This window comes from Salinirubellus litoreus, assembly GCF_037335815.1.
Lineage (GTDB): Archaea > Halobacteriota > Halobacteria > Halobacteriales > Haloarculaceae > Salinirubellus > Salinirubellus litoreus.
The window spans coordinates 674,559-789,901 of sequence record NZ_CP147841.1; the positions used below are offsets into that span (position 1 = coordinate 674,559).

Genomic DNA, 115,343 nt, shown 5'->3' on the forward strand with positions numbered 1-115,343 from the left:
TCGGGGGGAGCGGCGTTCGCCGACTGGTTCCCCGGCGGGCGGCTCAACGCCGTCGAGACGGCCCTCGACCAGTGGGCCGAGCGGACGCCCGAGGCCGTGATGTACGCCCGGGAGGACGAGGAGGGGAACGAGGGGAGCGTGAGCTTCGGGGCGATGCGCGAGCGGGTCGACCGGCTGGCGAACGCGCTCGCCGACCACGGCGTCGAGCGGGGCGACGTGGTCGGCATAACGTTCCCGCTGCACCCGAACGCGTTCGCCGCGGCGCTGGCCGCCTGGCGGATCGGCGCGGCGTTCACCATGGTCTTCCCGGGCTACGGCGCGGACGCGATGGGCCACCGGTTCGACGACTCCGGGGCGGAGGTCGTCGTGACCGCCGACGGATACACCAGGGGCGGCGAAGTCAACGATCTCCGCGCGAAGGTCGACGCCGCGATCGAGGACGCCCCCGACGTCGCGGACGTGATCGTCCACGACCACCTCGGGCTGGACGGGGCGTGCGAGGCGGCGGCCGAACGCGACTGGGAGGCGTTCGTCGAGGGGTACGACGCCGAGGCGGAGACCGCGGTGATGGACGCCGACGACGTGGCGTTCATCGCCTACAGCTCCGGAACCACGGGCGAGCCGAAGGGGACGATCCACACCCACGCCTCGACGCTGGTGATGGGGAACAAGGAGTGCCGCTACCACTTCGACCTCTCGCCCGGCGACGCGCTGCTGTGGATCACGGACTTCGGGTGGATCATCACGGCGATCTGGATGCTGGCGGGCGCGCCGGCGCTCGGCGCGACGACCGTCCTGCTCGAAGGGGCCCCCGATCACCCCGACGGCGACCGCGTCTGGCGGGCCATCGAGGAGCACGAGGCGACGGCGTTCGGCATCTCCCCGAGCGGGTCCAGGGGGCTCCGACAGCTGAACGAGGACCCCCGCGCCGACCACGACCTCTCCAGCCTCCGGGTCCTGGGGTCGACCGGCGAGCCCTGGGACGAGGCCGGCTGGCGCTGGCATCAGGGGGTCGTCGGCGGGGGGGAGATCCCGCTCATGAACGCCTCGGGCGGGACCGAGCTGGCGGGGGCGATCCTCTCGCCGACGACGCTGACGCCGCTGAAACCCGGCACGCTGTGGGGTCCCGCGCCGGGCGTGGCCGCGAACGTCTACGACGAGGCCGGCGAGGAGGCAGAGGAGGGCTACCTCGTCGTCGAACTCCCCATTCCGGGGATGACTCACGGCCTGACGGCGGGCGACGACCGATACGTCGAGGAGTACTGGAGCGACTTCGAGGGCGTCTGGAACCAGAACGACTGGGTCGAGATCGACGATGACGGGTTCTGGTACATCACGGGGCGCGCGGACGACACGATGAACGTCGCCGGCCGGCGGGTGACCGCCCCGGAGATCGAGGCCGCCGTCGGCAGCACCCCGGACGTGAGCGAGGCGACGGTCGTGCCCGTCCCGGACGAGGTGAAGGGGCAGGTGCCGGTCGCGTTCGTCACCCTGCTGGAGGGCGCGAAACGGGAGGGGATCGAGGAGGCGGTCCGCGAGCACGTGGCCGAGGAGCTCGGCGCGCCGTTCCGCCCCGCGCGGGTCCACATCGTCCCGGCGCTCCCGCGCACCCAGACCGGGAAGATCCCGAGGGGGGTCATCGAGTCGGTCTACCTCGGGAACCCACCCGGGAACGTCTCGACGCTCGATCGCCCCGAGATCCTGGAGGGGTTCCCGCGCCACGAGGGGTAGACACGGCGGAACGCCAGCCCACGGACTCGCCGACCGTCATGGCACCGTGTGGGTTGCGAACGCAAGCCAGCTGGTTATGCTCCTGACGGTACACCTGTCGACTGCCATGGTTCGTGACCTCCCCGACGAGGACCGTGACCTGCCGCGCGAGTTCCGCGACGAGGACACCGAGAAGCTCGTGGTCGCCCCCGAGGGGAACATCCTCGGGAGCGTCAAGGCGATCGATCAGAACAGCGGCCGGGCGACCGTCGAGCGAACGGACGAGCACGACAGCCTGACCGACGGGATCAAGGAGATGCTCGGCTGGGGTGACGACGACGAGGAGGGCGACCGCGAGATCAGCCACGAGCACGTCGAGGAGTACAAGGACGACGCGATCCACCTCCGCGAGAACTCCTGAGCGGGCCCGGACGGACCGCACGCACCCGTCGGCACCGGCCGGTAGCCGAGGACGCGCGCCGTCTCCCGACCGGGAGAGGGCCGCGTGATCCGATCCCTGACGCGGGTGCCACGGCGGAGGCTATCGAGGCCGCCGGGAGCCGCTCGTAGGTCGGTCGCCATGAGAGGTCCGCCGGACGACGAGCGCCTCATACGGCCGTGTGTAACGATGTACCGGTGATCGCAGAGCCCGGTCGGGCGATCGTCGGTACAGGACTACGCACGACCGTATCAGCCCAGCAGCAGCATCCCCACTTCGGCGAGCAGGAACACCACCACGACCACCAGCACGCCCCAGGCCCACCAGGACTGCCCGCCGCTCCCATCGTCGCCGTCCCCGTCGACGAGTCCGAGGACGTAGACGATCCCGGCGAGCGCGACGACGAGTATCCCGAGGCTGTACACCGTGTTCAGTATGCCCGCCATGTGCTACCAGTTGTCTATGTCGGGTCAAAAGCGTTACTCGGGGACCCGCCCCCGCTACAGCAGGGCGGGACAGGTATACGTCGCCGGCATCCCCAGTACCACCCATGCGACTGGAGCTTCGCGTCTGCAAGCACTGCTACGAGGGCGAGCACGGTAACCCGGAGAAGACCGCGGTCACGGAGGACATGGTACGGTGTGCCCGCCGCGTCCGGGAGTACAAGGACCTCATCGGCCTCGACGCGCTGTACGTGACCATGGTCGAGGAGGGAGACCCCGGCGGGGCCGAGGAGCTCTCGGCCATCGTCGCCCGCATCGAGAACGACCAGATCTCCCTCGCCGACACCCAGCTGGTGATGGAGGACGAGGACGGGAACATGCTCGTCTACCCCGAGCCGAAGGACATCCTCGAAGTGCTCACGCGGAACATCGACCAGATACAGGAGCAGACCAGACAGGACGTCACCGTCGAGCTCTCCGAGGAGGGCGCGGAGCTTCTGACGGCCTGAACGCCGTCCCCCTCGGGATCGGCGGACGACCAACGAGGGCGGAGGGACGGAACCGCCGAACGGAGGAGGGAACGGTGCTCAGTCGTCGCCCTCAATGCTCCCACCGTCGGTAGCGGCCTCCCCCCGGGCGCGCTCTTCGAGCTGGCGCTCCCAGCGCACGCGGAGGACGTTCCCGTACATCGAGAGGACGAGCCCGACGAGCAGCACGAGGATGCCGACGTTTATGCCCACGGTCAGGAGCAGGTTCGTCGGGCCGCCACCGATGGCCAGTTCGCGCGGGACCGGATACCCCTCATCGAAGATGCTTCCGACGAGGACGCTTACGATGCCGATGACGGTGAGCACGCCCATCACGTTCGCCGCCCAGTTCCATGAGGGTGACAGCGTCAGTCGCTCGATGCCGCTGTCCAACTCCCGGTCATCCTCCTCGGAGTGGGATTCGGGGATCATGCTTCGCGGAATGAACGCCTTGGTCTCGACGGGGTAGAACGCGGGGTGGAACCCGTGTTCGAAGATGTGGAACATCACCCCCATCAGCATGATGACTCCGAGCAGGCCGTGGAAGACGACGAACCCCATCGCGGCGGATTTCGTCTGGAAGAACGCGGCGACCCCGGTCTTGCTCCAGATCAGGAGTCCGGAGACGGTGAGCAGGAACAGTTCGACGGTGAAGATGGCCACGACGCCCTTGCCGACGTAGGACAGCAGCGGCACCTCGTCGGCGTCGTATCCGGCGAACTGCTTGGCGTGGGGGTGTCGCTCGTCCGCGCGGCCCAGCATGAACCGGACGTCCTGGACGAACGCCTCGACGTCCTCGGGGGTGGGAAGGGCCTCCCGGATGTTGCCCCGACCGGTGTCGGTGATGAGCGTCAGCACGAGCCAGAAGGTGATGAGCGCGAGGAGGCCCATGCCGGCGAGCCGGTGGACGCCGAGGACACCCGTGTTCCCGCCCATCAGCGCCACCAGCCACCAGAGTTCGTCGTTGAACATGACGGCGTAGCCGGTGAAGAACAGCGCGAACACGTCCAGTGCGAGCAACGAGTGGAAGACCGTCGTAACCCGGGTGAACTTGCCGTGGTCGAGGTTCGTCACCGCTCGTCACCCCCCCTCTTCGCGGCCGCTCCCGACTCGCCACCGTCGGACCTCGCGTCCGACGAGGCTCGCCCCCCCGACTCACCGCCGTCCGAACGAAGGTCGGACGAACCTCGGCTCGCGCCGCTCGCCTCACCGCCGTCGGTCGCGACGCCCGCCCCGCGGCTCTCGCCGGGCGCCCGCATCCGCCCGGCCAGTCGCCGGAACGCCGCCCAGTGGAGGAACACCATGAACAGGATGAACACACCCATGATGGCGTCCGCCGCGTGGGTGAGCGCGACGAGGAAGTCAAGCCACGGGACGGTGTTGCCGACGATCCAGTCGGCGCCGACGCCGCCGCCCTCGACGGTCGGGGCGACGCGGAACAGATCCTCGTAGAAGACGGCGAACCCCGAGGCCCACCAGACCGACAGGATCGAGACGACGACGCCCACGACCGCCGAGACGATCACGGGCACGCGCCCGTATCCAGACGTTTCCGGCATCTCGGTGCTCATCGGAACACCTCGGCCTCGTCACCGAAGACGATGTCCATCGCGACGTCGTTGAAGAAGGTCCCGCTGTCGCGCCGGTCGAGTTCGTCCGCGATCTCGCCGGCGCTCCCGACGAGGATGGCGTCCGTTGAGCACTCCTCGGCACACGCCGGTCCCTTGCCGACGTCCTGGCGCTCCTCGCACATCGTGCACTTGTCCATCGTGCCGCCGCCGCCAAACAGCCGGGCGGCCCCCTCGTCGGACTCGGGGAACTGCGGCGCGCCGAACGGACACGCCGACAGGCAGTACTGGCACCCGACACAGAGGTTGTCCCGGACGTCGACGAACCCGTTGTCCATGCTGATCAGCGAGTCCGTCGGACAGACCGACACGCAGGGCGCGTTCTCACAGTGGTAGCACTGCATCGGGATGCTCGTCTCGCCGGGGGACTCGCCCTGGTCGAGCGCGCGGGCGCTGCTCGTGTTGAGGCCGGCGGCGGCCTCCTGCCCCTCGAGCATCGTCGAGATGCTGATCCGCTGTTCGTCCCGCGGGACGTCCCACGTTCGCTTGCACGCGACGACGCAGCCGCCGCAGTCGATGCACGCCTCGACGTCGGGGAAGATCCGCGTTTCCTCTCCGACGCTCCGGACCCCCTCCCGCATGATTTCCTTGTTAGTTGCCATTTGGTGTCAACTCACTGAACGGTAGTGTTCTCACGGACGTCGAAGTCCTTCTGCCGCCCGATGCCCTCGCGGTCCTGGGGGAACTCGAGGTCCACGTCCATGTTGAGCTCCTCGAGCAGTTCCGTGGTGGCCGGCCGGACGGCCACCATCGAGACCTTCGTCTCCTGCATCTGCGTCTCGACGTCGTACCCTCGCGAGGTGATCGAGTTCACCGAATCACCGATGGCGAAGGGGACGTGTCCGTCTGGATACTTGTCCTCCAGGCTCTCGCCCTGGAAGATCCCCCCCCAGTGGTAGGGGAGGAACACCTCCTGGTCGTTTGGCCGGTCGGTCACCCGGGCCTTGACCAGCACCGACCCGCGGTCGGTCGAGGAGACGACGACGAGGTCGCCGCCGTCGACGCCGAGGTCCTCGGCCATCGCCGGCGTTATCTCGGCGTACATGTGGGGCTGGAGGTCGGCGGTATGGATGTTGTTCCGGGTCTCAGCGCCGCCGCCCTGGTGCTCGACCTGTCTCCCCGTCGTCATGATGGTGTCGAGGTCCGGCCCGGAGTCCCGGTTGTGGATGATGTCCATCGCCCGCTGCTGTTCGACGGCGTTGTTCTGGTTGAGCCGGTAGAAGTTCAGCTGCTGGCCGTTCGCGGGCCACTCCTCGACCAGTTCCGGGTGTGGGCTCTCGATCGGCTCGCGGTGGACAGGCACCTTGTCCAGGAACCCCCAGACGACCGCCCGCGCCCGGCCGCGACCGGTCGGGGCGTCCGGTTGCCTGAAGTCGTACTGCTCGTAGAACGCCGGGTCGATGTCCTGTGTGGCCCCCAGGTAGTCGTCGAGCACCGGGCTGCCGGTGTCCGGGCCGTCGAGCGCCTGTGCGGCGGTGTACACCGACTTGTCGTTGTCGAGCGCGTGTACCTGCGGGATGGTGAGCTCGTCGGGCTGTGTCCGCTGGTTCGGGTCGACGAGACTCAGCGGGGGCACCGTCTTCCAGCCGGGGTACTCCGGGACGCCGTGGATCAGCCCGTCCTCGGCGGTGTCGGTCGGGCTCGCCCACTCCGGACGGTACGGATCTCGGACCAGGCTCAGCGCCTCCGCCTGGCTCTCGTATCGGTCCCCGACCGCGTTCAGCGTCTCCTCGAACGGGTAGTCGTCGTCGGTGGGCATCTCCGCCCACTCCTCGGGAGTCGGGGCCTGCACGCCCCACCGGGTCCGGAAGTCCTGTCCCCCCTCGTTGGGGTCCATGTCGTCGTTCCAGATGATCGGCGTGCCGGGGTGTCCCTCGCCCCAGCAGGGCCAGGGCAGCATCCAGTACTCGCCCGCGACGGGGGTGCCCTCGGCCCCCTGCAAGTCCTCGTGGGAGAACGCCCAGTCGTACTCCATGTGCTGCTGGAGGCGCTCGGGGGTCTGGCGGTAGCCGATGGTGTTCGTCCCGAGATTGAATTCCCGGATGACGTTCTCGTAGCTCGACTTCCCGTTGTAGATCTCCGAGCCCGCTCCCCAGTCGAAGTGCTCGCCGAAGCCCAGCGCGTCGGCCAGCTCCTGCATGATCTGCAGGTCGGGCCTGGAGTTGTGCTTGGGCGGGGCGACCGGCTCGGACCACTGGACCGACCGGTTCGTGTTCGTCAGCGAGCGGTAGTGCTCGTACTGGCTGGAGGCCGGCAACAGCAGTACCGGCGGCCCCTCCTCGTAGTCCGGAAGGACGCTCGCGACCGACGGGAACAGGTCGACCACGACCAGCAGGTCGAGGTTCTCCATCCCCGCCTTCATCTGTCCCATCTCGCTGATGGAGTTCGCCGAGTGCCCCCAGATGAACGCGATCTTCACCTGGTCGGGCTGGTAGATCGGCGTGTCGTGGTACCGGTCCTCCTGGTCGAGGGCGGCCTCGAACCAGCGGGCCACTGTCAGCCCGTTCTGGAACATCATCGAGTTGTCCGCCGGGACGTCCGAGTCGATGTCCTCGACGCCCTCGTGGACCGGGCTCTGCTCGACGAACAGCTCCCCCGGCATCAGGTCGAACCGCTCGTACATGTCCTCGAAGGAGGTGGACCCGCTGGTGTAGGGATTCATGTCCCAGATGTCCGCCCACCAGGACCACCCCCCCGGACTGAGCCCGTAGTAGCCCGGCAGGATGTGGCTCGCCACCGCGAGGTCGGTCGCGCCCTGGACGTTCGCGTGGCCTCGCATCACCTGCAGACCGCCCCCGCTGCGGGCCGCGCTGCCCGAGGCGAGGCTCGTGATCGCGTACGAGCGGATGTTCTGGGTCCCGTTGTTGTGCTGGGTCCCACCCATCGCCCACTCGATCTGGACGTGGGGCCTGTTCTCGTCGATCAGCTCGGCGATCAGCTCGATGTCCTCCTCGGAGACCCACGTGATCTCCGAGACCGTCTCCTTGTCGTACCGGTCGAGTTCGGCGTCGACGTCCTCCCAGCCCTGGACCCGGTCGGCGAGCATGTTCTGGCCGGTGTCGTCCGCGTCCGGGTCCATCGCGAGGCCGTACTCGTCGCGCAGCACCTTGACGACGCCCATCATCAGGGCCACGTCTGTCCCCGGCCGGAACCGGATGAACTCGTCGGCGTGGGCCGAGGTCTTCGTGAACCGCGGGTCGATGCTGAGTATCGTCCCGCCGCGCTTCTGGCCCTCGAGGATGTGCTGCATCGCGATGGGGTGGGCCTCCGCGGGATTCTGCCCGATGATGATGTTCAGGTCGAAGTTGCGGTAGTCCTGGACCGTGTTCGTCATGGCGCCGTACCCCCAGGTGTTCGCCAGCCCCGTGACGGTCGTGGAGTGGCAGATGCGCGCCTGGTGGTCGACGTTGTTCGTCCCCATGAACGCCGCGAGCTTCCGGAAGGCGTAGGACTCCTCGTTGGAGTGGTGTGCGCTCCCGAGCAGCATGACGCTGTCGCGGCTGTGCTCGTCCCAGACCCGCTGTATCTCGCTCGACAGCAGGTCGTACGCCCGACCCCAGGACAGCTTCGACCACTCGCCGTCCCGCTGGATCAGCGGGTGCTTGAGCCGCTTCTCGGAGTGTTCGGTGGCGTAGATGCCGGCGCCCTTCGAGCAGAGCGAGCCGGCGTTGATCGGGTGCTCGTGCCACGGCTCCATGCCCACGAACGCGTCGCCCTTGCGCTCGCCGCGGAACCCGCACCCGACGGAGCAGTAGTTACAGATGGTCTTGGTCAGTTCGCCCTCCGTGTCCGTCCCGTCGACCTCGTCGTCGCCCGACTGGGCGAGTGCCTGGCCCGCCGCGCCGCCGCCGAGCGCAACCGTGCCGGCCAGCGCGCTCGCCTTCATGAACGAGCGCCTGTCGAGGTCGAGGGAGACTGGTTCCGTGCTCATATCTTGGTCGACCCGCCCGTGCGATCAGATAGCACGTATCACGAACGTCGACACTCGTCCTTAATTAATATAATTCATAGATGCCAACACTTCCGGGTGCTGTCATCGACGTAGCGCCCGCTTGGCCGGGCGGATCCCCCAAGGGTCCGGGAAAGGTATTTCCCGTGCTACCAGTAACCACGGACGATGAACGTCGGCGCCTTCGTGTGTTCGTGCGGCGGGTCCTGCGAGGTCGACCTGGAGGGGGTCCGCGACGGGGTCCGCGACGTGGACGTGGTGGCCAGTTCGGAGCTGCTCTGCACCGAGGGTCGGGACGCGATGGCCCACGTCGTCGAGGAGTACGACCTGGACCAGATCATCGCGACCACGCCCGAGCCGTCCTGTCAGCGGCGGGTGCGCGAGCTCGCCGACGAGATGGGGCTCCACCCGGAGGCGACCGCCTTCGTCGACCACCGCGAGGGCGCCTCGTGGGTCCACGCGCCGGACGAGGCGACCGACAAGGTCGCCCGACTCGTCAACGCGACCCACGCCGGCCTGCGGGAGGAGGCGGTCTCCCGGACGGTCACGCGGGAGGCCGGCGACCGCGTCGCGGTGGTGGGCGACGCCGACGCGGCCGCGGCGCTCGCCGACTCCGCGGACGTCCTCCACCTCGCCAACGGCGGGGAGTTCTCCGACGCCGAGGGGCTCGACGACGCGGACCTCCGCCGGGGGCGCGTCGTGGACGTCGACGGCGAGTACGGCGGGTTCGAGCTCACGCTCGAGGCGAACGTCACCGACGACTGCATCGGCTGTATGGAGTGCGTCGTCGAGATGCCCGACCACACCACGGCGCGGCCGGTCGACGTGAGTCCCGAGGCCCCGGCGGGCGACTGGATCGAGTGCTGTCCGACCGACGCCATCGACCTCGAGGGGGTGACCGAGACGGTCGAAGTCGACCAGGTCGTCTTCCCCGGGGCGTCCGCCCCGCGGGGCGGCGTCGTCGGGTTCTACACGGGTCCCGTGGACGCCGGGACGATCGCGGCCGTCGAGAGCCGGCTCGGCGGCGTCGAGAAGTCCGACTTCCTCGACCTCGAGATGGACGTGTGTGCGGCCGGCGACTCGAGCCAGATGGGGTGTAACGTCTGCGTCGAGGCCTGCCCGCACGGTGCCGTCGAGCGACCCGCGGTAGACTCGGTCGAGTTCGACAAGGTGGCCTGTCAGGACTGCGGAGCCTGCACCTCCTCGTGTCCGACGGGGGCGACGATGCTCCGCGAGCCCTCGAACCGGCGTATCGCCCGCGAGGTGGAGGCGCTTTTCGACCCCGAGCTCGGCGAGGGCGGATTCCTCTCGAGGGGCGAGGAGCCGGCCATCGAGAGGGGCGTCGTCGCGTTCGTCTGCTCGGAGTACGCCGCCGACCGCCTCCGCGAGTACGGCCGCCGGGCCGCCCGCGGCGAGGAGGTCGACTACCCGCCGATCCTCCCCGTTCGCGTGAACTGCACCGACACCGTCGGCGAGGCTCACGTGATGCACGCGCTGGCGGCCGGGGGCGACGGCGTGGCCATCGTCGGCTGCGGCGGGGACTGTCTCCACTCCGGGCCGGACCCGAAAGCCGAACTGGCCGAGCGGATGAACCGGGCCACGGCCGACCTCGGCCTGGGCGAGCGGGTCGGGTTCTTCGCGCCCGACCGCGGCGAGCCCGGCCCGTTCGTCGAGGGGCTCTCGCGGTTCTACGTCGAACTCGACGACTCGCCCGTGCCGGCGGGCGAGCACGAGGCGACCGGCGGGATCGCCGACGACCGGCCGAACCCGGCGTTCGACAGCCACGGCTGGACGCTCGAGTCCGTCCGGACGATACTCGAACACGTCACCCCCGAACGGGAGGTGATCCGGGGGCTGAAGGACTTCGGCGTCATGGACGTGAGCGAGGCGTGCACCCTCACGCCCACCTGTTCGAACCTCTGTCCGACCGACGCGGTCCGCCGCACCGAGGCGGGGGACCTGGAGTTCAACCACGAGCTGTGCGTCAACTGCGGGCTCTGCGAGGCGGGCTGTCCGGAGACGGCGATCACGATGGAGACGGGACTGGACCTCTCGCTGCTCCCCGAGAACCGCGACGGCGAGCCCTGGTTGACCGTCCACGAGGGGGAGATGCTCGAGTGCGTGCGCTGTGGCAAGCCGTTCACGAGCGCCGGCTCGGCGGCCAAGGTCGAGGAAGAGGTGGGCGACCTCGTCTCGGGTATCGCGCCCGACGTCGACCACAGCATCTTCGAGTACTGCTCGGACTGCCGGACGGGGCTGCTGTTCGGCGGGGGTGAGGGGCGATGAACGAGGCCGAACTCTACGAGGCGCGCCTCGAACTGATCGACTTCTGCATCGACGTCTTCTGGGACGTCCCCGAGGAGTCGTTCGTCGAGCGGCTGCTCGGCGAGGGGATCGAGACCCCCGAGGAGTCGGTCAACGAGCCGCTCGACGAGGGGTTCGCGCTCCTCCGGGAGTGGCGCGGGGAGAACCGGGACCGCTCGACAGAGGCGGTTCGCGAGGAGCTCAACCGGGAGTACACCGACCTGTTCGTCGGCCCCCGCCCGCCGGTGCTCCCCCACGAGACGTACTACCGCGAGGACGCCGACTTCCTGGGGGAGGGGCTCGCGGACGTGGAGGCCAGCTACGAGGCGGCCGGCTGGAACCCGCCGGATGACTACCCCGAGGAGGCCGACTTCATCGCCGTCGAACTGGCGTTCCTCCGCTACCTCGTCGAGCGCCAGCGGACGGGGGCCGAGGAGGCGTTCGGCTTCGAGCGGGTGTTCCTCGACGAGCACCTGCTCGAGTGGACCGACGCGTTCGTCGAGGAGACCCGCGAGGAGGCCGACCCGGGGCTGTTCCTCGCCGGCGCGCTGATCTTCCAGGGGCTCGTCCGCTTCGAGGACGAACTCGTCGCACAGATGGTGCCCGGAGGGTTCTGACTGCCGACCCCCCGGGCGCTCCCGACGCGCACGGGGAGGCCACCGGCCAGCCTACCGCGCGCGGATGGCGGTTGCCAGCCCGCCGAGGACGACGAGCCCGAGGAGGGCGCCCGCCACGGGGGTGGCGGCGGTGATGGTCCGTTCCATCAGGAAGTAGTGGCCCCAGGTGTTTAGCAGCTCCGCGCCGACCGCGACGGCGCCGACGCCGGCGACGACGACCACCAGCGCGAGGGCGGCGACGAGCGTGGCCGAGCCCAGCCGATCGCCGCCCCGGTCCTGCCCGGGCTCGGGCCCGGCGTCAGTCACCGTCGGTCACCCGCCGGCCGACGACGAGTACGACGAACAGCGGGACGAGTACGAACAGCAGCCGGCTCACGAACACCGCCATGTAGCTGATCGTCGATTCGAGGTGGATCGCCCAGTGCCAGGTGCCCTTCACCTCCGCGATGAGCGCGACGGTCCCGACTACGAGCAGCGAGAGCCCGAGCAGGGCGGTCAGCGCGTACACCGCGACCCGCACGTAGCCGAGGGCGGTGACGGCGTCCAGCCCCCGTTCGGTGTCGCTCTCGACGGCCATCCTCACCCGACCCTCCAGCGCGTCCGGTAGAGGTCCGCGACGACGAGCCCGAAGACGAGGAGACCGACCCCGAGGACGAGGAGCCCCGTCTCGACGGACAGCGGGAGGTCCGGCCCGTTCGCGTGCATGACAACCCCGAGCACGGTCGTGCGGACGGACGGCGGGGAGCGGCTAAACGCTTGCGCTCGCCACACGCGGGGATCGGGAGGAGCCGGCGCGGCCGCCTCGCGGTCGGAACCGGAGGCCGTCGGTCCCCGTGAGAAGCAGGCTTTTGTCCGTTCGGCCCCTGCCCACCCGCCAGATGGTCTCACGACGAGGGGCACTCCGGCGGCTCGCGGCCGTCTCGGGGGCGGCCGGGCTCTCGGGCTGTGCGGGCTTTCTCGCCCGCCGGGCGGAGGTGCCGACCGCCGGCCTGCCGCCGAACCCGCGGGCCGGCGAGCTCCCCCACCGCCAGCACGCCTGGGACGCGGCGCTCGCCCGCGACGCCCACGGCAATCCGATCGCTCCTCGACACCACCGGGTCCTCCTGCTCGACCTGGCCGTCGAGCCCTCCGAATCGGCCGCCCGGACCGTCGAGCGGGCGATGCGCACCCTGGAGGCCGTCCACGACTGGGGGCCGGACGGGCTGTTCCACGGGCTGGCGTGGGGGACCCGCTACTTCGAGCGGATCGGCCGGCTGTCGGCCTCCCCGGTACGGAGCCCGACGGTGCTCTCGCGGACCGACGACCCCGATCTGCTCTCGTTCGACGCGGCGCTGCTGCTCGCCTCCGACGCCGCCTCCACCCTGGGCGCGGTCGAGGCCGCCATGTTCGGCGGGCGCTCCGAACTCGCGGGCGAACCCGTCGAGGACCGGCTCGGCGAGGTCTTCGACGTCGCCGGGCGACGGACCGGGTTCATGGGCGAGGGGCTCCCGGCGGCCCACGCCGACGCCGAGGGGATCCCCGACGACGCGCCGCTCGGCGACGCCCCGATGTTCACGGGCTTCTTCTCCGGGCGACGCAAGACCCAGGCCACCGAGGACCGGGTCACCATCCGGGAGGGCCCCTACGCGGGCGGGACGACCGCACATCTCTCGCACCTCGTCGAGTCGCTCGACGACTGGTGGTCGATGGACGAGGCCGGCCGCACCGCCCGGATGTTCTCCCCGGAGTTCTCCGAGGAGGACGTCGAGTCGTTCACCGACGACGTCCCGTTCAGCGACGCCGTCCGCGAGCACGCACGCGAATCGGGTGTCGTCGGCCACTTCGAGAAGGTCGCGCGGGTCCGCGAGGACGGCCGACCGATCCTCCTCCGCCGGGACTTCAACACGACCGACGGCGGGCGAGCGGGCGTCCACTTCCTCTCGTTCCAGCGGTCGCTCGACGACTTCGAGAAGGCGCGCAAGTCGATGAACGGCTGGTACCTCCGGGACGACCACCCGGCCGTCAGGGACCGGAAGAACAACGGCATCCGCGAGTTCATCTCGGTCGTCTCGCGGGCGAACTTCTACCTGCCGCCACGGGACGAGCGGGCGTTCCCCGGGTAGGCGCCGACCGCGTTACTCCTCGTCGTCGGGTTCCTCGGCCGTGCCGACGCCGAGATCGACCTCCCCGTCGACCTCCCCGGGGTTGAACTCGTGGTTCCCGATCGTGTGGTCTGTGACCCTGTACCCCCTGTACGTGTGGAGGGCCCCCTGCGGGTCCCACTCCATGGGGTGATGTGTCATGTGCTAACGTTTTCTCTCACTGGGCAATAAATCTTCCTCAGGCATCGGGCGGCCGCCCGACTCCCCGTCAGGTGGGGGGTGCGTCCGGCGGCCGCTCCTCGTCGTCGTCGAGGAACACCCGGGTGAACAGGCCGACGTGGAGCTCGAGCACCTCGCTCGGGCCGAGGCCGGTCGCCTCGGACTGGCGCTCGAGGAACGACCGGAGTTCGTCGGTCGGGTGGTGGTGGACGGTCGTCCCGTCGACCTCGAACTCGACCTCGTGGGCACCGGCGACCAGGTTCTCGATCTCGAGGAGCGCCTGCTCGGCCTTCGTCTCCATGGCATCCTCGAACTCCGTCATACGTGCCTCGGCCCACTCGCGGGCCGCCGCCTCGAACCGCTCGTCGACCTCGAAGGAGAGGCGATTCGAGCTCAGAACGACACCCCCTCCTCGCTCTCGAACGCGCGGCTCCACGTCGTCTCCTCCTCGCAGACCGGGCACTCCATCCGGCGGGGGGAGGGGCCACCCGGGTCGAGCCGGACCAGCGCCCCGCACCCCGAACACTCGAACTGGGTCATTCCTCCGGGGGCCACGTGCTCGGGGCGGGCGAGGCCTCGCCGATTTCGCCGTACAGGCCGACCAGCAGCGCGAGGAACACCACCAGGACGCCGAGCCCGACGAGTCCGGAAGCGGCGACCTGCCCGACCGCCTGGCCGCCGCCCGGCGAGAGCGTCCAGAGGGTCTCGATGGCGGCGAAGACGTCGCCCGCCTTCACGACCACCCAGCCGGCGAGCAGGAGGACGAACGCCGTCACGTACCACGACTGCCCGATGGCGGTCCTGAGCGTCATGCGTGCTACTGCGTGACGCGGGGGCAAAAAGGTACGTGACACTCACACCGCACGGTCCGGATCGTCGACGTCCACTCCGCGTGTCGACTGGGCCCGAGTCGGGGGCGGCGGCGGCCGTTCACCCCTCCTCGGCGTCACGGAGTTCCCAGTCCGCGCCCTCGACCGCCTCGGCCAGGGGGACGAACTCCCAGTCGGCCGCCTCGGCGACGTCCTCCTCACCGGGGACGCCGACGACGACCATCCGCTCGGCGTAGAACATCGAGTGGGGACCGATCTCGAGGAGTCGCTCGCCCGGCCCCGTCCCGGAGCCGTTGAAGAAGTCGGCGTCGATGACGTGCTCGCGCTGGAACTTGTTGATGACGTGCGCCGGGACGTCGCCGACGATGCCGATCCAGTCGGCCCACGAGGAGGCGTCGGCCACCGCGGCCGCCGGGTCCGCCAGCCGCCTGGCCGCCCGGTAGGTGAACGCCACCGTCATGTCGTCGACCCCGCCGCCGTGCGGGCCGGTCTCGCCGAGCGTGTCGCGCTCGCCCGCCGCGTCGGGCGCGTCCGCCGACCCGCCCGGACCCCCGCCCGCCTGCGAGCCCGTCCCGGCACCGGCACCGCCGGCCGATTCGGGGACGCCCGCCGGCCGGTCGCGGTTCGACCGCGGGACGTGCGGTACCGCGTCGCCCGCGGCCGGGGGTGACCCATCGTCGCTCCCCTCGGGTCCCTCCTCGGTCGTCCCGTCGGTGGTGTCGGTCCCGGCGTCGGAGGGTGACGTCCCCGCCCGGTCGGCATCGGTCGACGCCTCGTCGCGCTGGCTGTCGTCGCCGTCGCCGGGGGCGTCGTCCTCGCGCCAGAGCCAGTCACCGCGGTTGCCACGCTCCTCCTCTTCCTCCTCTTCGTCGGATGCACCGAGTTCGTCGAGGTCGATTCGGTCCGTCATGGTCGGGTATCCGGGTCGAGGGTCGTCTCGGCGACCGGCGTGTCGTCGTCGACGGTCGCCAGGAGGTCGAGGGCCGCGAGGCGCTCTCGCGAGGGCCGCCCGTCCGCGCCCCAGCCGCGGGCGGTGTAGTAGCACTCGAGGGCCGCCTCGAAGGCGTCGGGGTCGAGGGCGTCCCCTTCGTCGGGTTCGAGCCCCACGGGGAGCGTGTCGTCCGAGCGGTCGAATCCCTCGCGGACGTTGAACAGTCGGACGAGGTTCCAGATCCGCTCGCCGGTGCGCCGGAGGTCGGCGTCGTGCGGGTGGCCGAGCGCGTCGAGCCACTCGATCCCGTGGCCGGCGAGCACCTCGCCGGCGAAGTCGTCGGCGATCAGGCTCCACCGCACCGACCGCGTGTCCTGCGCCTCGACGACGGCCGCGGCGGTTTCGGCGGGTCCCCAGTCCTCGAACACCTCGCGTTCGACCGGACGCGCCCGCCGGTGACAGGCCCCGCGGTCGCTCGTCGCGTACGCCAGCGCCATGCTCGCCGCACCCCGGGGGTCGTAGGACGGCAGCGCCATGTCCTTGACCGTGGGGACGAGTTCCAACCCGCCGAGGCGGTCGGCGGCGACCGAGACGCCGTCGGCGAGCGCGTCACCCAGCGGCGTCGACCGGGCGGCGATCTCCGCCAGTAGCTCGCGGGCACCCTCGGGGTCGTCGAACTCGATGTCGCGGTCGATCACGCCGACCTCGGCGGCGCGTATCGCCCAGGCGACGGCGTTGCCGGCGCTGATGAGGTCGACGCCGAGCCGGTTGCACCGCTCGCCGAGTTCCGCGACGGCGTCGAACGCGTCGAGGCCGAGCCCCGCGCCGAGCGTCATCGCCGTCGCGCCCCGCGGAACCGTCTCGCCGGCCGGCGTCTCGACGCGGAAGTCGCCGGGGCGGTCGCCATCGCCGTCGGTCTCGCGGCCGCTGGCGGCCTCGCGGGCCGCCTCGATACCCACGCCCCCGGTGCCGTCGAAGCCGCGCTCCCGCCAGCCGCGGGCCGCGAGCACGCCCGCCTCGTCCGCGAAGTCGACGGTCTCGAGCGTACCGCTCGCGGCCAGCCACCGGCCCGTGTCGCTCCCGCGGAACGCCTCGGCGTCCCGTTCGCGGAGCGCCGCGAGTCGCTCGCCGAACTCGGGCGGGTCGTCCTCGGCGACGACGGCCTTCAGGCGCTTTGCGCCCATCACCGCCCCGGCCCCCCCACGGCCCGCGTGGTGCTCGGTCCGGTCGGACGCGATGGTGGCGTACGACACCCGGTTCTCGCCGGCGGGACCGATACACGCGACCACCCCGTCGTGGGCCTCACAGGTCTCGGCGGCGTCCTCGCCCCAGGTGTCGGCCGGTTCGATACGAGCCGTCCCACCGGAGAGGGCGAGCCGAACCGGCTCCTCGGCCCGTCCCTGGACGAGGAGGCCGACGTGTGCGCCGAGCGACCCACAGAGCGCCCCGGGGAACCGCCCGCCGCTATACGAGTCGAGGAACGTCCCCGTGAGCGGCGACTTCGTCACCGCGGCGTAGCGTCCGTCCGGGAGCGCCCCCGAGAGCGGGCCGAGCAGGAACAGCAGCCGGTTCTCCGGGGAGAGCGGGTCCACTCCGGGTTCGAGTTCCTCGTAGAGGTAGCGCGCGCCGAGCCCCTTGCCCCCCAGGTAGTTCCGACGCCAGGCGCCGGGGATCGGCTCGCTCTCGACCGTCCCGGCGGAGAGGTCGACGCGGAGCAGCCGGTCGGGCGGGGCGCGTTCCATCCAGTCGGATCAGGTGAGTTCCGGGCAAAAGCGTTACCCAAGCAGGAGAACGGACGGTCACCCGACAGTACCCCCGTCGGCGACACGTCGGGTGGAGCGCCGATCCGGCGGAGACAGCCTCATCACCGTTCGGAACCGACAGCGGATATGACCGACAGCGAGGGAACGCTCCCCGACGAGACGGCGGCCGGACGGGCGGCGCTGGTCGTGAACGACCTCGACGCGGTAAGCGAGTTCTACCGCGACGTCGTCGGGCTCGCAGTCCAGCGCCGTGAGGGGAGGCGGACGACGCTCGGGGCCGGCGGCGACCCGCTGCTCGAACTGACCGCGGATCCGGACGCGGCCCCGAGAGCGCCGGAGAGCGCCGGGCTGTTCCACACCGCGTTTCGGGTCCCCTCGCGGGCGGCGCTCGCGGACGCCCTCGACCGCGTCGGCGAGGCGTGGGAGCTCACCGGCGCGTCGGACCACCACGTCAGCGAGGCGCTCTACCTCGACGACCCCGAGGGCAACGGCGTCGAGATCTACCGCGACCGCCCGCGCGAGGCGTGGCCGACCGACGACGACGGCCACGTCGAGATGGACACGCTCCCGCTCGACCTGGAGGGGCTCGCGGCCGAGGCGAGGGGCGAGGCGTCCGTCCCCGGTGGGACGGACGTGGGCCACGTCCACCTCGAAGTCTCGGACCTCCCCGCATCACGCCGGTTCTACGCGGGGACACTCGGGATGAACGTCCGCCAGGAGTGGGGTCCGAACGCGCTGTTCGTCGCGGCCGGGGACTACCACCACCACGTCGGACTGAACGCCTGGAACGGGCGGTCCGACCCGCTTGCGGGGCGCGGACTGGACTGGTTCGAACTCGTCCTCCCCGACGAGGGGTCGCTCGAAGCGGCCCGCGAGCGGGTCGAAGGTGCCGGGATCGGGGTGACGGACGGCGAGGAGGGACCGAGAAGCGACGGCGAGTTCGGGGTGCGTGACCCCGACGGGATACCCGTCCGACTCCGGGCCGGGGAAGGGTAGTCCACGGGCGCGACGCCGTACGACCTGCCCGAGGCCGACACGGGGACAGGCGGCGTCGAGTGAGCGAGAGTGGAATCGACGATAATCAGGAGATGTATATCGCGGGTCGGTTCGGTCTGGCCCGCGCCGCGAGGTCGTCGTCGTCGTCCTCGGCCCGGCGGACGGTCACGCTCGCGCCGAACTCGTCCTCGAGGAGCCACGCGGCCGACTGGAGGAGTTCGCGCTCGCGCTCGCCGTCGACGACCGGTTCGAGGCCGGGTCGCCGTTCGGCGAGGTCCGCCAGGAACTCGGCGGCGGGCTCGGAGCGGGGTACCCCGTCGTTCCCGAGGAGGGCGTCGACGAGCGAGGCGTCGGGGGCTATCCCGCGAGCCCGGTCGTAGGCCGCGTACTTCCAGTCCTGGGCGACGACGAGTTCGATCGAATCGGGTGCGTCGATGTCGACGACGCCGAGTATCTCGCGGACGTCCTCGCGGGTCGAGCGGACGAGCTGTCGCTCCAGCCGGTGGTTCTCGGCCGGTCGCAGCGGGTTCGGCCAGTCGGCGGCCGCGACCAGCCCCGGCTCGTCGAGGCGGTGCCAGCACTCCTCGGCCAGGTAGGGCGCGAGGGGAGCGACCAGCGCCGCGAGCGTCCGGAGCGCGCGGGCGTACGTGTACCGGTGCGGTGTCTCGTACTCGCGGTAGCGCCGGAGCAGGCGGAGGTATCCCTGGAGTTCGGCGATGGCGCGGTGGAGCCGGAACCGCTCGAACTCCTCGGTGACGGCCGCGATCGTCCGGTCGGTCTCGCGTTCGAGGTAGCGGTCGTGGGCGGCGCTCTCCTCGCGGACGTCCCCGTCGACGAACGTCTCGACCAGCCCGTAGAGGGTCTGCTGGAACTCGTAGGCACCGTCGACGCTGGTCGCGGTCCACTCGAAGTCGCGGTTGGGGTGGGCCGCCGAGAGGACGAACAGCCGGGTCGTCTCCGGGCCGTACTCGTGGGGCGTGACGGTGTTGCCCTTGGACTTGGACATCTTCTCGCCGCCGTGGAGGACCGTCCCCTGGTTGATGAGCCGGTCGACCGGCTCGCGAACGTCGAGGAGCCCGAGGTCGCACAGCGCGCGGGCGAAAAAGCGGATGTAGAGCAGGTGGAGGACGGCGTGCTCCTCGCCGCCGACGTAGACGTCGACCGGGAGCCACGACTCGGCGAGGTCCGTGTCGAACGGCGCGTCGTCCAGATCCGGCGAGAGGTACCGGAGGAAGTACCACGAGGAGTCGACGAACGTGTCCATCGTGTCCGTCTCCCGGCGGGCCGGCTCCCCACAGTCGGGGCAGGTCGTCTCGACGAACGCCTCGTTGGCCGCGAGCGGGTTCCCCGTCGTCTGGACGTACTCGGGGAGTTCGACGGGCAGCTCGTCCTCGGGGACGAGCGTCGGCCCACACGAATCGCAGTGGACGACCGGGATGGGCGTCCCCCAGTAGCGCTGTCTGGAGACGAGCCAGTCCCGGAGCCTGAAGGTCGTCGCGAGCTCGATCCCCTCGGCGTCGAGGAGTCGCTCACGGGCCGCCGCGCTCGCCAGCCCCTCGTACTCCCGGGCAGCCCCGCCGCTCGCCGCGACCATCCCGTCGTCGACGAACGGCTCCTCCGGGAGGCGGGTGTCGCTCCCGTCTGCGGGTTCGACGCCCCGCTCGACGGGGAGGTCGTGCTCGCGGGCGAACGCGTGGTCGCGCTCGTCGTGGGCCGGCACGCCCATCAGCGCGCCCGTCCCCACGTCGTCGAGGACGTACTCCGCGACGTACACCGGGAGTTTCTCGCCGGTGAGCGGGTGGACGGCCGTCGCGTCGGTCCGGACGCCGCTCTGCCCGCCCGCGCTCTCGCCCCGGGAGACCCGGTCGACGTAGTCGGCGACCTCCGCGTCCTCGCGCGCGAGGTCGGCCACGAGCTCGTGACCGGGCGAGAGGGCGACGAACGTCGCGCCGAACGCGGTGTCCAGACGGGCGGTGAACGCCTCGACCGACCCGTACTCCGGGACCTCGAAGGTGACGTGTGCGCCCTCGCGCTTGCCGATCCAGTTGCGCTGTATCTCGCGGACGCTCTCGGGCCACCCCTCCAGGTGGTCGAGAGCCTCGTACAGCTCGTCGGCGTAGTCGGTGATCGTGAGAAACCACTGGTCGAGTTCGCGCCGCTCGACGGGCGTGCCACACCGCCAGCAAACTCCTTCCGTACCGGGGGCCGCCTGTCGGGGAGCGGTGTGGCGGGGGGTCGTCGCACCCTCCTCGAATCCCCCCTCGACCTGCGCGTCGGCGAGCGTCGTCTCGCAGTCCGGACACCAGTTGACCGGCGCGGCCTCGTACTCGACGAGGCCCGCCTCGTAGAACTCCCTGAACAGCCACTGGTTCCACCGGTAGTAGTCGGGGTCGCAGGTCGTCACCTCCCGGGACCAGTCGTAGCCGAACCCCATCTCGTCGAGCTCGTCGCGCATCCGCTCGATGCACGCGCGGGTCCAGGTCTCGGGATCGGTGTCGCGCTCGTAGGCGGCGTTCTCGGCGGGGAGCCCGAACGCGTCCCACCCCATCGGGTGGAGGACGTCGTCGCCAGCCATCCGCCGGTAGCGGGCGTAGGCGTCCGTGATCGCGTAGTTCCGGACGTGACCCATGTGGAGCGATCCGGAGGTGTAGGGGAACATCCCGAGGACGTAGATCGGGTCCTCGGCGTCGTCGGGGAGCTCGTAGACCCCCTCGCGTTCCCAGACGTCGCGCCAGTACTCCTGGACCTGCGCGTGGTTGTATCGCGGCGGCATCTCGGTTGCTCTCCTCCTGCGGAGCCCACCGACATGAGCGTTGGCCCGACGCGAGCGGGAGCGCCGCGGGTGAGAGGCGGGGGGCTCGGCGGTCGGGTCGCCGGAGCCGACCGGGTTCCGTCACTACCTTTTTGTCGTGGTTCGGGCTACCGTTGGTAGAGATGCACACCGCAGGCACCCCGACACCGACACCGTTCGACCGGCGCGGCGAGGGCGCGGACGCGGGCCGACGAGCCGCGAGGTGGGCGGCGTGACGCTCCCGCCAGTCTACGGCGGCGAGGTACTGCACGTCGACCTGGAGACCGGCGAGAGTCGTACCGAGGAGATCAGCGAGGCCGACGCCCGGCGATTCCTCGGGGGCAACGGCTTCGCCGCGAAGCTCGTCCACGAGCACGTCCCGCCCGACGCGGACGCGTTCGACCCGGAGAACGTCGCCGTGTTCGCGGTCGGCCCGATGAACCTCACGCCGTTCCAGAGCACCTCGCGCGGGGTCGTGGGGTTCGTCAGCCCGATGACGAACGGCTTCTTCGACAGCACCTTCGGCGGGTCGTTCCCGATGGCCCAGAAGACCCTGGGGTTCGAGGCGGTCGTCCTCCACGGGAAGGCACCCGAGCTCTCGTACGTCCGGCTCACCGAGGACGGCGCGGAGGTGGTCTCCGACGAGTCGCTCGCGGGGATGGGAACCTACGAGACCTGCGAGGCCGTCCGCGACGCGGAGGACCAGGGATTCGACACGCACGTGATCGCGGCCGGACCCGCCGGCGAGAATCGCGTCAGGTACGCCTGTCTCCTCCACCAGTCGAAGGACCGCGAGGGGGTCGCCGGGCGGGGCGGCTCGGGCGCGGTCCTGGGGTCGAAGAACGTCAAGGCGGTGGCGATCCGCGAGGGGGACTTCGAGCCCGAACTCGCCGACGAGGATGGGCTCAGGAACCTCGCTGTCGGGCAGATGGGGACGCTGATGGACGAGACGGGGATGCTCCAGAACTACGGTACCGCCGGGCTGGTCAACCCGGTCAACGAGATGGGACGGCTCGGCCGACACAACTACGCCTCCGAGCTGGTCGACGAGGACGACGCCGAGGGGATCAGCGGCGAGCACCTCGAAGCCGAGTACGTCACCGAGGACACGACGTGTGCGAACTGCGCGGTCAAGTGCGGCAAGCACGTTTCGGTGGAGGCGGAGGGGATCACCCAGGCGAAGATCCCCGAGTTCGAGAGCCTGTTCGCCACCTCACCGATGACCGAGTCCTACGACGTCGAGAAGGTGATCCACGCGAACGACCTCTGCGATCGGCTCGGGATGGACACGATCAGCTGGGGGGTGACCGTCGCGTTCGCCCGCGAGGCCCACGAGCGGGGGCTGCTCGACGCCGATCCCGAGGACACGCCGGGACTGCTCGACTTCGGCGACTCGGAGGGGCTGGTCGAACTCGCCGAGCTCGTCGCCCACCGGGAGGGGATCGGCGACCGGCTGGCGGAGGGCTCGGCCAGGCTCGCCGAATCGCTCGACTCCGACGAGGGCGAGGACGAGCCCTCGAACTACGTCCACGGCGTGAAGGGCCTCGAGATCGCGGCTCACTCCCCGCGCGGGCTCAAGGGGATGAGCATCGGCTACGCCACCTCCACCCGCGGCGGGTCCCACCACGACACCCGCCCGACGAGACAGTACGCGGGAGAGCACGACGAGACCACAGAGGGGACGCCCGAGTTCGCGGCGCGCTCACAGCACTTCACCGCGCTCGGCGACTCGCTCACCCAGTGCCGGTTCGTCAGCGAGGGCGGCTGGGGCAAGCAGATAAACGACCGCTACCGGGACGCCATCAACGCCGCGACCGGCTGGGACCTGAGTCTCGAAGACGTCGAGGCCCTGGGCGAGCGGATCTACAACCTCGAACGCCTCATCAACGTCGAGCGCGGGATCGCCTCCCGGGAGACCGACACGCTCCCCTACCGCGTCCAGCACGAGCCCATCCCCGAGGGCCCCCACGAGGGGATGTACTGCCCGCCCGAGGAGCTCGACGCGATGCTCACGGAGTACTACGAGTTCCGCGGCTGGGACGAGGACGGTAGCCCCACCGAGGCAACCCTCGACCGGCTAGAACTCGGCGATCTGGCCGACGCCTGATCCGCTCCGGCTTCGGGTTTCGTCGCGGCCACCCGCCCCTCAGCCGCCGAGGTCGCTCGCGTCGAGCGGCGTCGCGGACTCCCAGTACCGATCGTGGAGCGAGAGCGCCCACTCCCTCACCGTGGGGTCGTCGGTGTCGACCGAGGCCCGGACGATGCCCTCCGTGTCGCGGAGCAGGAGGTGGGTCCGTTCGTCGGTCACCTCCACGGCGAGCGGGACCGCCTCCTCGGTGACGCGTATCTCCGCGTTCTCCGCCGCGAGTATCTCCGCGAGTCGTTCCCGGAGCGAGGGGTCGGCCTCGACCGACTCGATGGCCACCTCGGAGAACACTCCTCGCGTCGTGAGGGTTCCATCCGCCGTCCGCTCGCAGACGAGGTCGAGCTTCCCCTCGTTGAACGCGTGCGAGAGGAGGTGAGCGCGGTCGGTTTCGCCGAGGAGTTCGAGCATCCGGCGGATGGGGGCGTTCGGTCGCGTCGCCGTCGGGGTCGTGACGGTCGCGTCCCGGAGGTGGCGGAGGTCGACGTCGAGCGCCTCGTCGGGGAGCCACTCGGCGACCTCGCGCAGACGACCCTCCGCTTCGAGCCGGTCGCGGAGGTCGGTGATCCCCGCCTCGACGAGCCGGCCGGTCGCGGTCGCGCGGTAGCGCTCGCCGTCGTAAGCGACCCAGTTGCGGTCCCCGAGATCCCGGAGGATCCGCCCGAGCGTCGGCTGTGAGGCGTCGACCGCCTCACCGAGCTCGCGTCGCGTGTACGCCCCCGCCGAGAGCGTCGAGAGCACCTCGATCCGGTTGGCCGACCGGGCCAGGAACTCGACCTCTTCGAGGGGGTCGGGGTCGCCCATACCCCCGCTGGCGGGCGGACGGGCAAGTCGGTTTCGTCCCACCCTCATCCCGCGAAACGGTTTCACGCCGCGAACGCCGTGGGCGTCCCGAGGAGTCTGCTCCCCGTGAATCCCTTTCTGAGAGCATACTCGTAGCTCCAGGTACCAGAAAGGGTGATGGGGCTGACCGCCGCGTTCACGAACGCCGTCGGGCCGATACTCGCCGTGTCGGTCGTCGGGTACGTCCTCGGGCGAGGGACCGACGTCGACGTCGGGCCGCTCAACACCGCCGGGCTGTACGTGCTGGTCCCGGCGCTGGCGTTCCACAGCATCGCGACCACCTCGCTGGGCGGCGGCGAGGTGCTGAAACTCGGGGTCGGCGTGGTCGGCTACGCGCTGGCGATGCTCGGTCTCGCGTGGGCCGTCGGCCGACTCACGGGTGAGTCCGGGCCGCTGCTCGGCGCGCTGATGCTCGCGGCGGCGTTCCCCAACTCCGGGTTCGTCGGCATTCCCCTCTCGGAGTTCGCGTTCGGCGAGACCGGGCGGGCGACCGCCGTCCTCTACCTCACCATCCAGAACCTCCTCGTCTACACGCTCGGGGTGTACGTCGCCTCACGCGGCACCGATCGTGGCGTCCGCGAGGCGTTCGGCGAGATATTCAGGCTCCCGCTGCTGTACGCCGTCCTCGCCGCGGTCGTCGTCCGCGCGATGGGGTGGGTCCCGCCCGCCGGCAACGCGGCGATGGAGACCGTCCGTCTCGTCGGCGACGCCTCGATCCCGGTGATGCTCCTCATCCTCGGGCTCCAGCTCGCCGACACAGACGTGACCGCCGTCACCCGTTCGGTGACGCCCTCGCTGTTGAAACTCGGGGCCGCGCCGCTGGTCGGCGTGGGGCTCGCGCTTGCGCTCGGGTTCGAGGACCCCACCGTCGCCCGCGTGTTCGTCCTCGAGTGCGCGACCCCCGCGGCGGTCATCCCTCTCGCGCTCACGATCGAGTACGCCGACGGCGCTACGGTGGACGGGTTCACCGCCCCCGAGTACCTGAGCACGGTCGTCTTCACGACCACCGTGGCGAGCGTGGCCGTGCTCACCCTGGTCCTGGCGGGGCTCGAAGCCGGGGTCGTGTTCTGAGAGGGATCGTCGTCGTAGTTCGTAGATTTCCCGCCGAGAATCGTGCCCCGTGACCCACGTCGAACGGTCGAATCTCTCGGCTGGCTACGATGATCCCTACGAGTCGTCGGTGATCCGCTTCCGGGAGCGGGGAGGGCTGGATTCAAACCCGCCCGCCGCCTCCCTCGGCGCGTGAGCCACCGGACGTACACCCACGACATCGAAGTCCAGTACCGCGATCTCGATCCCCGTCGGCACGTCAACCACGTCGTCTACGCCGCGTACGTCGAGCAGGCGAAGGGTCGCTTCTACGCGGACGTGCTCGGGACCCCGCTGGTCGACGCTCCGACCGTCGTACGGACGCTGGAGGTCGACTACCGCGCCCCGGTCGAACCGGATCGAGTAGTCGAGATCGAGCTCGGCCCCGTGGAGGTGGGCGGGACGAGCCTCGGCATCGAGTACGAACTGACCGACGAGGGCGAGGTCGTCGCCACGGCACGCACGGTGTCGGTCTACCTCGGCGAGGACGGACGGCCCGAGCGACTCCCCGAGGAGTGGCGCGAGCGGGCCACGCCCTACGAGGAGGAGGGGAGCGGGAGCACCGACGCGATGGACGGGACGTGAGCCAGCCGGTGGGTACGGTCGTTCTTTAAGTTCTTCCCGCGACAAGTAGTCTATACGAGGGAAGAATGGCGAGCGGTCGGGACGGCTTCTCCGGGGACTCCGACGGCGAGCCGTGGCTACGGCTCGGGAGCGAACCACGAGAGGATCGCGCCGAGCAGGCCGAGACCGCCGGCGACGGCGAACGCGGTGCCGTACCCCGCTGCGCCGACGAGCGCGCCGCCGGCGATGGGAGCCAGGAACGCCCCGGCGAGGCCGAGGCTCGTCAGGAACGCGACGGCGGTGGCGGCGACCCCCGGGTCGACGAGTTCTCTGACGTAGGCGAACACGAGGCCGAGGCCGAGCTGGATGGCGAAGCCCGCGACCAGGAGCGCGCCGACGAGCACCGGTACGGTCCGGAGCGCGGCGAACCCCGCGACGGCCGGCGTCGCCACGAGGAACGACCAGAGGAGGACCGGCCGGCGGCGACCGCCGAGCAGCCGGTCGGAGACGAGCCCGCCCGAGACACGGGAGAGCACGCCGACCGCGGGGAACAGCGCCGTCAGCAGCCCGCCGAGCGCGAGCGACAGCGACAGCTCCTCGGTGAGGTAGGAGGGTGCCCAGCTGTTGACGAACAGGAACACCGAGTAGGCGAGGAAGGCGATGCCACCGACGAGCCACACCGTCCGGTTCGTGACGACCGACCGGAGCTCCTCGCGGGTGGGCGGGTCGGCCCCGTGTACCCGGCCGCGGCCGCGGCTCGTCGGCCAGAACAGCGCGAATCCGAGGACGGAACTGGTGGCGAAGACGGGGAAGACCGCCGGCCATCCGAACGCCCCCGCGATGAGCGGCGCGGCACCCTGTCCGACGGCGAACCCGATGGGTCCGCTCGCGGTGAACACCGCGACGGCGGTCGCCTGCCGGTCGGCTTCGAACGCCCGGCCCACCACGTCGATGCCGGCGTTCCAGACCACCGTGTAGGCGATCCCGCCCAGGACGCGAGAGGCGAGCAGCGAGAGGAACGCCCCCGCCGAGGCGGCCCACCAGCCCCAGACGCCCGCGAGCACGAGCATCCCGACGGCGGCCGCCGTCGCGTGACGCGAGTTCGTCCGGTCGAGGACCACGCCCACGGGGAGGCTCGTCACGACCGCGGTCCCGAACATCACGCCCACGACGAGCCCCGCCGCCGAGGGGCCGATCCCGAGCGACTCGCGGATCAGCGGCGTGACGCTCGCGGGCGCGAGTTCGTACGCCCCGAGCGAGGTGGTCATCACCGCCCCGCCGGCCAGCAGGCCGAGCTTCGCGCGCTCGCTGCCTCCCCCGGGGTCGGTGCCAACGGACTCCTGTTCCGACACGACGGGGAGGCTCACCCGCCCGGGGTATCAACCTGTCGCGCTGCGGCCGCGCCGTCACACGGTTCGGACGACGATGTGGCCAGGGCAAGCGGCGGGAAGTTTACCACGTTCGACCCCCTCGTCTCGGCCGTGACCGGAGAGGAGCACCGGTGTCGTCGCTGCGGGTCGCGGCTCGTGGTCGGCCTCGTCGCCAGCCCGCGGCGGACCTGCTGTCTCAACGCGACGAGCGAGGGCGCAGGGAGACGCGACCGAGCCCTCGACAAGCGAGCGGGGAGGAACGGCCCGCGAGCCCATCGTCGGCGTCTGCCCCGATCACGGCCCCGTCGGCCCCGAGAACGCCGTCTCCGACGACTCGGCGTAGCTCCGCGTTCCCCCCGGACTCCCCGGGACCCCGCGGCGGCCACCGTTTAAGTGGGTGGCATCGGTTCGGGCCACATGGATGCGACCGACGCGGACCGATTCGACCTCCTCGAGGCGACCGTCGAGGAGATACACACCGGCTTCGACGCGGGGGCGCTCACCGCGGAGGCGCTCGTGGAACGCTACCTCGACCGCATCGAGGCCCACGACGACGACCTGAACTCGATACTGACGGTCAACCCCGACGCCAGCGAGCGGGCGCGCGAACTCGACGAGACGTTCGCGGAGGAGGGGCTCGTCGGCCCGCTACACGGTGTTCCGGTGGTTCTGAAGGACAACAAGGACACGGCCGACATGCCGACGACGGCGGGGTGTGTTGCGCTGGCCGAGTCGGTCCCCGCAGACGACGCGTTCGTCGTCGAACGGCTCCGCGAGGCGGGCGCGGTGATACTGGCGAAGGCGAACCTCCAGGAGTTCGCGTTCGGCGTCGACACCATCAGCTCGCTGGGTGGGGAGACGAGGAACGCCTACTCGCTCGATCACCGCCCCTCGGGGTCGAGCGGCGGGACCGCGGCGGCCATCGCCGCCAACCTCGGGACGATCGGGACGGGTTCGGACACCTGCTCGTCGGTGCGATCCCCGCCCGCGTTCAACGCGCTCGTCGGGGTCCGTCCAACGAGAGGGCTCCTCAGCCGCGACGGGATCGTCCCGCTGAGCGAGACCCAGGACACCGCGGGGCCGATCACGCGCACCGTCGCCGACGCCGCGCGGATGCTCGACGCGATGGCCGGCTACGATCCTGCGGACCCCGTCACGGCCCGGGGCGTCGGGGAGGTCCCCGAGGACGGGTACGTCTCGCACCTCGACGCGGACGGGCTGGAGGGGGCACGTATCGGCGTCGTGCGGTCGTTCTTCGGGCTCGCGGACGAGGAGAGCGCGCCCGAGTCGGCCGCCGAGGCGGTGACGACGGTCGTCGACGGCGCGGTCGAGGAGATGCGAGCGGCGGGCGCGACGGTGGTCGACCCCGTCGAGGTCGAGGATCTGGAGATCCTGGAGTCGGCGCGGGTCCTCCAGTACGAGTTCGCGCGGGACTTCGATCGGTACCTCGCCGAGCTACCGGACCCGCCGTACGACTCGCTCGCGGCGATCGTCGAGTCGGGGACGGTCGCCGACGCGGTGGCCGACCGGATCCGCGAGAGCGAGATACTCGAGACCGACTACGACCGCCTGGACGAGAACGTGGGGTATCTCCGGCGGCTCGACCGACGGCGGCAGTTGCGCGAGGACACCGAGCGCCGGATGGTCGAGGCGGACCTCGACGCGCTGCTCTACCCGCCGTCGGCGGTCCCGCCCGTCGAGATCCCCGACCACCAGCCGTTCGCGGAACTCCGGTGTGAGCTCGCCGCGCACACGGGTCTGCCCGCCGTCGTCGTCCCCGCCGGCTACACCGACGAGGGCCTCCCGGTGGGGGTCGAGCTCCTGGGCCGGGAGTTCGCCGAGCCCCGGCTCCTCGAACTGGCGTACGCCTACGAGCGGGCGACCGGGCACCGACACCCACCGGAGGGGTTCGGCGAGCTCGGGTAGCTTCCGGTTCCGCGAGGGAGAACCGTTTTATCGCTCAGCGGCCGTTCGGTGAGGTATGCCGACACCAGACGGATACGTCCTCGACGACGTCACGGTGGTCGACCTCTCGACGTTCGTGACGGGCGGGTTCTGCTCACTGATGCTCGCCAACCAGGGTGCCGACGTCATCAAGGTCGAGCGCCCGGAGGCCGGCGACGACATCCGCCACTCGGGGCCGCCGTTCATCGACGGCGAGTCGCCGTACTACTGGACGGTCAACTACGACAAGCGCTCGGTCGAACTCGACCTGAAGAGCGAGGAGGGGCTCGAGGCGCTCTACGACCTCGTGAGCGAGGCGGACGTGTTCCTCCAGAACTTCCGGCCGGGGACCGCCGAGCGCCTCGGCGTCGACTACGAGACCATGACCGAGCGCCGCGAGGACCTGATCTACTGCTCGATCTCGGCGTTCGGCGAGACGGGGCCGTGGCGCGAGCGTCCGGGCTACGACCTGCTCGTCCAGGGGCTCTCGGGGATCATGGACGTCACCGGCGCGGAGGGGGGCGACCCGGCGAAGGTGGGGCTCCCCCAGACGGACCTCATCACGGCGATGTGGGCCGCGTTCGGTATCGTCTGTTCGCTCCGCCGGCGCGAACACACCGGCGAGGGCGAGTACGTCGAACTCGGGATGCTCGACTCTGCGCTCCCCTGGCTGACCAAGCAGGCCGGCAAGACGTTCGCCGGCGAGGAGACGAAGCGGATGGGCACCCGGGACCCCGTGCTCGCGCCCTACCAGACGTTCGAGACCGGCGACGGCTACATCAACGTCGCGGCGCTCAACCCGAAGCTCTGGCGGGGGTTCTGTGCGGCCATCGGTCGGGAGGACCTCCCCGATGACGAGCGGTTCGAGGAGAACGCCGACCGCGTCGAGAACATGGACGCGCTCGAACGCGAGATCGAGTCGACCCTCTCGGAGCGGACGACCGACGAGTGGATGGACGCGCTCGTCGAGGCGGGCGTCCCGGCCGCCCCGGTCCAGGGGGTCGCGGAGGCGCTCGACAACGAGCAGACCGAGGCCCGGGGGGTAATGGGAGAGTTCGAGCGCGACGGGACGACCATCCCGGTCATCGAACACCCGCTGAACTTCCGGGGAGCGGAGAGCGGGTTCCGGAGCCCCCCACCGAAGCTCGGCGAGCACACCCGTGAGGTGTTCGCCGAACTCGGCTACGACGAGGATCGGTTGGACGAACTCGCCGAAGCCGGGTCGTACGAAGCGGAAGCCGGAGCCGAAGCGGACGACGACTGACGAGCGCCGGAGGCTCGCTCGCACGGTCCGCGGAGTGGTTCGAAACGTCCCGCCGGGACGCTTCGTCGTCACGAGAGACGCCCGCGGCGCCCCTCGAACGACTCCGCTCCGCGCTACCCCGACGCCACGATTCGCGGAGTCCGTGGTGTGAGCGGATGCGGTGTTCGGGGACCCATCCGACGCCCCGAAGCCGCCGCACGATGGTTTTAGGTACCACACGGCGCACGGGTAGCCATGACAGGCGCGCCGCTGTCCGATATCGTCGTCGTCGACTTCACTCACGCCCGCGCGGGGCCCTGGTGTACGGAACTCCTGGGCGAACTCGGCGCGGAGGTAGTCAAAGTGGAGCGGCCGGGCGGGGGCGACCCCAACCGGGACGGCCACCCACAGCAGGGCGGGATGGGGTTCGAGTTCATCTCCCGGCACCGGAACAAGAAGAGCGTCGTGATCGACCTCAAGAACGAGGACGGTCGACAGCTCGCCGAGGACTTCATCGCCGAGGCCGACGTCCTCGTCGAGAACTTCGCGCCGGGCGTGATGGACCGCCTCGGGCTGGGCTTCGACTACCTCATCGAGGAGGTCAACCCCGGACTGGTCTACGCCTCCATCAAGGGGTACGGCGAGACGGGGCCGTTCAAGCACAAGAAGGGCGTCGACCTCGTGATGCAGGCCGAGGGCGGCATCATGTCGGTCACCGGGCCCGAGGGTGGACCGCCGGTGAAGGTCGGCCAGGCCATCGGCGACATCGGCGCGGGGCTGTACGCGACCGTCGGAATCCTCTCGGCGCTCCGGCACCGCGACGCCACGGGGCGGGGACAGAAGTTCGAGACGGATCTGTTCGGGACCATCGTCTCCTACATGGAGGAGTACCTGACCGAGTACGGGATCACCGGCGAGGACCCGACGCCGAACGGTACCCGCCACCAGACGGGCGTCCCCTACGAACTGTTCGAGACCGCGGATGGACACCTCGCGGTGTTCGTCCCCGGGTCCCGCTGGACGATGTTCGTCGCGGAGGTGCTCGAGGACGAGTCGCTCGCGGAGTACGACTCGGCGAAGGCCCGCCGCGACCACTACGACGAGGTGATGGCCGTCATGCGACCGCTCCTCCGGGAACACACCACCGAGGAGTGGGTCGATCGCTTCGACGACCTCGGCATCCCCTGCGGGCCGCTGAACCGCGTGAGCGACGTCGTCGAGCACCCGCAGGCGCTCGAACGAGGGAGCGTCCTCCGGTACGACGACCCCGACCTCGGCGAGGTGCTGTGCAGGGGGTTCCCGCTGCACTTCTCGGAGTCCGAGACGGTGTTCGAGCGCGGCCCCCCGGGGCTCGGCGAGCACACCGACGAGGTGCTCGAACGCCTGGGGGTCCCGCCCGAGGAGCGCGTCCGTCTCCGCGAGTCGGGCGCGGTGGAATGACTCCCCCGTGCTCGCTCAGCGGTCCTGGAACTGGGGTTCGCGCCCCTCGTCGAAGGCCGCCTTCCCCTCGGCGTGGTCCTCGCTCGCGAACGCCTGATCGCGGAGCCGCTGGACCCACTCCAGTTCGGCCTCCGAGAGCTCCCCCTTCGCCTCGATGGCGTGGAGTATCTCCTTCATCCCCCGCAGCGAGAACGGCGCGTTGCTCGCGATCGTCTCGGCCATTCCGTACGTGCGCTCGTCGAGGTCCCCCCGCGGGACGGCGTAGTTGAGAAAGCCCACCTCGGCGGCGTGGGCGGCGTCGATGGGCTCCGCGGTGAACAGCATCTCGCGGGTCTTCGCCGGGCCGATCAGATCCATGATCCGGCTGACCGGCCGGCCGCCGTAGACCAGTCCGATCCTCGCAGGGGTGATACCGAACCGCGCGTCCTCGACGCCGACCCTGAGGTCACAGGAGGCGGCGATGGCCACCGCGCCCCCGTACGTGTCACCGTTGATCATCGCGAGGACGGGGTAGCTGTACCCCTCGATGGCGTCGAGCATCCGCGACCAGAGCCCCTTCTGCTCTTCCGTCTGGTCGCTCCGGTCGACCGAGAGGTCGAACCCGGCGCTGAACGCCTTCTCGCCGGCCCCGCGCAGGACGGGGACGAGGAGTTCGTCGCGGGCCTCGAGCCCCTCGAACGTCTCCGCCAGCCCCTCGACCATCTCGAAGTCGACCGCGTTGCGCTTGCCCTCGTTCTCGATGGTGACCGTCACGACCCGTCCGTCCTCCTCCGAGCGGATGGTTCCCATGCCCGCGGCTCTGCGGGGGAGGACCTAAACCCTCCGTCAGTCGCGGCCGCACGCGCCGGTGGGCCCGCGGCGGTCGGCCGGGATCCAAACCGGTTTGTCCCGGGCGCTCGAACCCCCGACCATGCTCGAACCGGGCGATCCGGCACCGGAGATCAGCGCGGAGAACCAGCACGGCGAGACCGTCATGCCGGCGTTCGAGGACCCCACCGTCGTCTACTTCTACCCCAAGGACTTCACCGGCGGGTGCACCATCGAGGCGAACGACTTCCAGGACGCGCTCCCCGACTACCGCGAGTCGGGCGTCACGGTCTACGGCGTCTCGCTCGACGACGTCGAGAGCCACGCGGACTTCGCCGAGGAGGAGGGCGTCGAGTTCGAACTGCTCGCCGATCCGGAGGGGGAGGTCGCCGAGGCGTTCGGGATGGACACCAGCGAGGGGTACACCGACCGCCGGACGTTCGTCCTCGCGGACGGCGAGGTCGTCCGGGTGTACGATCCCGAACCCTCCGATCCCTCGGGCCACGCCCGCGAAGTGCTGGACGACGTCCGCGGGGAGTACCTCGCGGGCGACTGACTGAACGGTCCTGACCGAGGGGGGATCGAACGGGCCGAACTCGAAGGATCAGCCGGTACCGACACGGGCGACGAGCGCGGCCACCCTATGGGCCCGGTAGTCCGCCGGTGGGCCACCCCTCTCGTTCGTGCATCCGTTCGAGGGGTTTCCAGTCGAAACGGCGTGAGAGGAGCGAGTCGTCGTTCAGGTAGAGACGGACCCGCGGTTCCAGCCGGGGTCGTGCCCGGTGCGGTCGATGAGGTCCGCCCGACACGCCGGGCAGTAGTCGGGGGTGACGGATTCGCTCCGGGGGACGTACACCGCGCCGCCGCACTCCACGCATGCGTCCGCGACGACGGTCGCGCAGTCCGCACAGACGTTGAAGTCGTCGACGGTGAGGTCACGCAGGGGTTCGAGCTGTTTGTCCAGGATGTACTCGTCGATGACCGCCTGACAGCAGTGGCACGGTTTCATGACGATGCACGTCACACCATGTGACCCCCGTATATATACCCGCGTTCGAGAACCCGCGCGTCGTCGGGACGACCGCGTTCGCCTGCGTGTCCGCGGTTCCCGGTTCGATCTCCCGGAGGCGGATCCCTGGACGGCTCTCGAACGTCGACCCGCCGTGGATGGGATCGCTCGCGCTATCGGAACCCCGAGCGTCACGGGGAGCCGTGGTACCTCGACCCTCGGAAGGGTTATGCCCGACTCGGGACTCTGTTCGTTCGTAATGGCACACGGTAAAGTTGATTTCTTCAACGACACTGGCGGCTACGGTTTCATCTCGACCGACGACGACGCGGTCGACGACGACGAGGACGTGTTCTTCCACATGGAGGACGTCGGCGGCCCGGACCTCGAGGAGGGTCAGGAGGTCGAGTTCGACATCGAGTCCTCCCCGAAGGGACCCCGCGCGTCGAACGTCGTCCGCAAATAACGGCACCCGCCCGTCGCTCGTAGCGACGGACGGCGATCCCGTTTCTTTCACACTATCGAGCGCCGTGGCGGTCGAGAACACCTCTCCGACGTCCTTGAGGGACGAGTCCCAGTGGCCCTGTGAGGCGCTCGATCGTCCTGACTACTCGGCGGGGACGATCCGGTGGAGCCCGCCACCGTCGGAGCCGGAGCCGAGCACGTACATCTCGCCGTCCGCGTCGCGGCCGAACGCGAGGAGTCGCTGGAGCGTCCCCCCCGGGTTCACCTGCACGACGCTCGTCTCCCAGAGGCCCTCATCGTCGGAGGGCGTGGCGACGAACAGCCGCCCGCCAGCCCCCCAGTCGCCGAAGACGTACCGCCCGACCAGTGACGGGATCGCGGACCCGCGGTAGACGTTGCCGCCGATGACCGAGATACCGCTGACGCCGTCGCCGGAGTGGGGGTACTCGACGACTGGGTCGATCAACGGCTCGCCGCCGCGGACGTCCGAGGGGGTCGAGTCCGGACAGTTCTCCGCGCTGTAACAGTGGGTCCCCTCCTTGACGTTCCACCCGTAGTTCCCTCCGTGGGTGACGAGGTCGACCTCCTCGTACCCGCTCTGCCCGACGTCGCCGACGTAGAGGTCCTCGCCGTCGAAGGCCATCCGCCAGGGGTTCCGGAGCCCCCAGGCGTAGTGTTCGTCGAGGCCGTCGCTCCCGACGAGGGGGTTGTCCTCGGGGATCGCGTACCCCCTCTCGCCGTCCCGCCCGCCGTCGACGTCGATGCGGAGGATACTGCCCAGGAGGTTCTCGGTCACGTCCTGTGCGTTCCCGCCCTCGAGGGCGTCGTACCAGTCGGAGACGTGTCCCATCCCCTGGTCCCCGCCGGACCCGCCGTCGCCGACGGCGACGTAGAGGTAGCCGTCGGGACCGAACGCCAGGTCGCCGGCGTTGTGGTTACCCTGCGGCTCGGGGATCTCGAGGAGGGGCCGCTCGGAGTCCCGGTCGACGCCCAGGCCGTCGGCGGTCGCCTCGAACTCGGAGAGGACGAACGTGTGGCTGTAGTTGTCGGGGGTCCCCTCGCGGTTCCGGGCGCTGTAGCGGACGTACAGCCGCCGGTTCTCGGCGAAGTCGGGGTGGAGGGCGAGACCCAGCAGTCCCCGCTCGCCGCCGGTCACGACCGCGTCGCGCATATCGAGGAACGGGCTGTCGCGGAGACCGTCGGGCCCGTGGACGTAGACGACACCCCGCCGTTCGACGACGTACCGACGGTCGGCGTCGGGGGCGAACGCCATGGCCAGCGGCTGTTCCAGGCCGGTCGCAAGCGTCTCGAGACCGACCGCTTCCGGGGGTGACCCGGCGGCCGGCGTGCGCGTCTCGGTTCCCGCCTCGGTGGCCGTCGGCGTCCCCGCTGGCGTGGACGTCGCCCCCCCGGTGGGGGAGTCGGGATCCGCCCCGCTGTTCGGGTTCGTCGTCGAGCAGCCGGCCAGCCCCGTCGCGGCCCCGGCCGCCGTCAGTCGGAGGAGGTCCCGTCGCGTGGAGGTCCAATCCATGTGCGGCGAACGGGCCCGGCACTGAAATACGTCCCTTCTCCGGCACGTAGCCGTGGGGAATCGGAACGAGGAACCCGGGGGGAACCGGGAATCGCGGCGAGAACTTTTATCAGGGGAACGAGAACTGACGACGATGCCCACGACTCCGGGGGACGGACTGGTGACGGTAGCCATCGAGAGCCCGAGACACGGCACCGAGGCACGGGAACAGCTCGGAGTGGCGGCAGCGCACCGGGAGCGGACGGACGAGCCGCGCGGAGCCCCGATCGGAGCGACGGTCGCCAGGGGTGACGGCGTGACCGACACTCTCGCGCAGGACGGGGACGGGGCGGGCGGACCGCTCGGCCGGACCGGGGTGCTACTGCGGCGGTGACGGGCCTCGCCGCAGCGGTCACGGGGGTCGGGTTCTGGGCGCTCGTGGTGCTGGCGACGGTCACCGGGCTCGTCACGGCGTGGGCGCTCGGAGCCAACAGCAACTCCCCGCCGTTCGCGCCCGCCATCGGCGCGAACGCCATCTCGACGATGCGGGCCGCGTTCCTCATCGGCATCCTCGCCGCGCTCGGGGCGCTCACGCAGGGAGGTGCCATCTCCGAGACCGTCGGCGCGGGGCTCATCGACGGCGTCGCCATCACGTCGCTCGCGGCCACGGCGGGCCTGCTCACCGCGACCGCGTTCATGGCGTTCGGCGTCTACACCGGCTACCCGGTCCCGGCGGCGTTCGCCACCACCGGCGCGATGGTCGGCGTCGGCCTCTCGCTCGGCGGCGACCCCGCGATCGACACCTACCGGCGTATCGCGACGTTCTGGGTCCTCGTCCCGCCCGTCTCCGGGGGGCTCGCGTATCTCACCGCGACGATCCTCCGGCGGGACGACATCCCCGAGACGGTCGGGATACCGCTGCTGGCGGCGCTCGTTGGCGCGATCGTCGCGAACGTCCGGCTGGCGATCATCCCCGACCCCTCGGGCGGCGAGCAGGGCTCTATCGCCGGCTACCTCGCGGGGTTCGTCGACGCGCCGACCGTCGCGAGCGTCGACCTCGCCGTCGTCGCCGTGACGCTGCTCGCCGCGGCCGGGGGCTTCCAGTTCATCCGCCGCCGGACCCAGCAGTCCGTCGACCGCGGCGTCAGGACGTTCCTCGTCCTCCTGGGGAGCCTCGTCGCCTTCTCCAGTGGGGGGAGCCAGGTCGGACTCGCCACGGGACCGCTCGAGAACCTCTACCGGGTCGAACTCGGGCTCCCGTCGCTCGTCCTGCTCGCCGTGGGCGCGACGGGCATCCTCGCGGGGGCCTGGATGGGCGCGCCGCGGCTCCTCCAGGCCACCTCGCGGGAGTACGCCCAGCTCGGGATTCGGCGATCTATCGCCGCGCTCGTCCCCGGGTTCGTCATCGCCCAGACCGCCATCGCGCTCGGCATCCCCATCTCGTTCAACAACATCATCATCTCGGGGGTGATCGGTGGCGGGCTCGCCGGCGGCTCCGCCGGAGTCTCGCGGCGGAAGATCACCGTCACCCTCGCGTTCTGGATCATCACGCTCGTGACGTCGGTCGCCATCGGGTTCGGCCTCTACCGGGCGTTCGCGCTCGCGCTCGGCGCGTAGCCCGGTAGACTCCGAACCGCCCACCGACCGACGCCGGGCACCAACCCGACTTACAGCCGTTTCCGCATGCAGGCGGCCGTCGACGGACAGAGGTCGGCGAACTCGGTCGTTGCCCGTATCGCCTCCGGGGGCTCGGTTCGTTCTACCTCGGCGTACCCGCGGTCGGCGAAGAACTCGCGCGCGGTCGTCGTGAGCAGGTAGAGCGTCCCCACACCGTCCTCCCCGGCGACCGCCTCCAGCCGATCACAGAGGGCCGTGCCGATCCCCTCCCCCCGCACCGACCGCTCGACAGCCACCGAGCGCAGGAGCCCGTCGGACCCGTAGACCTCGACACCGCCGACGCCGACTCGCTCGTCACCCTCGCGTGCGACGTAGAAGCACTCCGGTTTCGAGCGGACGTCCGCCGACGGCAGGTCGTTCTCCTCCAGCAGCACCTCGACGTAGGCGAGCGCGTCCACGTCGGCCCTCTCGAGGGTGATGGTTGCACCGCCCATACCACCGCGACGGCCCGGTCCCGGTAATACCTTTTCCGGGATCCCGGGGGACCACCCGACGGGATCTCCAGTCGAAACGGTGGCCTTTCCATCCCGTTTGTGAACGTCCCTCAATGGAGTCACTCTGCAGGGATGTGACGACGGGAGAACGGAATCTCCACCCGAAGCAGTGGCCTTTCCCGATCGTTCGTGAACGTGTGACTATGGAGGTGGGGGAGCCACCCGATCACGGCTCGATGGTCCGCAGGCTCCCCGGACTCGTCGAGAGCGTTCGCGTTCCCCGTTCGGTGACGGCGATGTTCACCTCGACGTGGAACGTCCCGTACGCCGTGGCGAACGCGGGCTCGACCGTGAGGACCATCCCGGGCTCGAACGTCCGGGCCGTATCGGTACCGAAGCTCGGCAGTTCGGTCACCTGCCGGCCCAGCGAGTGGCCCACGCGCCCGGCCAGCCGGGAGAGACGCGCCGTCACCGGCAGGTCGAGGTCGTCGACGGCGGCCTCGGCCCCGCGTGCGACGTCGGCCATCGGAGCACCCGGTTCGACGGCGTCGACGGCCGCCCGCGTGATTCGCTCGACCGCCGCCTGCGCCTCGCGCTGTCGCTCGCTCGGCCCCCCGACGACCCCCGCGCGGCTGTAGTCGGCGAAGTAGCCGTCGACGGCACAGCCGCCGTCGATCCAGACCATCGCGCCCTCCTCGACGACCCGCTCGGAACCCCCGCTCGCGGTCCGGTCGTACTCCCGCGGGCCGCACGTGACGAGCGCCCAGGGTGCCGATCCGCCGCAGTCGAGGAGGTGTCCGAGGAAGCACACCTCGACCTCCCGGCCGGTCATGCCGGTCGAGACGTCCCCGAAGGTGCGCGAGAACGCCTCGGCGGTCACCGCACAGGCCCGTTCGACCCGTTCGATCTCCGCCGTTGACTTGCGTGAACGCAGGTCGACGAGGAGGGGCTGTGCGTCGACGAACGCCGCGTCCGAGCGGTCGGCGAACGCGGCGAACTCGCCCGAGGGTACCGAGAGCGTCGTCTCCGGGCCGTACTCGACGCCGATTCGCCCCCCGGAGACGCCCGCCTCCGCGAGCGCCTCGCGGAGTTCGGCGACGGGGAGCGAGGAGAGCCGCTCGTACGTGCGGAGATCACAGCCCTCGTCGCCGATACCGGCGGCGAGGAACTCGTGGACGATCAGCGTCGGCGTGCCCTCGCGGGGGAGGAGGTAGCACATCGGCCGGGAGCCGCTCCCCGCACCGAGCATCCCGCTCGCCTCGGCGAAGTACGACAGGTTCGGCCCGCCGGTCAGCAACAGCGCGTCGAGGCCCGACTCGTCCATCCGATCGCGCGCCCGCTCGCGCCGAGCATTCCTGTCGATATCGTGTTCGAAGTCGAGCGACACGGTAGGCCCGCTCATGACGTCCGCACCTCGGCGCTCGGCCCGATAAACCCACGCGGTCCCCCGCGAATCGGGGCGTCCGAGCTTCGTCCCGGCGCGTTTATGGGGGCTCCACGGCGGGTTACGAGTATGTCGATGCCCCACGTGCGGACCCTCGCGTGTACCCTCTGCGGCGCGGAGTACGATCCCGAGCAGGTCGTCTACACCTGCCCGGAACACGACGGACTGGCGGGTATCCTCGAGGTGGTCTACGACTACGACGTCATCGCGGAGAGCTTCGACGTCGACCTCGATGGGAACATCCGGAGCCAGTGGAAGTACGAGGCGTTCCTGCCGGTCGACGAGGAGGCCGAGGTGGTGAGCCTCGGTGAGGGCGGTACGGACCTGTTCGACGCCCCAAACCTGAGCGAGTCGCTCGGGGTCGACGTGCTAGTGAAGGACGACGGGCGGAACCCGACGGGCTGTTTCAAGGACCGTGCGAGCTCCATCGCGGTGACGAAGGCGAGACACGCCGGACGGGACGTCATCACGTGTGCGTCGACGGGGAACGCGGCGGCGTCGCTCGCGGGCTACTCGGCCCGCGGTGGCCTCGACTGCCGGATCTTCGTGCCCGGGGAAGCCCCTCCGGAGAAGCTCGCCCAGCCGCTCGTCTACGGGGCCGACGTGCTCGCCGTGGAGGGGACCTACGACGAGGCGTACGACCTCTGCGTCGAGGTCACCGAGTCCTACGGCTGGTACAACCGCAACGCGGCGATCAACCCGTTCCAGGTCGAGGGCAAGCGGACGGTGGGCCACGAACTCGCCGAACAGACCCGGCGGGAAGTCCCCGACTGGGTCGTCTTCTCGATGGGCGACGGCTGTACCATCGCGGGCGCGTGGAAGGGGTTCCGCGAGTTCCACGAACTCGGATACGTCGAGGAGGTACCGAGGATGCTGGGCGTGCAGGCGGAGGGCGCGGCGGCGATACACGACGCCTTCCACGACCACGCGGACGCCGACGCGGTGGCCGAGACGGTCGCCGACAGCATCGCCGTCGGCCGACCCCGGAACACGGTCAAGGCGTGTCGCGCGTTGGAGGAGAGCGACGGGACCTCCGTGCTCGTCTCCGACGAGGAGATACTGGACGCGGAGGCACGACTCGGCCGCACCGAGGGTATCTACGCCGAACCCGCGGGGGCGGCCCCGGTCGCGGGGGTCGAGCGGGCGCTCGCGGAGGGGGTGATCGAGCCCGACGAGACGGTCGTCGTCGCGGTGACCGGGTTCGGCCTGAAGGACAGCGAGAGCGCGCGGGCGGCGGCCGGGGACGCGACGAGCATCGCCCCGGACATCGAGGCGGTCCGGAGCCGGTACGAGCCCGACGAGACGGGCGGGACCCGGGTCTGACCACCTGTCGGAGCCACCCGACCGAAGCGAGACGACTATCTGACGACCGTCACGGTGACGGGTGCCTCGCCGACGACGGCCGTGGCGACCGTCCCGAGGAACCGCCGGGCGAGTTCGTTCCGATCGCCGCCGTGCCCGCCCATGACGACGTGATCGACGTCGCTCGACTCGACGAACTCGACGATGGCCTCGGCCGGATCGCCCGTCTCGACCGCCGTCTCGACGTCGCGGTCGACCTCGGCGGCTCGCTCTCGGGCACCATCGACCAGCACCTCGGCGCGTTCGCGCGCGTTCTCGACCCGATCCTCACCGGCTCCGAGGATCCCGCCCTCGCTCATCGAGGCGTCGAGCGGCATCACGACGTTCAGGACCGTCACCCGGCAGTCGAACGTCTCGAGGGCGTGATCTAGCGCCTCGTCGGACAGCGGCGATCCGTCGAGCGGGACGAGAACGTGTCCGGGGGCCATACCGACGCTCGGGGGCCGGAACACAAGTATCCCGCCGGTCGGCCGGGGTCGAGGAGTCGACTTCTCACCCCGTCGCGTCGAGACTCCCCTCCGGGGGCGCGAAGATGACCAGCGTCTCTAGGTCCTCCTCGACGTCGAGAAACCGGTGTTCGACGCCGCGCTCGACGAACACGACGTCGCCGCGTTCGACCGGGTACGTCTCCCCGTCGATCTCGATCCGGCCCCGGCCCGCCGTCACGACGTACAGCTCGTCCTCGGCGTGCGGCGTCTGCCGGTCCGGTTCGCCCGCGGGGATCCGGTAGAGTCCCGCACTCATCGACGGCTCGCGGAGGAACTCCAGGTACGGATCCCCCGAACCCCGGTGGCGTTCGCGGAGGATATCGACGTTCGTCGGCTCCATCCGATAGGCTACACCGGCGTTCGGCCTGAAGCTTCCGCTCACCGTTGCCCCTCGCCCGGATCCGGCGATCTCCCCGAGCCGAAGACGTATAACCCAGGCAATAGATAGCACGGCCGTTCGGACCATGCAGAGCCACACCGTCACGGGCGGCGGCGGGATCGACCTCCACGTGGACGAAGCGGGCCAGGCCGACGGGCAGTCGATACTGTTCATCCACGGCTACACCCAGTCCCGGCTCTCCTGGGATCGGCAGATGCACTCGGACCTGGCCGACGACTTCCGGCTGGTGGCGATGGACGACCGCGGCCACGGCGACTCGGGGAAGCCCCGCGACGCCTACGACGACTCGACGCTCTGGGCCGAGGACGTCCAGTCGGTCATCGAGACGCTCGATCTGGACCAGCCGGTGCTCGTGGGGTGGTCCTACGGCGGGCTGATCGTCTCGGACTACCTCTCGGAGTACGGGACCGGGCACGTCTCGGGGCTGAACTACGTGGGCGCGATCTCGAAGCTCGGGACCGAGGACGCGCTGGCGGTCATCGGTGAGGACTTCACGGAACTCGTCCCGGGGTTCGAGTCCACCGACGCCGAGGAGAGCGTCGAGACGCTCGACACGTTCGTCGGGCGGTGCGTCCACGGCGACCTCGACCCGCGCGACCGCTACTACCTCCTCGGGTTCAACACGGCGGTCCCACCGTACGTCCGGACGGGGCTCCACTCCCGAACGGTGACCCACGACGACGACCTCCGGGCGATCGACGTGCCGACGCTGCTCACGCACGGAGAGGAGGACACGATCGTCCTGCCCGCGGCGGCCGAGGAGCACGCCGGCCTGATCGACACCGCCGAGACCTCCTGGTACCCCGACACCGGCCACTCGCCGTTCTGGGAGGCACCCGAGAGATTCAACCGCGAGCTACGGGAGTTCGTCGAGGAGGTGTAGCGGTGCCCCACCCGGGGGAGCGCTGACACCTCGATGCACCGGCGTCGAGAGCGATAGCGCCGGAGAAGGAGTGATCCGTTGGAGTGTCCACTCCACGCGCACGGATCAGCGGAGATCGACAGCGTAGCGGAGCGGTCGGCGGGTCCCGGGCTCGTTCACCCGAACTTGCCGCTGATGTAGTCCTCGACCCGCTGGCTCTCGGGGTTCTCGAAGATCGCGTCCGTGTCGTCGTACTCGACCAGCACCCCACCCGTCAGGAAGACCGCGGTCTGATCGGAGATGCGGGCCGCCTGCTGCATGTTGTGCGTGACGACGACGACCGTGTACTCCTTCGAGAGCTCGTCGATGAGGTCCTCGATCTTCGAGGTCGCGATCGGATCGAGTGCGGAGGCCGGCTCGTCCATCAGGATCACGTCCGGATCGGTCGCTAATGCGCGAGCGATACAGAGCCGCTGCTGCTGGCCGCCAGAGAGCCCCAGCGCGTTGTCGTCCAGCCGATCCTCCACCTCGTCCCAGAGCGCGGCCTGTCGGAGCGACCGCTCGACGAGCTCGCGTTCCTTCTCCTCGTCGCTCCGGCCGAGCAGCCGCGCGAGCAGCCCCTTCTCGATGTCGCCGTGCTTGCGCGGCCCGTAAGCGATGTTGTCACGGATCGACTTCGGGAACGGGTTCGGCGACTGGAACACCATACCCACTCGCTTTCGGAGTTCGACCAGATCGACACTGTCCTGATAGATCTCCTGGCCATCGAGTTTCACCGAGCCGTCGATCCGTGCCGACTTGATCCGGTCGTTCATGCGGTTGAGACACCGCAGGAACGTCGACTTCCCACAGCCCGACGGCCCGATGAGCGCCGTCACGCTCTTCTCGGGGATCTCCATCGAGACGCTCTGGATGGCGTGGTCGTCGCCGTAGTAGACGTCGAGGTCCTCGACGGATATCTTCGGTTCGCCGTCGAACTCGTAGCGGGTCCACTCCTCGCGGACCTCCTCCTCGGTCTCGCCGTCGGTCGTCGCCGTCGTGGAACCCGTCCCGATGCCGGGGACGTCCTCGTCCGGTTCTCCTGTCTCCATCTCGTTGTCGGTGAGTGATGATTCGCTCATTGGTCGAGTTTCCTCCGGAAGTACACCCGCGACGCGATGCCGACCGCGTAGAAGCTCAGCACGACCAGCAGCAGCACGAGGGCGGTCCCCCAGGCGAAGTCGGGCCGCTGGCCGACCCCCGCGGAGATGATGGCGTACAGCTGGTAGGGCAGTGCCGAGGAGGACTGCACCAGATCGACGGTGGGCACCGCCACGAACGGGAACGACCCCGTGAAGTGGAACGATCCTCGAACGACCCGCGCCGCCTGGCTGGGAAACGGATCCGACACCATCACCAGCAGGATGGGGGCGGTCTCGCCGGCGATCCGGCCCACCCCGAGGATGACCCCGGTGATGACGCCCGGCAGGGCGGCCGGGAGGACGACGCTCCTGATGGTCTCCCACTTGCTCACCCCGAGCGCGGCCGAGGCGTCCCGGTAGGAGTCGGGGACGCTCTTGAGTGCCTCGCGCGAGGTGATTACCACCAGCGGGAGCAGCATGAACCCGAGGACGAGCTGTCCCGAGAGGATGGACGTGGTGTTCCCGAGCCGGGGGACGAGGAACGCCAGCCCGAACAGGCCGTAGACGATGCTCGGCGTCGACCAGAGCCCGTTCGTCGAGACCTCCACGAGGCCGGTGAACCGGCCCTGCTCGGCGTACTCGGTGAGGAAGACCGCCGCGCCGACCCCGAGCGGCACCGCGAACGTCACCGCGCCGGCGACGAGCCAGAACGTCCCCACGATCGCGGGCAGGACGCCGTTGAGTTCGTTCGTGAGCGCGACCCCCTCCATCACGAACGGCCAGTAGAACCAGACGACGGGGGCCTCGATGATGACGTACTCCTCGATCGGCGGGAAGTAGAACCACGTCCACGGCTGGACGAACAGGCCGTAGCGGATCCCCCGGGTCATCGGTTCGAACCCCCGTATCGTCACGAACGCGACCAGCCCCACCAGCAGGGCGACCATCCAGGCCGCGTTCGCACCGACGAGGAGCCACGCGCCCAGCTGACGCCCGCGGCTACCGAAGCCGCCGTAGGCCTTCGCCGCGGTCCAGGCCGCGAGGAGGCCGGCGACGACCGTCACCAAGGGAACCGCCACGTCGCCGTGGAGGGTGGCGGAGAGGTCACCCATCTGCCACGACCAGCCCGGCTCGACGACTCCCGTCACGACCACGAGCCCGGCGACGACCGCGGTCAGCGCCGGGACGACCGTACTCCCGAGGTCCTCCCGGGGGAGGACCGTCACCGCCCCGGCGGTCGCCCCGACGAGCAGCGCGGCGACCGGCCACAGCGTCGACAGTCCGAGCGCGAACGCGCCGACCAGCCCGCCGACGACCAGCCCGACGAGCGCGAACGCGCCGCCGGCCAGCAGTCCGGCGCTCCGGCTCGGCTGTGACTCGACGAGTCCGGTCCGGGAGGCGATACCGACTCCGAGGACGCCGAGCCCGAGCAGGGCGAGGCCGGCCCCCTGGAGCGTCGCGAACGCCAGTCCCCCGACGGTCGCCGTCATCGGGACCAGATCGAGTAGCCCGACCAGGCCGCCCGCGACGAGCAGTAGCGACAGGGCGACCAGCCCGCCCGAGAGCAGCTCCGCCGTCGACGACTCCGCGGCGACCAGCCCGCGCGTGTCGGTGCTCACTGTCGCCCCCCGAGCTTGCGCTCCATGTGGACCTCGACGTACCGCGACCCGACGCTCAGACACATCACCGTCACGAACAGCACCACGCCGGCGGCGAACAGGGCGGCCATCTGGAGGCCGCTCGCGTTGCCGTACTGGCTGGCGATGAGGCTCGTCAGGGTGATGGTGTTGCCGAAGACGTCGTAGAGCGGATCGGGCAGTTCCGCGATGTTGGCGAGGATCACCGTCGCGGCCATCGTCTCGCCCACCGCCCGGCCGACGCCGAGGATGACGGCCGCCGAGACCCCCGAGAACGAGGCGGGGAGGGTGACGCTCTTTATCGTCTGCCAGTCCGTCGCGCCGAGCGCGAGCGCGCCGTCCTTCATCGGATCGGGAACGCTGGTGATGGCGTCCTCGGCCACGGAGATGACCGTCGGGAGCGCCATCACGCCGACCACGAGCCCGACCGCGAGCAGGCTCCCGTAGACGGGCATGTCGAACTCGTCGAACAGGTACTGGCTCAGGACGACGAGCCCGAGGAAGCCGTAGACGATGGAGGGGACCCCCGCCAGCACTTCGACGGCGGGCTTGAGGAGTTCGCGCAGCCAGCCGGGGGCGATCTCCGCGAGGAAGACCGCGCCGGCGACGCCGAGCGGCCCCGCGATGGCCATCGCGATAGCCGTCGTCAGCAGCGTCCCCCAGATCATGGGGACCAGGGAGTAGCCCTCCGGCCCGAACTCGGTACCCGTGAACATATCGAGGCCGAGCGCGGAGAACGCCGGGAGCGAACGGAGGATCAGGTAGACCGTGATGAGCCCGAGGATGACGACCGTCGAGACCGTCGTCAGCCACATCAGGAACCGGGCGGTCGACTCCTGGTAGACGAACCACCCGACGACCACGACCCCGACGAAGACCAGCAGCGGGTAGAGCGTCAGTCCCGGGGCGGCGAGGAACGCGAGCAGCGCGACGGCGATGGCGACGCCACCGACGCCGCCGACGAGCTTCAGCCCGCGATCGGCGTCCCGGATCCGGTCGAGGCGAGCGGTACTCATGACTGCTGGAGTTTCGCGAGCTGGTTCTCCTGGCGCTCCTGCGTCAGTTTCGAGTAGCCGGCGTACGCGACGAAGTTCTGCTGGCCGAAGTCGCTGACGAGCATGTGGAGGAACGGGGCCTCCTTCGCCGAGGTCCCGTCCCAGGTGTAGCAGTGCAGGTCACGCGCGAGCGGGTAACCGGGATCGGAGAGGTTCTCCCCGGGGACGTACGTCGTCCCCTCGAACTCCAGCGCGATGGCGGGGGCCTCCTCCTGGTCGACGAAGGCCAGCGCCATGTACGCGAGGGCGTTGTCCGACCGGGTGACCGTGGCCTTGACCTGCTGGTTCTGACCCCTGCGGATGTCGACGCCGGGCATCTCCGCGTTGGGGCCGCCCAGCAGGTTCGACCGGAACGCCGTGTCCGTCCCGGAGCCGACCGACCGGCCCACGGCCTGGATCTCCCGCTCGGGACCCTCGTAGGACGGGATCTCCGTCCAGGAAGTGATCTCCCCCTGGTAGATCCCGCGCACCTGCTCGGCCGTGAGCTCCGTGACGCCGGCGTCGTAGACCTCCCGGCTGACCACGATCGGCTGGGCGTCGACGCCGACGACGTGGTCGGTGTACATCCCCAGCGTCGACTCGTCCATGTCCGGGAACTCCGCGTCGACCGGGGCCGAGGCGTTGGCGATGTCGACCTGGTGCTCGCGGAGTTTCTCCAGCCCGGTCCCGGAGTGGCTCAGACCGACGCTGACCGTGAACGGCGGCGACTCGCCGCCGGTGGCCTCGAACCCATACTTGCCGGCGAAGTAGTCCGCTAGCCGCTCGTCGGTCTGTATGCCGTACTCCTCGGGGCCCCAGTACTCCCCGTCGGACGGCGGCGGGTTCGAGTTCCAGAACGACCCACCGCGGTTGGTGATTGGGTAGACCGTCGAGGATCCCCCGAGCTTGAGGACCTCGGCGGTCCCGCCATCGCCGGAGCCGGACGTGGCGGCGCTGGCCCCGGGCGGCTGTGGACTCGTACTGACACAACCCGCGAGCGAAGCGGCAGTTCCAGCTACCCCCACGAGAACCGCTCGGCGACTGACGGAGCGATCCGGCATCACCGGCTACTCCCCTCGTGAGAAATAAATACTCGACTATGACACCTATATTGGGAAATGTTCTCACGGGTTCGCTCCCCGGTGTCAGGGAGCGACCGTGGAAACTATTGACAGGATCGGGCCGTCGGGACGGGGACCCCGTATTGCCCCGGGCACCCGACGGCAGCGCACGGAGTAGTCGTCCGGAACGGTAGACTCCCGAAGCCGCAGGGATAGATCATCCGGATGGTCGCGGACCCTCGCTTTGAGCCATCCCGTCGTCTGTAGCAGGACAGACCCCACCACTGACGGTGGTCCTTCGTCCCGACGTAGCTACGCCGGAGAGGGGTCCGTCAGCCCGATTCGACGGTGGACGGTGCCGACGGGATCCGACCGGGACCGGGGAGGATCACTCGAGTCCGGGACGTCCGTCGGTCGCGACGGGGACACGCCGCTCGCAGTTGATCGGTTCGAGATCCGTAGAGACACCCTGTGGACCGGCGGTTCCCGGGGACGTGACGAGGGAGTCGCGTAGACGGGACTTACCCCGAGACACCGCCGTACGGGGTCGGGAACGCGAGGAGAGCGGACCCGTCACCGAGGGGAGCCGGGATCACCCGAACTTGCCGCTGATGTAGTCCTCGACCCGCTGGCTCTCCGGGTTCTCGAAGATCACGTCCGTGTCGTCGTACTCGACGAGTTCGCCGCCGGTGAGGAAGACCGCAGTCTGATCGGAGATACGGGCCGCCTGCTGCATATTGTGCGTGACGATCACCACCGTGTACTCCTTCGAGAGCTCGTCGATGAGGTCCTCGATCTTCGAGGTCGCGATCGGATCGAGTGCGGAGGCCGGCTCGTCCATCAGGATCACGTCCGGATCGGTCGCTAATGCGCGAGCGATACAGAGCCGCTGCTGCTGGCCGCCAGAGAGCCCCAGCGCGTTGTCGTCCAGCCGATCCTCCACCTCGTCCCAGAGCGCGGCCTGTCGGAGCGACCGTTCGACGAGCTCGCGTTCCTTCTCCTCGTCGCTCCGGCCGAGCAGCCGCGCGAGCAGCCCCTTCTCGATGTCGCCGTGCTTGCGCGGCCCGTAGGCGATGTTGTCACGGATCGACTTCGGGAACGGGTTCGGCGACTGGAACACCATGCCGACACGTTTCCGTAACTCGACCAGGTCCACCCCGTCCTGGTAGATCTCCGTCCCGTCGAGCTTCACCGAGCCGTCGATACGGGCGGAGCCGATGCGGTCGTTCATGCGGTTGAGACACCGCAGGAACGTCGACTTCCCGCACCCGGAGGGTCCGATCAGCGCCGTCACGCTCTTCTCGGGGATCTCCATCGAGACGCCCTTGAGTGCATGGTCGTCGCCGTAGTAGACGTCGAGGGCCTCGGCGGCGAGTTTGGCCTCGCCGTCGAACCGGTAGTCGATCCACTCCTCGCGGACCTCCTCCTCGGTCTCGCCGCTGACCGTCCGGAGGGGCTGATCGGTACCGCTCGCCGTCCGTTCGTCCGCACGGGTCGTGGTCTGCTGGTCGGTTCCGCTCACCTCTCTCGTCGTGGGGGTTTCACTCATGGTTCAGTCGTGCCGGAGCTTCCGCCGGAAGTAGTACCGGGCACCGATGCCGACCGCGTAGAACGACAGGACGACGACGAGCAGGACGAGCGCGGTCGCCCACCGGAACCCCTCGGGGTCCGCGACGCTGTCCCCCAGCCCGACGCCCGCCGTGATGAGCGCGAACAGCTGGTAGGGCAGCGCCGAGGTCGCCTGCAGGAGTTCGGGGTTGGCGACGAACGGCGGCACCGATGTGAACTCGAACCCGCCGATCACGTCGACCGTCTGTCCGCCGGGGACGAACGTGCCGCCGGCCATCGTCAGCAGGATGGGTGCGGTCTCGCCGGCGATCCGACCCACCCCGAGGATGACGCCGGTGACGACACCCGGGAGCGCGGCGGGGAGGACCACGCTCCGAATAGTCTGCCACCGCGTGACCCCGAGCGCGGCCGAGGCGTCCCGGTACTCGTCGGGGACCGCGAGCATCGCCTCGCGCGAGGTGATGAGGACGAGCGGGAGCAGCATGAACCCCAGGGTGAGCATCCCCGCGAGCAGCGACTTCTGGTTCCCGAACCGCGGGACGAGGAACGCGAAGCCGAACAGCCCGAAGACGATGCTCGGGGTGCTCCAGAGCCCGTTGGTGGCGACCTCGACGGCCTGGGTGAACCGGCCGCGCTCGGCGTACTCGGTGAGGAAGACCGCCGCGCCGACCCCGAGCGGCACCGCGAACAGCACGGCACCGATGACGAGCCAGATCGTCCCGACGATGGCGGGGAGGACGCCCTGGTAGTCGTTCAGCAGCGCCACGCCGTTCATCACGAACGGGACGCTGAACGGCCAGGTGAAGCTGATCTCGTTCCCCAGCAGCACGACCGTCGAAGTGGGGCCTGTCCCCGCGCCCAGCTGGACGCCGGTCAACAGCCCGGGGACGCCCTTGAAGACGACGAACGCGACCAGGACGAACAGGAAGGCGACGATGGAGACCGCGTTCAGGTAGACGAGCGTGTACGCGCCCGCGTGCCGACCGCGCGCGCCGAACCCGCCGTAGGCCTTCGCCGCCGCCCAGCCGGCGAACAGCGCGCTGAACAGCGTCACGGACGGGATGACGAACTCGGCGGTGAAGGAGGCCGACTGCTCCCAGCCGAGGTTCCACACCCAGGAGGGGCCGATGACGTCCGTCAGGAAGACGAGCCCCGCCAGCACGGGCAGGGCACCGATTGGGACCGTCGAGCCGACGTCCTCGCGGGGGAGTGCCGTCGCCGCGAACGCGAACACGCCGAGCGCGAGGCCACCGAGTACCCCGCCGACGGGGCCGAAGCCGAGCGTCTCGGAGGCGAACCCGCCGGCGATCACGAACCAGGAGATCCCCGCCACCGACCCGGCGATCAGCCCGGCGCTCGGGCTCGGATCCGTCGAGAGGTAGCCGAGCCGCGAGCCGACACCCAGCCCGATCACCGCGAGACCGAGCAGGACGAGCAGGCCGCCGATGAGGCTGACCACCGGCACGCCGGCGACGGGTTCGCTGATGACGACCAGTTCGGCGATCGCCGCGAGCGAGAGTACGAACAGTACCGCCGAGAGCCCGACCGCGCCCGCCGCGACCGCACCCGCGCCGGTCGTCTCCTCCCTGACGAGCCGCGTCCCTCGTTCGGTGTCCGTCGCGCTCCCCATCAGACCTCACCCCCGAGTTTGCGGCGCATCCGCCACTCGATGTACTGCGAGCCGATCGAGATGAACAGCACGGTGACGAACAGGATGACGCCGGCGGCGAACAGCGCGTCCATCTGGAGGCCGTCGGCCTCGCCGTAGTTGCGCGCGATGAGCGAGGTGAGCGTCTCCTGACCGTAGAAGACGTTCATCAGCGGCTCGGTGAGCCTCGGAACGCCCCGGAGCATCACCGTCGCCGCCATAGTCTCGCCGATGGCCCGGCCCACGCCGAGGAGCACCGCCGCCGAGACCCCCGAGAAGGCCGCCGGGAGCGTGATGCTGGTCATCGTCTGCCAGTCGGTCGTCCCCATCGCGAGCGACCCGCTCTTCATCGACTCGGGGACGCTCGACAGCGCGTCCTCGGCGACCGAGACCACGGTGGGGAGGGCCATCAGCCCGACCACGATGCCGACGAACAGGTAGGTCCCCTGGCCGGTCAGGTCGAACTGGTCGGAAGCCCACGGGCTGAGGACGGTGAAGCCGATGAACCCGTAGACGATCGAGGGGATCCCCGCCAGGATCTCGACGCCCGGCTTGACGACCTCGCGGACCGTCTCGGGCGCGATCTCCGAGAGGAACAGCGCCGCCGAGACGCCCAGCGGCGCGGCGACAGCCGTCGCGATGACCGTCACCATCACCGTCCCGTGGATCATCGGCACCATCGAGTACCGGACCGGATCGGAGACGGCGTCCCAGCGCGTCCCTACAAACATCCTGAGGCCCGGCACCGTCACGCCGAACACGGTCGCGCTCTCGTACCGGAAGACCGGGACCGCCTCGACGAAGATGAAGACGATGATGAGCCCCAGTATCAGGAGTGTCGACACCGTCATCGCCAGGGTCAGCGCCCGCGCGATCAGCTCCTGGTGGCGGATCCAGCCGTACCCCGTCGCGAGGAGGAAGACGGCGAACGGGAGCACCGTGAGCGACGAGACCAGCAGGAAACCGGCGAACGCCGCCACCAGCGCGAGCAGTACCACCGAGACGGTGGCGAGCGCCGCCGGCTCCGTGTCGTCGACGAACTCCCGCGTGCGCCGGACCCGACGTCGGAGGCTCGCCCCGATCCGTTCCGTTCCTGTTACCATGTCGTGTAGTGTAGCTAATTTCGGGCTCGAAATCGAACGGAGTCGATTCGCCGTCCGGTCTAAGCGAAACCGATTACGGCATCAGCTCCGCGAGCTTCTCCTTCTCGGCCTCGAGGTCGCTCGTCGGGAGCGGGATGTAGTTGTTGTCGACCACGAACACCTGCTGGCCGAACTCGGTCAGGAACATGTTGAGGAACGCGGCCTCCTTCCGGCTCGTCCCGCCGCCGCCGGGGTTGCTCTCCTCGACGAGCGTGTACATGTGGAGGTCGCGGTTGAGCGGGTACGCGCTGTCGAAGATGGTGTTCTCCGCGTCCGGGTCGGGCTCGTAGGTCGTCCCCTCGAAGTTGATCGCGATGGGGATGACCGACTCGCTCGTGAACGCGAGGGCCATGTACGCGATGGCCCCCTCGTTCTGCTGGACGAGCTGGGCGACCTGCTGGTTCTGTCCCTGCCGGGTGTCGACCTCCATCGGCGCGTCGGCGTCGCCGAGCATGTTCAGCCGGAACGAGGTGTCCGTCCCGGAACCCTCGGCGCGACCGATGACGTAGATCTCCTGGTCGTAGTCGATGCCCTCGAGCTCGTTCCAGTTCGAGACCTCGCCCTGGAAGATAGCCCGGATCTGCTCGCCGGTGAGCTGCTGGATGCCCGCCTCGTGGACGTCCTGGCTGACGACGACCGGCTGGCCGTCGCGACCGACGACGTGGTCGACGACCGTCTCGTCGGCCTTCTCCTCGCTCCAGTCGAGTTCGGCGGTGATGGGACCGGAGGAGTTGCCGATGTCGACGAGCCCGTCGACGACCGCCTCACAGCCGGTGCCGGAGTGGCTCAGGCCGACCGTCGTCGGGAACGGCGGCTCCGAGCGCTGCTCGGTCGGCTCGAAGCCGAACATCTGGGCGAAGTAGTCGGCCAGCAGCATGTCCGTCTGGATCTCGTCCCATCCCGCGACGCTGCCCTCGTCGTTCGAGCCCCAGTACTCGCCGTCGCTCGGCGGCGCGTTGGAGTTCCAGTACGAACTCCCCTTGTTCGAGATCGGGTAGACCGTGGACGATCCCTCGGCGTTGAGCAGCGAGGTGTCCATACTCGAGCCGTCGCCGCCGTCACTGGAGGACGAGCCGTCGCCCGACGCCTCGGTCGGCGTCGACTCGGGTGCCTCCGTCGGCGTCGAGCCCCCCGAGGAGCCATCGGACCCGTCGCCGGAGGAACCGTCGCCGCCATCCTGGCTCCCCGTACACCCCGCGAGACCGGCAGCCCCGATGGCACCCGAGGTGACGATGAACTTCCGCCGTGATACCCCCTCTCGCGACCGCTCCGGTTCGCGTGTCATCGAGTGAGTCCAGGAGATATCTAATTAAACTCGTTTATAATAGGGGTCCCGAGCCCCCCCACTCGGTACGTCGCTCCGGGTATCCGCCGGTATCCGGACGTACCTCTCCGACCCCGGAAATACCGGGAGGTACCGGGACGTACGCCCCGGGTACCGAGCGTACGAGTATATACCACACGGCACCCGTACCGAACGCTACGAGGGGACCGGGCGGTCGTCGACGGAAGCTATAACGGGACCGGAGGGCCAACCCCCGGCCATGAGCCAGGAGGAGGGGTCGGGTGGTCCGCGGTTGATCGGGCGTCCGGTCGAGGAGGCCGTCGAGGCGGTCCTCGCCGAGGACGACTCGCGCGACCGGGGGACGGTACGGGCGACGCTCGATACCGTCACCGAGGACGGCGTCGTGAGCGAGGCGGCGATCGAGGAAGAACTCGAGGAGGTGTCGAAGGTCGTCTCGACGCCCGAAACCCGGATCGAGCTCGCCGCGATGGAGGTCAAAGAGGCGAAGGGGACCGCCGAGGCGGAGGGCGTGTCGGACCTCGATACCGTGCGTACGCGGATCGGGACGTACGAGTCCCGCCTGGAGGCGGCCGAGGAGGCGATCGGCGCGCTCGGACCCGACCTCCGCGAGGTCATCGACCGGCGCGGGGCGGGTGCGAACGCCTACGAGGTGGCGGCCGGCCTCCGCGAGGTCAGGGCGGAGGCGGACGAACTCCACCGAACCGCCGACGAGCTGGGGGTGGACGCCGAGGAGTTCGGCCGGTGGCTCACCGACCCCGGGACGCGGTACGAGGAGCTCGAAGCGGAGATCGAGGCCGTCGAGCGGTCGCTGGCCGCGCTGTCGGGGACGGCCGACGACCTGGACGCGGACGACGGCGAGGGAGCGTCCTCGTCCCTCCCGGCGGATCCGGGCGTCGTCTGGGCGGACGCCTCGCTCCGGACGCGGGTGACCGCGCTCCTCGTCACGGACATCGAGGCCGAGCTCGACGACCTCCGGGCGTGGCCGGATCGGGAAGGATCCGACGACCGACTCGACGAACTCGGCACGCGACTCGGCGAACTCGACGGTGAGTGCCGCGACCTGGAGGAACGGCTCGACGGACTCACCCGTCCGTCGTGGACCGATCGGTTCGGTGACCGGCTCGACGAACTCGAGGACGCGCTCGACCGGTTCGCTCCCCCCGTATCCTGGGGCGAGGTCGAGGCGGAGCTGGAACGACACCGCGAGGCGCTCGGGGCGGCGTAGCGGGGGGCAGTCGAGCCTCCGGATCGCGGACCGGCCGGCCGTTCCCGCGGACCGGGAATCGGAACAGCGTTCTTCGTCGCGAGACTCCACCATCCGAGTGGTGACAGCCATGATCGACGTGACCGGACTCCTGTTACAGGTCGGACCGCACGGCCCCCACGGACCGATGGGCCCGCACGGGCCGATGGGACCGGGTGGGGGCCGCGGCTGGGGTGCGATGCCCTGGGGTGCCGGTGGAGCGGGGCTGTTCCCGACGCTCCTCTGGCTAGTCGTCCTCGCGGCGCTCGCCGGGGGCCTGGCGTACCTCGCCCTGCGACGCCTCGACGAACGAGCGCCGGACGAACGAGGCCCCGGGAAGTCCGACGCGCGGACGGTCCTGGAGACGCGGTACGCCCGCGGCGAGATCGACGACGAGGAGTTCGAGCGCCGCCGTGACCGGCTCGCCGTCGAACCGTAGCCGGGCCGGCGAGACCGATTCGCCACGAACGGCCCCCGTCGGGGGTAGAGATAAGAGGGGCGAGTCGGAGCGTACAGTCCACTGATGACAGACGACACTTCCCGGCCGCCGTGGCTGTTCGAACCGACCGACGAACGGGGTATCGAGCGCGAACTCGCGCCGGGGCTCGACGCCCGCATCTTCGCCGGGGAGCACTCGATGCTCTCGCTCGTCGAACTCGAACCGAACGCCGAGGGACAGCTCCACAGCCACGAGGAGGAGCAGTGGGGCTACCTGCTGGAGGGATCGGTCACGCGCACCCAGGGCGGCGAGGCGGTCGAGGCGACCGAGGGCGAGTTCTGGCACACCCCGGGTGGCGTCGAACACACCATCCGGGCGGGGGAGGACGGCGCGGTCGTCCTCGATATCTTCAGCCCACCCCGACCGGAGTACCGCCAGACGGGAGCGGGGTTCGGTGACGGCGACGGCGAGTAGGGACGGGACGCTACTGCTTAGTGCCCCCGCGCAGCACCCTCCAGCATGACGCAGTACGAGCCGGTCGAGTCCCCCGATGCGACGACGGTGTTCCCGTACCACGATCTGACGCCGCCGACCACCGCGGACGTCTACCGCGCCCGGAAGGTCGTCGACCGCCACCTCCCGCGGACGCCGCTGGTCAGGAGCGAACCCCTCTCGGCGCGGTTCGACGCGGACGTCTACCTCAAGCGCGAGGACACCCTCCCCACTGGTGCGTTCAAGGTCCGCGGGGGGCTGACGCTCCTCTCCCGGCTCGACGAGGAGTTCCGCGACCCCGGCCTCGTGGCCGCGAGCACCGGCAACCACGGCCAGTCGATCGCCTACGCCGGCCGGGAGTTCGGTGTTCCGATCACGATCGTCGTCCCGGCGGAGGCGAACCCCTCGAAGGTGCGGGCGATGGAGCGGCTGGGGGCAACAGTGGTAAAGCACGGCCCGGAGTTCGACGCCGCGCGCGAGCACGCCGAGGAGCTCGCCGTCGAGGAGGGCTACCGGCTCGTCCACTCTGCGAACGAGCGGGCGCTGGTCGCCGGCGTCGGCACCGCGGGGATCGAGGTGGTCGAAGAGTTGCCCGAAATCGACTACCTGTTCTGTCCCGTCGGGGGCGGATCGAGCGCCGCCGGCTACTGTCTCACGGTGGGGGCGCTCACGGACGCGAGCGTGATCGGCGCACAGTCCGAGGCCGCCCCCGCGGTCCACGCAGCGTGGCGCGACGGCGGCCTCGACCCGCACGACCGCATGGAGACGTTCGCGGAGGGGATCGCCACGCGCTCCCCGTTCGCGATGACGACCCGGCTCCTCCGCGAGCGCCTCGACGACTTCCGGCTCGTGAGCGACGACGCGCTCCGGGAGTGGATCCGGGAGCTGTTCCTGGAGGAGACCGTCGTCATGGAGGGGGCCTGCGCGGCGAGCGTGGCCGCGATGGACGGGATGCGCGAGGAGATCGCGGGGAAGACGGTCGTCTTCCCGATCTCGGGACGGAACGTCGACCCCGAGAAGTTCCGGGCGATCGTCGACGAGGGGTGAGCGGCAGGTCCCGGCGGGATCGTCGGGTCACCCGGACTCCGCGCCCGGCGGCGTGCCCTCGAACCCCGGAGGGAGGCCGGTGTGCTTGATGCCCGTCCAGTCCTCGACGCGGAACCGGTAGAGCTCGACGGCCTCGGTCTCCCCGGCACGCTCGAACAGCTCCGGCCGCCAGGCGACCTGCACCGCCTCCAGCACGTCGTCGTGCTCCGTCCCGGGGACCGCCTCGACCACGCCCGACAGCAGCACGCTCTGCCAGTTGAACGCCGTGTCCGCCCGGTAGACGAGGAACCTCGCGATCCCGTTCTCGGACGTGAGCTCCGCCTTCCGGCTCTCGCTACCGAGGACGTACGTGAAGTAGAGCGACTCCCCGTCGAAGCCGTACGACATCGGGATCATGTAGGGAGCCTCCTCGCCCGGGAGCCCGAGCACGCCCGTGCTCTGACTCGACAGGAACCCCCGGATCTCCCCGTCGTCCATCCTGACCAGCCCGTGTGATTCGAGTTCGTCGACGGTCATCCCGTGGAAAGATGGTCGCCGAGCTACATGAGGTGTGCGACCAGTTACCGGATACGGGGAACGAGCGGTCTCGGCAGTCCGGAACGGCGAGTGGTCGACGGTTCCTACCCGAGCCGTCCCTCCCACTCCTCGGCGGTCAACGATTCGCCGGTGACGCCGTCGGGCCCCTGTGCGGCCAGCAGGACGGCCGCATCGTCCATCACGTCCGGCGGCAGTATCTCCGCCCGCTCGTCGTCGGGAAGGTGCGCCCAGATGTCGGTGTCGACCCGGCCGCCCGGGTCGAGAGCATTGGCGTTCACGCCGTCGTCCGCACCCTCGAGAGCCGTGACGCGAGTGAGCCCCTCGAGACCCCACTTGGAACTCACGTACGCCCCCGCACCCGCGATGGCCCGCCGGCCGAGCCCAGAGGAGACGTTGACGACGTTGCCACGACCTTGTTCGAACATATACGAGAGGGCCGCCCGGGTGAACAGGAACGTCCCCTTGAGGTTCACCCCGAGGACGGTGTCCCACTCGGACTCGGCGACGTCGACGAGGCGCTTGCGCGAGTCCTGCATCCCGAGGATGCTCACACCCGCATTGTTGACCAGGGTGTCGAGACGGCCGAATCGGTCGACCGTGCGCTCGACGACCCGCTCGACCGCGTCGGCGTCGCGCACGTCCGCGGGGACGACGAGTGACTCACCGGACAGGTCCTCTGCCACCCGTTCCATCCGCTCCTCGTCGCGGGCGGTGAGCGTCACTCGCGCGCCTTCCTCGGCGAACCGCTCGACCATCGACCGGCCGAGCCCGCGGCTCGCGCCCGTCACGACCACGACCTCGTCCTCGAGTGCTGGCATGGGCGCTCCTCGGTCCCGGGGGTGATGAAAGCTCGTCCACCGGAGTCGGGTTCAAGTACCGGCGTCGTCTCCGTCGGGTCGTGTCGAACGCGACGACGACCGACGACAGGACCGACCGTGGACGGCGGCCCGCGGGGGTGGCGAGATGAACCGCGCGCACTTCGGACCGATCGACGGGGACGCGCCGGTCTACGGGGCGTGCCGCCCGGGCCACCTCGGCGGGGGGCTCGACGAGTGGCTCGGGATCCTGGCCGACGGAGAGGTCACGACGGTCGTCTGTCTCCTCTCGGAGGGTGAGGCCGGACGCTGGGGACTACCCGACGCGTACGACGACGCGTTCCGGACGGCCCACGTCCCGATCCGCGACCGCCACCTCCCGGCGCCCGGGCGGCTCGCGCGGGCGGTCGACCTGATCGGGACGACGATCGACGAGGGCGGGCGCGTCGCGCTCCACTGCAACGCCGGCCTGGGTCGGACGGGCGTCGTCGCCGCGGCGTGGCTGGTCTGCGAGCGGGGTCACACGCCGGCCTCGGCCATCGACCTCGTGGAGACGGGCCCCATGCCACGAGCGCCGCGGGAGGCGGTACGGGAGGGGAACGCGACCGAGGCGGAGCTCCACGACCTGCTGGAGTCCGCGTAACCGATACGGCACTCGACGAGAACGGAAGGACGGCGGCCGTGCTACTCCTCGGGTGGCGCGGCGATCTCGACCCGCTCGGAGAGCCAGGCGACGGCCTCGGCGACGACGTCGGGGTCGGTCCCGCTCACGCGGATCCGGTTGTGTCCCTCCGTCGCCGGGTAGCTCCCGACCGCCACCTCGAACCGGTCGCGGGCGTCCCCGACGACGCCGACCATCGAGCCCTCGGGCTGGGGGGTGTAGAGCGTCTCCGAGACGGTGTCGCCCTCGAACTCCGCCTCGACCAGTTCGAACAGCGCCTTCATCTCGACCGGCACGCCCGGGAAGACGTAGACGTTCTCGACGACGCAGCCGGGGCAGAGACCCTCGGGGTTGATCAGCGCACGTCCTCCGGACGGTAACGCGGCCCACGCGTCGACGTCGATGTCGATGTCGTGAGCCTCGACCGTCTCGGGGTTCCGGTCGCGGTAGGCCGCCACCGTCTCGATGACGTCCTCGCGGACGGCGTCGTCGACGACGAGTTCGCGGCCGAAGGTGTCGGCGATGGCGTCGGCCGTGACGTCGTCGTGGGTGCCGCCGAGCCCGCCGGTCACGATCACGGCGTCGAACGCGGCCGACCACTCCGCGACCGTCTCCGCGATCAGGGCGCGGTCGTCGGGCACGGTCAGGATGCGGACGACCGTCGCGCCGCCCCGGGTCAGCCGCTCCGCGAGCCACTGGGCGTTCGTGTTCGTGATGTCGCCCGCGAGCACTTCGTCACCGACGGTGAGCACGGCAACCTCCATCGGGGGAGTCGAGGCCGGCCACGAGCAAAAGCCTGCGGTCACCGGACCCCGGGTCGGGACCCGACACCGAGATTCCGCGTCGGACGGACGTCGTGCGACGCCGGCCAGCCCGGTCGGGGATCGTGTTCGGTCGAGACCGCCGCGTACGGGACCTGACACCCTCTATCCGGGTTTTGAACGATATAAACGATCGCGAAAAAACTGAACGCTCCTCTAGGTTCATACGTACCCCGGGAGTGCCTCGAACCATGTCCACCGGAACCTTCCCGAACGAGGACCGGGCGACCGGCCCGGCGCGGGCACGACGCGGCACCGACGACGCGCCCTCCCTGATCGCCGAGCTCGTGTTCAGGGAGCTCGTGGAGGCCGACGAGGCGCTCACCGAGTCGGAGATCCGCGAGCGGACGCTGCTCCCCGGAGCGGAGATCCGCGAGGCGATCTCCGAACTCGCCTCGAAGGGGCTCTGTACCGCTCGGCGACGGACGACCGATCACGCGCCGCGACGGTACGCCCCGGCGTTCCCGACGAACTCCGGGGCCTGAGCCGCGTCCCGCGGGACGGTTCGGCGGGCGTGGACTGTCGCCCGGGGGGGCGACCGGGGGATGCACCCCAACGACGTGCGGTAACACGGCACTTATACTTCGAGGAGATCCCTCTCGTGACATGGGCACCGAGACGGACGAGGAGACCCCACGGGACGGGGAGGACGAGCCACGGGTCGGCGACCTGTCGCTCCCGCCGTACCCGCCGAACCTCGGCCACCCCTCGCTGCACGCCATCCGACAGATGCGGGATCTCCTCGGATTCGCGGATCGGGCACACGACACGAGCGACGTGGTCCGGTTGCGTCGTCCCGCCATGGGCGACGACTACCACTTCGCCCACCCCGAGCACCTCAAGCGGGCGCTCCTGACCGAGCGCGGGGCGTTCGGGAAGTCCGAGGACTTCCGCATCGCGTTCGGCGAGGGACTGCTCACCGTCGAGGGCGAGGAGTGGCACCGGCAACGCGAGGCGCTCCGGCCGCTGTTCGCCCGCGACAGCGTCCTCGGGTACGCCGACGGGATGATCGAGGGGATCGAACGCCGGAGCCGGCGGTGGGCCGACGGCGACCGGCTCGACCTCCAGCGCGAGTTCAGGCGGATGACCCTCGACGTGCTGTTCGCGACGGTGCTCGGACGGGAGCTCGAACTCGACGGCGACCGCCGGCTCCGGGAGGCCGCCGAGGACCTCCACGCCTGGTTCGTCCCGACGTCGTACCTCCTGCCGCCGTGGGTGCCGACGCCCTCCAGACGACGGTTCGGGGCGGCGAAGGCCACGATCCGGGAGGAGACCGACCGGCTCCTCGCCGAGCGCCGGGCGGACCCGCCGACCGACCCCGCGGAGGCCGAGGACCTCCTCTCGCTGCTCGTCGGCCTCCGACGGGCGGGCGCGGTCGACCGGGGGACGTTCACCGACGAGCGCCTGCGCGATCAGATGGTCACGATCGTCTTCGCCGGCCACGACACCACCACCACGACGCTCACGTTCGCCTGCTGGGCGCTCGCCAACCACCCCGAGGTCCGCGAGCGGTTCCACGAGGAGGTCGATCGCCTCGACGGCCCGCCGACGGTCGACGATCTGTCGAACCTCGAGGTGACCGAGCGGGTCATCACCGAGACGCTCCGGCTCTTCCCGCCCGTGTACGTCCTCCCGCGGGTGACCACCGAGGAGGTAGCCGTGGACGGCTACCGGATCCCGGCCGACTCGCGCGTGTTCCTCGAGATACGCCTGGTGCAGCGCGACCCGCGCTTCTTCGACGCGCCGAACGAGTTCCGACCCTCGCGCTGGACGGGCGATCTCCGGCGCGAACTCCACGACTTCGCCTACGCGCCGTTCGGCGGCGGGCCCCGGGTCTGTATCGGCCGGGAGTTCGCGCTGCTGGAGGCCAAACTCGCGCTCGCCACCATCGGCAGGGAGTACGATCTCTACTGGATCGGCGAGAACGAGCCCGACGGCGAACCGCCCGTCTCGCCGGGGATGACCCTCCGGATGGTGGAGGGGGAGGAGTTCCTCGTCACCGAGCGCTGATCCGGCGACCGACGGGGGAGAACGCCAGCGGCGGTCCCAGTGGGACCCTTCAGGGGTGGGTGGTCACCGACTCGACGGTCGCGTCGTCGTCGAGCAGGACGTCGAGCCGTCCGCCAGGCGTGAGTGCCTCGACGAGCACCGACCACGGCTCGCGCTCCCGAACGGTGACACGCGCGGCCTCGGTGACGAACGGGAGCTCCCAGAGCGGACGCGCATCGACGTCCACGCCCCGCTCGGCGAGCCGACCGACCACCGGAGCGGCGTCGAGTAATCGTACGCCGACGGGGAGGTAGCTGTAGAAGCTACAGTTCCGACAGCCCAGTTCGAGGACCGCGGGGTGGTCCTCCGCGAAGTAGTCGTCGTATCGATCGAGGTGGTCGAGGTCCGCCGCCGAGTCGGCGTACTCGACGTCGACGCGGCCCGCACAGACGAAGCAGACGCCCCCGGAGGCCGACCGCCACTTGTACTTCGTCCGGCGGTCGAACGCCGTCACGGCCTCCCCGAGCGAGCGGTCCCGGAACCCGCCGGGGTCGAACGGGTACTCCACGAGCTTCGTCTCGCACGACGGACAGGCGACGGTGGCGAGGTGTTCCTCGTACGCGAAGGTCGGCGTCGTCCCACATCGGGGGCAGACACCCTCGACCGCGACGGGATCGACCGACGGCGACTCGTGGAAGACGCCGCTCCGGACGGCGTCGATGACGCGGTGACCGGCGTACTGCAGCGCGTACCGGTCACCGACGCGCTTGACGAACTGACCTCTGAGCTTCCCGAGGTGGTAGGTGAACTTCCCGGAGTCACGCTCGTCGACCGCCCGCCGGAGTTCGGCGAATCCCAGCGAGTAGTCCGGGGATTCCCGGAGCGCGAGCAGGATATCGAGCCGCAGCTCGTGGCTGAACAGCTGAAACGCCTCCTTCGGGTCGAGCGTCGCCGCCGACCCGTCCGGGCCCTCGGGCATCTCACCCCCCGTTTCGGACGGCGCGTAATAGTTCCCGGTACCGCCTGGTCGGTGACCTTCCTCGGATCCCCCTCGGGCCGAACGGTTCACCGGATCAGTCGGCACCGATGGGCTCGGCGGTGCGGTCGTTCAGCTCGGGGTACCGCTCGACCCCGGCGTAGCGGACGAGCTCGGTACCGAGCCGACGCACCCGTTCTTCGAGAGGGTCGTCGACGAGTTCGCCGTCGTCGAACCGCTCCGCGGAGTCCGGTATCCCGACCTGGAGGGGGAGCGTCCAGGCGTCGAGCGCCCGGACGACCGTCCGGAGCCCGGAGAGCGCTGTCGTCGGGAACCCCCCGCCGGAGACGGCGAGGAGCCCGACGGTCGTCCCCTCGAACTCGTCGAACCCGGTGTAGTCGAGCGCCGTCTTCAGGGGCGAGCTGAACGAGCCGTGGTACATCGGGGTCCCGAGGAGGATCGCGTCGGCCTCGCGGAATCGACGGCGCAGTTCCGGCGCGTCGCCGGCGTCCGGGTCGTCCGCGTCGAACGTCGGGAGGTCGTACTCGCGCAGATCGACGAGCGTCGTCCGTGCGCCCGCGCGTTCGGCCGCCGAGAGGGCCTCCCCGAGCGCGGCCCGGGTACCGCTGTCGTCGGCCAGACTGCCACTGATCGCCACGACGTGCACGTTCCGTGTCATCTCTGTCACGTCAGTATAGACGGACTTTACCCACTTATTCGCTCGGTGAACCCTATTTTATTAATATATCATACATATCCTCGGAACGGGGTCGTTCGGCATCCTTCGCGTCACGAGCCGGGCACGGCTGGGGGGGCGAAACCGTCCACGGGTGAAACGCGTTTCACCGACCGGCCGGCTCGCCACCCTGACTGGTGGAGCCCCGCGCGACCGGAAGCGCCCGGGGGCGTCGGCCGGATCGCAGACAACTCAGAAATCACCCAGCGACGTCTGGTTCTCCCGGAGGGCCGTCGCCTCGTACCCCTCACGGGTCAGCGTCCGCGCGAACACCGCCGCCGAGCCGTGCTGGGTGTAGACCCGATCGGGGTCGACCGCCCCGACGAGTTCCCGGAGTTCGGTGAAGTCACAGTGATCCGAGAGTGGGAAGGTCACGTCGTAGTCCCCGCGGAACCGGAAGGCGTCGTCGACGGCCAAGCCCGAGAAGCCGGCCTTCACTGCGCCCGTCTCCGAGGCGAGCTGGTCGACCCAGTTTATGCGGGCGGTCGTCATCGGGAGGACGAGCGCGTCCTCCGGGCCGAGGTCAACGTCGCTCGTGTAGGGATCGACGGCGAACTCGACCTCCAGGTGGGACTCGACCACCTCGTTCACCCGGCGGACGGCGGCGGTCGTGTAGGTCGTCCGCCCCGCCCGGTCGGCGAGCAGTCCCGCGAGTGTGTCGACTCGGCGGCCCTGGCTTCCCTCGCCCTCGAACCCCGCCCCGTGAGGTAGAGGAGCCGGTCGTGGACCCGCTCGACCGTCAGCGGTTCGGCGAAGAGCGTCTGCTGGCCCCCCTGCCCGACGGCCCACGCCGCCGCGTCACCCAGATCGCCCGACTCGCGCCACCGCTCGCGGACCACCTCCTCGGAGGCGTCGGTGGCCTTCAGTACTGCTTCGAGCGTGAGCTTCGAGGAGACGCCGAGGTCGGGCCGGTCGTACGCCGGTCCCAGCCGGCCGCGGACGAGCGTGACCAGCCGCGGGAGCAGGTCGCCGGCGTCGGCGAACGCCGCCGCGAGGACGTCCCGCTTCTCGATGGTCGAATCCGTCGCCGCGAGGCGGTCGTAGACCTCGACGAAGGCGGCGTACTCCACGCGAGACGTAGGTCAGGGAGCCCCAAGAGGGGCCCGCTTGCGGTCAGATCATAGGGATCATCGTCGTAGTTCGTAGATCCCCTGCCGGGAATCATGCCCCGCGACCCACGTCGAACGGTCGAATCCTCCAGCTGGCTACGATGGTCCCTATCACTCCCGGGTCGTGTCGCGCCCGAGCGCGGCGTTCAGCCCACAGAAACAGGTCGTGGCGTTGAACCCCGCGCCGAGGGCACCGAGGAGGGCGAGCAGGGCGGCCGACCGCCGCCCGGAGCGGAGCGCGCGGACGGCGAGGACGGTCAGGACGACGGCGAGCAGGGCACGGGCGAGGCGGTCGACCCCGCCGACGTTACGGTCTGGCATGCGTGAATCCCGACGGTCGCGGGCCACCTATATCCCCCGGCCCCGGCGACCCGGAGTCGCGTTCGTCGACGCCTAACGGGGCGGTGTCGAGTGCGAGCCGGCGGGATCAACGGCCGGTCAGCGCACGGACGATGGCGGTCTCGTTCCGCCGGAAGACCGAGAGGTGGCCGAGGTCGGGGTAGACGTGCGCCTCCGCGGTGGGGAGCTCCCGGGCGAGGTACAGGCCCATCTCGGGGGGAACGAGCGCGTCCGCCTTCCCGTACCAGAGGTAGACGGGGACCCCGACGTCGGCGAGGTCGAACCCCCACGGGCTCCCGTAGATGGTCGTCTCGCGGACGAGGGGGTCGATACCGTGGTTGCGGGTCGACTCGACCATGCTGGCGTGGACGACCCGACCGACCTCCCCCGTCCAGAGCGCCCTATCGGCCGGGGCGGCGTCCTCGGCGAGCGATTCGAGAAAGGACTCGCGGTCGCGCGTCGCCCGCCGCCCCAGGAGCCACAGCGCGAGCTTCGAGGCGGGCGGGGCGAACCGCGCGGTGTAGTACCAGGCCCGTTCACGGAGGCCGACCGACGCCATCGGCCCGACGCCGCAGGCGACGCCCGTGCGGGTGACCCGGTCGTCGAGCAGGGCGGCCGTGGCGAGCGCGTACGGCCCGCCCCCTGAGATACCCAGCACCGCGGTCCGCCGGACGTCGAGCGCGTCGAGGAGGTCGCGGACGTCCGCGGGCCAGTCGGTCAGCGACCGGTCCGGGTCGGGATCCGAGACGCCCATCCCGGGTCGGTCGGGCGTTATCACCCGAACGCCCACCTCGCGGCCGACCGCGTCGAACAGTGCTCCGAATACCCGCGAGTTCGGGAAGCCGTGACAGAGCACCAGCGACGTCCCGTCGGGATCGCCGAACTCGGCGTACCCCAGTTCGCGCCCGTCCGAGAGGGAGACGGTCCGAGGGTTCTCCGCGGCGTCGGCCGCGAGCGAGAGCATGGCGCGTTCGTCGTCCGGAACGTCCGTCTCCGGGGTCGGGTGGCCACCGAGCCGGTCGGTGAGGAGGTCGACGAGTCGTCCCATGGGCCGTAGCCGAGACGACTCGGGCATGGGTCTTCGGGTATCGGCCGGGGCCTCCCGCTCGCGTCGGACGGCTGAGCCCGTCGGAGCAACCCGGGACGTACCGATGGCCCGCTCCCGGGGAGGCGACCGGGTTTTTATCCGCGCGCCGGGGATGGGACCCATGGCCGAGTACCTCAAGTCCGCCGCCGACGCCTCGCTCGAGATACCGCGGGACGTGACCGACTCCGTGCGGGAGATCGTGGACACGGTTCGTGACCGGGGCGACGAGGGCGTCCGCGAACTCACGCGGGAGTTCGACGACGTCGAGCGCGAGGACCTGCGCGTGAGCGAGGCGGAGATCGAGGCGGCGGCGGACGAACTCTCCAACGCCGAGCGACGCACCATCGACAACACGATCGAGAACGTCCGCGCGTTCCACGAGGAGCAGTTCGACCACCTCGACGGGTTCGAGGAGGAGTTCCAGGAGGGCGTGACCCTCGGGACGCGTCTGGTGCCCGTCGAGAAGGCGGGCGTGTACGTTCCGGGGGGTCGAAAGCCGCTCGTCGCGGCGCCCGCGATGACCATCGTCCCGGCGGTCATAGCAGGCGTCGGGACGGTCGTCGCGTGCGCGCCGCCACAGGCCGACGGCTCCGTCCAGCCCGCCCAGCTGTACGCGATGAACCGGGCCGGGGCCGACGAGATATACGTCGCCGGCGGGGCCCAGGCCATCGCGGCGATGGCCTACGGCACCGAGACGGTCCCGGGTGTGGACAAGGTCACGGGTCCCGGGAACATCTTCGTCATCGAGGCGAAGCGCCAGGCGTTCGGGCACGTCGGCATCGACTTCCTCGCCGGCCCCACGGAGGTGCTGATACTCGCCGATTCGAGTGCGGACCCCGAGATGGTGGCGACGGACCTGCTCGCGCAGGCCGAACACGACCCGCGCTCACGGGCGGCGCTCGTCACCACGGACCGCGAACTCGCCGAGGAGAGTGTCGACGCGCTCCACGACCAGTTACCGGATCTCCGGACCGAGGAGATCGCGAGGGAGTCCTGGGAGGAGAACGGCGAGGTCGTCCTCTGTGAGGACCTCGCCGAAGGTGCCGAGATCGCCAACGACTGGGCTCCGGAGCACCTGCAGGTGATGACGGACGACCCCCGGGAACTCCTCGACGAGTTACACAACTACGGCTCGCTGTTCCTCGGCCACCACGCGCCGGTGGTGTTCGGCGACAAGGCCGTCGGGACGAACCACACCCTCCCGACGCTCGAGGTCGCGCGGTACAGCGGCGGCATCAACGTCACGACCTACCTGAAGGTCCTGACCCACCAGGAACTCACCGCCGAGGGCGCGGACGGTATCGCGCCGTGGGCCGCGAAGATCTGCGAACTCGAGGGGACCCACGCCCACCAGGTGTCGGCGGAGAAGCGGATCACCACGGATGCGGGACGGAAGCTCGCCCGCGAGCTCGAACTGGAATCCGGTGGGGGCGTCGACCTCTCGGAGGAGTAGCGCGCCGGCTCGCGGTCGTCGCCGGGGCTCGACGATCCCCGACACCCGGACGGCGGACCCATCGCTCCCGTCCGTCGTAGCACCTCGAAGAAATGCGTGGGATCGGACGTTCGCACCGCCCGGCCGCCGCGTTCCGCTCAGTCCTGGCCGGTCTCGATGTCGACGCCCTCGAACTCGACGTCGACTGACTCGCCGTACCGGTCGCCGTTGGTCTCGTCGTGGCGGTGGAACGTCGGCGGCTCGATCTCGATCTCTATCGTGTACGTCCCGTTGCCGGGGACCTCCAGGTTGAGGCCGTAGTGGTGCAGGCCCGGGTGCCAGACGTACGGGACCTCGACGGGACCGACCTCGTCCTCGTCGTCGTCCTCGGGGACGAGCGTCGCCTCGATGTCGAGCCCGGGGACGAACCGGCCGTCGTCGATGTCGGCCACGGCGACCTCGAGGTGGCAGTTCTCCTCGTCGGGCTCGACCCACTCCAGGTCGCCCTCGCCCCGGAGGTGATACATGCCCTCGGCCTCCTCCTGGGCGAAGGCGACCGTGAAGTCGCCCGCCTCCTTCGTGTCGCCCGTGTGGGCGACCTCGCTCGCCATGTACTCGATCGACTGCAGGTAGGCGTCGCCCTCCTCCGCCGCGAGTTCGAGCTGTCGTTCGTCGACCTCGTCGCTCGGCCCCTTGCTCTCCTGCTGACTCATGGGTGTACCGAGTCGCACCGGAAGGGTAAGGTTTCAACCAGCAGGAGCAAGCACCGAGCGCCCGAGAGCACGACATAGAATGACTGACACGGGCGGTCCGCTCTCGTCGTTCGGCCGACGCCCCGGTCCGGTCCCGGACGAAAGCGGTCCCGTCCGCGCCGAACGCTCCGATACCGTCGTGGCTTCGCCCGCTCGTACGGTCGGGCGTAGTCTTTTACCGGTGATGACCGACCCCGGCTGGGTGATCGTCGGTGAATCGTTACGCACGACCGTATCAGTCCTCGGTCCAGTACATCAGCGCCTCCTTCGGCTCGCCGCAGTTGGGGCACTCGTCGGGGAGCCCCTCGTCGATCTCGCCCATCTCGCCGCACTCGGTACACCGCCACATGAGTTCGGCCTCGCCGAACTCGTGGCCGGACCGGGCGTGTTCGACGGAGAGCCCCTCGACGCCCTCCCGGAAGGAGACGAACACGCCGCCCGCCTCGATCCCGCGGATCTGACCGACCGGCTCTCCCTCTTCTGTGTAGAGCACCTCGCCGAAGTCGACGTCGACGGTGTCGTCGAGCGGGTCCTCGTCGTCCTCCTCGTCGGGTGTCTCGCCACGACCACTCATACGCTCGCTACTCGACGAGCGGGGTTAAACCCCCGACCCGGACCTCCCGGATGGAGCGCGAGAGAGGAGACTCAGGGGAGAATCCACCGCTCGTTCCCGGTTCGAATCAGTCAGCAGACACAAAGTAGTAGTACGACGTGACGGTCTTTCGGACCGAGCTACACCGTGTCACCCCTCCTCCCTTCGATATCCGATCTCCCGCGCGAGACGAAGCTCGTCGTCGGGGTGATCGGCGGTGCCGAGTTCGTCAACCACACGTACCTCGTGCTGTTCCCGCCGATACTCGGCCTGCTCGCCGCGGAGTACGGCGTCTCGCTCGGGATGCTCGGGGTAGCGATGGGCGTCCAGGGGTTCACGAACGCCGTCTTCCAGTTGCCCTTCGGCTACCTCTCGGACAACTACGACCGCCGGCTCGCACTCGGGCTCTCGATGGGGCTGAGCACGTCGAGCGTGTTCGTCGTCGCGCTCGCGCCGACGTTCGAGGTACTGCTCGTCGGGCAGGCGCTGCTGGGGATCGGGGTCGCCGGCCACCACCCCGTCCACTTCCCGCTGCTCGCCGACGCGACGCCCGAGAACATGCGCGCCCGGGCGTTCAGCGTCCGCGGGTTCCTCGGCAGTCTGGGGTTCGCCGCGCCGCCGGTCGTCGTCACCGCGGTCGTCGGCCTCCCCGGGGCGACGTGGCGAACCGCCGTCGCGCTCATCGGGCTGTTCGGAGCCGCCTACACCCTCCTCACGATCTGGACCTTCTGGCGGTACGTCGACGGCGAGACGACGACGCCCGCACCGAGTGAGTCCACGCGCGATCGGTCGCTCGGCGAGCGGCTCCGCGAGGAGTTTCGAGCAGTGATCGCCTCGCCCGCCATCGTCGCGCTGGCGCTGCTCGCGCTCGTCTCCTCGGTCGCCAGCTGGAGCGTCAACTCCTACGCGGTCGTCCTCCTCCAGGACGGCTACGGGCTCGGACTCGACGTCGCCAACCTCTCGCTGACGGCGATGTTCGTCGCCGGCGCGGTCATGGTGCTCGTCGGCGGCTACCTCTCGGACCGCTTCTCGGCGGGGCCGGTCATCGTCTCGAGCTACCTCTCGGTCGCGCTGTTCGTCGGCCTGCTCGCCTCGCTCGCCGTCTCCCCCTGGGTCGCGGTCGCCGCGGTCATCCTCGTCGGCGCGCTCCGGGCGTTCGCCGGCCCCGCGCGGTCGAAGCTCGCGGACCTCCTCTCGGCACGGGCCGACCTCGGCCGCAACTTCGCCATCGTCTCCGTGGGCACCATGGCCGGTAGCGCGATCGCCCCGCCGATGGTCGGCGGCCTCATCGAGTACGCCAGCCTTCGAGTGGCGTTCCTCGCTGTCGCCGGCGCGGCCGTCCTCGCCGCGCTCGTCGCACTCGCCATCGTCCAGATCTACGGGAAGGGGAGCGGTCTCGGCGTCACCTCGACGACCGGCGACGACTGAGGACGCCCCCTCGCGGGACTCACCAGCGTAGGTCGAAGGACGGACGACGGGTGCCGAGGACCACCTGGGCGGACGAGAGACGTTCGCGCGTTCGCTCGAACACCGGCCCGATGCTTCCGAGGGGCTGGCTACGCGCTGTCGTCGCGCTCTCGCTTCCCCGAGCGGTTGCGTCGGTATCGGAGTAGCTCGGTCGCGACTGCGCCGACACCGATGGCGAGCGCCCCAAGGACCAGCACCCACGGTCCGGTCTGTGAGTCTTCAGTCACGGGACGGGGTAGGGGCGGAGGTGGATGAACTCTTGTCTCGCGTCCGGGTCGGTCGACGCAGCCGTCCGGGGACGCAAGGGTGGGGGACTCGAAAGGCCGAGAAAGTAGTCCCACCAGACGATGAAATTCCGAGTTTTGCATCTTTCAGGATCGCTGTACGGTTAACAGAAGAACTCGGGCCTGGTTGCACCCCTCCGGTTTTGTCCCTTACTCCATTTGCTCGATCCCATATTCACTCCCGAATTCCGAGAAATGTTCAACGAGTTTCTCGCCCGTCTGCTCGATTTCATCGACCGAGCTGACGTGTCGGTAGAAGACTCTGCCAGAAGAGAACGGATCCTTAGCGACCTGAAGTGCCCACTCACGGGTCTGTGCCGCCACACGCTCGTCGTCAGATTTTGAGGCGCGCTTGATCTTGTAACCAAACGCGCGCAAGGCGCCGTCGATATCCGCCCGGTTATACTGTGTCGGATCACACCAGTACAGATGGACATTTAGTCTCAAATTCCGACCATTATCTTCAGATTGAACTCGATTCATTGGGTAGTCAATCCGAGCCACCGCCAGCACGGATCCAGAAGATCGAGTTACGTTTTCCATGCCCTCCACAGGGCTGTCAAACAGTTCGGGGGTCTCGGCAATCATCTCTTCACCGACCTGCTGCAGTGCCACTCTGATCTCGTCCTCAAATTGGTCAGCCAATCGGACTGCTTTTAGATATCGATCACTCTGGAGCCCCATACTAAGGAAATCATCAGTCATTGAACGACCCTCTCGCGGAGATATGTTAGTTGTTTCTCGAGAATCTCGGCGAATTGAATCGGCCGAAGCGAATCGACGACGTTCGCAAGAGCGACCATTCGTTCAATTACTGGCTGTGGACGGAACTCCATAATCTGCTGCTCAGCGACCGCACAGAACAGGTAGGCGTTGGCCGCCCAGTGATCGTCAACAACTGCATTCCGACGCAGAAGCGAGCGAATCGCCGCGGTCACGTCACGCCAGTATATCACGGCGACAGGCCCGGGATCAGCCCATTCGATCCGGAGCGGTCCACCTGGTCGCTGCTCAACCGGCGGCCCAACGATGGAGCCGAGACGGCCGGTCTTTCGCTTTGGGAGGAGGAGTGCATGAGTCCACTCCTGGTCGTCGTAGTGGTGCTCGACGAGGCGCGCCGTCTCGGCCGTTTCGGGTAGTTCTCGTCGTCCAGCTTCACCTCGATGGAGACGCCACGGTCGGCGTGAAAGACGAGTATGTCCGGCCGTCGGAAGGAGCCCTCCTGCTCAACCCGCTTCGAGAGCTGTTCTTCTCGAACCACCTTGTCCGGGGACTGATCCACTTCAACGTCGAATAGCTCCCCCACCAGCTCTGCAGAGGGTCGAAGCAGCCGCGCCAGCCACTGCGACCACTCCACCTCGTTACTGGGCTGAAGCGGGCCCCGTTGGAACCGATTCAGGGTCAGGTCTGCGGCCAGCGGGTCCGTATCGAAGGGGGCCTCCGATTGTCTCCACTCCTTGTTGGATCGGTCCAGCAGGTTAGCGAGTTCAACGGCTGTATCATGGCCCGTCTCAGCGTAGACATCCCACCACGGCTCGAGCTCGTCCCAAGCGTCAGTCGACCGGCCGAAGGTGGACGCCCAATCTGAGGCGGGGGCCTGGATAACGGGAGAGGAGTCCGCATACACCCGCCACCACGGATCGAGTTCATTCCACTTGTCGGCCAACCACTCTACGTCGAGCACTCGGTCAGAGGCGGCACTTGGACTGATTGGTCGTGCCTGCGTGTATGCTGCCCACCAGGGGTCGAGACCCTCCCAATCACCCGGCTCGACCTCGATGCCCATGGCTCAGCTCACGCCCGGCGCCGATAAAGTCGCTGGGGGGAACTAAGGAGTTGTCAAGCTTGCTGAGCGGGGTCCTGCTAATCGTAGAAAGTGCCCCGCCACAATGAGTCCAAGATGCTCGCCTGCGAGAGGTCTGCTAAATCTAAACTCTACCCTACCATCTGCTCGATTTCCAGAAGGTGGTCTAAGAATTGACCTGTCTGATCCTCGCCGGTGTAGACGTCATGGATACAAAGCGCGCGGATGTTCGCCTCTGAGCGATCGTACGCTTGTGCCGTCTCGGTGAGCGCACGGTCTAAACGACTCTGGGGTTCAGTTCGATACTGCTTCCCGTTGTCCGCTCGTTTGGGCTGACTGCCTCGGCTCTCTAAGAACCTCTCAGTGACTCTACGGCGGTAATAGGACCTATTCCGGTTATCAGGCAACGGAGGGAATACGTCGCTCATCGCCTTTGCTAAGAGGTCGTCTGCATTTTCGACCTGCCTACCTGCTTGCCTTTATCGCGGCCCAGTATGCCATCTATTTCGTCGGCCGCTTCGCCGGACAGGGGAAAGAGTTCTACAGCGTCGCGCGGCACTCGGTCCACGTCAGTCTCGAAGTAGAGGCGCGAGGCGGGAGTCGGAAGGTCCAGCGCTACGCGCTCGTCCATGACGCTGCCGAGGCATACCTCTCGGACGTCCCTGGCCCGGTGAAAAAGAGCTCCCCGGGGTACAAACACGCCGAGCGAGCCCTCGGCAGAGCGGTCGTGGAGGCGCTTGACCTCGACGTCACGGCAGACGAGAAGGCGTTCGTCGAGCGGACGGACAAGGTCGTTGGGCAGTACGAGCTAGCGGCGTATTTCCCCGAGAGAGGCTACGAGGGGCCGGTCGACCTCCGTCACGACCCGGACGCTGTGGACGCGAGCGCGGACGACAAGGCGCTGTTCCTGGGGCGGGCGAGGGCCCTCGGTCTCCGATAGTGGACCCAGCCCGAAGGTGACGCCTTTCTCGCGGGGTTGCGCTCACCTCCACTCGACTCTGCATAGGAACGAGGCCCGTACAGTATTCATCGGCCAGAAGAGATAACACTCTGTATGAAAATTCAAAATTGAAATATGATACCACTGGCATATCCCGCCGCGGCCGGCGCGCTACTCGTCGTTGGTGCTATTGCCGACCGCGCAGTCAAATCAGCCGCCGAGAACGACGCGACGACAGACACAGGCACAGACGCATCGGACCCAACAGACGAGTCCAGCGACATCGATCACTCGTACCAGCCCAACCCCGGCCTCGACAGCACCAACACGGACGCGACCGTCGACGAACACGAGGACACCGGGGCGGCGAGTGCGGGGACCGCCGAGGTTAATGGCGACGAGGAGACAGCAACCCAGAACATCGAGTTCCAGTTCGAATACGACGAGCCCGACCCGGACGACCCAGACGGCGAACCTCGCCGCATCACTAAAACCATCACAGGAAGTGCGTTCCTTGGTAAGCTCGGCGACGCTATTCGTGTGCTCGGGGTCGACCGGCATCGCGAGGCCCAGTTCATCGAGGATGAAGTCGGGAAGATGCTCGCCCAACACCTCGATGGCGAACTCGTCGAGACGACTGCGAACGCCTTCGCCCCTGACGGCGGTATCGACGTTACCGTCATCACCGAGAACGGAAAGAAGATCTATCAGGTCAAGCACCACGGTACCCCGGTTGGGGCCGACACCGTGTCCGCGTACGAGCATCTTGACGGCATCTTCTCCACCAACGGCTTCCGCGACTCCGCCGCACCCAGCAAATTCGGCCTCGACGGATTCTCGTACGGCGATCTCCCCTGGTCGACGCCGGTAAATCACGAAGCCGGCCGGTTCATCAATGGTCTCCGAACTGCAGGGAGAGCAGTCGCCTCCGGCTTCCGATCCATCGCTGGGGCGATCAACACTGCGATGGGGAGCGTCAAGACCGCGGTGGGAAGTACCCCGCGGAGTATCCCAACGCGAGCGTGGCGCGTCGCCTCCACTCTCACCTCCCGCCTCGCGGTCGGCGCGAACGCCGGAGTCTACTGGTTCCTCGGTCTCGCGGTGTGGCAGCAACTCCTTATCGCTGTAGCCGCCGTCGCCGTCGTCCTGGGTATCGCCTCCCTCATCTACCACGTCTTCTTCGACACCGAGAGCGCTTCCGACACGGGCCTCCCGAACGTGCGTCGTCAGTCCACCGCCTGACTCCCACGTCCTCGCTTACGACACGATGTTCTACTCGGCGCGCCTCTTGGACACAGTCGAATCGCCGGAAAGCACCGGCTGAAAGGAGCGCTCGTTACTGGACCAGCAGGAAGTTCGCATATGCAAATAAGATTTCAACTGGGGCGGCTAGTCAGCGCCGATGTGGGCGCGGAGCGAGCCCGCGGGACTGCGCGCAGCGGGGGCTTCGGAACCGATCGCCTCGGATGCCGAAACGGCGGGCGACCCGGAACACAGGGCAGTCCACGATCGAGCGCGAAACTCCCGAGCGATCGAGGTCGCTCGACTTATCCAGGAGCCGTTAGAAGATGCGTGCTGAATACAGGGCGCGGTTATCTCAAAAGATGCGTACGGTAATCCCCCTGCTTACCCCCGCGTTGGTCTGCGATCTCCCAATCGAGGAACGATTCAGGCATTAAGGAGGCGTTTGCCCCGGTGTCCATACTCCCTACTGAATCGGGACACTGAGCGGCTCACTCTTCTTCATCGAAGGCCGCCAGAAGCACCGGTTGTGCCCATTCGACGAGTCCGGCGCACGCGTCGGCGACCATGTCGATGTCTTCCGCGCGGGACGCAGAGACGGTGATCGGCTCCATCCACGCAAGGTCATTCACGCCGGATTCGTTGACGCGATACGGATCGCCGTCGTGGGCATTCGCCTGTAGTGCGGCTCGGACCGTCTTGACCGCGCTGTCGTCGACTTCGCTCGCGTTCAGCCTGATTTGTGCCTCTCGGCCTGCCTCGTTGCCCGGGAGATACACCTCGTACCAGAGTCCAGGGGGCGTACTGGATTCGACCTTCACTTTCGTTCCCGTGGATCGGGCTGTCGTGATACCGGCTTGCTGGGTGACCCGAGGGGCAAGTCGGTCGCAAATGGTGCCAGTGAGATCCGAGAAGTCCGCCGAGGAGCGCTTCGGTCGGACTCGGGAAAGGGGGTAGTCGACGACCGTTGAGGAGACGAGAAACGAGTCACCTGACTGGTCGACGAACCGTCGCACCTCGACACACTGGACCGCAAGCCCCTGTTCGAGGAGATATCGAGCGTTCGACTCGGTTCTGGGAGTGATCTCCTCGGCGAGGATCACCATCCGCTGGTGTTGGTTGAACGCGTCCATCGCTACGTCGCCGCCGAAGAATTCCTGATGCGCCTCAAGGAGGGAGTCCGCGATCGGCGTCGCGTGTCCGACCTCCCATTTGTCCGCCAACACATCGTCCTTGTAGGCAGTATAGATCTCGTCAAGGGCCTCGTACTCGTATCGGCTCAGCGACTGGGCGTAGTTCTGTGGCTGGCTGAGGATCGTCTCTTCGCTGGCACTCCCGGAACCGCTCTTTCCTTTCTTGAGTTCGACGACGACGACGTTCCCCCACTGATCGAGAGCGAGGAGGTCCAGGAATCCGGTATCGAGGGCGTACTGTCGTCCGAACACGAGTAGCGGCTCGTCGAGGATGACGTGCGGGTTCAGGTTCAGCCAGGACTCGAGTTCCCACTCAGTCTCGGCGGCGACGTACTGGAGCGCATCTGCCTCCACTTCGGATCTCTCCGGATCAAAATCAAAGAGTCTCATTCGGATACCCAACCCGTTCGGCGCCATTAAAGTGTAGTTTGTTGATAAATAGTGAGTCGGTGAGGGATAGTCACAACTCGCAGACGGAGGCGAAGTCACTATCCACCTCATCGTAAGCGGCACCCACACTGGAACTCTCGGGGGTGTTGAACCGACCGGCAACGAGTTTCAGGTCGGGATGATTGCTATCTCCGCACTCGGAGACGGGGCAGTAGTCGAACAACACGCGACGGGGGACATATTCCAGTTGTTCCTCCAGATGGATGTCGTCAAGTCTCAGATTTTCGAACTAACCAGCGCCATATATACACCCTCTGTATTCAGCACAGACGCTCGAGAACATCCCGAACCAGACATAGACTAGACTAATGGCCTCGGTGGGACGGGAACTGACCGGCGCGCGAACCGACGAGCAGCACCGGCGAATCCCCGCAGTGGAGCGGGCGGGCCTGCAAAGGCCGGCTGATGACTTCTCCTCGCGTCTTGCTTACGCGCTCGCGCACTCAGGCTCTCCGGGGACCCAAGCCACTGGGAGGACCACCGAGCGCGAACGCTGCGCGAAGAAAGACCGCGAGAACGGACACCGAGGATGACCGCCACACCGCGGGACACCCACGGCTGGAGGATTCGAAACTCCGGGTTCATAGTCCCACCAGAACTACTGCCAGAGGTTACATAGTCCACACGTGCGAGACGTTTGGTATGGCCAACACGAACGACGTCCAGGAGTACAATCGGAAGCTCCAGAACCAGCTTGAGTTGCTCGCTGAAGCCGATATCGAGGAGTCCGACCGTGAAGAGATTCGCGAGTTCGTGAACTACCTTGAGGTCCGGACCGACAATGACCGGGGAACGATTATCTCGAACCTGAACCGACTCCGCCTCTCTGCCGAGCGGGGTGATACACCACTTACTGAGGCGAACGAGAGCCACATCACCGCCCTCATAGGAACGCTCAAACGCGAATTCGAGCTCAAGGAGGGAACTCTCCGCGAGTACCGGAAGGCTCTCCGGAAGTTCTATAAATGGCGTGGCGTCGAGTGGGGTGAAGACCTCAAGGTCGGCCCCTCGCCGAAGCGAACCGTCGACCCGGACCAGCTCCTCTCCGAGGACGAAATTGAGGCCATCCTCAACACCGCCGAGAATCCCCGCGACAAAGCCGCCATCGCACTGCTCGCCGACACGGGGCTCCGCATCGGGGCACTCGCAAGCCTCCGCGTCCGAGACATCGACCTCTCCGAGCAGCCGGGGACCGTCAGCATCAACCAGGAGGCGAACGTAAAGGGTGCGAGCGGTAGTGTCCCGATGACGTGGTCGCGCGGCTACGTCGGGAGCTGGCTCGACGTCCATCCACGCCGCGAGGATCCTGACGCCGCGCTCATCCACAAGCACGCCGGCCACCACACCGCCGGAGACGACGACGGCGCCCTCACCTACCAGTACCTCAGCCGACGCATCAAGGAGGTTGGCGAGCGTGCCGGGATCGAGCCCGAGCGCCTCAACGCTCACAACTTCCGGAAGAGCGCCATCACTCGCTGGATCCGCGAGGGATTCGACGAACAGAAAATCAAACACCGCGCGTTCTGGGAGAAGGACAGCCGCCAGTTCAAGACCTACTCGGGCATCACCGACGAGGAGATGAATGTCGAGATCGCCGATCACTACGGAATCGACGTCGGGGAGCGTGAGGCCGCCCGTCCCAACCTCGGTAACTGCCCCCAGTGTGGCTCGCCGCTCCGCGACTCGGCCCGGTTCTGTCCTGGATGTGGCGCGCCGCTTACCGCGGCGGCCGCGGACAGAACAGACGCTATCGATGACGCCACATTCGAGTCGATGGGTGCTGCGACCGGACAAGAGCGGAACTTCTTCACCGAGTTCCGACGCCGGTTCAATACTGATCCCGCCTTCCGCGAGCAGGTCGTCGGTGACGGCGATCATGCTGGGCCCTCCTGACGCCGATGCTCGGGGGCGTGCTCAAGCGCCCGCTTCGCGACGGTCGCGAGTGGGTACTCGTTGGGATCGAACCTGGCGATTCGCTTGAGGAGTTCCTCGTCGCTTAGATCTTCGATGCTGCCGTCGGGTGAGAGGAGTGGACTCTTCGTCATTCGGCCGCCCACCTCAAAGGTGTACTAATGCTATTTGTCGGTCCCACAGTCGAGCGGGCGCCGCTGCTGTATCCAATGAATAGTGATGGGTCAGCGACTAACCCCTCTATATGGCCCTCTTTCCGGATGCCGAACGCCGTAGAGCCGGTGTCAGCAGTGTGACGTGCGGTCGTATGATCGCTATTTTCTGGATTTTTATTATATTCCATGGGTCAAGTTCCGCTTCTCGCTCAATGGAGGAACAGCCAGACTGACCCAAATGCTCATACTGCCGGAGGCTGTACCCCCCGACAGGAGCAGGGTCGAAGCTGCTCCGCCGTGCGACGAGAGCTTCGAACTGCTGCACCGGACTTGCCTTGGAACAATGTCGGTGCGGCAGTTCGGACGTTACTACCTTGGAGACTCGTTGATCGCCTCCGGTTCGTATTGTCTCACCATCAGTTCTAATACTTCGTCGTAGGTCTGCCCACCACGCTTCTGAGCTTTCACCATATCCCTGATTCGCTTCGAACAAGGTATCGATGAGTTGGTGGGCATACACCGCCCGATTAGGTGGGGGGGATTAAATCGATTGTGAGCGTAACAATGCTCTGTTACGCACTCATGGGCCGAGAAGAACGGGGAAAGGGGATTCTGACCGAGAAAGATAAGCAGTACTTGCGAGAGGGAATTGAACTGACCGGTACTCAAGAACGGATACAAAGACAGCGGATGCGCGAACGCATTCGGAACGGGATAATTGACTTCGCGCTCATATTCGCACACTTAGATGAGAGAGACCGGAAACAGATCCTCTTCGATAAAGAAGGATCGTCAGCTGGGTACAATCTCCAGGGTGAGAAAAGAAGGGCACCATCTGAATTAGAATGGGATCTGATCGAACCCGACGTAGAGGCGCCACCGATCTTCACCGGAGGATTGCGGCATCTCCATGCGTTCGCGTACCTCTGTATGCTCGATTTTCTCGAGCTATGTGGAGACTCAGACAATGTGGAAACCGTGTATCGAAACTCCGACAATGTGGAGCGAATCTATGAGGAATGGGCATTCCATCCTGATCAAGTTATCGAACAACTTGTCGAGGAGGGTATAAAGGACGCGTTTGGCAAGCATGATTTAATCGTCGAAACTAATGTTTCTATCGAAATAGGAAGCAGATTGATAGAATCCGGCGATCTCGACGATCTATTGAATCAGTTCCACAAAGGAACACGACTAACCGAGGGAGAAGTCGAGTGGCTCATCCAGACACGGCGTATCAGCTTCGAAGAGATGGTAAAGTGGATCAAAGATAGTGACCGGCATGCACCCAACGAATCAACAGACCAAGAAGGTAAAGACGAAGACGAAGACGAAGACGAAGACGAAGACGAAGACGAAGACGAAGACGAAGACGAAGACGAAGACGAAGACGAAGACGAAGACGAAGATGACTTCGATCCAAGTATCCAGTAGCATTTGACACCCCAGAGGCTGACAGCAAGAACTGCGATCGCTGCTATGAGCCGGAGATCTGTTTCCACCAGCTGATTAGAGCGTCTCCACAACCGAGGAACCGACCGGCAGCGACCTGACAGTGTGGGGAACGAGGCGACCAGACGCTACAAAGAAGGACGGCAGGGTGTGTTACTGTGAAGGGGGCATCCGTGTTCGGTTAAGAACGTGAATCGGTAGACGACGATGACGTCGCCTGAATCCTGCCCGATTCCAGATCGAGATTGACATCTCCCGCATTGAACCTCGAACCCAGCGTTCTCGAGAACTCCATATCGTCCGTCGAGGGTGGATGGAGCTTAACCGAACACGAATGGGAGAGAACCCTTGCTTCAACTCGCTCGCACAACCACCATAACCCTCGTGACCCCTCGAACCCAGGTGACTCCAGGTCCCGTCATGCGATTTTCGGGGGCCAACGCGCGCGCGATCCCAGGCCTGGGGCGGGCAAGTTTGTACCCTGGGGGTGACCTGGGGGTGACCTGCCGACATCTTGGTCGGATCCTGCTGATTTCCTGGGGGTAGCCTGGGGGGTGGTCGGGCGGTCTATGGGGCTAACATTGCTAGCTGCTGGCGACGATAACCCCTCTGTCACGATACGAACCTGGGCTCCCGTCAGACACCCGTCCGACGCCTCCCAAGTCGTCAAGCATCGAGCTATCCTATCACACGTGGAGTGAGAACGACTACGAGCCATGCCGAGCCGTGCATCGCCAGATATCGGGATTTCAGGCGCCTCTCTCGCCCGATCCACGCAGACGATCGTCTCGGGCTGCCACCGCTCGGCGAGGCGATCCCCGAACTCGTCGAGGGCTGCCTCCGTCGCGTCGTCATGGATCATGGCGCTGTGTTCGGCGCCGTCCCAGGACCCATCAACCCGGCCCGACCACAGGGTATCGGAGGGTCTGGGCAGGGTATATGCGTAGTCGACCCTGTCGATATCAAGGGGTGATACACCGACGGTGGAGCAGCGATCGATTGTCATCTAGCTGTTCTAGCGACCGTCGTCGCTGGCGAGACCGACGCCGTCGCGGACGGGCACCCCGCCGACTGTGAGTGCGGGAAGGACGCGACGGTCGCGTACTGGCCGTGCTACACGGCCAGCTACGGCTTCGAGACCGACCCCCGACGCGGGCGGTTGAGGACGGAACGTGTGAGTAGTGCGACGACGACCTCGCGGGAGCGATCGCGGTCCGTGTCGACGATTGGACCGCGTTCTGCTGTCAGGAGTGCGAGGACGAGGCCCGAGCGGCCGTTCCCAGGACGTGCATCCTTTGCGTGCTCCCTGCGGTCGAGACGGAGGGTCGACATGACGGTGTGGCTCTCCGAGAGCGAGGGCGACCAGCTCCTTGATCACGCGAGGACGGTCAGATAGTCCATGCCGTGGTGACAGAGCAGTACACCGAGTACGGAGACATCCTGCGGGAATTCGTTGAGCACTGGGAGCGACAGGGCCATCAGGTCTTCCTAATAAAAGACGAACTGGCCGTCTGCGAGGTCATCGAGCGGATCGCCACACCCTCTCGGAGACGGACTTCGTTGTCAGGTTGTAGGGCTTCTGTTCGTCAGCCGTTCCAGAGTACTACATAGGACGCTCACCGGCGATATCGTCCTAGGTAGATCTGGTAGCGCAGCTTAGTTTAGTGATGGTGGTGACACCAAGTGAAGTTACTGGATTATTGTCACACCGTGATCGATGTCCTTCCGGATTAGTACTCGGTCGTAATGAGAGATAGGCATGGTTCCAAGGACGACCCCTTTCGCGCGTCGATAGACCCACAATTCGATATTATCTCCGGCTAACTACCGATCACGTATCATTTGAAAGCCATTGAAGACTGGCCTCCGACCCGCAATCAACAATCCGGCTGTGTGTAGACAAAGGGATCGATGATGTCCTTAGCTTGGCCAGGTCGGTGTTCGCCCCTGATACGTGACGACGAAGAGGATATCCTCAATCTCTTCGTTCTTGATCGCCTCGCTCACCGGCCGCCCGTCGGAAAGCGGCTCCGTCAGGTCCAGGGTCCACGTACCCGCAGTCGGTGTCCCGATCATACCGGTCCAGCTCCCGGCATTGCCACGGCGGGTGCTGATGACGCCGTCGACAGAGCTCGCGCGTCCACCGACTGAGCCCGCACTTTCGTCTGAGATGAAACTAAGATCAGCAGACACTTCGAGGACCGTTCCCTCCTGCCGAACGAAGTACAGGACAACGTGCTGGACCGTACAGGACTCGATATTCGGTGGAAAGTCCTCGCGTTGGGTCTGGAACTCGACAACCATAGGCGCGCCCGTGTCGGGATCGACGAGCTCGGGATGATTTAGATCATACCATTCGTCGGCGAACTCTTGGCGGAAGCTGAAGGGGCGATCAGCACTGATGGTGTCGTCGAGTTCCTGGATGACCTGCTCGCGGTACACGGAACTCTCAAGCGCGGTGTATTCGATCGTCACCAGTACGTCGGCGATGGTGTCGAAGTTGAACTGGTTGGCGGCCTTGGGGAGCTGGAACTCCCAGGCGGTGGCCACACCCATGCTCTCGAAGGGCAAGAGCTTCTCCGAAATCTGGGGCGTGAGTTCGAACAGCCCGGTGTCGCTGTTAGGCGAGCTAAGGGTGATTGACTCGGGTGGCCGGTTCACCCGTGTCTCTTGGAAACGGCCATCGGTGCCGGTCACGACACGCGAGAGACCCGTCGTCGAGAGCGTCGCCTTGATACCCTCGGTAGGTGGAATCAGAGCAATAACCGAGGTGCGGACCCGCTTGATCAGCCGCAGGTAGTGGCCCGGGAAGTCACGATCGAACAGATCCATGGGTGTATCGAAGCGCAGCACGCCCGTCTCCCGGAAACGCTGAAACTCGGCCGGAGCGAGACCGGCCAGAGAAATCGTCTTGGTGAGCTGCAGTTTGCGCTCGTCAGTCTCGAAGGCATACAGATCGAGTTCCTCGACATCCCGGAGTAGCCGGGTCGACCCGGTGAGGCCACGTCGATCCGGATCGTCATCATCGGTGCCGTATCCCGCGCCCATGCCGAGTGGAGCTTCCCAGTAGTCCGCTTGCACGATTGGTGGCGGCACCTCCTGGCGCTCGAAGGCCAGTTGATTCTCTGCGAGGTTGGCCATCGATGTCGCGTGCTGTAGGAAGAACCGGTACACGCCCTCCAGCACACCACTCATCCAGTCGTAGAGTTCGACATTGGTGAACTTGGTAGCTAGGAACTCGGCGGTCTCAGCGGCGTGACCGGCTTGCAATTCGGCGATCTGACGCTCTTGGCCCACGACGCGGGCGCGGTCATGGGCCAGTCGGATCTGCTGACTGCCGATACGGAGATCCTGCCGCGCCAAATTTCGTTGAAGCTGCCATTCTTGCCTACGGCGCTCGTAGCTGGCCATCGTAGAGAAGATGTTTGCCAACGTCTGCAGCTTCCCGCTTGGACTATAACTTGAACTGACACTTGGGCCAGTAATGCTAGCACTGACACTGATGCTGTCAGGGACACTTAGCGATAGCCACAGCATATTGAGTGCAATTTCTTCGTTTGCGATTCTTCCCTCGTTTAGGAGGTCCTGGAAGTGGTCGACCTGTATTTCAGCCCGTCGCCGCTGCAACTCGGCCAGCTCCACGCCGTCCTCTGCTTCCCGGATGCGAAGATCCTGTAGCCGTACGCCAGCACGGGTAAGCCCGAGTTCTTGGCGGGCCTTCAGCTGCTGGAAGTACTCGGCATCCCGCTTTTCGAGCGTCGAGAGGAACGCGGCTTCTAGCTGCTGGGCCAGCCCGACGAGCCGTTTTGCCCGTTCGATGAGCACATCGTACCGGAAGGGAGTCGGCTGAAGGGTGATCGTCTCAGGTAGCACAATCTCACCGCTGCCACCGATCGTGGGCATCCCGGTCTCAGTATTGGTCGGCGCTGCGTACGGCTCAAGTTGCCGCTCGTCGCCAGCGATGTTGCGGCAGGTGCGCATCTTGTAAAGGTTCAACTCGGCGGTAAGACGAAGGGTAGAAAGCACCGGGTTCGGAGGAACACAGAAGCTGAACGTGGCCGCTGGGAGGTACCAAGGCGCGTAGGCTCGAGCCACCTGTACGGCATGTACAGGGGCCACGAACGCGATTCCAGCGAGCGCCGGAGCCTCTCTCATATTTCCGCCGATAGGGATGCCGGGCTCCGGCTCGTCTCCATCTGCCGGACGGGCGGTCCCACCCACCATCAGAAAGTCCTCTCGCTGGCGGAGCCAAGGGAGTCTGATTTTGTCGGCCGCCGGTGTCGCGTGGTCCGCCTCTAAGTTCGCCATGCCGATCCCCGAGATATCGGCGACGGCGCGAAGGTGATCTCGTCTTGCAGTCGATGAGAGTTCCCTGACAGCCGTGGCGATTTCCGGGTCACGGAGTAAGATACCGTGGGCTTCCTTCGTCGTCTCGGGTTCAGTTTCGACCACCTGTGCCAGACGTGGTGAGGGTGGCTGGGTGGCACGAGCCTCAACGACTACGCTGCGTGCTGCTTCGAGCCGCGCCGGCAGGTCGTTGTTGGTGGCCACTAATTCCCGACTTACGCCGGTGATAGCCGCCTCTAGCGTTCTCCGGTCGCGGATGCGGCGAAGAGTCACTTTGATCTCATCCCAGACGGCAACCTGGTCCGGAGTCCAGGCATTGAGCTCCGGTCCGATTTCGATGTCCAATTCGCCGATCAGATTGTCACAGCCGGGTCGCTCCTGGTTCAGCTCCGGCCGGCCGAGCAGTTCCAGCGCGGTCGTGTAGAGAGTACGAGCACGGGGGAGTGCTTCCGCGGTATCGCGGGTGAACTCCGCATCCGCGAAGGCCAAGAGGCAACGCACCACCGAGAGGAGGGTGAAACGGGTGTAGGTGTCAGCCCGTGTGCCAGCGATCGAATGCGGATTGAGTGGATCCAACCACCACTCTGCGGCGCGCTCGTACCCGGTGGTCGGGGACGATTCCTGTGTCAGGTAGTGTGAGATCTTCCGCCGAGATCCGGTACCGCTGTAATCATACACGGTACGGAACCAGTCCAGAGCCGCTGTATACTGCGTCCGCTGCTGGAGTTGCAACGCAAGGTGGACCGGAACGAAGTAGTAGGCCTCTTCGAGGTAGGCCAGTACCGAAGCAGGGGCGTCAGCGTTATGCTGGAACGCATCTCGGATCTGGGCGCGCCGGACCTGGAGTTCGTCGGACGAGAGTTCCTCTGTGAGTTCGAACGGCTCGGTCACGTCTGGCGCTACCGAGTGCGGATCGGTCGGTGTTAGGCTGCTGTTCTCGCCCCGATCGACGCTCGAGCGGACGAAGACCGTTCGAGGCTCGGGGCCGACCCAGAGCTCCTCCCTGGCCGCTCCCGGAGCGTTGATCGGCCGCATCATCATCATCACCGGGGCAACGACTTCTTGACCCCTCGTCCCGGTGGTCTGGTGATAGGTTACTCGGCTTGGCAACTCCGACGGCGCGCTTCCAGATCCCAGGACGATCCGATTGAGCCCAGAGAACCCCCCGAGTGAAATCATCTCCTCCGAAGTGTCTCGTTCTTTGAATCGGATCGTGTCCGGGATGTCATTCGAGATCCCAAGTTCGTTGAGCCGTCGTTCGAAGAGTCCTAGAAGTACTTCCTTTAGTGAGCGATGTGGCTCGGTCAACCGCCGAACCAAATCGTCTGCGTGCTTCCACGCGCTCCATCCCGACTCCGCCTCGTCTTCTAATTTGCCCGCAATCCACTCGATCAAGAGGCGTCCGCGGTGAGGATAGATGAAATCGGCGTGCTCCCCGTGTGGATCCTCATCCCGTTCGAGGGTGAAAAACTCGAGAAGGTTCATTCCCGAGTACCCCGTGCTATCTTCGATCACTGAACCTGCGAGGGAGAGTCCGGTTACGCCCTGAAGCCAGTGATCGAACCCTTTACTATCCTCGTCGAACGTCGAGATTGTTCGGCGTCTCAGTGGCGATGGGGACCGCTGAAGGGACATGTAGCGCGTCGGGGTACCGTTACGCTGTCGGGAAAACGCATACACGTGCTCCGAGCCTGGCCAGGGGAACGCTCCGAGGTAAGTGTTAAATTCGGGCGTCAGGGCCCGCCACATCCCGTCATCCCGCTCGCCGAAGAGGCGGTAAAAGAGCTGAGAGCTTCTGCCCCGCGTGATGAGATAGTACTCATCCGGCGCGGGTTCGATCATCGCATGGAGTTCGGAGAACTCCCGGGCCTTGAGACGGCCGACCAGGGGGTCCCAGTCGCCGTCTTCCCAGTCGGTGCCAGCCTGGTTCAGGAGGCGCTCGTAGATGGCGCCGCCGGAACTGAAGATGGCCAAATGGGGCGGCTCGTTTTCCCGATTACGCTGCTTGACGGCGGCTGAAAATCTCGTTGCGTCTTCGGGCGCCTCCAAGTCGGTCGCTTTGTCGATCCACTCGTCTCCTGCCAAGTCGTACCGGATGTAGACGAGCTGATGCGCACCCGCGTCCTGCACGCGGACGAAAAGATAGACGTAACGCTCCTCGTCGGTGATGGCGTACGTCGTGGCGCCGACGACCTCGCTTCCCCGCTTGAGGCCGGGAACCGGCGTCCAGAAACTCTGGGCGTGCGGGGTTTCATCGTGAGGGTCGTACCGAGAGTAGTAGACCGTATCGGTGGCGCCGCCCGTCGCGAACAGATACACGAAGTGGCGGTCTCCCTCGAAGGATCTGGCCCGGCAGCCATCGTCGTAGGCGTCGGTGCGGGCCACAACGGAGGCCTCCAGTGTGAGCGTGCATACGTCGCGGAAATAGTCGGCGTACGCGTTCGCCGCTTCACAGGCGTCCTCGGGAGTCAACCGCGTGTTGGTCCGGGTTTCGGTGACAAGCTGTCGGAAAGCCGGGGTCTGTCGAGAACGCAAGCTCGGCAGAAGGACGTTCTCGGGATAGAGGAATACTAGCATTGCAGCGCGCCAGGCTTCGTAGGAGCCGAGCCACTCCCACGCCTCGTCGAAGTCATCATCATCGAGCAACAGGTCTGGATGTGTATCTTGGAGCTGGTTGGTCCGCACGGACCAGAGCAGCAGCTGGAGCGTCGTGCCGGCCTGGGCAGCACGGGTCGTCAGCTGACAGCCATCGGCCCGGGTGTCGATCAACAGCTCGTCGGAGAGGACGTTCGCCCGCGCATCAGGGGTGAGGCCATCGGCGTCGCTGGCTTCGATAAGGGCGTCTCGCAGCTGGAGCAGCACGTCTTCCTCGACTGCGCTGACCGTCCCGTGCAGTTCGTCAGCGGCCGACTGCGTTTGGTCGATGCGTGACTGCAGGGTCTGTTCCCACTCGCGTCGTGCGGACACCGTCGCCCGCCAGTCCGGGAGCGGTTCCGGCTGTGGGGGTGGAAATTCGAGAGCTGGAGGCTCTGGGATCTGAAAAACGTCTGGTCCGAGGGTGATGTGGTGTTCTCGTTCCTGTCTTCGCCACGAGGCGAATTCACGGCGCTTTCTCACCTGCACCAGTATGGCATCGACGCTCGTCCATTCCTCATCTAAGATGGGGGCTTCATCCTTGGCTGCGCGACGGATCCCGAGTAGGTACTCGAATGACTCGTTGGTGAGGTGGAGCTGCTCAAGACGTGGCTCGATATCTTCACCCGCGTCGCGCCGAGCGGCCAGCACCTCGAGTTCCGTCGCGGGCACGCCAACGCTGTCTTCGAAGTTCGCATCGAACGCCGCTACATCAGTCGTCTCCTCATCGTCCCGTACCGCTTCGAGCGCATCTGCCTGTGTCTTGACAAACTCGCGCCGCGCCTGCCACAGTTCCGCGGCTTCGCCCGTCAGTGAGTCCTGTAGATCGTTCGCACGAATCAGATCCGGGTCGATGTGTGGTGTCTGGCTGCGCCGCTGAAGTGCCTGCTGCCATTCACTCCGGGCCTGGGTCGTCGCGCGCCAGCGAGCTAGCCGAGCCTTGAGGGTGTTCCAGTAGACCAGGCCTTCGGCTGCTTCCTTGGCCTGCCAGTCATCGTACTCGTGTTTCTCCTTGCGAGCCGAGACGAGAAGCGCGACAATCTCCTCAATAGCCTCCGTGGTCGGCCGGTTCGCGGGATCGGGGTCGTTGGCCTCGGCCCGCACGTCCATGAGCCGCTCGAACATCTCCAACGTTAGGTGGAGATCGTCCTCAAGCCGGCTCTGTGCCTCCGCGGCCACAGCGGGATCGTTACTGTGCAGATCGTCGCGGAGGTTATCCAGGTCGTGCTGCAGTGAATCGCCCGGCTGTTCGTGGCCTAGTGCCTGCCGGAGCAGCGTCTCGAACCCATCGTTCTCGTACGCGTCGCTCAGCTCCTCCCGAATGGTTTCGAGTTCACTGTGGCGATCATCGAGCAGATCGATGGCGGTCTGGCCGACCGTTGATTCTGCGAGATCCTTCCGGTCCCGCTTCTCGGGATCGATTAGTGGCTCTTCGGTGGGCATAACCGGCGGCCAATCGCCGACTGCGGGCTCACGCAAGGAGATCCAGAATAGTTCTGGACCGAACGCGACTGGCTGATCCCCCTCTTCGTCGATCCAGGTGGTGTACAGGGCCTGCTTTTGTGCCTGTACCAGAATGGAGAAGAAGGCCCGCCATTCCTCGTCAGTGACCGGGTCGCGACGTGGATCGGCTACCCAGGCTGTCGCTTTGTCCCGGAGCGCCACGAGACGGTTGAACGCCTCTACTGTCAGGTGCAACTCCTCATGAAGTCTGATGGCAGTTGTCTCGACATCACTCGCATTGCCTTGAGTCAAGTCGTCGCGGAGCGTGCTGAACGTGTCGGGTGGCATCGTATCAGCCCACGGCGTGACGTCGGTAGTGTCGTACGTGACTGGCTGGTACATACGGTCGAAGAGGGCTGCGACGTCGGGCATCTCAACGTCAGCCCCATCCTCGTCTACGGCAGTCTCGGTCGGGCCGGCAAGCTCGTCCAACCGCTCGTCGACCCATTCACGTCGCTTGAGCCAGAGGTCGAAGGCAGTGGCACCGGCCTCGGGTTCGCGCAGATCGTCCGGGCCGATGAGATCCGGGTCGATGATGGGCAGCGGTGCCTCGGCGTCGTCACGATAGGGATCGGTCGGCCAGTCCTGTTTGAGCCAGCGGTCGCGCAGGGATTGCAACCGCGCGCTCAGGAGATACGGGATGGCGATGATCTCGACGGTGTCGGTATCCGCGACGTAGTCGACGTCTACCTTACCCAAGAGGGCCCCCTCGTCGACCGTCGCAACGGTGACCGGTCCCGTGGCCGTCGTCCGCTCGCCAGCGGCCACGAGCGCCGTCCTGTCCGGGTCGGAAAAGAGCTCGACTCGGACACCATCGACGGCCGGAGCGCCCGTCAGACTCACGTAGATCGTACCGTCCGGGTCGGTGTGCCGGGTCCACTCGACGCCATCAAGGTTCCAGTGCGTAATCTGCTCCGAGTCATCACCGCGCTTGGCACCCTCGGAGAGCGGGTCGCGGGTGGTATCAACCAAGCCGAAAAGCTGCTCAAGGGCGGGTTCCGTCAGAGCATCCGCGTTGGTGGCCGATGTGTCAGGGTCGAGGAAGAGACGATCGACCGCGTCACGAGGAATACCGAGGCGGTCCGCCAGTACGAGTCGTATCTCGGGTCCAGCAGTTCGGGCCGTACGGATCTCATCGAAAGATGTTCCGAGCTCGGTCAGAATCGCCGTGTATGCGTCTTCGAGGTACTTCTCGTGTTCCTCCGCGAGCCTCGCTTCAGCAGCCGAGTCACTGGGCGGGAGCTCGGAAGCGGCCAAGTATCTTCGCAACACGTCGATGCAAACGCGTACTTGGCAGACCTCTCGTTCCACCTCATCACACGCTGTCGGCAGATCGCCGAACGGCTGGTGAAACCGCTCTGTGAGGTCCGCCAGCGTGACCGCGACCGCATTGCCCTGGTCGTTCTCTTGCTTCAGGTAGGTCACGGTATAGTCCAGCAACTCGGCCAAGTAGGCTAATGGGCTAACTGCCGCTTCACAGTCCCGGCAGCTGCACGTGTTGGGAAACAGTGCGTCCAGATCAGCTTCGGGAATGCTGTCGGACAGAGCCGAGGGAAAGCCGCTGGCGTGGTTTGCCCGATAGGACGCGATAAGGTTGTTGAGGAACTGCTTCTGTACGTCTGCCTCAACCCGCACACTCGACGCCCCGACATCGCCCAGCACCTCCCAGTTGGTTCCGACGAAATCCGCTCGTGTGTGTCCGGCGATATCAGCGATGTTGTCCAACCCCTCGTCGATGAGATCGGAATTGAACTCCGTGTCGGTGGATAGTGTGCTCAGTCGGGCGTGAGCCTCAAGAGTAGGTATACCCGGATGCTCTGGGTCGACCCCATCGAGGTGAGTGATACCTCCCTCCCGACGGATGTCCGCGAGGGTTTCAACGTTGTGCTCGGATAGGGTCAATAGTAGATCAGCGGGCCGCTCCACGTTTGTCGTTTCGGCAACTTCCGTGACTGTCTTCCCTTCCTCCGCTGGAGCGTGGATTTCGACGACCTCTTTTTGCTCTCTCGGAGCAGATATTTCGGCGTTAGCGAGTTCTGTGCCGTCCTTTGCGATAATGTGCACCCGAAGGCGACGTACGTCTTCCGTGCCCTCTTCGTGGTCCACTGCGGACTCCTGACGCGGAGCGAAGTAGAGCAGAGTGAACAGCCCGTTGCTATCGGTGATTTCCCGACCCAGATCTCTGGGCTCAGGGCTGGCATCCAAGTCGAACCCGTGGATGGTGACCCCTTCTAGTGTCTTACTGGTGTCTTCGGTAAGCAGTCGACCGATCACCTCATGCGCGACCAAGAGCCCCTCCTCGATGCGGAGTTGTTCAACGCCGTCCATGATTGAGTCGAGCGACTCGCGCAGTCGGGTGGGAACGATGTTCTCTTCGATGGCGTTCACCAGGGCCGAGCGTAGCGCCTCAGATCCCTTCTCGAGAAGGGTTTCGAGCTCGAGAGAGAAGTCCAGCCGCCCCCAGCCGTAAAAGGATTCCGTGGGCAGGTTCGTATCTTGGGCGTGTCGAGACGCGGCGGCGAGAACCGTTATGTGCTGGCGGTCAGCCCCCGTCTCCTGTGCTAAGAAGTCGACGTCTTTATCCGTAAGTTCGGCCGGCTGTAGGCCCTCTAAGACCGGCTCTAACTCAGCCAAGAGCCGCTCGTATTCAGGGAGCTTTGGCTCATCGCTGGGGTCGACTACGAGATCAACCACCGCGACGGGCGGAGCGTTGAAAAAGGTCTCCGAAACGGCCAGCTTCTCACCTTCTTTGTCGAACGCGCGTACCACAAGGTCGGCACGCTCCTTCTCTCCTCGGGCGAATTGCTCTGCAGTGTAGGTGATCTCGTACGCCCCCCGCTCATCGGAGTGGACCTCTCCCAGTTGTTGCTGCTGACGTAGATCCTGATCGGTGACCCGAATCGTGGTGCGAGGAAGCGGCTCGCCGTCCTGCTGACGCACCGTCCCACTGACGGTGAATCGCTCCGGTTGCTGCGAGTCCACGGCCGCGTTGATCGCCTGCGCCGTCCGCTCGTCTACCTCGCCGGTTCGCTCTAACCCGTGTCGCTCTTGGAATTCCTCGACCACTCCGCGTGTTTTCGTGCCGAAGAACCCTTCGTCGATCTCGGAAGACGGGAGAGTGAAACCTAATGCCTGTAACTCCTCATGGAGTAACTCTACGTCAGGGCCTTTCATCCTGACACGCAATTCTCGGCCCTGGAGGTTCATGACGTCCTGAGAGGAGTACGGGTGACACCAACATCCCCCACATTGATGGCTGTGTTCGGGTAACGAATTGCCTCCTCTTTCGTGTCAAGTGATTGCATATTGGCCCAACCATATCGTCGAAAATATGGCGATTAATCGAAACAGAAGCATGTAAACAAGTTATACTTTTCGGTGCGATTATAAGATAGGAAAGAACGTTCTACGCCAATTTAGTACGGTTTTCTGAAAGAGAATATTAGGACATTTCTAGTAATGGATGGACATCCGAGTACAGCGGTGTTCCGCGGAAGGGGCGTTCATGTGTCACATGGAATTCTACGGACGCTCTGTGATGGCCGACCCGACACCTCACCGGAAGACAACCCATACAGAGAGTGTTTTTCAAGGATTTCGGTTAGTAGTAAACACCCGGTACTGACCGCATTTAGCAATAAACGATGTGGACAACCCCTGATCGAATATTTTGATACCACGGCGAGTTGTTCTTATCAGAAATGTATACGAAACATTTATTTCCAGTGAAAGGTTCCCTAGCAGGGTAGTACCTCGTCGGACAGTCTTGCCGATGGTGCTGTAGAAGAAGACTGATGAGCAATAAATCAGGCGTAGCCGAGCAGGTCATCTCGGTCCCAAACGGCGGTGGTGCCATAGCGGGCATGGGTGAGACGTTCTCACCGGACCTTCACACGGGAACCGGGAACTTTTCAGTCCCAATCGAGGTCCCAAACGGTCGAAACGGATTCCAGCCCGACCTGGCCCTGACGTATAGTACCGGGAACGGAAACGGCCCGTTCGGGCTCGGCTGGGCGCTTAGTGTCCCCGGCGTCGGTCGCAAGACGTCTGACGGGGTTCCGATCTACGACGATACAGAGGATACGTTCGTCCTCTCGGGGGCCGAAGACCTCGTCCCAGTCACGGTGGTTTCGAAGACCGAGGAGGACGAGCAGCGGACACGATATCGACCTCGGACCGAGGGATTGTTCGCTCGGATCGATCACCATCGGGGGCCGACCAGCGATCACTGGGAAGTATGGAGTAAGGACGGTCTCCGTAGCATCTACGGCACCCCGGGAGCTCGTGGGACGGACTCGGCGACAGTCGCAAAGCCACCGGACCGACAGAAGATTTTCGAGTGGCGGCTAACCCAGACGGTCGACCCGTTTGCGAACCGCATCATGTACCAGTACCGCCGGGATTCGGCGGGTCAAAAAGTGGAGGGCGATGGACCGCGTGCCCCCCCACGTCAGTGGGAGCAGTCATATCTTCAGCACATTCGGTACGTCGATGTCGACAACGATGGTGAGACGGAGTATCTCGTGTCAGTTACCCTCGACTACGAGGACCGTCCTGACCCCTTTTCCGTGCACCGATCAGGCTTCGAGATTCGCACCCGATGGCGGTGCACTCGTATTTCCATTCGAAGCCACGTTACGGAGGATGGAACGTATCTCGAGGACGGCCGGCTCGTTCGGAGCTACGAGCTGCGCTATCTCGACGAGCGATCAAACGTGACCGAACGCCTCCCATTGAACGGAGTCTCGGTCCTAAGTCAGGTCCAAGTCATCGGCCACGACGGCAAGGAAACGCAAGACCTCCCACCGCTCGAATTCGGCTACGCGAAGTTCAGCCCCGAAGAGAGCGATTTCTTCCCGTTAGAAGGCAACCTCCCACCGCGCTCCTTGTCGTCGCCTGATCTCGAACTCGCGGATCTGTTCGGGAACGGCCTCCCGGATATCGTCCAATTGAATGGATCAGTCCGCTACTGGCGGAACCTCGGCGGCGGCGTTTTCGCCGCCCCTCAGTCGATGCGGGAGAGCCCCTCTGGTGTTCGCCTCGGTGATCAGGGGACCCAGCTGATCGATGCCGACGGCGACGGACGAATCGACCTCCTTACGACGATCAACGGCCTCTCGGGATACTTCTCGCTTCAGCACGACGGCGAGTGGGACCGTCGGTCGTTCCGCGCCTACGACACAGCGCCGAGTTTCAACCTTGAGGGCCCGGAAGTACAACTGATCGATTTGGATGGCGATGGCGTCACCGATGCGCTCAGATCAGGGAGCCGATTCGAGTGTTTCTTCAACGATGCCGAGACTGGCTGGCATCGTACGCGGCAGGTGGCCAGAGACCAGCTCGATGTCTTCCCGAACGTCTCCTTTACGGACCAGCGGGTGCGGTGGGGAGATCTATCGGGGGATGGGTTACAGGATATCGTCCTCGTCCACGACGGGAATATCGAGTACTGGCCGAACCTCGGCCACGGGGATTGGGGAGCTCGCATCCACATGCGAAACAGCCCACGATTTCCCGGCGGGTACGACCCGAAGCGACTTCTGATTGGGGATGTCGATGGCGATGGTCTCGCCGATCTCGTCTACGTCGAGGACAACCATCTCGTCCTATGGATCAACCAGAGCGGCAACCAGTGGAGCGACCCGATCGAGATCGACGGCACGCCCTCGGCAACCGATATGGACGCCGTTCGAGTCGTTGACCTCCTCGGGACGGGTATCGCGGGCGTCCTTTGGAGCGCGGATTCCCGTAATGGGCGGTCCCAGGCGTTCTTCCTCGATCTCACCGGTGGGGCGAAGCCATATCTGCTCTCCGAGATGGACAACCACATGGGTGCGCTCACTCGTGTCGAGTACACCCCCTCGGTCGAATTCTACCTTGAGGACCAGAAGCATCCAGACACACGGTGGCAGACATCGCTCCCGTTTCCGGTCCAGACAGTGTCGCGTGTGGAAGCGATCGATCAGGTCTCCGGTGGGAAGCTCACGACCGAGTACTGCTATCACCAGGGGTACTGGGACGGCGTCGAACGGGAGTTCCGCGGGTTCGGCATGGTCGAGCAGTTCGATACCGAGCGGTTTGAGGACTACGACGGGCCCGGATACCACGACCATCCTGGCGATGTAAACGAGGAGCAGTTCTCTCCGCCCACGCTGACGAAGACGTGGTTCCACCAGGGTCCGATCCGTGCGGAAGGCGGCAACTGGTACGAGGCGGACTACGGTGCCCAGTACTGGCCAGGCGATCCACAGATGTTCGATCGCGCCGGCTCATTCGAGGCACTCTTTCGAGTCCGGCATCTCACCCGACGCGACGAGCGCGATGCCCTGCGGACACTTCGGGGACGAGTATTGCGGACGGAACTGTACGCGCTCGACGAAACGGCACGTTCGGACCGGCCATACACGGTCACCGAGCAGTCGTACCGTGTTCGAGAGATCCGCGCAGACGATGCAGACGGCGGAGGCGGCGAGGTACTCGATACGGACCGCCGGGTGTTCTTCCCACACTCGGTCGCGAGTCGGACCACGCAGTGGGAGCGCGGTGACGACCCGATGACACAGCACTCGTTTACCGGTGGGTACGACGAGTACGGCCAGCCACGGTACTCGATCGAGGTCGCCGAACCCCGGACGCCGACAGGTGACGACCCCGACGAACCGAATCCGTTCCTCGGAACCTACGCAATCACCGAGTTCGCGGCCTTGACCGACGATGACCAGTACATGGTTGACCGCCCAATCAGAAGCACTACCTACGAAATTAGCGATAGGGACGCCGAGAGCGTCTTCGAAATTCGAGACGCGCTGGTGCCGGGCCTCGACGACGCGCTCGAAGCTGGGTCATTGCCAGACGGGAATCTCGTCGGCCAGTCGGTGACGTTCTACGATGGTCCCGCCTTCACCGGCCTCCCGTTCGGCGAACTCGGACAGTTCGGGGCCGCCGTTCGGACCGAGACGCTCGTGCTCACCGACGATGTCCTCGCCGATGCGTATCCCGCTGGAGACGAGGTGTTCGACGGTGAGTCGCTCCCGTACTTCGCACCCGATGGCACACCGGCATGGCCCGACGGAGTCGAGCACCCGGATCCATATCCCGAGGCATTCAATGAGCGGTACGGACAGCGGATCGACGAGACCAGGGCAAACGAGGCTGTTCCACCTGCCGAACGATTGACGGTCACACCGCTCGGATATGGATTCTCAGACGGGGAGGCTGAGGCGCCGTTCGTCCGCGGGTACTACATCGCGACCGACCGCCGAGCGTACGACGTCCAGCCGGACACGGATGGAGGACGTGGGCTGGTGCGGGAAACACTCGGACCACTCGGCTTCGAACATGACGGAACCCTCCAGCACCGATCGCGTATCGAATACGACGCGTTCGAGTTCCTCCCTGTGGAGGCCATTAATCCGGTCGGGCTAACGACCCGCGTCAGGGCGTACGACTACCGGACGTTCCAGCCCCTGTCGATCGTCGACGCGAACGAAAACCGGACCGCTTTCGGGTACACACCGCTCGGACTGCTTCGGTACACTGCGGTCATGGGACAGGAAGACGTCGACGAGGGGGATACGCTGGACCAACCGGGGACGGTCTTCACGTACGATCTTGCGGCATTCGACGAGAGTCCCCTCGACTATCGGCAACCGGTCTCCGTGCATACGGCGACACGCGAGCGACACCAACAACCGGCCCTGTCACCGCAGGAACTGGATGATCTCACGTTCGAGGAGGAAGTGGACGCTCATCCCGAGCACTTCATTCAGACTCGGGAGTACTCCGACGGATTCGGTCGGCTGGTACAGACTCGAACACAGGCGGAGGATGTCGTCTTCGGTGATTCGACGTTCGGGAGTCAGGATCTCTTCGTCGACCAGATGATCGTCGTTCGAGACGACGGTGGTTTCGATCCAGGAGGTTTGGAAGATCTCTCAGGGCATTCGGTTGGTGTTCGGGTCGGCGCAACGAGCGAGTGGGTTGCGAAGGAGCGTCTGGTAGCCGAAGGTATCCTTTCCGAGGAGGAACTCAAAGGGTACCCGAACTATCCAGCGGCGATCAACGCGCTCATTGCCGGTGACATTGATGCGGTCGTTCTGGACGAGGCGATCGCCTCGGGGTTCACGAACCAACGGCCGGTCCGGACCACGTTCCCGATCACGCCGAAGGAAGCCGTCGGCGAGGTACTTACAGACGGGGAGGGACCGCGAGTCGTGGTCAGCGGCTGGCAGACCTTCGACAACAAGGGGAACGTGGTCGAACAGTACGAACCGTTCTACGCGACTGGCTGGGACTACCTCTCACGTGAGGAAGCCGAGGCTGAACAGCCTATGTTGTTCGGCCAGAAGGCGACGATGTACTCCGACCCGCGTGGGCAAGTCATCCGGACTGTAAACCCAGACGGTTCGGAGCAGCGGATGCTCTTCGGCACGCTCGAGGAGAAGCTGCTCGACGAGCCGGATGAATACACACCGACGCCTTGGGAGGGCTTCACCTACGATGCGAACGACAACGCCGGACGCACGCACGGAGAGGATCCGAACCTCGCCATCGACGCACACTTTCACCCACCAGAGGGGTACCAACACCACTGGGACACGCCAGCCAGCAGTGTCGTTGATGCGTTGGGGAGGACAGTCGAAACCGTCGAGCGAAATCGGCGTTCGATAGAAGATCCGGTCGATTTCCTCCGAATCTCGACAACCTACGACATTCGAGGCAACGTGTTGACAGTAACTGATGCGATGGACCGCAAAGCGTTCAGCTACAACTACGACTTGGCGGATTCCCCACTTCGCATCGACAGTATCGATGCGGGGATTCGCGTGACAGTCCTCGACGCAGTCGGGAACGAGGTCGAACGCCGGGACAGTAAGGGAGCGATCGTCCTCCAAGCGTATGACGAACTGAATCGGCCAGTCCGACTGTGGGCCCGGGATGGTGGTCCGGAGGCCGATGAGGACGAACTACCGACGCTTCGCGAGTACCTCGTTTACGGAGATGGACCGGATGCGGGCTCCCAGAATCCGAGTCCCGACGATCCCTTCGTGGCGGAAGCCATGGAGCGGAATTTGCTGGGAGCACTGGTCCGACACTACGACGAAGCAGGTCTCGTGACCGTTCACGAATACGATTCCATGGGGAATCTACTCGAGAAAGAACGTCGTGTCATCAACAACGACGTCATCCCAGACGAACTCCCTGTCGACTGGCTTCCGCCGGACACGACGCTGGACGATCGTGAAGCCCTCCTGCTTGACGAGACCGGATACGTGACGAACTTGACCTATGATGCTCTGGGCCGTGTCCTGACGGTACGATATCCAGAAGACGTCGACGGTGATCGAAAGGAGCTCCACCAGACGTACAACCGTGCTGGTACGCTCGAACACGTCGAACTCGTGCGTAGCTTGGGGACAGTCGACGAGTCGGCGGAGACGTACGTCGAGCATATCGCCTACGACGCGAAGAGTCAGCGGACGCTTGTCGCGCTCGGAAACGGGGTGATGACACGTTACGCGTACGACCCGCGAACGTTCCGCCTCTCACGCCTGCGTTCCGAGCGGTACACGAATCCACAAGGAACCGAACACGAATACGTCCCGACCGGCGAACCACTGCAGGACCTCAATTACGAGTACGACCTGGTCGGAAACATCACGACACTCCGTGACCGAACGCCCGACAGCGGGATTATCGATTCAAACCTGGGGCGTCACGCACTAGATCGCGGGTTTGAGTACGACTCCACTTATCAACTCACCCGTGCCACTGGACGTGAGTGTGGCAGTGCTCTTACTCAGCAGCCGTGGAGTGGCCTGCCCCGGTGTACGGACATCGCCGAGGTCCGAGCCTACACGGAGACGTACTGGTACGACTCAGCGGGGAGCATGACGGACTTGATCCACTCCGGGATGCCAGGCCGGAATGGTGGGAATCAGTTCCAGCGGGAGTTCCGGATGGAGAATTCCACGAACCGTCTGGAGTTGATGACTGTCGGGGGAGAACACTCCTACACATACGACCCCAACGGGAACTTAATGGAGGAAAACGGCCATCGCCACTTCGTATGGAATCACGGTGATCAGATGACGTCGTTCCAGACCGGCGCTGACGGGGAGGAGCGTGCGCAGTATCTCTATGATGCTGGTGGACAGCGTGTCAAGAAGACGGTGGGGGGACAGGGCGAAGATTTCGGTATGACTGTTTATGTTAACGGCCTTTTCGAACATCACCGCTGGCAGCAGAACGGTGGAGGTTCGAGAGAGGATAATTGGATCCATATTATGGACGACCAGCAACCTATTGCGCTGGTACGGGTTGGCGATCAACACCCGAGAGACGAGACACCAGATGTGCAGTATCACCTCTGCGATCACCTTGGCAGCAGTAACCTGATCGCCGACGACGATGGAGAGATCATCAACGCAGAGGAATATACACCCTATGGCGGGACCAGTTTCGGGGGGTTCGTGGGGAAACGATACCGCTTTACGGGGAAAGAGCGGGACGAGGAGAATCAGCTGTGCTATTACGGGGCGCGATACTACGCTTCTTGGCTGGGGCGCTGGACATCCTGCGACCCTTTGGGGAGTGTCGACGGTACAAACCTCTACAGTTTCACATTGAACAACCCGGTACGGTATCGGGACCCCTCCGGAACTCAGACAGAAGAGATCTGGAAAGCAGGGGGGAAGGTTGCGAATGCAGGGAAGAAGATTGCTGTGGGAGCTGTGGGGACTATTGGCGACTTCCCGGAGATGGCGGCCGCTTGGACGGAGGCCGTCAACACGCGATTGGGTAAAAAATACGGGGGGAAGACGTTCGCTGAGAACATCCAGTTGTTCAAACAGGATATAGTGGAAACAGCCGAAACAAAGGGGATAGGATCGAACAGGAAGAAAGGAACTGCGATCAATAAGTCACGGCGGATATTCGATTCAGTGAACCAGAAGTTCAAGGCAATCCTAAAGAGAGAGGGCTTCATCCTGCCGAAGGGAACGCCGATCCATCACGCTATATTTAAACTTGCCGACTTCCCGACAGAGTCGCTGGATCCATTTAATCTCCAGCCATCGAGGGGCCATGCATCAGATCCCGACAGCCCGCATGGACGCGGCCACACGGCTCAGGCACGACTGGGAGACAAAATAAACGAACTTGCCGAAAAGAGCGACATCCCAGTCAAAAAACAGGGAGGGTGGATGCAGAAATTCTCTTCAACACGTGCTCTCACTCGCAACATATTGATGGCTGTTCCCTTATTAGATGTAGGTGTGCAGCAGCTATTCTATGATGATAGTGCATATACTGGTAACCGGGCAGAAGATGCCATGTACAATCTCACCATAGCGCAGTTATGGGAAATTCCAATTGGGGTGGCTTCCATTGGTATTCTATTAGGTGAAGGTATGGCGGCAAGCGCACGCAAAGTGCCCGGCAGAAACGAATATATGAAGCCGTATGGAGCCCAAATGTGGATTCATTATTAATTCAGATACGAATCCATAATTTATTAATGAGAATGGGCGATCAAGAGATCACTCTGGACATTATAATTGCACACGCTCGTTGGCTGTGCGATTACGACCGTTCCTGGACAGCCTGTCCGTATCGGTCTCATAGTAAGTTAGCGCGCCCCTGTCCCTGACGACCTACATCCTAGGCAGCAGAGTTGGATAGATGAACGAATACGGGTGTTTTCGTACACCCTGCACGAAACCTTCTAGATTTATAAGCGCGTACCCCCGGCACGGAATGATCGCCTGCTATTGCCGCGTCTCCACCGACGACCAGAGCCTCCAGCGACAGATCGACGCAACTCAGACGTACGCCCGAACTCGCCTCGGGGCAGAGCTCGCCGATATCCAGATCTACCGGGACACATCGACCGGGACGGACACTGCCCGCGGTGGGTACCGGGACCTGATAACCGACATCGACGCAGGGAAGATCGATGCAGTGGTCGTCAACAGCGTATCGCGTATCTCCCGATCTATCCGGGATCTCGACCGAACGGCCGAACGCATCGCGAACGGAGGGGCAGAACTCCACATCCTCGCCGAGGGACTGACGATGAAGCCGGATGACGACGATCCGTACCAGAAGGCGCTCTTTCGGCTACTTGGCGTGTTCGCGGAACTCGAGGCGGAGATGATCCAACAGCGGACGCAAGAAGGCATAGCGGCCCGCCAACGCGAGGAGAACTACCACCACGGCCGGCCACCGCTGGGGTTCCAGAAGGAAGACGGGCAGCTCCTCGAGGGCGAGAACTATGATCAGGTAGTGACCGTCCTCGACATGGTGCAGAAGGGGGAGATGAGCAAGCGGCAGGCTGCTCGGGAGATGGGAACGTCCCGACCCACGGTCGACCGGGCGCTCAAGCGAGCAGAGCTGTACGGGCTTTGAGCCGGTCGGGACGCTGCTTCGAAGCTGATTTCGGCAGTCGTCGGCCGCCCCGGTCCCAGACTGCCACTCGGCGTAAACTAGTTGGTCGTGTATGCAGTCTGCATACACATGAGCACATCTATCCGGGTCTCCGACGACACCAAGCAGATGTTGGAGCGCCTGAAACGCGAGGATGAGACGTTCGACGACCTCCTCGAGCGGCTCGCGCTAAGAGAGAAACCCATCGACATTGGCGCGTGGAGTGAGGAAGAGGCCGACCGCGCACGGGAGGCAGTGAAACAGTCCCGGGAGAGTTTCGAGCGGTGACGTTTCTTGATTCGTCGGTCATCATCGACATGCTAGAAGGCGTTCCAGAGGTCGTCGAGTACGTCGAAGACCGAGGGCAGCCCTACCTCACGTCCGCGATCTGTGTGTTCGAAGTGGTGGACGGGAAGGTCGGCTCCGGAGAGACTGATGCCGTCGGCATCCGCCAGCAGTTCGGCGGAGTCCAAGCGCTCGACCTGAACGAGCAGATTGCACTAGAGGCAGGGCGGATGCAGGACAAGCTGGTGGACGACGGGGAGCGGATGGCCGCGCGTGACCTCCTTATCGCGGCGACTGCGCGGTCGACGGGAGACGAACTAATCGTCGCTGATGGAGACTTCGAGACGCAGCTCCTCACCAACCTGATGGACGTCACGAACCTTCGCAAGTAGCCCTCGGTTCTTCATCTTTGGGATTCGTGTAATTCACCAGTTCATCCGCGTCATTACTATCGATCTAGAGTCCGACCGATTCCCTAATAGAGATAGTGAGCCTAATGATCTCGTATGGTTTAGCGTCGGATCTCAGATGGTCAACGGAGGATCGAAGCATATCCACATGACTTCATGGAGCAGTAACACATTTGAATAAACGCATGCACCGGAGGCGGAAGCCATCTTACTCAGGTGATAGAAGGCAGAATTAGTGTAAAGTAGGCTTTCGAAATTCCGACGCTAAGGATGATCTCCATCTCTCGAGGCTAAATTCTATGTCCATTACTGACTGATGAGGTGCCAGATTGTGCCTACATTGAGACCAATGAATACATAGCGGTCTTACCCCGGGGGGCTGCTGGGTTAGTTGGCCCTCTGGTTCGGCTGTCCCGATGGTCGGGTATGGTTGGTCGGGTGCGCCTACCGTGGTCGGATATCGTCGATTGGATCGATGGGATAGGAGGGGTCGGGTCGGAAGTCACACTACTGGACAACCATTTGAGAGATTAGAATCCCGAGGACAAAGATTTGAACTATTGTATGGGTAGTAGTAACCTCGGGTCACTGTCCGACCGGTTGGATAAATATAGCCAATAATTCTGACTCTTGAGTATGGATTTGGACCACGGGTCAGATATCGAAATTATAGTCCCCAAACGTCTGTTGGTCCAGTGCCTCCGTCACTCGGTCAACGTAGTAGTCCGTCTTGTCGCTCACCGCCTGGATGCTCTTCGAGATTCGCTTCCACTCTGTACCGTCCGTCTCGGCGATCACCTCGATGTGGTCATCTAAACCCGCCTCCTGCAGCTCGTAGATCGTCTGCTTCGCCTCTCTCAACAACTGCTTTTGCTTTTCGTTGCTCAATGCTTCCCAGTATTGGTGCGAGTCTCGCACAACATCTTCTGCGGAGAACTCGCCCTGCTTCACCGCTAACGAGATGACCGATCGGAGGATATGCGTGACGAATGTCCGCCGGTCCTCTTCGTACACGTCGTATGGATAGTAGCTTACCGGCAACGGCTGTGACGGTTCCCCATTGATCGGGAATAGTTCGCGCAACGCATCGAACGTGAACTCGTGGCCATCTAGGTTCCACACCGAGAACCCGCTGCTCGGGTCATGCCGGAAATGCACGAGTGCGAATGGATCTGGAATGTAGTTGTCGTTGGATAGGTCGGTGAACGACGACAGTGTGAGCTCGGCCGATAAGTCGTCGGCCGCAACGTCCCTCACTATCCCCTGTGCGACCAACGCGTCTTCTCGACCTTTGAGTGCTTGGTACCGTTCAAGCTGATCGGGCTCTACCGTGTTTGATTTGCAGTCTACAACTAAACTGTTGGCGTGCCGCACTGAGGTCAGAACAATGTCGGGGTGCAGGTCGTGGTCCTCGACGAAGATCGGCGGCTCGATGACGTCGCAACCGTATTCGAGCTCGGCGAGCGTGTGGGAGAACGTCGGGTCCGACCGGGTCAACGCTATCCACGCGTTCATCTGCACGGTGTGGTCGGAAATATCATACATCGGCTATCACCAGGGTCGCTGATGGGTCGTAATAGTGCTGCAGGTTGGTGAAGATACGGAGCATCGTGTTACCGCACCCCTCCTCGTACAGATACAGCCGAATCCACTCACCGGTCATCTCCATGCTGAACTTGTCGCCGTTGTGCATGTCCACTCCATCCACCTTGTAGTAGCCCTCCTGCAATCGTTCGACGTGTCCCCACAGCCGAAACGGGTCACGAGCATTCACGACATGTTCAAGGAATGCTTCGATATTCTCTACTGTCTCCGTGAATTCGATGACGGCAGGTGACCCCTCGATCCGGACACTATGTTCTTGACTGCTGCCGCCCAGCAAGTGATTCGACTCAATCGCATCCAGGACCTCTCGGTAGTCTTGCTTGATCTGGTTTACTGTCTCTATATGGAGTTCGATATTTGATCCGCCGCGCGTCGTGAACGCCCCATCGTTCGTTACCCGTTCTCGGACGAAGTCGCCACCAATCTCACGGCGAATTTGGACGTTCGACAGAGACAGGAACTTCTCGATATCGTCGCTATCTTTCAGTAATGAGTATAGTCGGCTGGCCCCATGTCCTGAGGTGTTAACGGAGAGGTCGCCGAACAGCAGATGATCCTCTATAAATTCCTCCGGGAACACATCGTCGGCGTCGTAGGTGAGACCAACACCCTCGAACTCGCCCATGCCCGCAATAGACTCGACCTGTTCGCTGGGTAACCACATCCGATCAAGACCGCTACCCTCTCGCGACAGCATATCGCTCACCGCCTTTCCGGTGAACTCGGAGTCCTCCATTGAGTACAGGTTCCAGAATCGGTCATCTATCGTATCCAAGAAGACGTTGCCGCTGCCATAGTCACCAGTAAGCTTCACAAAGTAGAGGTCTGAGTCAATCTTATCGGCAGCTTGGATGGCATCATGAGAGTCGAAAAGATCGTCGGGCGCGACGTTGGTCTCGATGATGTGGGTTTTCAGCATGTTTTGTCCGAAATCGAGCTCTAAATCTTCGACAAGAGCTTGGTGCGTGTTTTCCAAGCGCGCCTGGAAGAGGTCGAGCACCTCCCGCCGGCTTGAGAACGGGACAATGGACATGCGATGTTCCTTCTCCAGAGCGTTTTAGCACCGGGCATCAAATCATTTGCCCAATAACAGGACTCGAAACTATCGGACAACTATCTTACCCACTACCTGCTTAAGAAGCTCCGAGTCTATCTGAGTCTCGTAGACTAGCTCCGTCCTCGTAACCGTGGTCTTCTCGTGCCGAGGTAGCAGCGTGTTTCGATGCCGAGACTGGATTTCTCTATACTACATGTAGGCCGGTTGCCGGAGACGACCTTCGACGGCCAGAACCTCCAGTGCCTCCCGAATCGTGTCTTCCTCTTCATTTGCGGCGTCGACGGCGGCAGCTCCCGTCTGATAGGGCCTCTCAAGCTTCGAAAACAATTCGTCCCCCGGTACGAACAGCCCGAAACGGGCCATCTGAATTCCTTTCAGCTTCACTCCGTCGACCTTTCTGAACGTGGCACAGTTCGGCTTCCATTCTCCCACAGTGATAATTTCGTCATCATCATTAGGTGTCCTGATGAGACCTAGCCCTCCGCGACTGCTGACTTCCATAATCCGATTGAACGCATTCCCTGCGGCAGGGCGGTGATCCTTGTCAGATACCTGTTGGCTACTGAGCGACCATCCTGACCCGTAATCAGCGACGAATAATCCTTCAGCCGTGAACCGAGCCTGCAGGGTTTCAGGGATTCGGGGCTTATTGTAGCATCGAATTACTGGTTGGTCGCTGGTATGTCTAAGCGACATCATCCTATCTGACGACGACGATTCAGAAGTTGAATTAGCTCGTTTCAAATATCGATATGGACGTACAGCGGCTTCAGTAAAGCATCACTCGGATCACCCGTAACTCTTCATTCAGGATAGAAAATGAGGTCAAGGATTATTGTTTCGTCTTTTTAACCTCAGACATGTCCATTCTACCGCATCAACTTGTAGCTCTGACGGAGAGAGTAGAGTTCCTCGATGAGGAACATCTCTACACAGCTATTCCGGCTGTTGTGATTGCTGTCGTCTTCTATTTCGATTTTCATACATTGACTAACCTATTGTATAGTCTGGATGGAGGAGGATTGGAGAAATTGTTGACGCTATCGTTGAAGGGCGTTGTGGGCTCGATCGTCACTCATTACATCTACACTGCGGGTCCTACTGCATTCATCACTGGTGGTAAGATGAGGACAAAGGAAGGCGCATTCAAGATAGTCCTGCTCAGTTCTGTCGCAATAGCACTTTCTGTCGGATTTGCTGTACCGGGAATTATTTCTCAATTTGAATATGTGGTGCTACAGTCCGTGGCGCTAATACTCGTTGGTGGATTTCTCTACGTTCATTTACTAGTTGAGAATTGGAGATTAAAGAACGAATCGCCACATATCGCAGCTGGTATCCTGATCCTTATCGCGCCTTACCTGTAATCGGCTTGTGAGACTACTCGGCTATCGAACCGTATCTCGCGGAGCCGACCGAGGGAAGAATCGGAGAGACGATGTCGGTCGCCTGACTGGGAGCGTTACACTGCGTCCGAGGGCGTTGCCACTCGAACGTCAGCGTCGACCCGGTTCTCAACGAACTCCTCGGCCGCCGGGATGGTCGAGGAAGGTACCACCAGAACGGCGGTGTAGTTCCGCTTGGAGGCGAACACTTCGAGTTGCTTGCTGGCGTGGGTGTCCAGCGACGACTTTGTCTCGACCTCCACCGCGAAGAACCGAGGGAAGTCGCGGACGACGAGGTCCGGACGGAACCCACCGATGGTGTCGGGTTGACCCTCTCCAGCGTCGACTGTGTGGTCTACCTGAAGAGTCGCGTCGGGGGCCTTCCGGCTGATGCCCTTGGCCGTCTTCTTCACCAGCCGATCGTGCTTCGACGTGGTCAGCCACTCGCCGACTTTCGCAGCAGACACCACGCCGGCGACGGTTAGGAGTGCCTTGGCCGGGGCGTTACTCACGCCGCACCACCCCGCACCGGCGTCCCGGCCGCTTGGTGGGTCAGCCGGTACCGGAGCGCACTGCGACGGAAGCCTATCTGGTCGTAGCCTTCCCCCTTCTCGACCCCGTCGGAGTCCTTGATGGCACCGACGACATTGTCGAGTTTATTCATCCGCTCGTCCTCCTCACCGGAGGCCATCGCATCCTCTAGGTCCTGCGGCGAGACGCCGAGAGCCTGCGATGCAACGCCGCGTAGCGTCGTCCTGTCGGCCCCTCCGTCTGGAAGCGCGGCTACTTCTCGCTCGGCCTCGCGTGCGTGCAGATCTTCGAGGAAGCGCTCTCGCTCCTCGTCGACGTGTGCGCCTAGGTCCACGCCTTCTCCGAGGAGGAACTCGCCGGTCCGTTCCTTCAGGATGAAGGTAGACGGGCCGGATGGAGCGAGTTCCTCAACGACCCCGGCCGCTTCGAGGTTACCGAGGACCGTGCCTGTGGTGTGGTCGAGTTCGTTCCCGAGTGCCTCGCCCACTTCGGCACGCCGAACCGTGTCCTCACTGGTAGGGGTCAAGCCCTGCTGGGCGAACCATTCCGCCGTTCGAATCTGGTCCGCAACGCTTGGTTGGCCGCTATTCACCGATCGTATCCAATCTTGTAACGTGTCGTAGATCACTTGCTGACTATCGCAGCAGCTCAGTTCACCCAGCAGAGTAACGCTTAATCCACTCCAGCAAGAACAGTTGGTTGCAATCGTCTTGCTGTCAGGGTGGACCGCTGCCGGGGAACCCATACTCGTGTGGGGGACCCGGAGCCTGTTCCAGCAGGCTCGGTCCCCCTTGTTCAGTTCGTGCCTGACTTGTTAGCAGGGACTAACACGTCCAGACTTAAGAATTACTAGGGTGAGAACCCCCCCTTTGTCTGGTTTCAGTCATAAGTCTGACTCAGGTAATATCGTAATACAATATGACGCCAAGATGCTAGTCCAGCCTAATCTAGAAGATATCGAGCCACACGAATTGTGGTGAAATTCGGTCAACTATCCGAATTCTATCACACCATAAAACAGGGACTATTAAAAGATACGTTACCGGAGTGAAAGTGGTTCGGCAAGGGCACAAATTCGCAGACATCACGTGGATTCGAAGTGGAAAAGAAGGGGGGTTCGCGTAGATACCTGCGGTGCTCGTGGGCGACGTACCACCACGTCGGGTGGCAGGTGGACGTGCGGACGGTGATGCCCATCGGTGGATGGAGTGACTACCCGGCTATCGAGCCGTATCTTGCGGAACCTACAGAGATAAGAATTGGTGATTCGATGCGAAGATGAGTCTCACGTAGTGTCTCTGATAATCGGATTCGTGGGCTTAGTCTAAGTAAAGGTTTAGTTATGACGCGTCTGGATACTAACTATCCGGATGAGTTACAAACAGGTAGCGAAGAATACCGGCAGGTCAGGGCGGGTGAATCTATCCGGGCCAGAGCTTCAGCGATTCGGCTCGGAGGTGGGTGAGCCAATTAAAATCGACGTGGCGGAGTCGAAAGACATCGCTCACGCGATCATCGACAACAGCGAGAACAAAGAGTTCGTCATTATCTCTAAACCAGGGGATTCGGAGATCGACGTATGAGCAGTCGTGAGTATCCAGACCTCTTCGATGCATGTACCCCACGTGATGACGTTCTCAATGGGACGCTCCAAGAAGACCAATTCGCTGCGAGTCTCGCCACGGTAGCACACTCCCCTGAGGAGGCAGCTCCGGTCTACAAGGATGCCTCGGAGTTCTTCGACATGACGTACCCCACGGAGGGACTCCAAACACTCCTGAGCAATCTCTCGGGACGGTTCCTTGCCTCTACCGACTACGACAACGGGGGGTACTCCAGCAGTATACTCTGCCTCGACACACGGTTCGGTGGCGGGAAGACGCACGATCTCATTGCATCGTACCACCTAGCAAAGAACCCCACCAACGTACGCGACCTTGACCGGCATCTGATCGATGCAGCGTCAATCGTTGGTGAGTCCTATCTGGAAGCTGTCGAAGACGGACTGTCGGTCGAGACGGCCGTCTTTGTTGGCGGCCACGTGGACGGGCAGAATGCCCGGAGCGCTGGGCCAGGCTCGGGAGCTCCCAAGACTCGTACGATGTGGGGGGAAATTGCCTACCAGCTCTATGGGATTGACGGCTACGAGTACATCCAAGAGTACGACCAAGCCCAGAATGCTCCGGGGGGCAACACCCTGAAGGGCCTGTTCAAACTCGGCGACGGGCCCGCGCTGATTCTGATCGACGAGATCGCAGCATATCTCGAGGCCGCATCAGCCGTCGAGGTGGGAGACGCTACTCTCGCGAGCCAGACACTGACGTTCATCCTCTCGCTGCTGGAGACTGCATCGGAGGTTGATGACGTCACGGTCGTCTATAGTATCGCAGACACAGCTTTCGAGGAGGAAGCAGAGGACGTCCGGGGGCTCATCGACGAGCTGAACCAGATCGGTCGCCGCCAACACAAGACAGTGACTCCCACCTCCGAGAGTGAAGTGGGCCAAGTGCTGCAGCACCGTCTCTTCGAGACAATTGAGGATGGTGGAGCTGCTAAAGCTGCCGAGTCGTATTTCCAGTACTATGCAGACAGCGACCGGCAGTTCCCACAGGAAGCGACGGATGCTGGGTTCGTGGATCAACTGGAGCGAGAGTACCCCTTCCACCCGACCATCATCGATACGCTCACCGAGAAGATCGATACGATACCGAAGTTCCAGCGGACTCGAGGTGCACTGAAACTTCTCGCTCGGGCAGTCTACTATCTCTGGAACCATCAACCGAAACATTACACACGGCATTGGATCCGGCTCTATGATCTAACGCCGGCGGACGATGCCCCCGATGGGAGCATCGACTCCACACTTCGAGAGACGCTCTTCGAGTTCGTCGACCTGAGTTCGGCCGTCACGGCGGACATCTATAGCGACGACGACGCGGCTCACGCCCAACTCGAGGATCGGAAGTGGGTCGAGAAGGGCATCCCGCCATTGGGGAGTCACCTGACGACTACGGTCCTGTGGCACAGTCTCGCCTACGGTGAGCAGGCCACGGGACTCACCCGAGCAGAGATGAACGCTGCACTTGGCCACCCTGACATCCGGTTCGACAACTACGACTCTGCGTTAGAGGCGCTATCTGGTGGCGATATGAACGTCGCGTGCTACTTCCTCTATGACGAAGAAAGGGTGCGGTTCAAATCACAGCCAAACCTGGTCAAGATTATCAATCAGCGGGTGGAGAACACCCCTGATGCGCAGGCACGAAACCGGTTCGAGAGCCGGCTAGAGAACTCCGAGGTCGGGACAGGGGCGTTCGAGACAGTCGTGTTCCCCGAGTCGCCTGCAGACGTTCCGGACAAGCTATCGAAACCGCAACTCGCGGTGATGCACATGGACACCGCCCCAGTCCTGGACGGGGGAAGCGAGCCTCCGAAGAAAGTACAGCAACTCTACCAGAAAGCCGCCTCCCGACGCGGTGAGGATTCCCAGAGCCGAGTCTACAAGAACTACGTGCTGTTCCTCGCCCCTGACAAGGAACAGATTCAGGGGGCGGTCGACGAGGCACGGCAGCTGGAGGCTATCGAAGCGCTTCTCGACGACTCACAACAGACTGCGGACCTCTCGAACGAACAAATCGAGGAGCTTCGCGAGCGTCGTGACAAGACACACGGTTTGTTGGGTGAGTTCGTCCGTGGTGTCTACCGCCACCTGTACTACGTCGATCGGGACGGCCTGACTCACCTGACGATCAACGCGACCGAGGCCAACGGTGGAACGACACTGGTGACGGCCGTCGAGGAGACTCTCGACGACAGGCTGATTCGAGCCGATGCAGGTCCGAAGGGAGTCGCCTTCTTCAAGCAGAAGCTCTGGCAGCAGACGCAGGACAGCATGACAACCGAGCAACTGGTCGCGCAGTTCGCGAAGAAGCCAGGGCTCCCGTACCTCCTCAACACCAAGCCACTGAGAAAGACGGTGGCGAAGATGGTCGACGACGCCAGCTACACCTACTGGGACAGCACGGTTGGTGAGAACGGCCTCGCGTACTGGGATGGGGACGAAGACGACCGGCCAGAGAACTGGCGGAAGGCAAATCCGCTCTCTGAGTCTCCAGACGTCCAGACGAGCATCAGCGACTCGGACGTCAAGATTGGCGACGAGTACGTTGTCTACACCGAGATCGGCGCGCTTCTGGATGTCCACCACGACGTCATCCGCCCACCAGAGACTGGCATAATAAAATGCGCAGAGCCGGGCTGCGAAGCCGAAGTCGATGAGGAGGGGGACTACTGCTTGGAGCACGGAGATGGTCCAGAAGATCCCGAGTGTTCCAACTGCGGAAAGACGATGGCGAGCAAGAGCGAACTGAACCCGCGTGGACTCTGCCCCGAGTGCGCTCAACCGCAGGATTGGGAGCAGTCGACGAGTCTGATGGCGCCCTCCCGAGCGTTCAACGAGATCCGGACGCACGCTCTCGGAAAGTCTCCTTCGGGTAGCGACCCAGGAATCGACCACGTTATTATCGAGCTGGGGGGTGACGACCAACTGTCCAAGGGGTCGTTCATCGCCCAACGCCAAGCGCTCAAGGATCGGGCCGACAACGTCTCGATACGGATGCGGTACGAGACAAAGTCGTCTAGTGGGGCATCGTACGAGGCCCAGTTCACCGGCGGTCTCAACGAGTTCTCCCACGTGACGAATCAACCGGACCCGTTCGACGGCGCGTCCCTCGTCGAAGTGAAGCTCCGTGTCGACCTGAAAAACCCTGAACCAATCTCGAATGCGGGGGACGACTTGCTCGCGGAGCTTCAGGATGAACTCGGATCGACGAATATCGACGTGAAGGTTCAAGGGCGAGGGCCGGTCGAAGTACCCGCAGAGGTTCAGCAATGACTTCTCCCTCCACCCCTGACGCAGACGCGCCGCCAAATCTCGGCCCCGAAGAGAAGATGGTCGGAGCGGGCCAGCTCGGCAGTAGCGTCTATGGGGGGCGCCCGACCTTCGCGCTCGCCCGTCGGGATAATTCAGACGGTGCATCTCTGACCCTGTACGAGTTGTTGCCCGAGGCGCAGGCTATCGCCCGGCGTGACCGTCTCCAGCGCGGCAATCCCAGACGAGGCCTCGTGAGTGAAGAGTTCAAATCAGTGTTCAGGGAATCTGCGGCTCCGGAGGTCGACAGGTGGGAGTGGGACGACTGGACGGCGGTGAAGGTCACGCGACTGTCTGAAAGTCGCCTCCGTGCTATCCTCCCATTGGTGCGGGAGACACTCCGTGGAGCAGACCGAGACGAGTCTGTTCTCACCGCTGCTGGTTCTGCCGAGGTGTTCCTCCCGGAGACGGTCGGTGTTCGGCTGGCACTGGGGTTCCTCGGTGTGAAGCCCATCCAGCGGGTCGACCGGATGCGGGCGTTCTGTCGTGGTATCGCACGAATGAGTGACGAAGAGTGCTACTACTGGCACGCGAAGTGTCGGTCTCCGTCTTCACCGAACGGCGAGAAGGCACTGCGAACGCTGTTGACGGATCATCTGTAATATGAGTAAGAAGACGACGCTTGGCTCGGAGTTCGAGAATATGAGACAATTGGCAATTGAGGGGGAATTGCCTCTCAAGGCGGTTGGAATCGAGAATCTCAAAGAGGCGAATCCTAAGCACATGCCGCCGCACAGGTACTTGCATCCCTGGTTTGCCCGGAGACCAACACCTGCATCAAGACTGGCGGTGTTGGGATCGATTCTCCCTTCAGACACCTCATCTGACGATCTCCTCCGGCTCATGCAGATTGGACCGAAACAGGGCATCTCATCGAATCTGTCGAAGTACGTAGAACAAAAAAAGTCGACAGAAGCCGAACGCAGCGGAACATTGGGTGAGCATTATGGCTACCCGAGGCCGTTCACTAGTTCACCAACTGACGAAGAACTGAAAAATTTCCATAGTGAACTGAAGGAGTTTTGGGGAGGAGAACTCCCGAACATTCTGGACCCGACAGCGGGAGGAGGAGTTATTCCATTCGAAGCGATTCGTTACGGGCTCCCAACACATGCCAACGAATTAAACCCCGTTCCATCGGTGATCCTGAAGACGCTACTTCAGTATGCTCCAGAAGTCGGGTCTCTAAACGGGGCTGGAAAAAAGTGGGCAGATAAGACAAGAAGCAAGGCCAAAGAGAGACTCTCTGAGTATTACCCGAGCGTTTCAGCCGGTCAATCTATCGACAGTAGTGTCTGTACGTACGTTATTGAGTGTCCGACTTGTGGATCAGATATTCCGCTGGTACCAAAGTGGTGGGTTCGGAATCCGAATGGGAGCGGAACCAGTGTCGTAGCTCGCCCATCACTAAACGAGGCTGGTAAAGTGAGCTACTCGTGTATAATCAATCCCACAGAGGAGGAGCTTGGCGAGTTCGACCCGTCCGACGGAACCGTCTCTCGGGGGGGTGACACCGAATGTATGAGCTGTGGCGTCATCACAGAGAGTGAGGTTGTAAAGAGCAAGATCGCGGATGGAGAGTTCCAACACGACGTATACTGTCTCAAGATACGGAATGATGATGGCACACCAGGGTACCGCGCACCTGCACCAGAAGACCGGCGAGCAATGGAGGATGCTGCCGATCGGGTGGACTCTGATTATGAGCTTGCACAGCTCCTAACTACAGAAATTCCCGAAGGGAACAAAACGAGAGAACCACGGAGCTACGGGATGGAACAATGGAGAGATCTCTTCTCACCCCGCCAGCTCGTCGCACATTATGAATACAGAGCTGCTGTGGAAGAGTTAGAACCGGAAATACGCAATCAACATGACGACCGGACCGCGGAGGCAATTCTCACGCTACTGACCCTCGGAGCAAGCAAGATGATAGAGTATAATTGCCGGCTGGCCTCTTGGCACATGACTTGGGCGTATCCCGACCATGTGTTCAAAGGGAATAATTTCGCTTTCAAGCGGGTTTATGTAGATAACAACATGTCAGTCGGTGAAATGGGCCATGAAATGCACGTTGAGAAGGTCTTGGACTCGTATGAAGAGCTGGTCAGTTATGTTCCAGACGGAGTCGATACAGCAGACGTTTGCCAAGGCGATGCTGCCGACCTACCGTACGATGATGGTGAAATTCAGTCAGTAGTAGTTGACCCCCCATATTATAGCAGTATTATGTACGCGGAGCTATCTGATTTCTTTTACGTTTGGATGAAAGAGTACCTCGAAGGAGTATTCCCGGAGATATTCTCGGGAGAGCTTACCGACAAACAAAATGAGGCGGTTGCTAACCCCGAGCGGTACGATGGAGTAACAGGTACGGGGAGTTCCAAGGCGGAGTTAGCAAAGCAAGAGTACGAATCGAAGATGGCAGACATCTTCTCTGAGCTTTATCGTGTTCTCGATGACGGTGGCGTGATGACAGTGATGTTCACGCATAAAGAGACGGACGCATGGGATACCCTCACAAACTCGTTGATAAAGTCTGGATTCGTTATCACTTCCACTCACCCCATAACCAGCGAAATGCCGCTCAGGGCAGGGATGAGAAATAGTGCGTCTGCCGATAGCACGTTATTACTCGTCGGACGGAAGCCCGAGAAGAATATTCCACCGGAGGAGCGATCGCCGTCTCTCTGGTCTGATGTCGTTACAGATACCCGTAGCGTGGCTAAGGATGCTGCGAGAGATCTTTTAGATTCTACCCTAACTCTCACTAAGACAGACGTCATTATCAGTGCGTTCGGTCCGACACTTCGAGTCTTTGCAAACGCGTACCCCGTGGTCGACGATGAGGACAACGAGGTCCCCCCACGCAGGGCCCTTGAAGAAGCACGTGAAGCCGTTACGCAAGTACTCGTCGACGAGTATCTCGAAGTCGAAGGCATCAACGACCTCGACGACGTCACCGAATGGTACGTCCTCTGCTGGCTTGTCCACGAAGCAGAGACGTTCTCCTATGACGAGGGTCGACAGTTGGGTCTTGGCATCGGTGTCGACATCGACGACATCAAGCGTAGCACGAAGACGTGGCGCAAGAGCCGTGGCGACATCAGCCTCCGAGGACACTCCGGTCGCGTCCAGAACATCAACGAGAAGCCCGAGAATCGATCCAGCCACACTCCGGTGAATCCAGACGACCTCTCGTTCGGTCTTGCGCTGGACAAAGTTCACGCCGCGATGCACGTGTACGACGTTCAGGGCGAGAGTGCCTGCTGCGACTGGCTCCGAGAACGGAACTTCGATTCGGACTCGACGTTCAAAGCGACGCTCAAGGCTCTCCTTCAGGTGCTCCCACACGACCACGAAGACTGGGAACTCGCTCGTGACCTTGCCGTTGGTCGGACTCGTGACGTGCTCGATCTGGATTTCAGTCCCAACGTCTTCGCCGACGACGGTGATGACTCCCAACAGAGCGACTTCGACGACTACTGAGTAACGGTTCTCAGTTTCCAAATCTCGATTAACGTTTGGGTGAGGCTGGACTCGCGAATGGAGGGGTCCCAAACGGTTTACCCTGTATCAGCACAGCGTATGGTATGGCTTTGATAATCTATGATAAGGATGGTGAGGACGCAACCTACTCCATCGATAGCCTATCACAACAGGTTCTAACGTATCTCTCGTTTTATGGGTCCGCTGAACCAGCGACAATAGCCTCGAATCTAAATGTGAGTGAAAACGGGATCCAAACCCGGATCGAATCCCAGATCGGACTTGATGCTGCTAGTCTGATTTCTTTGGAAGAGCAGCAACAGATGAGATTTGACGACGAAGGACTTCGCAGTTCCTACCACCTCCGCTTGACCGAGGCAGGGACCGAGTTCGTATATCGACACCACTCGATCCTAGAAACTCCGACCAGCTTCGAGTCGATAGCACACACGCTCAGTACACTCGAGAGAGACGTCGGAGACATGGACGACCTCCGGATGAAATACCAATATCTCTCCGAACGTGTCGAGGAACTTGAGGACATGGTCGGTGGTCTACGTTTGGAAGCTGCTACCAATGAGACAGACAGGTCTGAGTGAGTCGGACATCAGGCCCTAGATGGAGCAGATCATAAGTCACTCCTCTGGTAATGACCAGCAAGCTAACTGATGCTTGACCTCACTAATCGTCCGTGGAACTCCATCTACGAGAGCCGTCCCTCCAGCTCTCGCCCGTACCTCGTGGAGGAGTTCTACGTCCCTGCCCTCAAGCGAAGCAAGCGGTATGATCGGATTGCTGGCTACTTCTCCAGTAGTGCTCTCGCGGTGGCGTCGCAGGGCATAGACGCACTGTTAGAGCACGGCGGCGAGATGCGGTTGATTGTCGGTACTGAGCTCTATTCAACAGACAGGCCAGTGCTGGAAGCGCTGGCTGAGGAACTTGAAAACTCCTTGCAGGAGCTAGACGAGGAGGAACTGGATGCACGCCTCCAGCTGCTCGCACGACTCCTCCGTGAGGAGCGATTGAAAATCAAGGTCGCCGTCCCGAGAGAGGGGAGTTGGCGAATATTCCACCCAAAGTTGGGAATTTTCCATGACGACGATGACAATGCGCTTTCGTTCGAGGGGAGCGTGAACGAGACGATCGGTGGGTGGAAGAACAACTACGAGCGATTCAAAGTCCACCGGTCGTGGGACAATGGACAGCGAACCTACGTCAAGGGCGACATTGAGACGTTCGACTCGTTCTGGGAGAACCGTCATCCTTTCGTCGAAGTGTACGATCTCCCGACCGCTATCAAAGAAGACCTAATACAGTGGAAGAACCCGGACACCCCAGAGCAGCTCCAAGAGGCCATCCAAATCGCCCGTGGTGAAGCTCCGCTGACCGAGCGTGACCTCGCGAACGTCATCTCAGATGGCCATCTCGCTCCCGGTGGGCTCGCGCTTGCAGAGGAAGCGAGCACGATTACTCCGTGGCCACACCAGCGTGTCGTCTCCGATACCCTCGTCAACACCTATCCAAACAGCTTCCTCCTCTGCGACGAGGTTGGGCTCGGTAAGACCATTGAGGCCGGCCTGACTCTCTCTCGGCTCGGACTGACAGGCGAACTGGAGACTGGGCTCCTCCTCGTCCCAGCCAGTCTAACGGTACAGTGGCAGGAGGAGATGTGGGAGAAGTTCAATCTCAACACCTTCCGATACGAGCGGGGGAGCAACTACGAGTACGTCTTCATCGACGCATTTGGACGAGAACACCCGATTCCAAGCGTTGCCGACCTAGATCTGTCTCCATCTCAACGTGAACAGGCCTGGGTTGAGAGCCCACACTGGCGGTTCCTCCATCAACAGCAGGTCGACGAGAACACGAGCGCCCCGACCCTTGTCATCATGTCGTGGCACACAGCCCGCCTCAGCGATCGGTGGGACGAGGTCGC

Annotated in this window: 98 protein-coding genes and 2 pseudogenes (2 of these 100 cut by a window edge); 45 read left to right on the forward strand and 55 right to left on the reverse strand. The window is 65.4% G+C overall.

Annotated elements, in window-relative coordinates:
- On the forward strand, positions 1–1,731 hold the 3' portion of the coding sequence (locus tag WDJ58_RS03370; protein ID WP_338916211.1) for an AMP-binding protein. 198 nt of this gene lie to the left of the window's left edge; only the last 1,731 of its 1,929 coding nucleotides appear in the window; its start codon lies beyond the left edge, outside the window; it ends in the stop codon at positions 1,729–1,731.
- Between the two features lie 106 nt (positions 1,732–1,837).
- The gene (locus tag WDJ58_RS03375) at positions 1,838–2,131 is read left to right on the forward strand and encodes a hypothetical protein (RefSeq protein WP_338916212.1); all 294 of its coding nucleotides are present in this window, start codon (positions 1,838–1,840) and stop codon (positions 2,129–2,131) included.
- A gap of 269 nt (positions 2,132–2,400) precedes the next feature.
- On the opposite strand, the gene WDJ58_RS03380 is transcribed toward WDJ58_RS03375, so the two are convergent.
- Positions 2,401–2,595, reverse strand: a complete 195-nt coding sequence (locus tag WDJ58_RS03380; protein ID WP_338916213.1) for a hypothetical protein — start codon at positions 2,593–2,595, stop codon at positions 2,401–2,403.
- 104 nt (positions 2,596–2,699) lie between these two features.
- Between WDJ58_RS03380 and WDJ58_RS03385 the strand changes: the two genes are divergently transcribed.
- Positions 2,700–3,101, forward strand: coding sequence for a hypothetical protein (locus WDJ58_RS03385; protein WP_338916214.1), 402 nt, complete (start codon positions 2,700–2,702; stop codon positions 3,099–3,101).
- Between the two features lie 78 nt (positions 3,102–3,179).
- Here WDJ58_RS03385 and WDJ58_RS03390 read toward each other — a convergent pair whose 3' ends face one another.
- Genes WDJ58_RS03390 through WDJ58_RS03405 form a run of 4 tightly spaced genes read right to left on the reverse strand, consistent with a single transcriptional unit; the run spans position 3,180 to position 8,678 of the window.
- Entirely contained in the window at positions 3,180–4,193 is a 1,014-nt protein-coding gene (locus tag WDJ58_RS03390; protein ID WP_338916215.1) for a cytochrome b/b6 domain-containing protein, read from the reverse strand.
- Positions 4,190–4,690: a hypothetical protein gene (locus tag WDJ58_RS03395; protein WP_338916216.1), complete on the reverse strand. Its 501-nt coding sequence runs from the start codon at positions 4,688–4,690 to the stop codon at positions 4,190–4,192. Before WDJ58_RS03395 ends, WDJ58_RS03390 begins: the two co-directional genes overlap by 4 nt.
- Complete coding sequence (locus WDJ58_RS03400) at positions 4,687–5,328, reverse strand: 4Fe-4S dicluster domain-containing protein (RefSeq protein WP_380661555.1); 642 nt, start codon at positions 5,326–5,328, stop codon at positions 4,687–4,689. The genes WDJ58_RS03395 and WDJ58_RS03400 overlap by 4 nt, the downstream gene beginning before the upstream one ends.
- Before the next feature lie 32 nt (positions 5,329–5,360).
- Positions 5,361–8,678 (reverse strand): formate dehydrogenase subunit alpha, encoded by a 3,318-nt coding sequence (locus tag WDJ58_RS03405; protein WP_338916218.1) that lies wholly within the window; start codon positions 8,676–8,678, stop codon positions 5,361–5,363.
- A gap of 186 nt (positions 8,679–8,864) precedes the next feature.
- Here WDJ58_RS03405 and WDJ58_RS03410 point away from each other — a divergent pair, with 186 nt between their 5' ends.
- Together WDJ58_RS03410 and WDJ58_RS03415 are read left to right on the forward strand one after the other, a co-directional pair.
- On the forward strand, positions 8,865–10,982 hold the full coding sequence (locus WDJ58_RS03410; protein ID WP_338916219.1) for a hydrogenase iron-sulfur subunit: 2,118 nt from the start codon (positions 8,865–8,867) through the stop codon (positions 10,980–10,982).
- Positions 10,979–11,617, forward strand: a complete 639-nt coding sequence (locus WDJ58_RS03415) for a TorD/DmsD family molecular chaperone (protein ID WP_338916220.1) — start codon at positions 10,979–10,981, stop codon at positions 11,615–11,617. The genes WDJ58_RS03410 and WDJ58_RS03415 overlap by 4 nt, the downstream gene beginning before the upstream one ends.
- A 51-nt stretch (positions 11,618–11,668) precedes the next feature.
- Here the strand turns inward: WDJ58_RS03415 and WDJ58_RS03420 are convergent, their stop codons facing one another.
- From WDJ58_RS03420 to WDJ58_RS03430, 3 genes are read right to left on the reverse strand one after another with little or no spacing between them, the layout of a single operon-like run.
- Positions 11,669–11,923 carry a hypothetical protein gene (locus tag WDJ58_RS03420; protein WP_338916221.1) on the reverse strand — a complete coding sequence of 85 codons (255 nt, stop codon included), beginning with the start codon at positions 11,921–11,923 and terminating at the stop codon, positions 11,669–11,671.
- A complete protein-coding gene (locus WDJ58_RS03425; protein WP_338916222.1) occupies positions 11,916–12,194 on the reverse strand; it encodes a hypothetical protein in 279 nt (92 codons plus the stop codon). Before WDJ58_RS03425 ends, WDJ58_RS03420 begins: the two co-directional genes overlap by 8 nt.
- Before the next feature lie 2 nt (positions 12,195–12,196).
- A complete protein-coding gene (locus WDJ58_RS03430; protein WP_338916223.1) occupies positions 12,197–12,337 on the reverse strand; it encodes a hypothetical protein in 141 nt (46 codons plus the stop codon).
- 158 nt (positions 12,338–12,495) lie between these two features.
- On the opposite strand from WDJ58_RS03430, the gene WDJ58_RS03435 reads away from it, so the two are divergent.
- Positions 12,496–13,719, forward strand: a complete 1,224-nt coding sequence (locus tag WDJ58_RS03435) for a DUF7405 family protein (protein ID WP_338916224.1) — start codon at positions 12,496–12,498, stop codon at positions 13,717–13,719.
- Between the two features lie 12 nt (positions 13,720–13,731).
- Here the strand turns inward: WDJ58_RS03435 and WDJ58_RS03440 are convergent, their stop codons facing one another.
- From WDJ58_RS03440 to WDJ58_RS03465, 6 genes are all read right to left on the reverse strand, one after another.
- Positions 13,732–13,899, reverse strand: coding sequence for a hypothetical protein (locus WDJ58_RS03440; RefSeq protein ID WP_338916225.1), 168 nt, complete (start codon positions 13,897–13,899; stop codon positions 13,732–13,734).
- Positions 13,900–13,966: 67 nt separating this feature from the next.
- Entirely contained in the window at positions 13,967–14,353 is a 387-nt protein-coding gene (locus WDJ58_RS03445) for a hypothetical protein (protein ID WP_338916226.1), read from the reverse strand.
- Positions 14,311–14,457 carry a hypothetical protein gene (locus WDJ58_RS03450; RefSeq protein WP_338916227.1) on the reverse strand — a complete coding sequence of 49 codons (147 nt, stop codon included), beginning with the start codon at positions 14,455–14,457 and terminating at the stop codon, positions 14,311–14,313. The genes WDJ58_RS03445 and WDJ58_RS03450 overlap by 43 nt, the downstream gene beginning before the upstream one ends.
- On the reverse strand, positions 14,454–14,729 hold the full coding sequence (locus WDJ58_RS03455; protein ID WP_338916228.1) for a hypothetical protein: 276 nt from the start codon (positions 14,727–14,729) through the stop codon (positions 14,454–14,456). The genes WDJ58_RS03450 and WDJ58_RS03455 overlap by 4 nt, the downstream gene beginning before the upstream one ends.
- Before the next feature lie 118 nt (positions 14,730–14,847).
- Complete coding sequence (locus WDJ58_RS03460; protein WP_338916229.1) at positions 14,848–15,657, reverse strand: DUF7124 domain-containing protein; 810 nt, start codon at positions 15,655–15,657, stop codon at positions 14,848–14,850.
- A complete protein-coding gene (locus WDJ58_RS03465) occupies positions 15,654–17,420 on the reverse strand; it encodes an aldehyde ferredoxin oxidoreductase family protein (protein ID WP_338916230.1) in 1,767 nt (588 codons plus the stop codon). Before WDJ58_RS03465 ends, WDJ58_RS03460 begins: the two co-directional genes overlap by 4 nt.
- 147 nt (positions 17,421–17,567) lie before the next feature.
- Here WDJ58_RS03465 and WDJ58_RS03470 point away from each other — a divergent pair, with 147 nt between their 5' ends.
- Positions 17,568–18,437: a VOC family protein gene (locus tag WDJ58_RS03470; protein ID WP_338916231.1), complete on the forward strand. Its 870-nt coding sequence runs from the start codon at positions 17,568–17,570 to the stop codon at positions 18,435–18,437.
- 85 nt (positions 18,438–18,522) lie between these two features.
- Here the strand turns inward: WDJ58_RS03470 and leuS are convergent, their stop codons facing one another.
- Positions 18,523–21,210 carry a leucine--tRNA ligase gene (gene leuS / locus WDJ58_RS03475; protein WP_338916232.1) on the reverse strand — a complete coding sequence of 896 codons (2,688 nt, stop codon included), beginning with the start codon at positions 21,208–21,210 and terminating at the stop codon, positions 18,523–18,525.
- Between the two features lie 250 nt (positions 21,211–21,460).
- Between leuS and WDJ58_RS03480 the strand changes: the two genes are divergently transcribed.
- A complete protein-coding gene (locus WDJ58_RS03480; RefSeq protein WP_338916233.1) occupies positions 21,461–23,335 on the forward strand; it encodes an aldehyde ferredoxin oxidoreductase family protein in 1,875 nt (624 codons plus the stop codon).
- A 39-nt stretch (positions 23,336–23,374) separates the two neighbouring features.
- Here the strand turns inward: WDJ58_RS03480 and WDJ58_RS03485 are convergent, their stop codons facing one another.
- Entirely contained in the window at positions 23,375–24,175 is an 801-nt protein-coding gene (locus WDJ58_RS03485; RefSeq protein ID WP_338916234.1) for a helix-turn-helix transcriptional regulator, read from the reverse strand.
- 156 nt (positions 24,176–24,331) lie between these two features.
- On the opposite strand from WDJ58_RS03485, the gene WDJ58_RS03490 reads away from it, so the two are divergent.
- The 3 genes from WDJ58_RS03490 to WDJ58_RS03500 are packed head-to-tail and all read left to right on the forward strand — an operon-like array spanning position 24,332 to position 25,888.
- Entirely contained in the window at positions 24,332–25,285 is a 954-nt protein-coding gene (locus WDJ58_RS03490; RefSeq protein WP_338916235.1) for an AEC family transporter, read from the forward strand.
- Between the two features lie 49 nt (positions 25,286–25,334).
- Complete coding sequence (locus tag WDJ58_RS03495) at positions 25,335–25,460, forward strand: hypothetical protein (RefSeq protein ID WP_338916236.1); 126 nt, start codon at positions 25,335–25,337, stop codon at positions 25,458–25,460.
- Positions 25,457–25,888, forward strand: a complete 432-nt coding sequence (locus WDJ58_RS03500; RefSeq protein WP_338916237.1) for an acyl-CoA thioesterase — start codon at positions 25,457–25,459, stop codon at positions 25,886–25,888. Before WDJ58_RS03495 ends, WDJ58_RS03500 begins: the two co-directional genes overlap by 4 nt.
- A gap of 116 nt (positions 25,889–26,004) precedes the next feature.
- On the opposite strand, the gene WDJ58_RS03505 is transcribed toward WDJ58_RS03500, so the two are convergent.
- Positions 26,005–27,156 carry an MFS transporter gene (locus WDJ58_RS03505; RefSeq protein ID WP_338917810.1) on the reverse strand — a complete coding sequence of 384 codons (1,152 nt, stop codon included), beginning with the start codon at positions 27,154–27,156 and terminating at the stop codon, positions 26,005–26,007.
- Positions 27,157–27,654: 498 nt separating this feature from the next.
- On the opposite strand from WDJ58_RS03505, the gene WDJ58_RS03510 reads away from it, so the two are divergent.
- The 3 genes from WDJ58_RS03510 (at position 27,655) to WDJ58_RS03520 (ending at position 31,864) form a co-directional block, all read left to right on the forward strand.
- The gene (locus tag WDJ58_RS03510) at positions 27,655–29,163 is read left to right on the forward strand and encodes an amidase (RefSeq protein ID WP_338916238.1); all 1,509 of its coding nucleotides are present in this window, start codon (positions 27,655–27,657) and stop codon (positions 29,161–29,163) included.
- Positions 29,164–29,218: 55 nt separating this feature from the next.
- On the forward strand, positions 29,219–30,445 hold the full coding sequence (locus WDJ58_RS03515) for a CaiB/BaiF CoA transferase family protein (RefSeq protein ID WP_338916239.1): 1,227 nt from the start codon (positions 29,219–29,221) through the stop codon (positions 30,443–30,445).
- Positions 30,446–30,679: 234 nt separating this feature from the next.
- Positions 30,680–31,864: a CaiB/BaiF CoA transferase family protein gene (locus WDJ58_RS03520; protein ID WP_338916241.1), complete on the forward strand. Its 1,185-nt coding sequence runs from the start codon at positions 30,680–30,682 to the stop codon at positions 31,862–31,864.
- Positions 31,865–31,879: 15 nt separating this feature from the next.
- Here WDJ58_RS03520 and WDJ58_RS03525 read toward each other — a convergent pair whose 3' ends face one another.
- Positions 31,880–32,653 (reverse strand): enoyl-CoA hydratase/isomerase family protein, encoded by a 774-nt coding sequence (locus WDJ58_RS03525; protein WP_338916242.1) that lies wholly within the window; start codon positions 32,651–32,653, stop codon positions 31,880–31,882.
- A 121-nt stretch (positions 32,654–32,774) separates the two neighbouring features.
- Between WDJ58_RS03525 and WDJ58_RS03530 the strand changes: the two genes are divergently transcribed.
- Positions 32,775–33,227: a peroxiredoxin gene (locus WDJ58_RS03530; protein ID WP_338916243.1), complete on the forward strand. Its 453-nt coding sequence runs from the start codon at positions 32,775–32,777 to the stop codon at positions 33,225–33,227.
- Positions 33,228–33,410: 183 nt separating this feature from the next.
- Here WDJ58_RS03530 and WDJ58_RS03535 read toward each other — a convergent pair whose 3' ends face one another.
- Entirely contained in the window at positions 33,411–33,680 is a 270-nt protein-coding gene (locus WDJ58_RS03535) for a DUF7571 family protein (RefSeq protein ID WP_338916244.1), read from the reverse strand.
- 259 nt (positions 33,681–33,939) lie between these two features.
- Between WDJ58_RS03535 and WDJ58_RS03540 the strand changes: the two genes are divergently transcribed.
- On the forward strand, positions 33,940–34,146 hold the full coding sequence (locus WDJ58_RS03540; protein ID WP_338916245.1) for a cold-shock protein: 207 nt from the start codon (positions 33,940–33,942) through the stop codon (positions 34,144–34,146).
- A gap of 141 nt (positions 34,147–34,287) precedes the next feature.
- Here WDJ58_RS03540 and WDJ58_RS03545 read toward each other — a convergent pair whose 3' ends face one another.
- The gene (locus tag WDJ58_RS03545; protein ID WP_338916246.1) at positions 34,288–35,676 is read right to left on the reverse strand and encodes a PQQ-dependent sugar dehydrogenase; all 1,389 of its coding nucleotides are present in this window, start codon (positions 35,674–35,676) and stop codon (positions 34,288–34,290) included.
- A gap of 133 nt (positions 35,677–35,809) precedes the next feature.
- Between WDJ58_RS03545 and WDJ58_RS03550 the strand changes: the two genes are divergently transcribed.
- Positions 35,810–36,049 carry a hypothetical protein gene (locus WDJ58_RS03550; protein WP_338916247.1) on the forward strand — a complete coding sequence of 80 codons (240 nt, stop codon included), beginning with the start codon at positions 35,810–35,812 and terminating at the stop codon, positions 36,047–36,049.
- Positions 36,046–37,272, forward strand: coding sequence for an inorganic phosphate transporter (locus WDJ58_RS03555; protein WP_338916248.1), 1,227 nt, complete (start codon positions 36,046–36,048; stop codon positions 37,270–37,272). Before WDJ58_RS03550 ends, WDJ58_RS03555 begins: the two co-directional genes overlap by 4 nt.
- A gap of 50 nt (positions 37,273–37,322) precedes the next feature.
- On the opposite strand, the gene arsN2 is transcribed toward WDJ58_RS03555, so the two are convergent.
- Positions 37,323–37,766: an arsenic resistance N-acetyltransferase ArsN2 gene (gene arsN2, locus WDJ58_RS03560; protein WP_338916249.1), complete on the reverse strand. Its 444-nt coding sequence runs from the start codon at positions 37,764–37,766 to the stop codon at positions 37,323–37,325.
- A gap of 343 nt (positions 37,767–38,109) precedes the next feature.
- Positions 38,110–39,168, reverse strand: a pseudogene (locus WDJ58_RS03565) (M24 family metallopeptidase); the annotation flags it as partial.
- Between the two features lie 111 nt (positions 39,169–39,279).
- Here WDJ58_RS03565 and thrC point away from each other — a divergent pair.
- Positions 39,280–40,533: a threonine synthase gene (thrC, locus tag WDJ58_RS03570; RefSeq protein WP_338916251.1), complete on the forward strand. Its 1,254-nt coding sequence runs from the start codon at positions 39,280–39,282 to the stop codon at positions 40,531–40,533.
- Between the two features lie 35 nt (positions 40,534–40,568).
- Here the strand turns inward: thrC and WDJ58_RS03575 are convergent, their stop codons facing one another.
- Both WDJ58_RS03575 and WDJ58_RS03580 read right to left on the reverse strand, forming a co-directional pair.
- Positions 40,569–41,000, reverse strand: coding sequence for a universal stress protein (locus WDJ58_RS03575; protein WP_338916252.1), 432 nt, complete (start codon positions 40,998–41,000; stop codon positions 40,569–40,571).
- 64 nt (positions 41,001–41,064) lie between these two features.
- Entirely contained in the window at positions 41,065–41,400 is a 336-nt protein-coding gene (locus WDJ58_RS03580; protein WP_338916253.1) for a cupin domain-containing protein, read from the reverse strand.
- 124 nt (positions 41,401–41,524) lie between these two features.
- Between WDJ58_RS03580 and WDJ58_RS03585 the strand changes: the two genes are divergently transcribed.
- Positions 41,525–42,343, forward strand: coding sequence for an alpha/beta fold hydrolase (locus WDJ58_RS03585; protein ID WP_338916254.1), 819 nt, complete (start codon positions 41,525–41,527; stop codon positions 42,341–42,343).
- A gap of 155 nt (positions 42,344–42,498) precedes the next feature.
- Here WDJ58_RS03585 and pstB (WDJ58_RS03590) read toward each other — a convergent pair whose 3' ends face one another.
- The 8 genes from pstB (WDJ58_RS03590) to WDJ58_RS03625 form a co-directional block, all read right to left on the reverse strand.
- Positions 42,499–43,413 (reverse strand): phosphate ABC transporter ATP-binding protein PstB, encoded by a 915-nt coding sequence (gene pstB / locus WDJ58_RS03590; protein ID WP_338917811.1) that lies wholly within the window; start codon positions 43,411–43,413, stop codon positions 42,499–42,501.
- Positions 43,414–43,439: 26 nt separating this feature from the next.
- Positions 43,440–45,062 (reverse strand): phosphate ABC transporter permease PstA, encoded by a 1,623-nt coding sequence (pstA, locus tag WDJ58_RS03595; RefSeq protein WP_338916255.1) that lies wholly within the window; start codon positions 45,060–45,062, stop codon positions 43,440–43,442.
- Entirely contained in the window at positions 45,059–46,096 is a 1,038-nt protein-coding gene (pstC, locus tag WDJ58_RS03600; protein WP_338916256.1) for a phosphate ABC transporter permease subunit PstC, read from the reverse strand. Before pstC (WDJ58_RS03600) ends, pstA (WDJ58_RS03595) begins: the two co-directional genes overlap by 4 nt.
- Positions 46,093–47,175, reverse strand: a complete 1,083-nt coding sequence (locus WDJ58_RS03605) for a PstS family phosphate ABC transporter substrate-binding protein (protein WP_338916257.1) — start codon at positions 47,173–47,175, stop codon at positions 46,093–46,095. The genes pstC (WDJ58_RS03600) and WDJ58_RS03605 overlap by 4 nt, the downstream gene beginning before the upstream one ends.
- Positions 47,176–47,767: 592 nt before the next feature.
- Positions 47,768–48,724 (reverse strand): phosphate ABC transporter ATP-binding protein PstB, encoded by a 957-nt coding sequence (pstB, locus tag WDJ58_RS03610; protein WP_338916258.1) that lies wholly within the window; start codon positions 48,722–48,724, stop codon positions 47,768–47,770.
- A gap of 3 nt (positions 48,725–48,727) precedes the next feature.
- Positions 48,728–50,374: a phosphate ABC transporter permease PstA gene (gene pstA / locus WDJ58_RS03615; RefSeq protein ID WP_338916259.1), complete on the reverse strand. Its 1,647-nt coding sequence runs from the start codon at positions 50,372–50,374 to the stop codon at positions 48,728–48,730.
- Positions 50,374–51,495 carry a phosphate ABC transporter permease subunit PstC gene (gene pstC / locus WDJ58_RS03620; protein WP_338916260.1) on the reverse strand — a complete coding sequence of 374 codons (1,122 nt, stop codon included), beginning with the start codon at positions 51,493–51,495 and terminating at the stop codon, positions 50,374–50,376. The genes pstA (WDJ58_RS03615) and pstC (WDJ58_RS03620) overlap by 1 nt, the downstream gene beginning before the upstream one ends.
- 73 nt (positions 51,496–51,568) lie before the next feature.
- Positions 51,569–52,819 (reverse strand): PstS family phosphate ABC transporter substrate-binding protein, encoded by a 1,251-nt coding sequence (locus WDJ58_RS03625; protein ID WP_338916261.1) that lies wholly within the window; start codon positions 52,817–52,819, stop codon positions 51,569–51,571.
- A 259-nt stretch (positions 52,820–53,078) separates the two neighbouring features.
- On the opposite strand from WDJ58_RS03625, the gene WDJ58_RS03630 reads away from it, so the two are divergent.
- The 4 genes from WDJ58_RS03630 (at position 53,079) to WDJ58_RS03645 (ending at position 56,061) form a co-directional block, all read left to right on the forward strand.
- Positions 53,079–54,065: a hypothetical protein gene (locus tag WDJ58_RS03630; protein WP_338916262.1), complete on the forward strand. Its 987-nt coding sequence runs from the start codon at positions 53,079–53,081 to the stop codon at positions 54,063–54,065.
- 109 nt (positions 54,066–54,174) lie between these two features.
- The gene (locus WDJ58_RS03635; protein WP_338916263.1) at positions 54,175–54,522 is read left to right on the forward strand and encodes an SHOCT domain-containing protein; all 348 of its coding nucleotides are present in this window, start codon (positions 54,175–54,177) and stop codon (positions 54,520–54,522) included.
- A gap of 84 nt (positions 54,523–54,606) precedes the next feature.
- Positions 54,607–54,996 carry a cupin domain-containing protein gene (locus WDJ58_RS03640; protein ID WP_338916264.1) on the forward strand — a complete coding sequence of 130 codons (390 nt, stop codon included), beginning with the start codon at positions 54,607–54,609 and terminating at the stop codon, positions 54,994–54,996.
- 45 nt (positions 54,997–55,041) lie between these two features.
- On the forward strand, positions 55,042–56,061 hold the full coding sequence (locus tag WDJ58_RS03645; RefSeq protein ID WP_338916265.1) for a threonine ammonia-lyase: 1,020 nt from the start codon (positions 55,042–55,044) through the stop codon (positions 56,059–56,061).
- Between the two features lie 27 nt (positions 56,062–56,088).
- On the opposite strand, the gene WDJ58_RS03650 is transcribed toward WDJ58_RS03645, so the two are convergent.
- Positions 56,089–56,577, reverse strand: coding sequence for a pyridoxamine 5'-phosphate oxidase family protein (locus WDJ58_RS03650; RefSeq protein ID WP_338916266.1), 489 nt, complete (start codon positions 56,575–56,577; stop codon positions 56,089–56,091).
- 104 nt (positions 56,578–56,681) lie between these two features.
- Complete coding sequence (locus tag WDJ58_RS03655) at positions 56,682–57,416, reverse strand: SDR family NAD(P)-dependent oxidoreductase (protein WP_338916267.1); 735 nt, start codon at positions 57,414–57,416, stop codon at positions 56,682–56,684.
- Positions 57,417–57,561: 145 nt separating this feature from the next.
- Between WDJ58_RS03655 and WDJ58_RS03660 the strand changes: the two genes are divergently transcribed.
- Positions 57,562–58,056 (forward strand): protein-tyrosine phosphatase family protein, encoded by a 495-nt coding sequence (locus tag WDJ58_RS03660; RefSeq protein ID WP_338916268.1) that lies wholly within the window; start codon positions 57,562–57,564, stop codon positions 58,054–58,056.
- 41 nt (positions 58,057–58,097) lie between these two features.
- On the opposite strand, the gene WDJ58_RS03665 is transcribed toward WDJ58_RS03660, so the two are convergent.
- Positions 58,098–58,838, reverse strand: coding sequence for a competence/damage-inducible protein A (locus tag WDJ58_RS03665; protein WP_338916269.1), 741 nt, complete (start codon positions 58,836–58,838; stop codon positions 58,098–58,100).
- A 248-nt stretch (positions 58,839–59,086) separates the two neighbouring features.
- On the opposite strand from WDJ58_RS03665, the gene WDJ58_RS03670 reads away from it, so the two are divergent.
- On the forward strand, positions 59,087–59,380 hold the full coding sequence (locus tag WDJ58_RS03670; protein WP_338916270.1) for a hypothetical protein: 294 nt from the start codon (positions 59,087–59,089) through the stop codon (positions 59,378–59,380).
- 121 nt (positions 59,381–59,501) lie between these two features.
- A complete protein-coding gene (locus WDJ58_RS03675) occupies positions 59,502–60,905 on the forward strand; it encodes a cytochrome P450 (RefSeq protein WP_338916271.1) in 1,404 nt (467 codons plus the stop codon).
- A gap of 49 nt (positions 60,906–60,954) precedes the next feature.
- Here WDJ58_RS03675 and WDJ58_RS03680 read toward each other — a convergent pair whose 3' ends face one another.
- From WDJ58_RS03680 to WDJ58_RS03705, 6 genes are all read right to left on the reverse strand, one after another.
- A complete protein-coding gene (locus WDJ58_RS03680) occupies positions 60,955–61,863 on the reverse strand; it encodes a winged helix-turn-helix domain-containing protein (protein ID WP_338916272.1) in 909 nt (302 codons plus the stop codon).
- 94 nt (positions 61,864–61,957) lie between these two features.
- Positions 61,958–62,539 carry an NADPH-dependent FMN reductase gene (locus tag WDJ58_RS03685; RefSeq protein ID WP_338916273.1) on the reverse strand — a complete coding sequence of 194 codons (582 nt, stop codon included), beginning with the start codon at positions 62,537–62,539 and terminating at the stop codon, positions 61,958–61,960.
- A 249-nt stretch (positions 62,540–62,788) separates the two neighbouring features.
- Entirely contained in the window at positions 62,789–63,187 is a 399-nt protein-coding gene (locus WDJ58_RS03690; RefSeq protein ID WP_338916274.1) for a hypothetical protein, read from the reverse strand.
- Positions 63,184–63,666, reverse strand: coding sequence for a hypothetical protein (locus tag WDJ58_RS03695; RefSeq protein WP_338916275.1), 483 nt, complete (start codon positions 63,664–63,666; stop codon positions 63,184–63,186). Before WDJ58_RS03695 ends, WDJ58_RS03690 begins: the two co-directional genes overlap by 4 nt.
- 150 nt (positions 63,667–63,816) lie before the next feature.
- Entirely contained in the window at positions 63,817–64,026 is a 210-nt protein-coding gene (locus WDJ58_RS03700) for a YgaP-like transmembrane domain (protein WP_338916276.1), read from the reverse strand.
- Between the two features lie 106 nt (positions 64,027–64,132).
- Positions 64,133–65,092, reverse strand: a complete 960-nt coding sequence (locus WDJ58_RS03705) for an alpha/beta fold hydrolase (protein ID WP_338916277.1) — start codon at positions 65,090–65,092, stop codon at positions 64,133–64,135.
- 160 nt (positions 65,093–65,252) lie between these two features.
- Here WDJ58_RS03705 and hisD point away from each other — a divergent pair, with 160 nt between their 5' ends.
- The gene (hisD, locus tag WDJ58_RS03710) at positions 65,253–66,584 is read left to right on the forward strand and encodes a histidinol dehydrogenase (protein WP_338916278.1); all 1,332 of its coding nucleotides are present in this window, start codon (positions 65,253–65,255) and stop codon (positions 66,582–66,584) included.
- Between the two features lie 137 nt (positions 66,585–66,721).
- Here hisD and WDJ58_RS03715 read toward each other — a convergent pair whose 3' ends face one another.
- The gene (locus WDJ58_RS03715; protein ID WP_338916279.1) at positions 66,722–67,276 is read right to left on the reverse strand and encodes an iron transporter; all 555 of its coding nucleotides are present in this window, start codon (positions 67,274–67,276) and stop codon (positions 66,722–66,724) included.
- A 274-nt stretch (positions 67,277–67,550) separates the two neighbouring features.
- The gene (locus tag WDJ58_RS03720; protein WP_338916280.1) at positions 67,551–67,889 is read right to left on the reverse strand and encodes a DUF7130 family rubredoxin-like protein; all 339 of its coding nucleotides are present in this window, start codon (positions 67,887–67,889) and stop codon (positions 67,551–67,553) included.
- A gap of 165 nt (positions 67,890–68,054) precedes the next feature.
- Between WDJ58_RS03720 and WDJ58_RS03725 the strand changes: the two genes are divergently transcribed.
- On the forward strand, positions 68,055–69,335 hold the full coding sequence (locus tag WDJ58_RS03725) for an MFS transporter (protein ID WP_338916281.1): 1,281 nt from the start codon (positions 68,055–68,057) through the stop codon (positions 69,333–69,335).
- A 128-nt stretch (positions 69,336–69,463) separates the two neighbouring features.
- Here the strand turns inward: WDJ58_RS03725 and WDJ58_RS03730 are convergent, their stop codons facing one another.
- From WDJ58_RS03730 to WDJ58_RS03745, 4 genes are all read right to left on the reverse strand, one after another.
- Positions 69,464–69,601: a hypothetical protein gene (locus tag WDJ58_RS03730; protein ID WP_338916282.1), complete on the reverse strand. Its 138-nt coding sequence runs from the start codon at positions 69,599–69,601 to the stop codon at positions 69,464–69,466.
- 207 nt (positions 69,602–69,808) lie between these two features.
- A complete protein-coding gene (locus WDJ58_RS03735) occupies positions 69,809–70,363 on the reverse strand; it encodes a hypothetical protein (protein WP_338916283.1) in 555 nt (184 codons plus the stop codon).
- The gene (locus tag WDJ58_RS03740) at positions 70,360–70,596 is read right to left on the reverse strand and encodes a hypothetical protein (protein WP_338916284.1); all 237 of its coding nucleotides are present in this window, start codon (positions 70,594–70,596) and stop codon (positions 70,360–70,362) included. Before WDJ58_RS03740 ends, WDJ58_RS03735 begins: the two co-directional genes overlap by 4 nt.
- 14 nt (positions 70,597–70,610) lie before the next feature.
- Entirely contained in the window at positions 70,611–71,444 is an 834-nt protein-coding gene (locus WDJ58_RS03745) for a hypothetical protein (RefSeq protein ID WP_338916285.1), read from the reverse strand.
- A gap of 451 nt (positions 71,445–71,895) precedes the next feature.
- Between WDJ58_RS03745 and WDJ58_RS03750 the strand changes: the two genes are divergently transcribed.
- Complete coding sequence (locus WDJ58_RS03750) at positions 71,896–72,402, forward strand: hypothetical protein (RefSeq protein WP_338916286.1); 507 nt, start codon at positions 71,896–71,898, stop codon at positions 72,400–72,402.
- A gap of 135 nt (positions 72,403–72,537) precedes the next feature.
- A complete protein-coding gene (locus tag WDJ58_RS03755) occupies positions 72,538–73,644 on the forward strand; it encodes a hypothetical protein (protein WP_338916287.1) in 1,107 nt (368 codons plus the stop codon).
- A 491-nt stretch (positions 73,645–74,135) separates the two neighbouring features.
- Here the strand turns inward: WDJ58_RS03755 and WDJ58_RS03760 are convergent, their stop codons facing one another.
- Positions 74,136–75,227: a hypothetical protein gene (locus tag WDJ58_RS03760; RefSeq protein ID WP_338916288.1), complete on the reverse strand. Its 1,092-nt coding sequence runs from the start codon at positions 75,225–75,227 to the stop codon at positions 74,136–74,138.
- 85 nt (positions 75,228–75,312) lie between these two features.
- Between WDJ58_RS03760 and WDJ58_RS26320 the strand changes: the two are divergent.
- Both WDJ58_RS26320 and WDJ58_RS03765 read left to right on the forward strand, forming a co-directional pair.
- A pseudogene (locus tag WDJ58_RS26320) lies at positions 75,313–75,591 on the forward strand (ester cyclase); the annotation flags it as partial.
- Positions 75,592–75,929: 338 nt separating this feature from the next.
- A complete protein-coding gene (locus WDJ58_RS03765; protein ID WP_338916289.1) occupies positions 75,930–77,180 on the forward strand; it encodes a tyrosine-type recombinase/integrase in 1,251 nt (416 codons plus the stop codon).
- Here WDJ58_RS03765 and WDJ58_RS03770 read toward each other — a convergent pair.
- Entirely contained in the window at positions 77,162–77,332 is a 171-nt protein-coding gene (locus WDJ58_RS03770) for a hypothetical protein (RefSeq protein ID WP_338916290.1), read from the reverse strand. The two genes, WDJ58_RS03765 and WDJ58_RS03770, sit on opposite strands and share 19 nt — an antisense overlap.
- A gap of 603 nt (positions 77,333–77,935) precedes the next feature.
- Between WDJ58_RS03770 and WDJ58_RS03775 the strand changes: the two genes are divergently transcribed.
- Complete coding sequence (locus tag WDJ58_RS03775; RefSeq protein WP_338916291.1) at positions 77,936–78,787, forward strand: hypothetical protein; 852 nt, start codon at positions 77,936–77,938, stop codon at positions 78,785–78,787.
- A 1,938-nt stretch (positions 78,788–80,725) separates the two neighbouring features.
- Here WDJ58_RS03775 and WDJ58_RS03780 read toward each other — a convergent pair.
- Positions 80,726–90,496: a neuraminidase-like domain-containing protein gene (locus WDJ58_RS03780; RefSeq protein WP_338916292.1), complete on the reverse strand. Its 9,771-nt coding sequence runs from the start codon at positions 90,494–90,496 to the stop codon at positions 80,726–80,728.
- A gap of 587 nt (positions 90,497–91,083) precedes the next feature.
- On the opposite strand from WDJ58_RS03780, the gene WDJ58_RS03785 reads away from it, so the two are divergent.
- The 4 genes from WDJ58_RS03785 (at position 91,084) to WDJ58_RS03800 (ending at position 100,392) form a co-directional block, all read left to right on the forward strand.
- Positions 91,084–98,781 carry a SpvB/TcaC N-terminal domain-containing protein gene (locus tag WDJ58_RS03785; protein WP_338916293.1) on the forward strand — a complete coding sequence of 2,566 codons (7,698 nt, stop codon included), beginning with the start codon at positions 91,084–91,086 and terminating at the stop codon, positions 98,779–98,781.
- A gap of 265 nt (positions 98,782–99,046) precedes the next feature.
- On the forward strand, positions 99,047–99,697 hold the full coding sequence (locus WDJ58_RS03790; RefSeq protein ID WP_338916294.1) for a recombinase family protein: 651 nt from the start codon (positions 99,047–99,049) through the stop codon (positions 99,695–99,697).
- A gap of 108 nt (positions 99,698–99,805) precedes the next feature.
- Entirely contained in the window at positions 99,806–100,003 is a 198-nt protein-coding gene (locus WDJ58_RS03795) for a DUF7557 family protein (RefSeq protein ID WP_338916295.1), read from the forward strand.
- A complete protein-coding gene (locus WDJ58_RS03800) occupies positions 100,000–100,392 on the forward strand; it encodes a PIN domain-containing protein (protein WP_338916296.1) in 393 nt (130 codons plus the stop codon). Before WDJ58_RS03795 ends, WDJ58_RS03800 begins: the two co-directional genes overlap by 4 nt.
- A 672-nt stretch (positions 100,393–101,064) precedes the next feature.
- Here the strand turns inward: WDJ58_RS03800 and WDJ58_RS03805 are convergent.
- The 3 genes from WDJ58_RS03805 to WDJ58_RS03815 all read right to left on the reverse strand — a co-directional run bounded on the left by WDJ58_RS03805 (position 101,065) and on the right by WDJ58_RS03815 (position 103,573).
- Positions 101,065–101,925: a hypothetical protein gene (locus tag WDJ58_RS03805; RefSeq protein WP_338916298.1), complete on the reverse strand. Its 861-nt coding sequence runs from the start codon at positions 101,923–101,925 to the stop codon at positions 101,065–101,067.
- Positions 101,926–101,947: 22 nt separating this feature from the next.
- On the reverse strand, positions 101,948–103,048 hold the full coding sequence (locus WDJ58_RS03810) for a hypothetical protein (RefSeq protein ID WP_338916299.1): 1,101 nt from the start codon (positions 103,046–103,048) through the stop codon (positions 101,948–101,950).
- A 213-nt stretch (positions 103,049–103,261) separates the two neighbouring features.
- Positions 103,262–103,573, reverse strand: coding sequence for a hypothetical protein (locus WDJ58_RS03815; protein WP_338916300.1), 312 nt, complete (start codon positions 103,571–103,573; stop codon positions 103,262–103,264).
- Between the two features lie 359 nt (positions 103,574–103,932).
- Here WDJ58_RS03815 and WDJ58_RS03820 point away from each other — a divergent pair, with 359 nt between their 5' ends.
- Positions 103,933–104,439, forward strand: coding sequence for a hypothetical protein (locus WDJ58_RS03820; RefSeq protein WP_338916301.1), 507 nt, complete (start codon positions 103,933–103,935; stop codon positions 104,437–104,439).
- A gap of 95 nt (positions 104,440–104,534) precedes the next feature.
- On the opposite strand, the gene WDJ58_RS03825 is transcribed toward WDJ58_RS03820, so the two are convergent.
- Together WDJ58_RS03825 and WDJ58_RS03830 are read right to left on the reverse strand one after the other, a co-directional pair.
- The gene (locus WDJ58_RS03825) at positions 104,535–104,969 is read right to left on the reverse strand and encodes a hypothetical protein (protein WP_338916302.1); all 435 of its coding nucleotides are present in this window, start codon (positions 104,967–104,969) and stop codon (positions 104,535–104,537) included.
- A complete protein-coding gene (locus WDJ58_RS03830) occupies positions 104,966–105,616 on the reverse strand; it encodes a hypothetical protein (RefSeq protein ID WP_338916303.1) in 651 nt (216 codons plus the stop codon). The genes WDJ58_RS03825 and WDJ58_RS03830 overlap by 4 nt, the downstream gene beginning before the upstream one ends.
- Before the next feature lie 742 nt (positions 105,617–106,358).
- Between WDJ58_RS03830 and WDJ58_RS03835 the strand changes: the two genes are divergently transcribed.
- The 6 genes from WDJ58_RS03835 to WDJ58_RS03860 all read left to right on the forward strand — a co-directional run.
- The gene (locus WDJ58_RS03835; protein ID WP_338916304.1) at positions 106,359–106,571 is read left to right on the forward strand and encodes a hypothetical protein; all 213 of its coding nucleotides are present in this window, start codon (positions 106,359–106,361) and stop codon (positions 106,569–106,571) included.
- Complete coding sequence (locus WDJ58_RS03840; protein ID WP_338916305.1) at positions 106,568–109,882, forward strand: ATP-binding protein; 3,315 nt, start codon at positions 106,568–106,570, stop codon at positions 109,880–109,882. The genes WDJ58_RS03835 and WDJ58_RS03840 overlap by 4 nt, the downstream gene beginning before the upstream one ends.
- 230 nt (positions 109,883–110,112) lie before the next feature.
- The gene (locus WDJ58_RS03845; protein ID WP_338916306.1) at positions 110,113–110,520 is read left to right on the forward strand and encodes a DUF7680 family protein; all 408 of its coding nucleotides are present in this window, start codon (positions 110,113–110,115) and stop codon (positions 110,518–110,520) included.
- Between the two features lies 1 nt (position 110,521).
- Positions 110,522–113,407 (forward strand): DUF1156 domain-containing protein, encoded by a 2,886-nt coding sequence (locus tag WDJ58_RS03850; RefSeq protein ID WP_338916307.1) that lies wholly within the window; start codon positions 110,522–110,524, stop codon positions 113,405–113,407.
- Positions 113,408–113,511: 104 nt separating this feature from the next.
- Entirely contained in the window at positions 113,512–114,006 is a 495-nt protein-coding gene (locus WDJ58_RS03855) for a hypothetical protein (RefSeq protein WP_338916308.1), read from the forward strand.
- 141 nt (positions 114,007–114,147) lie between these two features.
- A protein-coding gene (locus tag WDJ58_RS03860) for a helicase-related protein (RefSeq protein ID WP_338916309.1) crosses the window boundary here: on the forward strand, positions 114,148–115,343 show its beginning. 2,668 nt of this gene lie beyond the right edge of the window; only the first 1,196 of its 3,864 coding nucleotides appear in the window; its start codon is at positions 114,148–114,150; its stop codon lies off the right edge, out of view.

Excerpts from the sequence above, each read along its gene's own strand:
- WDJ58_RS03435 (WP_338916224.1), top strand. The coding sequence starts at position 12,496 with ATGGTCTCACGACGAGGGGCACTCCGGCGGCTCGCGGCCGTCTCGGGG.
- WDJ58_RS03580 (WP_338916253.1), bottom strand. The coding sequence starts at position 41,400 with ATGGAGCCGACGAACGTCGATATCCTCCGCGAACGCCACCGGGGTTCG.
- WDJ58_RS03385 (WP_338916214.1), top strand. The coding sequence starts at position 2,700 with ATGCGACTGGAGCTTCGCGTCTGCAAGCACTGCTACGAGGGCGAGCAC.
- WDJ58_RS03705 (WP_338916277.1), bottom strand. The coding sequence starts at position 65,092 with ATGGGACGACTCGTCGACCTCCTCACCGACCGGCTCGGTGGCCACCCG.
- WDJ58_RS03515 (WP_338916239.1), top strand. The coding sequence starts at position 29,219 with ATGCCGACACCAGACGGATACGTCCTCGACGACGTCACGGTGGTCGAC.
- WDJ58_RS03850 (WP_338916307.1), top strand. The coding sequence starts at position 110,522 with ATGAGTAAGAAGACGACGCTTGGCTCGGAGTTCGAGAATATGAGACAA.
- WDJ58_RS03550 (WP_338916247.1), top strand. The coding sequence starts at position 35,810 with ATGCCCACGACTCCGGGGGACGGACTGGTGACGGTAGCCATCGAGAGC.
- WDJ58_RS03840 (WP_338916305.1), top strand. The coding sequence starts at position 106,568 with ATGAGCAGTCGTGAGTATCCAGACCTCTTCGATGCATGTACCCCACGT.
- WDJ58_RS03530 (WP_338916243.1), top strand. The coding sequence starts at position 32,775 with ATGCTCGAACCGGGCGATCCGGCACCGGAGATCAGCGCGGAGAACCAG.
- WDJ58_RS03545 (WP_338916246.1), bottom strand. The coding sequence starts at position 35,676 with ATGGATTGGACCTCCACGCGACGGGACCTCCTCCGACTGACGGCGGCC.
- WDJ58_RS03450 (WP_338916227.1), bottom strand. The coding sequence starts at position 14,457 with ATGACCCAGTTCGAGTGTTCGGGGTGCGGGGCGCTGGTCCGGCTCGAC.
- WDJ58_RS03650 (WP_338916266.1), bottom strand. The coding sequence starts at position 56,577 with ATGACCGTCGACGAACTCGAATCACACGGGCTGGTCAGGATGGACGAC.
- WDJ58_RS03630 (WP_338916262.1), top strand. The coding sequence starts at position 53,079 with ATGAGCCAGGAGGAGGGGTCGGGTGGTCCGCGGTTGATCGGGCGTCCG.
- WDJ58_RS03525 (WP_338916242.1), bottom strand. The coding sequence starts at position 32,653 with ATGGGAACCATCCGCTCGGAGGAGGACGGACGGGTCGTGACGGTCACC.
- WDJ58_RS03785 (WP_338916293.1), top strand. The coding sequence starts at position 91,084 with ATGAGCAATAAATCAGGCGTAGCCGAGCAGGTCATCTCGGTCCCAAAC.
- WDJ58_RS03715 (WP_338916279.1), bottom strand. The coding sequence starts at position 67,276 with ATGAGTCAGCAGGAGAGCAAGGGGCCGAGCGACGAGGTCGACGAACGA.
- WDJ58_RS03395 (WP_338916216.1), bottom strand. The coding sequence starts at position 4,690 with ATGAGCACCGAGATGCCGGAAACGTCTGGATACGGGCGCGTGCCCGTG.
- WDJ58_RS03665 (WP_338916269.1), bottom strand. The coding sequence starts at position 58,838 with ATGGAGGTTGCCGTGCTCACCGTCGGTGACGAAGTGCTCGCGGGCGAC.
- WDJ58_RS03485 (WP_338916234.1), bottom strand. The coding sequence starts at position 24,175 with ATGGGCGACCCCGACCCCCTCGAAGAGGTCGAGTTCCTGGCCCGGTCG.
- WDJ58_RS03855 (WP_338916308.1), top strand. The coding sequence starts at position 113,512 with ATGGCTTTGATAATCTATGATAAGGATGGTGAGGACGCAACCTACTCC.
- WDJ58_RS03460 (WP_338916229.1), bottom strand. The coding sequence starts at position 15,657 with ATGACGGACCGAATCGACCTCGACGAACTCGGTGCATCCGACGAAGAG.
- WDJ58_RS03470 (WP_338916231.1), top strand. The coding sequence starts at position 17,568 with ATGACCGACAGCGAGGGAACGCTCCCCGACGAGACGGCGGCCGGACGG.
- WDJ58_RS03755 (WP_338916287.1), top strand. The coding sequence starts at position 72,538 with ATGATACCACTGGCATATCCCGCCGCGGCCGGCGCGCTACTCGTCGTT.
- WDJ58_RS03575 (WP_338916252.1), bottom strand. The coding sequence starts at position 41,000 with ATGGCCCCCGGACACGTTCTCGTCCCGCTCGACGGATCGCCGCTGTCC.
- WDJ58_RS03675 (WP_338916271.1), top strand. The coding sequence starts at position 59,502 with ATGGGCACCGAGACGGACGAGGAGACCCCACGGGACGGGGAGGACGAG.
- WDJ58_RS03770 (WP_338916290.1), bottom strand. The coding sequence starts at position 77,332 with ATGACGAAGAGTCCACTCCTCTCACCCGACGGCAGCATCGAAGATCTA.
- WDJ58_RS03670 (WP_338916270.1), top strand. The coding sequence starts at position 59,087 with ATGTCCACCGGAACCTTCCCGAACGAGGACCGGGCGACCGGCCCGGCG.
- WDJ58_RS03540 (WP_338916245.1), top strand. The coding sequence starts at position 33,940 with ATGGCACACGGTAAAGTTGATTTCTTCAACGACACTGGCGGCTACGGT.
- WDJ58_RS03375 (WP_338916212.1), top strand. The coding sequence starts at position 1,838 with ATGGTTCGTGACCTCCCCGACGAGGACCGTGACCTGCCGCGCGAGTTC.
- hisD (WP_338916278.1), top strand. The coding sequence starts at position 65,253 with ATGGCCGAGTACCTCAAGTCCGCCGCCGACGCCTCGCTCGAGATACCG.
- WDJ58_RS03660 (WP_338916268.1), top strand. The coding sequence starts at position 57,562 with ATGAACCGCGCGCACTTCGGACCGATCGACGGGGACGCGCCGGTCTAC.
- pstB (WP_338916258.1), bottom strand. The coding sequence starts at position 48,724 with ATGAGTGAAACCCCCACGACGAGAGAGGTGAGCGGAACCGACCAGCAG.
- WDJ58_RS03760 (WP_338916288.1), bottom strand. The coding sequence starts at position 75,227 with ATGAGACTCTTTGATTTTGATCCGGAGAGATCCGAAGTGGAGGCAGAT.
- WDJ58_RS03795 (WP_338916295.1), top strand. The coding sequence starts at position 99,806 with ATGAGCACATCTATCCGGGTCTCCGACGACACCAAGCAGATGTTGGAG.
- WDJ58_RS03820 (WP_338916301.1), top strand. The coding sequence starts at position 103,933 with ATGTCCATTCTACCGCATCAACTTGTAGCTCTGACGGAGAGAGTAGAG.
- WDJ58_RS03440 (WP_338916225.1), bottom strand. The coding sequence starts at position 13,899 with ATGACACATCACCCCATGGAGTGGGACCCGCAGGGGGCCCTCCACACG.
- WDJ58_RS03780 (WP_338916292.1), bottom strand. The coding sequence starts at position 90,496 with ATGAACCTCCAGGGCCGAGAATTGCGTGTCAGGATGAAAGGCCCTGAC.
- WDJ58_RS03735 (WP_338916283.1), bottom strand. The coding sequence starts at position 70,363 with ATGACTGATGATTTCCTTAGTATGGGGCTCCAGAGTGATCGATATCTA.
- WDJ58_RS03745 (WP_338916285.1), bottom strand. The coding sequence starts at position 71,444 with ATGGGCATCGAGGTCGAGCCGGGTGATTGGGAGGGTCTCGACCCCTGG.
- pstC (WP_338916256.1), bottom strand. The coding sequence starts at position 46,096 with ATGAGTACCGCTCGCCTCGACCGGATCCGGGACGCCGATCGCGGGCTG.
- WDJ58_RS03535 (WP_338916244.1), bottom strand. The coding sequence starts at position 33,680 with ATGAAACCGTGCCACTGCTGTCAGGCGGTCATCGACGAGTACATCCTG.
- pstC (WP_338916260.1), bottom strand. The coding sequence starts at position 51,495 with ATGGTAACAGGAACGGAACGGATCGGGGCGAGCCTCCGACGTCGGGTC.
- WDJ58_RS03805 (WP_338916298.1), bottom strand. The coding sequence starts at position 101,925 with ATGAACGCGTGGATAGCGTTGACCCGGTCGGACCCGACGTTCTCCCAC.
- WDJ58_RS03680 (WP_338916272.1), bottom strand. The coding sequence starts at position 61,863 with ATGCCCGAGGGCCCGGACGGGTCGGCGGCGACGCTCGACCCGAAGGAG.
- pstB (WP_338917811.1), bottom strand. The coding sequence starts at position 43,413 with ATGGAGACAGGAGAACCGGACGAGGACGTCCCCGGCATCGGGACGGGT.
- WDJ58_RS03455 (WP_338916228.1), bottom strand. The coding sequence starts at position 14,729 with ATGACGCTCAGGACCGCCATCGGGCAGTCGTGGTACGTGACGGCGTTC.
- WDJ58_RS03605 (WP_338916257.1), bottom strand. The coding sequence starts at position 47,175 with ATGCCGGATCGCTCCGTCAGTCGCCGAGCGGTTCTCGTGGGGGTAGCT.
- leuS (WP_338916232.1), bottom strand. The coding sequence starts at position 21,210 with ATGCCGCCGCGATACAACCACGCGCAGGTCCAGGAGTACTGGCGCGAC.
- WDJ58_RS03410 (WP_338916219.1), top strand. The coding sequence starts at position 8,865 with ATGAACGTCGGCGCCTTCGTGTGTTCGTGCGGCGGGTCCTGCGAGGTC.
- WDJ58_RS03585 (WP_338916254.1), top strand. The coding sequence starts at position 41,525 with ATGCAGAGCCACACCGTCACGGGCGGCGGCGGGATCGACCTCCACGTG.
- WDJ58_RS03380 (WP_338916213.1), bottom strand. The coding sequence starts at position 2,595 with ATGGCGGGCATACTGAACACGGTGTACAGCCTCGGGATACTCGTCGTC.
- WDJ58_RS03655 (WP_338916267.1), bottom strand. The coding sequence starts at position 57,416 with ATGCCAGCACTCGAGGACGAGGTCGTGGTCGTGACGGGCGCGAGCCGC.
- WDJ58_RS03640 (WP_338916264.1), top strand. The coding sequence starts at position 54,607 with ATGACAGACGACACTTCCCGGCCGCCGTGGCTGTTCGAACCGACCGAC.
- WDJ58_RS03790 (WP_338916294.1), top strand. The coding sequence starts at position 99,047 with ATGATCGCCTGCTATTGCCGCGTCTCCACCGACGACCAGAGCCTCCAG.
- WDJ58_RS03810 (WP_338916299.1), bottom strand. The coding sequence starts at position 103,048 with ATGTCCATTGTCCCGTTCTCAAGCCGGCGGGAGGTGCTCGACCTCTTC.
- WDJ58_RS03510 (WP_338916238.1), top strand. The coding sequence starts at position 27,655 with ATGGATGCGACCGACGCGGACCGATTCGACCTCCTCGAGGCGACCGTC.
- thrC (WP_338916251.1), top strand. The coding sequence starts at position 39,280 with ATGTCGATGCCCCACGTGCGGACCCTCGCGTGTACCCTCTGCGGCGCG.
- WDJ58_RS03625 (WP_338916261.1), bottom strand. The coding sequence starts at position 52,819 with ATGACACGCGAACCGGAGCGGTCGCGAGAGGGGGTATCACGGCGGAAG.
- WDJ58_RS03835 (WP_338916304.1), top strand. The coding sequence starts at position 106,359 with ATGAGTTACAAACAGGTAGCGAAGAATACCGGCAGGTCAGGGCGGGTG.
- WDJ58_RS03405 (WP_338916218.1), bottom strand. The coding sequence starts at position 8,678 with ATGAGCACGGAACCAGTCTCCCTCGACCTCGACAGGCGCTCGTTCATG.
- WDJ58_RS03520 (WP_338916241.1), top strand. The coding sequence starts at position 30,680 with ATGACAGGCGCGCCGCTGTCCGATATCGTCGTCGTCGACTTCACTCAC.
- WDJ58_RS03815 (WP_338916300.1), bottom strand. The coding sequence starts at position 103,573 with ATGGAAGTCAGCAGTCGCGGAGGGCTAGGTCTCATCAGGACACCTAAT.
- WDJ58_RS03645 (WP_338916265.1), top strand. The coding sequence starts at position 55,042 with ATGACGCAGTACGAGCCGGTCGAGTCCCCCGATGCGACGACGGTGTTC.
- WDJ58_RS03425 (WP_338916222.1), bottom strand. The coding sequence starts at position 12,194 with ATGGCCGTCGAGAGCGACACCGAACGGGGGCTGGACGCCGTCACCGCC.
- WDJ58_RS03635 (WP_338916263.1), top strand. The coding sequence starts at position 54,175 with ATGATCGACGTGACCGGACTCCTGTTACAGGTCGGACCGCACGGCCCC.
- WDJ58_RS03415 (WP_338916220.1), top strand. The coding sequence starts at position 10,979 with ATGAACGAGGCCGAACTCTACGAGGCGCGCCTCGAACTGATCGACTTC.
- pstA (WP_338916259.1), bottom strand. The coding sequence starts at position 50,374 with ATGGGGAGCGCGACGGACACCGAACGAGGGACGCGGCTCGTCAGGGAG.
- arsN2 (WP_338916249.1), bottom strand. The coding sequence starts at position 37,766 with ATGGGCGGTGCAACCATCACCCTCGAGAGGGCCGACGTGGACGCGCTC.
- WDJ58_RS03775 (WP_338916291.1), top strand. The coding sequence starts at position 77,936 with ATGGGCCGAGAAGAACGGGGAAAGGGGATTCTGACCGAGAAAGATAAG.
- WDJ58_RS03490 (WP_338916235.1), top strand. The coding sequence starts at position 24,332 with ATGGGGCTGACCGCCGCGTTCACGAACGCCGTCGGGCCGATACTCGCC.
- WDJ58_RS03465 (WP_338916230.1), bottom strand. The coding sequence starts at position 17,420 with ATGGAACGCGCCCCGCCCGACCGGCTGCTCCGCGTCGACCTCTCCGCC.
- WDJ58_RS03765 (WP_338916289.1), top strand. The coding sequence starts at position 75,930 with ATGGCCAACACGAACGACGTCCAGGAGTACAATCGGAAGCTCCAGAAC.
- WDJ58_RS03685 (WP_338916273.1), bottom strand. The coding sequence starts at position 62,539 with ATGACACGGAACGTGCACGTCGTGGCGATCAGTGGCAGTCTGGCCGAC.
- WDJ58_RS03400 (WP_380661555.1), bottom strand. The coding sequence starts at position 5,328 with ATGCGGGAGGGGGTCCGGAGCGTCGGAGAGGAAACGCGGATCTTCCCC.
- WDJ58_RS03700 (WP_338916276.1), bottom strand. The coding sequence starts at position 64,026 with ATGCCAGACCGTAACGTCGGCGGGGTCGACCGCCTCGCCCGTGCCCTG.
- WDJ58_RS03720 (WP_338916280.1), bottom strand. The coding sequence starts at position 67,889 with ATGAGTGGTCGTGGCGAGACACCCGACGAGGAGGACGACGAGGACCCG.